The organism is Streptomyces hydrogenans (assembly GCF_014656075.1).
Classification (GTDB): domain Bacteria; phylum Actinomycetota; class Actinomycetes; order Streptomycetales; family Streptomycetaceae; genus Streptomyces; species Streptomyces hydrogenans.
Window position 1 is genome coordinate 112832 of the sequence record NZ_BNBS01000001.1, and the last position, 113041, is coordinate 225872.

At 74.5% G+C, this 113041-nt stretch carries 100 protein-coding genes (2 of these 100 cut by a window edge); 48 read left to right on the forward strand and 52 right to left on the reverse strand.

Annotated elements, in window-relative coordinates; genetic code table 11:
• From IE321_RS00515 to IE321_RS00550, 8 genes are all read left to right on the forward strand, one after another.
• Window positions 1-447 carry the 3' end of an amidohydrolase family protein gene (locus IE321_RS00515; protein ID WP_190221281.1) on the forward strand. It extends 579 nt beyond the left edge of the window, so 447 of the gene's 1026 nt are visible here — the last part of the coding sequence; the start codon falls outside the window, past its left edge; the stop codon is at window positions 445-447.
• Window positions 448-471: 24 nt separating this feature from the next.
• Window positions 472-1161: a 4-carboxy-4-hydroxy-2-oxoadipate aldolase/oxaloacetate decarboxylase gene (gene ligK / locus IE321_RS00520; RefSeq protein ID WP_190221282.1), complete on the forward strand. Its 690-nt coding sequence runs from the start codon at window positions 472-474 to the stop codon at window positions 1159-1161.
• Window positions 1162-1163: 2 nt separating this feature from the next.
• The gene (locus tag IE321_RS00525; RefSeq protein WP_190221283.1) at window positions 1164-2081 is read left to right on the forward strand and encodes an amidohydrolase family protein; all 918 of its coding nucleotides are present in this window, start codon (window positions 1164-1166) and stop codon (window positions 2079-2081) included.
• A gap of 35 nt (window positions 2082-2116) precedes the next feature.
• Window positions 2117-3421, forward strand: coding sequence for a protocatechuate 4,5-dioxygenase subunit alpha (ligA, locus tag IE321_RS00530; protein ID WP_190221284.1), 1305 nt, complete (start codon window positions 2117-2119; stop codon window positions 3419-3421).
• Between the two features lies 1 nt (window position 3422).
• Window positions 3423-4397, forward strand: coding sequence for a Gfo/Idh/MocA family oxidoreductase (locus IE321_RS00535; RefSeq protein WP_043222302.1), 975 nt, complete (start codon window positions 3423-3425; stop codon window positions 4395-4397).
• Window positions 4394-5422: an aldo/keto reductase gene (locus IE321_RS00540; RefSeq protein ID WP_226652466.1), complete on the forward strand. Its 1029-nt coding sequence runs from the start codon at window positions 4394-4396 to the stop codon at window positions 5420-5422. The genes IE321_RS00535 and IE321_RS00540 overlap by 4 nt, the downstream gene beginning before the upstream one ends.
• A gap of 133 nt (window positions 5423-5555) precedes the next feature.
• The gene (locus IE321_RS00545; protein WP_190221285.1) at window positions 5556-6245 is read left to right on the forward strand and encodes a hypothetical protein; all 690 of its coding nucleotides are present in this window, start codon (window positions 5556-5558) and stop codon (window positions 6243-6245) included.
• Between the two features lie 49 nt (window positions 6246-6294).
• Complete coding sequence (locus IE321_RS00550) at window positions 6295-6675, forward strand: VOC family protein (RefSeq protein WP_043222493.1); 381 nt, start codon at window positions 6295-6297, stop codon at window positions 6673-6675.
• On the opposite strand, the gene IE321_RS00555 is transcribed toward IE321_RS00550, so the two are convergent.
• The 3 genes from IE321_RS00555 to IE321_RS00565 form a co-directional block, all read right to left on the reverse strand.
• Window positions 6672-6995, reverse strand: a complete 324-nt coding sequence (locus IE321_RS00555) for an SH3 domain-containing protein (protein ID WP_190221286.1) — start codon at window positions 6993-6995, stop codon at window positions 6672-6674. The genes IE321_RS00550 and IE321_RS00555 overlap by 4 nt on opposite strands.
• Before the next feature lie 65 nt (window positions 6996-7060).
• On the reverse strand, window positions 7061-7729 hold the full coding sequence (locus IE321_RS00560) for an aspartate/glutamate racemase family protein (protein ID WP_190221287.1): 669 nt from the start codon (window positions 7727-7729) through the stop codon (window positions 7061-7063).
• Entirely contained in the window at window positions 7726-9159 is a 1434-nt protein-coding gene (locus tag IE321_RS00565) for an MFS transporter (protein ID WP_043222309.1), read from the reverse strand. Before IE321_RS00565 ends, IE321_RS00560 begins: the two co-directional genes overlap by 4 nt.
• Window positions 9160-9605: 446 nt before the next feature.
• Here IE321_RS00565 and IE321_RS00570 point away from each other — a divergent pair, with 446 nt between their 5' ends.
• Window positions 9606-10208, forward strand: a complete 603-nt coding sequence (locus tag IE321_RS00570; protein ID WP_190221288.1) for an ankyrin repeat domain-containing protein — start codon at window positions 9606-9608, stop codon at window positions 10206-10208.
• A 16-nt stretch (window positions 10209-10224) separates the two neighbouring features.
• Here IE321_RS00570 and IE321_RS00575 read toward each other — a convergent pair whose 3' ends face one another.
• The gene (locus IE321_RS00575; RefSeq protein WP_043222314.1) at window positions 10225-10866 is read right to left on the reverse strand and encodes a TetR/AcrR family transcriptional regulator; all 642 of its coding nucleotides are present in this window, start codon (window positions 10864-10866) and stop codon (window positions 10225-10227) included.
• A gap of 132 nt (window positions 10867-10998) precedes the next feature.
• Here IE321_RS00575 and IE321_RS00580 point away from each other — a divergent pair, with 132 nt between their 5' ends.
• From IE321_RS00580 to IE321_RS00595, 4 genes are read left to right on the forward strand one after another with little or no spacing between them, the layout of a single operon-like run.
• Window positions 10999-12396, forward strand: coding sequence for a flavin-containing monooxygenase (locus tag IE321_RS00580; RefSeq protein ID WP_190221289.1), 1398 nt, complete (start codon window positions 10999-11001; stop codon window positions 12394-12396).
• Entirely contained in the window at window positions 12393-13238 is an 846-nt protein-coding gene (locus IE321_RS00585; protein WP_190221290.1) for an SDR family NAD(P)-dependent oxidoreductase, read from the forward strand. Before IE321_RS00580 ends, IE321_RS00585 begins: the two co-directional genes overlap by 4 nt.
• Window positions 13235-14587: an MFS transporter gene (locus IE321_RS00590; protein ID WP_226652469.1), complete on the forward strand. Its 1353-nt coding sequence runs from the start codon at window positions 13235-13237 to the stop codon at window positions 14585-14587. Before IE321_RS00585 ends, IE321_RS00590 begins: the two co-directional genes overlap by 4 nt.
• The gene (locus IE321_RS00595; protein ID WP_190221291.1) at window positions 14584-15288 is read left to right on the forward strand and encodes a sulfite exporter TauE/SafE family protein; all 705 of its coding nucleotides are present in this window, start codon (window positions 14584-14586) and stop codon (window positions 15286-15288) included. The genes IE321_RS00590 and IE321_RS00595 overlap by 4 nt, the downstream gene beginning before the upstream one ends.
• A gap of 20 nt (window positions 15289-15308) precedes the next feature.
• Here IE321_RS00595 and IE321_RS00600 read toward each other — a convergent pair whose 3' ends face one another.
• A complete protein-coding gene (locus tag IE321_RS00600) occupies window positions 15309-16751 on the reverse strand; it encodes an MFS transporter (RefSeq protein WP_190221292.1) in 1443 nt (480 codons plus the stop codon).
• A complete protein-coding gene (locus tag IE321_RS00605) occupies window positions 16748-17956 on the reverse strand; it encodes a M20 metallopeptidase family protein (RefSeq protein WP_043222328.1) in 1209 nt (402 codons plus the stop codon). Before IE321_RS00605 ends, IE321_RS00600 begins: the two co-directional genes overlap by 4 nt.
• Window positions 17957-18075: 119 nt before the next feature.
• Between IE321_RS00605 and IE321_RS00610 the strand changes: the two genes are divergently transcribed.
• Entirely contained in the window at window positions 18076-19176 is a 1101-nt protein-coding gene (locus tag IE321_RS00610; protein ID WP_190221293.1) for an Lrp/AsnC family transcriptional regulator, read from the forward strand.
• Here IE321_RS00610 and IE321_RS00615 read toward each other — a convergent pair.
• Window positions 19150-19791 carry an ankyrin repeat domain-containing protein gene (locus IE321_RS00615; RefSeq protein ID WP_190221294.1) on the reverse strand — a complete coding sequence of 214 codons (642 nt, stop codon included), beginning with the start codon at window positions 19789-19791 and terminating at the stop codon, window positions 19150-19152. The two genes, IE321_RS00610 and IE321_RS00615, sit on opposite strands and share 27 nt — an antisense overlap.
• A gap of 140 nt (window positions 19792-19931) precedes the next feature.
• Between IE321_RS00615 and IE321_RS00620 the strand changes: the two genes are divergently transcribed.
• A complete protein-coding gene (locus tag IE321_RS00620; RefSeq protein WP_190221295.1) occupies window positions 19932-20792 on the forward strand; it encodes a maleylpyruvate isomerase family mycothiol-dependent enzyme in 861 nt (286 codons plus the stop codon).
• Here the strand turns inward: IE321_RS00620 and thpR are convergent.
• From thpR to IE321_RS00655, 7 genes are all read right to left on the reverse strand, one after another.
• Window positions 20779-21387: an RNA 2',3'-cyclic phosphodiesterase gene (gene thpR, locus IE321_RS00625; RefSeq protein WP_190221296.1), complete on the reverse strand. Its 609-nt coding sequence runs from the start codon at window positions 21385-21387 to the stop codon at window positions 20779-20781. The two genes, IE321_RS00620 and thpR, sit on opposite strands and share 14 nt — an antisense overlap.
• Window positions 21388-21505: 118 nt before the next feature.
• A complete protein-coding gene (locus IE321_RS00630) occupies window positions 21506-22591 on the reverse strand; it encodes a hypothetical protein (protein ID WP_190221297.1) in 1086 nt (361 codons plus the stop codon).
• A 132-nt stretch (window positions 22592-22723) separates the two neighbouring features.
• Entirely contained in the window at window positions 22724-22894 is a 171-nt protein-coding gene (locus tag IE321_RS00635) for a hypothetical protein (RefSeq protein WP_190221298.1), read from the reverse strand.
• A 181-nt stretch (window positions 22895-23075) separates the two neighbouring features.
• Complete coding sequence (locus IE321_RS00640; RefSeq protein ID WP_190221299.1) at window positions 23076-24482, reverse strand: GH1 family beta-glucosidase; 1407 nt, start codon at window positions 24480-24482, stop codon at window positions 23076-23078.
• Between the two features lie 85 nt (window positions 24483-24567).
• Complete coding sequence (locus IE321_RS00645) at window positions 24568-25659, reverse strand: DUF1996 domain-containing protein (RefSeq protein ID WP_190221300.1); 1092 nt, start codon at window positions 25657-25659, stop codon at window positions 24568-24570.
• A gap of 45 nt (window positions 25660-25704) precedes the next feature.
• Window positions 25705-27888 (reverse strand): discoidin domain-containing protein, encoded by a 2184-nt coding sequence (locus IE321_RS00650; RefSeq protein WP_190221301.1) that lies wholly within the window; start codon window positions 27886-27888, stop codon window positions 25705-25707.
• A gap of 127 nt (window positions 27889-28015) precedes the next feature.
• Complete coding sequence (locus IE321_RS00655) at window positions 28016-30208, reverse strand: discoidin domain-containing protein (RefSeq protein WP_190221302.1); 2193 nt, start codon at window positions 30206-30208, stop codon at window positions 28016-28018.
• 190 nt (window positions 30209-30398) lie between these two features.
• Between IE321_RS00655 and IE321_RS00660 the strand changes: the two genes are divergently transcribed.
• Window positions 30399-31418, forward strand: coding sequence for a LacI family DNA-binding transcriptional regulator (locus tag IE321_RS00660; protein ID WP_190221303.1), 1020 nt, complete (start codon window positions 30399-30401; stop codon window positions 31416-31418).
• 36 nt (window positions 31419-31454) lie between these two features.
• Here the strand turns inward: IE321_RS00660 and IE321_RS00665 are convergent, their stop codons facing one another.
• The 5 genes from IE321_RS00665 to IE321_RS00685 form a co-directional block, all read right to left on the reverse strand.
• Window positions 31455-32504, reverse strand: coding sequence for a phosphotransferase (locus IE321_RS00665; RefSeq protein ID WP_190221304.1), 1050 nt, complete (start codon window positions 32502-32504; stop codon window positions 31455-31457).
• A gap of 235 nt (window positions 32505-32739) precedes the next feature.
• Complete coding sequence (locus tag IE321_RS00670) at window positions 32740-34095, reverse strand: GH1 family beta-glucosidase (protein WP_043222506.1); 1356 nt, start codon at window positions 34093-34095, stop codon at window positions 32740-32742.
• A 47-nt stretch (window positions 34096-34142) separates the two neighbouring features.
• A complete protein-coding gene (locus tag IE321_RS00675; RefSeq protein WP_043222507.1) occupies window positions 34143-34982 on the reverse strand; it encodes a carbohydrate ABC transporter permease in 840 nt (279 codons plus the stop codon).
• 37 nt (window positions 34983-35019) lie between these two features.
• Window positions 35020-36012, reverse strand: a complete 993-nt coding sequence (locus IE321_RS00680) for a carbohydrate ABC transporter permease (protein WP_043222342.1) — start codon at window positions 36010-36012, stop codon at window positions 35020-35022.
• A gap of 11 nt (window positions 36013-36023) precedes the next feature.
• A complete protein-coding gene (locus IE321_RS00685; RefSeq protein WP_190221305.1) occupies window positions 36024-37334 on the reverse strand; it encodes an ABC transporter substrate-binding protein in 1311 nt (436 codons plus the stop codon).
• Between the two features lie 171 nt (window positions 37335-37505).
• Here IE321_RS00685 and IE321_RS00690 point away from each other — a divergent pair, with 171 nt between their 5' ends.
• Window positions 37506-38807, forward strand: a complete 1302-nt coding sequence (locus IE321_RS00690; RefSeq protein WP_190221306.1) for an ROK family transcriptional regulator — start codon at window positions 37506-37508, stop codon at window positions 38805-38807.
• Window positions 38808-38825: 18 nt separating this feature from the next.
• On the opposite strand, the gene IE321_RS00695 is transcribed toward IE321_RS00690, so the two are convergent.
• Window positions 38826-39539, reverse strand: a complete 714-nt coding sequence (locus tag IE321_RS00695; RefSeq protein WP_190221420.1) for an NPP1 family protein — start codon at window positions 39537-39539, stop codon at window positions 38826-38828.
• 245 nt (window positions 39540-39784) lie between these two features.
• Here IE321_RS00695 and IE321_RS00700 point away from each other — a divergent pair, with 245 nt between their 5' ends.
• From IE321_RS00700 to IE321_RS00750, 11 genes are all read left to right on the forward strand, one after another.
• Window positions 39785-40792, forward strand: a complete 1008-nt coding sequence (locus tag IE321_RS00700) for an endonuclease/exonuclease/phosphatase family protein (protein ID WP_190221307.1) — start codon at window positions 39785-39787, stop codon at window positions 40790-40792.
• Between the two features lie 567 nt (window positions 40793-41359).
• The gene (locus IE321_RS00705; RefSeq protein WP_190221308.1) at window positions 41360-43243 is read left to right on the forward strand and encodes an AfsR/SARP family transcriptional regulator; all 1884 of its coding nucleotides are present in this window, start codon (window positions 41360-41362) and stop codon (window positions 43241-43243) included.
• 176 nt (window positions 43244-43419) lie between these two features.
• Complete coding sequence (locus tag IE321_RS00710; RefSeq protein ID WP_190221309.1) at window positions 43420-45654, forward strand: TOMM precursor leader peptide-binding protein; 2235 nt, start codon at window positions 43420-43422, stop codon at window positions 45652-45654.
• Window positions 45644-47521: a TOMM precursor leader peptide-binding protein gene (locus IE321_RS00715; RefSeq protein WP_190221310.1), complete on the forward strand. Its 1878-nt coding sequence runs from the start codon at window positions 45644-45646 to the stop codon at window positions 47519-47521. Before IE321_RS00710 ends, IE321_RS00715 begins: the two co-directional genes overlap by 11 nt.
• Before the next feature lie 56 nt (window positions 47522-47577).
• Window positions 47578-49176: a nitroreductase family protein gene (locus IE321_RS00720; protein WP_190221311.1), complete on the forward strand. Its 1599-nt coding sequence runs from the start codon at window positions 47578-47580 to the stop codon at window positions 49174-49176.
• 10 nt (window positions 49177-49186) lie between these two features.
• On the forward strand, window positions 49187-51976 hold the full coding sequence (locus IE321_RS00725) for a lantibiotic dehydratase (protein WP_190221312.1): 2790 nt from the start codon (window positions 49187-49189) through the stop codon (window positions 51974-51976).
• The gene (locus IE321_RS00730) at window positions 51964-53085 is read left to right on the forward strand and encodes a lantibiotic dehydratase C-terminal domain-containing protein (protein WP_190221313.1); all 1122 of its coding nucleotides are present in this window, start codon (window positions 51964-51966) and stop codon (window positions 53083-53085) included. Before IE321_RS00725 ends, IE321_RS00730 begins: the two co-directional genes overlap by 13 nt.
• Window positions 53082-54188 carry a metalloprotease gene (locus tag IE321_RS00735; protein ID WP_190221314.1) on the forward strand — a complete coding sequence of 369 codons (1107 nt, stop codon included), beginning with the start codon at window positions 53082-53084 and terminating at the stop codon, window positions 54186-54188. The genes IE321_RS00730 and IE321_RS00735 overlap by 4 nt, the downstream gene beginning before the upstream one ends.
• A 48-nt stretch (window positions 54189-54236) precedes the next feature.
• A complete protein-coding gene (locus IE321_RS00740) occupies window positions 54237-55226 on the forward strand; it encodes an ABC transporter ATP-binding protein (RefSeq protein WP_190221315.1) in 990 nt (329 codons plus the stop codon).
• A 2-nt stretch (window positions 55227-55228) separates the two neighbouring features.
• Complete coding sequence (locus tag IE321_RS00745; protein ID WP_043222366.1) at window positions 55229-55984, forward strand: ABC transporter permease; 756 nt, start codon at window positions 55229-55231, stop codon at window positions 55982-55984.
• 47 nt (window positions 55985-56031) lie between these two features.
• Window positions 56032-57948 carry a TOMM precursor leader peptide-binding protein gene (locus IE321_RS00750; RefSeq protein ID WP_190221421.1) on the forward strand — a complete coding sequence of 639 codons (1917 nt, stop codon included), beginning with the start codon at window positions 56032-56034 and terminating at the stop codon, window positions 57946-57948.
• Window positions 57949-58017: 69 nt separating this feature from the next.
• On the opposite strand, the gene IE321_RS00755 is transcribed toward IE321_RS00750, so the two are convergent.
• Entirely contained in the window at window positions 58018-58188 is a 171-nt protein-coding gene (locus IE321_RS00755) for a thiazolylpeptide-type bacteriocin (protein ID WP_030757923.1), read from the reverse strand.
• A gap of 184 nt (window positions 58189-58372) precedes the next feature.
• On the opposite strand from IE321_RS00755, the gene IE321_RS00760 reads away from it, so the two are divergent.
• Window positions 58373-59596 (forward strand): amidohydrolase, encoded by a 1224-nt coding sequence (locus tag IE321_RS00760; RefSeq protein WP_043222371.1) that lies wholly within the window; start codon window positions 58373-58375, stop codon window positions 59594-59596.
• Here IE321_RS00760 and IE321_RS00765 read toward each other — a convergent pair.
• Window positions 59579-60553, reverse strand: a complete 975-nt coding sequence (locus IE321_RS00765; protein WP_226652479.1) for a PhzF family phenazine biosynthesis protein — start codon at window positions 60551-60553, stop codon at window positions 59579-59581. The genes IE321_RS00760 and IE321_RS00765 overlap by 18 nt on opposite strands.
• A 227-nt stretch (window positions 60554-60780) precedes the next feature.
• Here IE321_RS00765 and IE321_RS00770 point away from each other — a divergent pair, with 227 nt between their 5' ends.
• From IE321_RS00770 to IE321_RS00790, 5 genes are all read left to right on the forward strand, one after another.
• Window positions 60781-62691, forward strand: a complete 1911-nt coding sequence (locus IE321_RS00770; RefSeq protein ID WP_190221318.1) for a ricin-type beta-trefoil lectin domain protein — start codon at window positions 60781-60783, stop codon at window positions 62689-62691.
• A gap of 158 nt (window positions 62692-62849) precedes the next feature.
• The gene (locus IE321_RS00775; RefSeq protein WP_190221319.1) at window positions 62850-65936 is read left to right on the forward strand and encodes a glycoside hydrolase family 3 protein; all 3087 of its coding nucleotides are present in this window, start codon (window positions 62850-62852) and stop codon (window positions 65934-65936) included.
• A 90-nt stretch (window positions 65937-66026) separates the two neighbouring features.
• Window positions 66027-67475 (forward strand): argininosuccinate synthase, encoded by a 1449-nt coding sequence (argG, locus tag IE321_RS00780; RefSeq protein ID WP_043222377.1) that lies wholly within the window; start codon window positions 66027-66029, stop codon window positions 67473-67475.
• 205 nt (window positions 67476-67680) lie between these two features.
• Window positions 67681-69228 carry a FadD3 family acyl-CoA ligase gene (locus tag IE321_RS00785; RefSeq protein ID WP_190221320.1) on the forward strand — a complete coding sequence of 516 codons (1548 nt, stop codon included), beginning with the start codon at window positions 67681-67683 and terminating at the stop codon, window positions 69226-69228.
• 11 nt (window positions 69229-69239) lie between these two features.
• Window positions 69240-70859, forward strand: coding sequence for a flavin-containing monooxygenase (locus tag IE321_RS00790; RefSeq protein ID WP_226652480.1), 1620 nt, complete (start codon window positions 69240-69242; stop codon window positions 70857-70859).
• Between the two features lie 68 nt (window positions 70860-70927).
• Here IE321_RS00790 and IE321_RS00795 read toward each other — a convergent pair whose 3' ends face one another.
• The 10 genes from IE321_RS00795 to hsaA (IE321_RS00840) all read right to left on the reverse strand — a co-directional run bounded on the left by IE321_RS00795 (window position 70928) and on the right by hsaA (IE321_RS00840) (window position 80706).
• Window positions 70928-71842 carry an alpha/beta hydrolase gene (locus IE321_RS00795; RefSeq protein WP_226652482.1) on the reverse strand — a complete coding sequence of 305 codons (915 nt, stop codon included), beginning with the start codon at window positions 71840-71842 and terminating at the stop codon, window positions 70928-70930.
• The gene (locus IE321_RS00800) at window positions 71839-72603 is read right to left on the reverse strand and encodes an SDR family NAD(P)-dependent oxidoreductase (RefSeq protein WP_190221322.1); all 765 of its coding nucleotides are present in this window, start codon (window positions 72601-72603) and stop codon (window positions 71839-71841) included. Before IE321_RS00800 ends, IE321_RS00795 begins: the two co-directional genes overlap by 4 nt.
• Window positions 72603-73406, reverse strand: coding sequence for a glucose 1-dehydrogenase (locus IE321_RS00805; RefSeq protein ID WP_229916259.1), 804 nt, complete (start codon window positions 73404-73406; stop codon window positions 72603-72605). Before IE321_RS00805 ends, IE321_RS00800 begins: the two co-directional genes overlap by 1 nt.
• Window positions 73403-75073 carry an FAD-dependent oxidoreductase gene (locus IE321_RS00810; RefSeq protein WP_043222383.1) on the reverse strand — a complete coding sequence of 557 codons (1671 nt, stop codon included), beginning with the start codon at window positions 75071-75073 and terminating at the stop codon, window positions 73403-73405. Before IE321_RS00810 ends, IE321_RS00805 begins: the two co-directional genes overlap by 4 nt.
• 45 nt (window positions 75074-75118) lie before the next feature.
• Window positions 75119-75988 (reverse strand): MaoC/PaaZ C-terminal domain-containing protein, encoded by an 870-nt coding sequence (locus IE321_RS00815; protein WP_190221323.1) that lies wholly within the window; start codon window positions 75986-75988, stop codon window positions 75119-75121.
• The gene (locus tag IE321_RS00820) at window positions 75988-76470 is read right to left on the reverse strand and encodes a flavin reductase family protein (protein WP_051841835.1); all 483 of its coding nucleotides are present in this window, start codon (window positions 76468-76470) and stop codon (window positions 75988-75990) included. The genes IE321_RS00815 and IE321_RS00820 overlap by 1 nt, the downstream gene beginning before the upstream one ends.
• Window positions 76458-77351: a VOC family protein gene (locus tag IE321_RS00825; RefSeq protein ID WP_190221324.1), complete on the reverse strand. Its 894-nt coding sequence runs from the start codon at window positions 77349-77351 to the stop codon at window positions 76458-76460. Before IE321_RS00825 ends, IE321_RS00820 begins: the two co-directional genes overlap by 13 nt.
• Before the next feature lie 30 nt (window positions 77352-77381).
• Window positions 77382-78251, reverse strand: coding sequence for a 4,5:9,10-diseco-3-hydroxy-5,9,17-trioxoandrosta-1(10),2-diene-4-oate hydrolase (gene hsaD, locus IE321_RS00830; protein WP_190221325.1), 870 nt, complete (start codon window positions 78249-78251; stop codon window positions 77382-77384).
• Between the two features lie 13 nt (window positions 78252-78264).
• Complete coding sequence (gene hsaA, locus IE321_RS00835; protein ID WP_043222394.1) at window positions 78265-79431, reverse strand: 3-hydroxy-9,10-secoandrosta-1,3,5(10)-triene-9,17-dione monooxygenase oxygenase subunit; 1167 nt, start codon at window positions 79429-79431, stop codon at window positions 78265-78267.
• 105 nt (window positions 79432-79536) lie between these two features.
• The gene (gene hsaA / locus IE321_RS00840; RefSeq protein WP_043222395.1) at window positions 79537-80706 is read right to left on the reverse strand and encodes a 3-hydroxy-9,10-secoandrosta-1,3,5(10)-triene-9,17-dione monooxygenase oxygenase subunit; all 1170 of its coding nucleotides are present in this window, start codon (window positions 80704-80706) and stop codon (window positions 79537-79539) included.
• 193 nt (window positions 80707-80899) lie between these two features.
• Between hsaA (IE321_RS00840) and IE321_RS00845 the strand changes: the two genes are divergently transcribed.
• Entirely contained in the window at window positions 80900-81799 is a 900-nt protein-coding gene (locus IE321_RS00845) for an IclR family transcriptional regulator (protein ID WP_190221326.1), read from the forward strand.
• Here IE321_RS00845 and IE321_RS00850 read toward each other — a convergent pair.
• From IE321_RS00850 to IE321_RS00895, 10 genes are all read right to left on the reverse strand, one after another.
• On the reverse strand, window positions 81783-82229 hold the full coding sequence (locus IE321_RS00850; RefSeq protein WP_190221327.1) for an SRPBCC family protein: 447 nt from the start codon (window positions 82227-82229) through the stop codon (window positions 81783-81785). The genes IE321_RS00845 and IE321_RS00850 overlap by 17 nt on opposite strands.
• 26 nt (window positions 82230-82255) lie before the next feature.
• Window positions 82256-83032: an SDR family oxidoreductase gene (locus tag IE321_RS00855; protein WP_190221328.1), complete on the reverse strand. Its 777-nt coding sequence runs from the start codon at window positions 83030-83032 to the stop codon at window positions 82256-82258.
• Window positions 83033-83198: 166 nt separating this feature from the next.
• Complete coding sequence (locus IE321_RS00860; RefSeq protein ID WP_190221329.1) at window positions 83199-84263, reverse strand: ferredoxin--NADP reductase; 1065 nt, start codon at window positions 84261-84263, stop codon at window positions 83199-83201.
• On the reverse strand, window positions 84244-84483 hold the full coding sequence (locus IE321_RS00865; RefSeq protein ID WP_043222402.1) for a hypothetical protein: 240 nt from the start codon (window positions 84481-84483) through the stop codon (window positions 84244-84246). The genes IE321_RS00860 and IE321_RS00865 overlap by 20 nt, the downstream gene beginning before the upstream one ends.
• Window position 84484: 1 nt before the next feature.
• Complete coding sequence (locus tag IE321_RS00870; RefSeq protein ID WP_190221330.1) at window positions 84485-85645, reverse strand: 3-ketosteroid-9-alpha-monooxygenase, oxygenase component; 1161 nt, start codon at window positions 85643-85645, stop codon at window positions 84485-84487.
• Between the two features lie 26 nt (window positions 85646-85671).
• Entirely contained in the window at window positions 85672-86697 is a 1026-nt protein-coding gene (dmpG, locus tag IE321_RS00875; protein ID WP_190221331.1) for a 4-hydroxy-2-oxovalerate aldolase, read from the reverse strand.
• Window positions 86698-86710: 13 nt separating this feature from the next.
• On the reverse strand, window positions 86711-87622 hold the full coding sequence (locus IE321_RS00880; protein ID WP_043222525.1) for an acetaldehyde dehydrogenase (acetylating): 912 nt from the start codon (window positions 87620-87622) through the stop codon (window positions 86711-86713).
• A 7-nt stretch (window positions 87623-87629) separates the two neighbouring features.
• Entirely contained in the window at window positions 87630-88415 is a 786-nt protein-coding gene (locus IE321_RS00885; protein ID WP_190221332.1) for a 2-keto-4-pentenoate hydratase, read from the reverse strand.
• Window positions 88416-88607: 192 nt separating this feature from the next.
• Window positions 88608-89519 carry an SDR family oxidoreductase gene (locus tag IE321_RS00890; protein WP_190221333.1) on the reverse strand — a complete coding sequence of 304 codons (912 nt, stop codon included), beginning with the start codon at window positions 89517-89519 and terminating at the stop codon, window positions 88608-88610.
• Between the two features lie 16 nt (window positions 89520-89535).
• Complete coding sequence (locus IE321_RS00895) at window positions 89536-90315, reverse strand: SDR family oxidoreductase (RefSeq protein WP_043222416.1); 780 nt, start codon at window positions 90313-90315, stop codon at window positions 89536-89538.
• Window positions 90316-90393: 78 nt separating this feature from the next.
• Between IE321_RS00895 and IE321_RS00900 the strand changes: the two genes are divergently transcribed.
• The 5 genes from IE321_RS00900 (at window position 90394) to IE321_RS00920 (ending at window position 94508) form a co-directional block, all read left to right on the forward strand.
• The gene (locus IE321_RS00900) at window positions 90394-91149 is read left to right on the forward strand and encodes an enoyl-CoA hydratase family protein (RefSeq protein ID WP_190221334.1); all 756 of its coding nucleotides are present in this window, start codon (window positions 90394-90396) and stop codon (window positions 91147-91149) included.
• Between the two features lie 14 nt (window positions 91150-91163).
• Window positions 91164-92012 carry a CoA transferase subunit A gene (locus IE321_RS00905; protein WP_190221423.1) on the forward strand — a complete coding sequence of 283 codons (849 nt, stop codon included), beginning with the start codon at window positions 91164-91166 and terminating at the stop codon, window positions 92010-92012.
• A complete protein-coding gene (locus tag IE321_RS00910; protein ID WP_043222419.1) occupies window positions 92009-92791 on the forward strand; it encodes a CoA-transferase subunit beta in 783 nt (260 codons plus the stop codon). The genes IE321_RS00905 and IE321_RS00910 overlap by 4 nt, the downstream gene beginning before the upstream one ends.
• The gene (locus tag IE321_RS00915) at window positions 92788-93852 is read left to right on the forward strand and encodes an NAD(P)H-dependent flavin oxidoreductase (RefSeq protein ID WP_190221335.1); all 1065 of its coding nucleotides are present in this window, start codon (window positions 92788-92790) and stop codon (window positions 93850-93852) included. Before IE321_RS00910 ends, IE321_RS00915 begins: the two co-directional genes overlap by 4 nt.
• A gap of 101 nt (window positions 93853-93953) precedes the next feature.
• Window positions 93954-94508, forward strand: coding sequence for a VOC family protein (locus tag IE321_RS00920; protein ID WP_043222422.1), 555 nt, complete (start codon window positions 93954-93956; stop codon window positions 94506-94508).
• A 124-nt stretch (window positions 94509-94632) separates the two neighbouring features.
• On the opposite strand, the gene IE321_RS00925 is transcribed toward IE321_RS00920, so the two are convergent.
• The 4 genes from IE321_RS00925 to IE321_RS00940 are packed head-to-tail and all read right to left on the reverse strand — an operon-like array spanning window position 94633 to window position 98362.
• Complete coding sequence (locus IE321_RS00925) at window positions 94633-95790, reverse strand: acetyl-CoA C-acetyltransferase (protein ID WP_043222425.1); 1158 nt, start codon at window positions 95788-95790, stop codon at window positions 94633-94635.
• Between the two features lie 9 nt (window positions 95791-95799).
• Entirely contained in the window at window positions 95800-96414 is a 615-nt protein-coding gene (locus IE321_RS00930; RefSeq protein ID WP_190221336.1) for a TetR/AcrR family transcriptional regulator, read from the reverse strand.
• Window positions 96411-97199 carry an SDR family oxidoreductase gene (locus IE321_RS00935; RefSeq protein ID WP_043222431.1) on the reverse strand — a complete coding sequence of 263 codons (789 nt, stop codon included), beginning with the start codon at window positions 97197-97199 and terminating at the stop codon, window positions 96411-96413. The genes IE321_RS00930 and IE321_RS00935 overlap by 4 nt, the downstream gene beginning before the upstream one ends.
• Entirely contained in the window at window positions 97196-98362 is a 1167-nt protein-coding gene (locus tag IE321_RS00940; RefSeq protein WP_043222435.1) for an acyl-CoA dehydrogenase family protein, read from the reverse strand. Before IE321_RS00940 ends, IE321_RS00935 begins: the two co-directional genes overlap by 4 nt.
• 45 nt (window positions 98363-98407) lie before the next feature.
• Here IE321_RS00940 and IE321_RS00945 point away from each other — a divergent pair, with 45 nt between their 5' ends.
• Genes IE321_RS00945 through IE321_RS00965 form a run of 5 tightly spaced genes read left to right on the forward strand, consistent with a single transcriptional unit; the run spans window position 98408 to window position 102878 of the window.
• Window positions 98408-99262, forward strand: coding sequence for an enoyl-CoA hydratase (locus IE321_RS00945; RefSeq protein ID WP_043222436.1), 855 nt, complete (start codon window positions 98408-98410; stop codon window positions 99260-99262).
• Window positions 99262-100431, forward strand: coding sequence for an acyl-CoA dehydrogenase family protein (locus IE321_RS00950; RefSeq protein WP_190221337.1), 1170 nt, complete (start codon window positions 99262-99264; stop codon window positions 100429-100431). Before IE321_RS00945 ends, IE321_RS00950 begins: the two co-directional genes overlap by 1 nt.
• Window positions 100431-101417, forward strand: a complete 987-nt coding sequence (locus tag IE321_RS00955; RefSeq protein ID WP_190221338.1) for an acyl-CoA dehydrogenase family protein — start codon at window positions 100431-100433, stop codon at window positions 101415-101417. Before IE321_RS00950 ends, IE321_RS00955 begins: the two co-directional genes overlap by 1 nt.
• A gap of 28 nt (window positions 101418-101445) precedes the next feature.
• Window positions 101446-101775 carry a hypothetical protein gene (locus IE321_RS00960; RefSeq protein WP_190221339.1) on the forward strand — a complete coding sequence of 110 codons (330 nt, stop codon included), beginning with the start codon at window positions 101446-101448 and terminating at the stop codon, window positions 101773-101775.
• Window positions 101772-102878 carry an acyl-CoA dehydrogenase family protein gene (locus IE321_RS00965; protein ID WP_043222445.1) on the forward strand — a complete coding sequence of 369 codons (1107 nt, stop codon included), beginning with the start codon at window positions 101772-101774 and terminating at the stop codon, window positions 102876-102878. The genes IE321_RS00960 and IE321_RS00965 overlap by 4 nt, the downstream gene beginning before the upstream one ends.
• On the opposite strand, the gene IE321_RS00970 is transcribed toward IE321_RS00965, so the two are convergent.
• From IE321_RS00970 to IE321_RS00995, 6 genes are all read right to left on the reverse strand, one after another.
• A complete protein-coding gene (locus tag IE321_RS00970; RefSeq protein WP_043222529.1) occupies window positions 102868-103524 on the reverse strand; it encodes a DUF7691 family protein in 657 nt (218 codons plus the stop codon). The two genes, IE321_RS00965 and IE321_RS00970, sit on opposite strands and share 11 nt — an antisense overlap.
• An 83-nt stretch (window positions 103525-103607) precedes the next feature.
• Window positions 103608-104606 (reverse strand): type I glyceraldehyde-3-phosphate dehydrogenase, encoded by a 999-nt coding sequence (gene gap / locus IE321_RS00975; RefSeq protein ID WP_043222447.1) that lies wholly within the window; start codon window positions 104604-104606, stop codon window positions 103608-103610.
• A 125-nt stretch (window positions 104607-104731) separates the two neighbouring features.
• Window positions 104732-105688, reverse strand: coding sequence for a GlxA family transcriptional regulator (locus IE321_RS00980; RefSeq protein ID WP_043222450.1), 957 nt, complete (start codon window positions 105686-105688; stop codon window positions 104732-104734).
• A gap of 41 nt (window positions 105689-105729) precedes the next feature.
• Window positions 105730-106770: an NAD(P)-dependent alcohol dehydrogenase gene (locus IE321_RS00985; protein ID WP_190221340.1), complete on the reverse strand. Its 1041-nt coding sequence runs from the start codon at window positions 106768-106770 to the stop codon at window positions 105730-105732.
• A 144-nt stretch (window positions 106771-106914) separates the two neighbouring features.
• Complete coding sequence (locus IE321_RS00990; RefSeq protein ID WP_190221341.1) at window positions 106915-108015, reverse strand: C45 family autoproteolytic acyltransferase/hydrolase; 1101 nt, start codon at window positions 108013-108015, stop codon at window positions 106915-106917.
• Between the two features lie 347 nt (window positions 108016-108362).
• Window positions 108363-108776, reverse strand: coding sequence for a Fur family transcriptional regulator (locus IE321_RS00995; RefSeq protein WP_190221342.1), 414 nt, complete (start codon window positions 108774-108776; stop codon window positions 108363-108365).
• A gap of 266 nt (window positions 108777-109042) precedes the next feature.
• Here IE321_RS00995 and katG point away from each other — a divergent pair, with 266 nt between their 5' ends.
• From katG to IE321_RS01010, 3 genes are all read left to right on the forward strand, one after another.
• Complete coding sequence (katG, locus tag IE321_RS01000) at window positions 109043-111262, forward strand: catalase/peroxidase HPI (protein WP_190221343.1); 2220 nt, start codon at window positions 109043-109045, stop codon at window positions 111260-111262.
• Window positions 111263-111492: 230 nt separating this feature from the next.
• Window positions 111493-112200, forward strand: coding sequence for a response regulator transcription factor (locus IE321_RS01005; RefSeq protein WP_190221344.1), 708 nt, complete (start codon window positions 111493-111495; stop codon window positions 112198-112200).
• A gap of 157 nt (window positions 112201-112357) precedes the next feature.
• Window positions 112358-113041, forward strand: the 5' portion of a protein-coding gene (locus IE321_RS01010) for a glycosyltransferase family 2 protein (RefSeq protein WP_190221345.1). Its footprint extends 372 nt past the window's final position; only the first 684 of its 1056 coding nucleotides appear in the window; its start codon is at window positions 112358-112360; its stop codon lies off the right edge, out of view.

The following is a 113041-nucleotide window of genomic DNA, read 5'->3' on the forward strand; positions in this document are numbered from 1 at the left end:
TACCTGAACGCCGACACCACGGCCTTCATGCAGCTGCTCCAGGGCGACCTCTTCGCCGACTTCCCGACGCTCCGGTTCGTGGTCCCGCACGGCGGCGGCGCCGTCCCGTACCACTGGGGACGGTTCCGGGGCCTGGCGATGGCGCTCGGCCGGCCGGACCCGGAGGCGCTGCTCGACAACGTCTTCTTCGACACCTGCGTCTACCACCAGCCGGGCATCGACCTGCTGACCCGGGTGGTCCCGAGCCGGTCCGTCCTCTTCGCCAGCGAGATGATCGGCGCGGTCCGCGACATCGACCCGCGCACCGGCCACCACTTCGACGACACGAAGCGGTACGTCGACGCCACCCCGCACCTGTCGGACGAGGAGCGCGCCGCCGTCTACTCCGGCAACGCCCTGCGCGTCTACCCCCGCCTCGCCGCCCGCCTCGCCGCGGCCGGCCGCTGACCCCCGCCCTCCAGGAGAAGCAACATGGAACACACCGAGATCGGCGTCGTCCACACGAAGATCGACCGGGCGGACCCGGCGGCCGTCGCCGAGCTGGCGAAGTACGGCGTCGCGACCGTCCACGAGGCCATGGGCCGGGTCGGCCTGATGCGCCCCTACCTGCGCCCGGTCTACCCGAAGGCCCGGATGTGCGGCACGGCCGTGACCGTGCTCCTCCAGCCCGGCGACAACTGGATGCTGCACGTCGCCGCCGAGCAGATCCAGGACGGCGACGTCGTCGTCGCCGCCTGCACCACGGAGAGCGAGGACGGCTTCTTCGGCGAGCTGCTCGCCACCTCCTTCCGCGCCCGGGGCTGCGCCGGCCTGGTCATCGACGGCGGTGTCCGCGACGTCACCGACCTGGAGGGGATGGACTTCCCCGTCTTCTCCCGCGCCGTGAACGCCAAGGGCACGGTCAAGGCCACCCTCGGCTCGGTCAACGTGCCGGTGGTCTGCGGCAACGCCCTGGTCCGCCCCGGTGACGTGGTCGTCGCGGACGCCGACGGCGTCGTCGTGGTGCCGCGCGAGCGGGCCGCCGAGGTGGCCGCCGCGTCGGCCGCCCGCGAGGCGAACGAGGAGGGCAAGCGCGCGCAGTTCCGCGCGGGGAAGCTCGGCCTGGACCTGTACGGCATGCGCGGCCCGCTGGCCGAGCTCGGACTGCGGTACGAGGACTGACGATGACCGGTTTCGAGAAGACCCCCGGCTGGCTGGACTGGTACGCCGGTCCGAGCCGTCCGGAGTTCCGGCTCCCCGAGGGCGCCGTCGACGCGCACTGCCACGTCTTCGGCCCGGGCGAGGAGTTCCCGTACGCCCCGGAGCGGAAGTACACGCCGTGCGACGCGTCCAAGGACCAGCTGTTCGCGCTCCGCGACCACCTCGGCCTCACCCGCAACGTGGTGGTGCAGGCGACCTGCCACGGCGCCGACAACACCGCCATGGTGGACGCCCTGCGCGCCTCCGGCGGGCGGGCCAGGGGCGTGGCGACGCTGCGGCGCGACGTGACGGACGCCGAGGTGCGCGAGCTCCACGAGGCGGGCGTGCGCGGGGTGCGGTTCAACTTCGTCCGGCGGCTGGTGGACGCGGCACCGCAGCAGGACCTGCTGGACATCGTGGAGCGGATCGCGCCGTACGGCTGGCACGTGGTCGTCTACTTCGAGGCGGCCGACCTGCCCGACCTGCGGGACTTCTTCCTGTCGATCCCGGTGCCCCTGGTCATCGACCACATGGGCCGCCCGGACACCGCGAAGGACCCGGACGGGCCCGACTTCGAGGCCTTCCTCGACTTCCTGCGCGCCCGCCCCGACATCTGGTGCAAGGTGACGTGCCCGGAGCGGCTGACGGTGAGCGGCCCGCCGGCCCTGGACGGGGAGCGCCGGGCGTACCGCGACGTCGTGCCCTTCGCCCGGCGGGTGGTCGAGGAGTTCCCCGACCGGGTGCTGTGGGGCACGGACTGGCCGCACCCCAACCTCACCGACCACATGCCCGACGACGGACTGCTCGTCGACTTCGTCCCGCACATCGCGCCCACGCCGGAGCTCCGGCGCCGGCTGCTCGTGGACAACCCGACGCGCCTGTACTGGCCCGAAGCCGACTGAACGCCCCCCGAACCACCACCGATTGGAGTGCCGGCATGGCGCTGGACAAGACCTACAAACTGGTTCCGGGGACGACCATCTTCGACTCCGAGCAGTCGGCGAAGGGCTACCACCTCAACCAGTTCTGCATGTCGCTGATGACGGCGGAGAACCGGGCGGCCTACCTCGCCGACGAGCGCGCCTACCTGGACGCCTGGCCGCTGCGGGAGGAGCAGAGGCGGGCGCTGCTCGACCGCGACCTGAACGCCGCGATGCGCGAGGGCGGCAACATCTACTTCCTCGCCAAGTGGGGTGCCACGCTGGGCTTCTCGTTCCAGCAGATGGCGGGCTCGATGACCGGCATGACCGAGGAGGAGTACCGCGCCATGATGGTCGGCGGCGGCCGCTCCGTCGAGGGCAACCGCATCGACCACGCCGTCCTCGAAGCCGCCCACGCGCCCGGGGCGGCCGCCGGGCACGCCGCGATCACCGGCGCCGTATTCACCTCGCACGTCCCCGCCATCGGCGCGGCCCTCGACCACGGCAAGACCGAAGAGCCCTACTGGCGGCCGGTGTTCGAGGGGTACGAGTACGCCAAGGCGTGGGAGCGGGAGAACGTCCCCGACGTGGTCTTCCTGGTCTACAACGACCACGCCAGCGCCTTCGACCAGTCGCTGGTCCCGACCTTCGTGCTCGGCACCGGCACCTCCTACCCGGTCGCCGACGAGGGGTACGGGCCCCGCCCCGTGCCGGACGTCGAGGGCGACCCGGACCTGGCCGCGCACATCGCGCACTCCCTCATCCGGGACGACTTCGACCTCACCCTCGCCAACGAGATGGCCGTCGACCACGGGCTGACCGTCCCGCTGTCGCTCATGTTCGGCGACGTCGAGAAGTGGCCGTGCAGGATCATCCCGTTCCACGTCAACGTCGTGCAGTACCCGGTGCCGTCCGGCGCCCGCTGCTTCGCACTGGGCCGGGCGCTGCGCAAGGCGATCGAGTCGTACGACCGGCCGCTCAAGGTGCAGGTGTGGGGCACCGGCGGCATGAGCCACCAGCTCCAGGGCCCGCGCGCCGGCCTGATCAACCGCGAGTGGGACAACGCCTTCCTGGACCGGCTGGTCGAGGACCCGGCCGGACTGGCCCGGGTCCCCCACCTGGAGTACGTCGAGGAGGCCGGCTCCGAGGGCATCGAGCTGGTCATGTGGCTGATCGCGCGCGGCGCGCTGAGCGACGTCGACGGTTCCGGCGAGGTCGAGGTCAAGCACCGCTTCTACCATGTCCCGGCGTCCAACACCGCCGTCGGACACCTGATCCTGGAAAACCGACCCCGGGCCGAAGAGCCCGCCGTGAAGGAGTGACATGACTGACGACCGGACCCTTCGGATCGCCCTGGCCGGCGGCGGCGCCTTCGGCGCCAAGCACGCGGCCGCGCTGAAGCGGATCGAGGGCGTCGAGGTGGCCGCCGTCGTGAGCAGCAGCCTCGAACGCGCCCAGAAGTTCGCCGCCGAACACGGCATCGGCCACGCCGCCGGCTCCCTGGACGAGGTGCTGGCCATGGACGACATCGACGCCGTAGTCCTCGCCACGCCCACCCAGATGCACGCCTCCCAGACGCTGGCCTGCCTGGAGGCGGGCAAGCACGTGCAGGTCGAGATCCCGCTCGCCGACTCGCTGGCCGACGCCGAGGCGTGCGTGGCGGCGCAGGAGCGCGCCGGCCTCGTCGCGATGGTGGGCCACACCCGCCGTTTCAACCCCAGCCACCAGTGGATCAAGCGGCGCGTCGACGCGGGCGAGTTCTCCCTCCAGCAGATGGACGTGCAGACCTACTTCTTCCGCCGGAAGAACCTCAACGCGCTCGGCCAGCCCCGCTCCTGGACCGACCACCTGCTGTGGCACCACGCCGCGCACACCGTCGACCTCTTCGCCCACCAGGCCGGCTCGCCGATCGTGCAGGCCCACGCGATCCAGGGGCCGGTCCACCCGGAGCTGGGCATCGCGATGGACATGTCGATCCAGCTGCGGGCGGCGAACGGCGCGATCTGCACCCTGTCGCTGTCCTTCAACAACGACGGCCCGCTCGGCACCTTCTTCCGCTACATCGGCGACACCGGCACCTACCTCGCCCGGTACGACGACCTGTACACCGGCAAGGACGAGCCGATCGACGTCAGCGGCGTCGACGTGTCGATGGACGGCATCGAGCTCCAGGACCGCGAGTTCGTCGCCGCGATCCGCGAGGGACGCGAGCCGAACTCCTCCGTCGCGCAGGTGCTGGCGTGCTACCGCACGCTCGCGGCCCTGGAGGAGCAGCTGAACGCGGTCGCCGCCCCGTGAGCGCGGTGACGCCCGCCGGCGCGGGGCCCGCCCCGCGCCGTCTCGGGCCCTTCGAGGTGCCGGCGGTCGGCCTGGGCTGCATGAACCTCAGCCACGCGTACGGCGCCCCACCGACGCCGGAGGCGGCCGAACGGCTGCTCCTGACGGCGGTCGAGGAGGGCGTCACGCACTTCGACACGGCCGCGCTGTACGGCTTCGGCGCCAACGAGGAGCTGGTCGGCCGGGTGCTCGCCGGCCACCGCGACCGGATCGTGCTGGCCAGCAAGTGCGGGATGACCGGGGTCGACGGGAAGCGGGTGATCGACGGCCGCCCGGAGACGATCCGGCGCACCGCCGACGAGGCGCTGGCCCGGCTGCGGACCGACGTCATCGACCTGTACTACCTGCACCGGCTGGACCGGAAGGTCCCGGTCGAGGAGAGCGTCGGCGCCATGGCCGAGCTGGTCACGGCCGGCAAGGTGCGCGCGCTCGGGCTCTCCGAGGTGTCGGCCGCGACGCTGCGGCGGGCGCACGCCGTCCACCCGATCGCGGCGCTGCAGAACGAGTACAGCCTGTGGACGCGCAACCCCGAGGAGGGGACGCTGGCGGCCACCCGCGAACTCGGCGTCGCCCTGGTGGCGTTCAGCCCGCTGGCCCGGGGCGTCCTCACCGACGCTCCCCCGGACCCGCCGGCCCTGCCCACCGGCGACATCCGCCGGGGCATGCCCCGCTTCGACGCCCGCCACTACCCCGCCAACCTCGCCCGCAGGGCCGAACTGGCGAAGCTGGCGGAGGAGGCGGGCATCGGCCTGGCGCCGCTGGCGCTGGCCTGGGTGGTGTCCCGGGGCCCGCACGTCGTGGCGCTGCCCGGCACCCGGTCCGTCGGCCATCTGAGGGAGAACCTGTCCGTGCTCGCCCTGGACGTCCCGCGCGACGTCCTGGACGCGGCCGGCCGGGTGCTGGACGCGACGACGGTGCACGGGCCGCGCTACAACGAGGCGACGCTCGCCGAGATCGACACCGAGCGGTGCGGCCGGGCGGGCTGACGACGGACCGGGGCCGGGGCGGGACGCGTCCCCGCCCCGGCCGCTCAAATGTGGCTCAAGTCGCTTGTGGCGGACCTCCGGTGGCGGGCAGGGTCGAAGACGCCATCGACCCATGGCGTTACGGGGGATTCTCATGACCACGCAGAACACGAAGATCGCGAACGTCCGGAAGCACGGCGGGCGCCTGGCGGCCGTCTGCGCGCTGGCCGCGCTGCTCGCGGGCACGGCCGCCTGCACGTCCGACGACGACGCCCGCCCCGCGGCGACGCAGCGTCCCACCGGGGCGGCGAAGAGCACGGTGTCCACGGCGTGCGCGGACGGCACCTTCGTCTGGATCAACGTCGAGCAGCGGGACGTCCTGACGGGCGTGGCGGACCCGCAGACGCTCGGCAAGGGCGGTGGGCGGCTGACGAACCCGATGCGGAGCCTGCACACCCCGCGGACGGACACGACGACGGAGACGGGGCCGAAGGTCGACGCCGCCGCTGCGCTGCGCTCGCTGGGCCGGCACGTCGGAGGAGCGGGCGAGGACGCGGTCTTCTCCGAGGTGGGCCGGTCCGCACCGGGGGTCGAGGGGCGCCCGACGAGCCTCGACGGTCCCGGCACCATCGTCGAGTACGCCTTCGTGCGCGAGGTCGTCGCCGACTTCCGCTACACCTGCCCGGACGCCCGCGCCTCCACGGGGCGCGCCACCAGCTGGATGGTCGACGGCACGGGCCTCCTGGACTGCGACGAGCCGGTGAAGTCCCTGGAGGACAGCCGTCCGGCCCAGGCGGCGGCCCGGCTCTCCTGCCGCCCGGACGCCCCAGCCGTGAAGGGCTGACGGCGGCGCACGGTGGCGCGGCGACCCGCGCTCGGGCATGATCATCCGCATGGTCTCGATGGTGCAGAACGTGGCGGTCGACTGTGCGGACGCCTATGAACTGGCGCGGTTCTGGAGCGCGGTGACGGGCGGCCCGCTGCACCCGGACGACGCACCGGGCTCCCGGGAGACGCAGGTCCTGCTCCCCGAGGGCCCGGTGCTGTACTTCAACGAGGTCCCGGAGCCGAAGACGGTCAAGAACCGGATCCACCTGTGCCTGCGCCCGACGGCCTCGCGCGACGCCGAGATCGAGCGGCTGCTGGGCCTCGGGGCCACCCTGGTCGGCGACCTCCGGGAGCCGGACGGCGCGGGCTGGGCCGTCCTGGCGGACCCCGAGGGCAACGAGTTCTGCGTGCTGCGCGGCGACTCCGACCGCGCGTCGGCCGGTTAGCCGCTCGGACGGGAGCACGTGCGCGGTTCGAGGTGCCGCTTCACCGTCCAGCCCTCCGTGCCGGGGCGCAGTCCCGAGCGGGAGCGGGCGTCGAGGCTGATCCGGTACCAGTCCCCCGCCTCCCGCTCCACCGTGACCCGGTCGCCGGGCCCGAGCACGCCGAGGGATCTTCGGGAGGCGCTCGGCCCGGTGCGCAGGTGCACCGGGCCGTCGGCCTCGTAGCCGCAGGGTTCGAGCCGCTCCGGCGCGGCGGGCGCCGGGGCGAGGGCCGCCAGGAACACGGCGGTCAGCGTCACCCCGAGCATCGTCGTCATCTTCATGCCCGGGGAACCGGCCGTACCACCGGGGGTGTCACGGGCCCGGCGGGTCTGTCACCCCTTCGGGTTCACGCCAGGAGCCGCAGGACCTCCCGGCCGGCTGCCGGGATCGGGCCGACGACGGGGACGGGGAAGCGGTGCCGGAGGGCTTCGGCGGCTTCGCCGAGCGGTCCGCCGCCGATGACGACGGCTTCGGCGCCGTCCTCCCGCACGCACAGGTCGACCGCCGCGGCCAGGCGTTCCGTCATCTCCTCGGGGGACGCGGCCAGCCGGAGGGGGTCGCCCGGGGTGAGGCGGATGCCGGTGTACCGGCCGGGCCGGGCGAGGCGTGCGGCACGGGCGTCGATCGCGGCGGCCAGGCCGGGGGTGGTGGTGGCGATGCCGAAGCGCCGTCCGTCGGCGCCGGCCTCGCGCATCGCGGCCTCCGCGATGCCGACGACGGGGACGGGGGTGCGGGCGCGCAGCTCCTCGACGCCGGGGTCCCCGAAGGCGCTCACGACGATCGCGGCCACGCGGTCGCCGTCCGGGCCCGCGAGGAGGCGGTCGACCGCGTCGAGGACGTGGCCGGCCGAGGCGCGCAGGAGCTCCTCGTCGACGAGCATCGGCGGGCCGGCGGCGACGGTGACGCCCCGGACCTCGTACCCGTCCTCGGGGCGCAGGGTGCGGCGGGCGATGGCGGCCATCATGGCGGTGGTGGCCTCGTTGGTGTTGGGGTTGACGAGGGCGACGAGGGTCACGCGGCCGTCTCCTTTCCCATGGTGTCCGCCGGCTCCTCGCCCTCCATGGACCTGCCGAAGGTCTCGGGCGGGAACTGGACGAAGACGGCCAGGCCGACGAAGAGGGCGCCGAGGAGCGTGAACATCCCGGCGACGCCGTACCGGTCGAAGGCCGCGCCCGCCAGGATCGGGGTGAGGCCGCCGGCCAGCGAGCCGAGGGCCAGGATGATCGAGGTGCCGAACGCCCTGACGCGGGTGGGGAACTGCTCGGGGGCGAAGATCCAGATCGTGGTGTTCAGCATGATGACGCAGAAGTTGAAGGCGGCGCCGAAGAGCAGGATCAGGAGGACGCCGTCGGCGAGGAAGCCGAAGCAGAAGGCGGCGGCGCAGCCCAGGGCGGCGGCGACGGTGAGGACGGCCTTGCGGGGGAAGTAGCGCGCGGCGGCCGAGGCGGCGAGGGCGCCGAGGAGCGAGCCGGACTGCATGACCAGGGTGAAGAGCAGCGACGTGGTGATGCTGTGGCCCTGGGCGACCAGGATGGTGGGCATCAGCGAGAGGACGGAGATCTGGGCTCCGTACGACATGCAGACGGCGGCGCCGAGGAAGAGGGTGCGGCGGCCGAGGGCGCCGGAGAAGACGTCCCGCAGGCGGTTGCGTTCGGGGACGACCGGCTCGCCGCTGTCGGCGGCGGTGATGAACCGCCGGTGCTCGGGGAGCGGTCCGCGCAGCCGGCCGGAGGCGAGGCGGTTGAGGACGTCGTTGGCCTCGTCGACGCGGCCGCGGGAGAGCAGGAAGCGCGGGGTCTCGGGGACGAAGCGGCGGTAGAAGAGGACCAGGAGCGCGGGGACGGCGAGGAGGCCGAAGAGCCAGCGCCAGCGGTCGGGGCCGGTGAAGACGGTGAAGACGAGGACGCCGAAGCCGGGGGCGAGCATGTTGCCGAGGCCGCCGGCGGTGACGTTGATGATGCCGACGGCGGTGCCGCGGTGCCGGGTCGCGAAGAACTCGGACATCATCGTGACGGCGATGGCGATCTCGCCGCCGAGGCCGAAGCCGACGATGAAGCGGCCGATCGCCACCACCGCGTAGACGGGGGCGAAGGCGCAGATCAGGGCGCCCAGCGAGAAGAGCAGCAGATTGACCGTGAGCATCGTGCGGCGGCCGATCTTGTCGCCGATGACGCCGGTGGCGAGGCGGCCGAGGGCCGCCGCGGTGAAGGTGACGGTGTTGAGGAGGCCGAGTTCGGCCGCCGTGGTGCCCCAGGACTCCTGGAGGACGGGGCCGACGAGCCCGACGGCGTTCTGCTCCAGCGCGTCGAAGAAGACGCCGAGGAGGACCATCGCGCCGATCTGCTTGTGCGCTCCGGTCACCCCGATCCGGTCGAGGCTGTCCTCCAACTGGCGGTGACGCGGGCTCGCGTCCGCTGGGGCGGTTCTGGTGGGGAGGGCTTCCATGGGGATCCTTCCTGGCCGGGCACGACGCCCGGGAAGAAGTACCGGACTTCGAGATGCGAAAGTTCGGTTTCGACCTGCGGAAGTTTGGTTTCGCTGTCGCGGCCCCGTCAAGGGCCGGAAAGTGCCTTTCTCTCAAAACTGCATACCATTTCCCGCGCCTCATAAAGAATAAAACGGACTCGATCGGAGGCATTTAGCGACAAAAGGGATGAATGGAGAGACTGCTTTCGTGTAGCGGTATACAAACCTGGCGATCCGCCGGGCGTATCCACCGATCGGTTGACCCCCGCCTCCGCCGTCCGCCCGCATCATGAAGCCGACGGGCCGACCGGACGGGCCCGGGAGCCGGCCCAGGATGGAGGCGGAGCGAAGGGACAGCCCTTCTCCGCGCGGGACGGTCCGCCGTGCACGCGATGCGCCGCCCGCCCTTCCCGAGGAGGAACCCCATGTCCCCCGACGACCTGGCCCTGCGGGCCGCCGTCCGGAACGACGACCCCGCCGCCGTGCGCGCGGCCCTGGCCGGCGGAGCCGGCCTCGAACACCGCGACGAGCACGAGCGCACCGCGCTGCTGGTCGCCGCCGCCGGGGACCGGGTGGCGGCCGCCGAGGCCCTCGTCGCGGCCGGCGCCGACCCGAACGCGCGGGACGACCGGGAGGACACCCCCTGGCTGATCACCGGCGTGACCGGCAGCGTGCCCATGATGCGGGTGCTGCTGGCCGCCGATCCGGCTCCCGACGTGACGCTCACCAACCGCTTCGGCGGCGTCAGCCTCATCCCCGCCGCCGAACGCGGCCACGTCGACTACGTGCGCGCCGTGCTCCGCGCCACCGACATCGACGTCGACCACGTCAACGGGCTCGGCTGGACCGCCCTGCTGGAGGCCGTGATCCTCGGTGACGGCGGCCCGGCCCACCAGGAGATCGTGGAGCTGCTCATCAGCGCGGGCGCCGCGCCGCACCTCCCGGACCACGACGGGGTCACCCCGCTGCGGCACGCCGAGCGGCGGGGCTTCCACGAGATCGCCGGGCTGCTCGCGGCCGTCCGCTGAGCCGGCGACCCCGCGGTCAGGGCCGCTGGTCGAGGACCCCCGTCACGACGGCGTGCAGGTGCCGGCGGAAGCGGTCGAGCGTGGGCAGGTCGTGCGGGCCGAGACGGCGCCCCGAGGGGGCGAGGACACCGGCCTGGCCGAAGGAGTGCGCGGTCCACACGATCGTGAAGACCAGCAGCTCGACGTCGGCTCCGGTGCCGAGCCCCGCCCGGTCCAGGGCCGCCCGGACCGAAGCGGCGACCTCGGCGACCAGCGGACCGGCGAACTCGGTCTCGATCTCCGCGAGTTCGGCGCCCTCCGCGAGCCAGCGGCGCATCCACAGGGCCGGCACCTCGGGGTGGTCGAGACAGAAGCCCAGATAGGAGTCGACGAAGGCGAGGAGCGCGGCGCGCGTCTCCTCCGCCGTCGGACCGCACGCGTCCAGGCGGTGCAGGGCGGCGGTGACCGCCTCCCGCTGCGCCCGGTGGGCGCGGCGCATCACGGCGCGGTACAGCTCGGGCTTGGCACCGACGTGGTAGGCGACGGTGGCGATGTTGAGGCCGACGGCCTCGCCGATCGCGCGGGTGCTGGTGGCGTCGTAACCGCGCTCGGCGAACAGCCGGGTGGCGGCCGCCAGGATGCGCTCGCGGCTGTGACCGTCGTCGGGCTGGCTGCTCATGCGCCCGAGGCTACCGGACGTGTCCGCTCGGATTCAATCAGCTGTTGGAGAAGGAATTCGCAGGTCAGAGAGGATTGCCCCGCTCTCCATCATTCGATTGAATGAGCGCCCTCGAAGGAAGGGAGGGCGCTCATGGGTTCCGGCGTGGGCACGGGTGTGGGCACAGGTGTGCGCAGCGGCACGGGCGCGGGGTCGACGAGGGTGGCGGTGGTGGGCGCCGGCCCGGCGGGTCTCGCCGCGGCCAAGGCGCTGCTCGACGAGGGTCTGGACGTCACGGTCCTGGAGCGCGGCAGCCGCCCCGGCGGCCTGTGGGCGGGCGACGACGCGGGCGGCGGCTCTCCCGCGTACGACAGCCTGCACCTCAACACCAGCAAGGGGCGGACCGAGTTCGCCGACTTCCCGATGCCCGCACGGTGGCCCGACTTCCCGTCGGCGGCACTGGTCGCCGGCTATCTCGCGGAGTACGCCGACGCCTTCGGGGTGACCGAGCGCATCCGCTTCGGCAGCGAGGTCACCTCGGTCCGGCGGACCGGGGCGGGCTGGGAGGTCACGGCCGGCGGCGGCACGGACACGTACGACGCCGTGGTCGTCGCCAACGGCCACAACCGGGACCCGAAGTGGCCCTCCCCCGGCTATCCCGGCACCTTCGACGGCACCCAGCTGCACGCCCACGACTACCGGAGCCCCGAAGCCTTCGCCGGCCGGCGGGTGCTCGTCGTCGGGATGGGCAACTCGGCCATGGACCTCGCCGTCGACGCCTCGTACGTCTCCGCGGGACCCGTGCTCCTGTCCGCCCGGCGCGGCACCCACATCGTCCCCAAGTACCTCTTCGGCCGCCCCGCCGACGCGACCGGCGGCGCGCTCGCCGTGCTGCCCTGGCGGCTCCGGCAGACCGTCGCGCAGACCGTGCTGCGGCTCGCGGTCGGCACCCCCGAGCGGTACGGGCTGCCGCGCCCGGCCGGCGGCCTCTTCCAGGACCATCCGACGATCAGCGACACGATCCTGCACCGCCTCACCCACGGCGAGGTCGTCGCCCGCCCCGGCGTCGAACGGCTCGACGGCGGCCGGGTGGTCTTCGCCGACGGCACCGCCGAGGACGTCGACGTGATCGTGTGGGCGACCGGATACCGCGTCACCGTCCCCTTCCTGGACGCCGACCGGCTCGGCGGGGACCCCGAGGCGCTCCCGCTCTACCAGCGGGTCTTCCACCTCGACGACCCGACGCTCGTCTTCGTCGGCCTCATGCAGTCCACCGGCGCGGCGCTGCCCGTCGTCGAGGCGCAGGCCAAGCTGGCCGTCGCCTCCCTCGGCGGCCGCTACGTCCTGCCGACGCCGCGAGAGCAGCGGGCCGCCGTCGCGCGGGCCCACGCCGCCGCCGTCCGCCGCTGGGGCGACCGGCGGCCGATGATGCGGGTCGACTTCGACCGGTACGTCGCCGCGCTCCCCCGCGAGATCCGGGCGGGCGTCCGCCGGGCCGCCCGCGGCTCCGCCGTCCACACCCCGACCCCGAAGGCGCAGGCATCCGCATGACCCTCCCCTTCCTCGACCGGCGCCACGACCCGCGCGGCCGGCGGATCCTCGTCACCGGCGCCTCCGGCACCATCGGCCGCGCGCTCGGCGAGCGGCTGACCCGGGCCGGCGCGCACGTCGTCGGACTCGACCTGCGGCCGACGGGCGACGAGCCGTTCCCGGTGCTCGCCTGTGACGTCACCGACGACGCCGGGGTGGCATCGGCCGTCGCCGAGGCGCTGGAACTCCTCGGCGGGCTCGACGTGCTGGTGAACAACGCGGGGATCGGCGGGCCCGCGCCGGCCGAGTACGCCCCCGGCGAGGAGGTCCGCCGACAGCTGGAGATCAACCTCCTGGGCACCTGGCGGGTGACGGCCGCGTGCGTCGGCGCGCTGGTCGCCGCGCGCGGGCGGGTGGTGATGGTCGCCTCCCGGATGGCGGTGATGCAGCTGCCGCTCGCCGCCGCGTACGGCGCCTCCAAGCGGGCCATGGTCGCCTACGCGGACGCGCTGCGCCTGGAGCTGGGCACCCACGTGTCGGTCAGCTGCGTGTACCCCTCGGCCGTCCGGAGCCCGATCCACGACGCGACGAAGGCGGCGGGACTCTCCCTGGAGGGGATGAGCGTGTACGAGCCGCTGGACGGCGTCGTCGACGCGCTCGCCCGGACCGCGCTGGCCGTCCGGCCGCGGCGGGACGTGACGACCACCCGCAAGGGCGCGGTCGAGTTCTTCCTGGCCCGGCACCTGCCCGCGCTCACCGACCGGATCGTGGCCAGGACCCTGGCCGCGCGGGCCGCGGCCGGCGCCTTCGAGGGCGCGTCGCTCGCCGCGGGCGTGGTCGGGCGGAACGGCGGACGGTCGTGACCGCCCCGGTCGCGTCGCCGCCGCGGGGCCCGGCGGGCCGGGGGACGCTCGCGCTGTACGCCTCCGGCTCCGTCGGCATGGGCGTGTGGGTCACCGTGCCGGGACTGCTGCTGCTCTACTTCCTCACCGACGTGCTCGGCGTACCCGCCTTCCTCGCCGGGCTGACGCTGCTGCTGCCCAAGGTGGTCGACATCGTCGTCCATCCCCTCCTGGGCTCGCGCTCCGACCGGGAGGCGCGCCGCACCGGGCACCGCCGGCGGATGATGCGCGCCGGGGTGCTGCTCGGGGTTTCGATGGTGGCGGTGTTCAGCGTCCCGCCGGCGCTGACCGGGATGTCGGCGGCGCTGTGGGTGGGCTGCTGGTTCACCGTGGGCAATCTTCTCTTCGCCGGGTTCCAGGTGCCGTATCTGACGACCCCGTCCGATCTGCGGGTCGGCTACCACGAGCGGACCCGGGTCTTCATGTTCCGCATGGTGCTGCTGACGCTCGGGCTGCTGGGCGCCGGGGTGGCCGCGCCGGCGCTGGTCTCGGCCGGCGGCCGGGGCGACTACGCGCGGATGGCGCTGCTGCTGGCGTCGGTGATGGCGGTCTCGGCGGCGGTCGCGCTGGTGGGGGTGCGGCGGCTCACCGACGCCTGCGGCTTCCGGGTGCCCGACGAGCGGGCCGGGCACGCGGCCGTGGCCGACCTGCGGGTGGCGTGGCGCGACCGGGACTACCGCGCGCTGGTGGTGTCGTACCTGTTCACCGGCACGACCACGCACCTGTTCCTGGCGGCCCTGCCGTACGTCACCGCGTACGTCTTCGAGGACACCGGGCTGACCGCGCTGTTCATGGGGCTGTTCCTGGCGCCGGCGCTCTTCGCGAGCCCGCTGTGGACGGCGTGGTCGCGGCGGTTCGGGAAGCAGCGCGGACTGCTGCTGTCGCAGGGCGTGTTCGCGGCGGGGTCGCTGGCGCTGCTGCCGGGGGCCTCGCTCGACGGGACGGCCGGCGTCGCCGTGACGGCCGCCGTGGTGATGGTGATGGGCGTGGCCTTCTCGGGGCTCCAGCTGTTCGCGTTCTCGATGGTGCCGGACGCGGTCGCGGCGGCGGAGGCCGCGGGCTCGTCGAAGGCGGGGGCGTACACCGGGGTGTGGACGGCGACGGAGGCGACCGGTACGGCGATCGGGCCCTATCTGTACTCGGCGGTCCTGGCGCTCGGCGGTTTCGTGGCGAGCACGGAGGCCGAGCCGGCCGCCCAGTCCGGTACGGCACTGGGCGCGCTGCTCGTCGGCTTCACCGTCCTGCCGGCCGTGCTGATGGCGGTGGCCCTGGGGTTCCAGCGGCGCTACACCCTGGACCCGGCCGCGTGACCGGGCTCGAACTGCCGGCCCTGGCCGCCGTCGCCGTCGGCGCGTGCGCGCAGGCGGCCACGGGGATGGGCTTCTCGCTGGTGGCGGCGCCCGCGCTGGTGGCGCTGCTCGGACCGCAGCGGGGCGTCCCGACGGTCCTGCTGCTGGCCGTCCTCGCCTCGGTGCTGCCGCTCTCGCGGGGCTGGCGGCACGCCCGGCCCCGGGACGCCGGGCGCCTGCTGGTCCCCGCCCTGCTGGCCTGGCCGGTGGGGGCCTGGCTGGTGCGGGGCGTGGACACCCGGGCGCTGGCCGTCGCCACCGGGTGCGCGGTGCTCGCGGGGGTGGCGCTCCTCGGCCGGGGGGTGCGCTGGCCGCTCCTGCGCCGTCCGGCCGGGGCGTGGTGCGCCGGGCTCGCGAGTGCCGGCCTGAACGTGGTCGGCGGGGTCGGCGGACCGCCGATCGGCCTGTACGCGGCGAACGCGGGGTGGCCCGGGCAGGAGTCCCGGGCCACCCTGCACGCCTTCTTCCTGGTCCAGAACGTCGCCACCACCGCCGTCCTGGGCTTCGTCCTGCCGTCCTGGCCCGCGGTGGCCGCCCTCGTCTGCGGCGCGGTCGCGGGCATGGCGCTGGCCCCTCGGCTGAGCCCCGGCGCGGCGCGGACCGGGGTCCTCGCCGTGTCCCGGGCGGGCGCGCTGGCGCTGATCGCGACGGCCGTCGGCTGAGCGGGGCCGGCCCCGCCGGGTCAGGGCCGGGAGGTCCCGGCCCCGCCGCGGCGGGCGACGAGGGTCAGGGCGGCGGCCGCGGCGGAGAGGGCCGCGCACAGCAGCCAGACCGTGACGTACGCCGATTCCGACGGGGTGTCGGTGTGTGTGACGGAGGCGGTGAGGATCGCGGCGACGACGCCTCCCGCGACGGCGCCGCCGAGCGTCTTGACGTTGTTGTAGAGGGCGGTGGTCACGCCCGTGCGGGAGGGGTCGCCGGCCTCGGCGATCACGGTGGGCATGGCGCCGAGGGCGGTGCCCAGACCGAGGCCCGCGAGGATCTTCGCGAGGACGAGCTGCCAGAGCGCCGTGTGCAGGGCGGCCGTCGTCAGGAAGCTCGCCGCGACGAGGGCGAAGGAGACGGCGAGGGCGGGGACGTAGCCGACGCGTCCGGCGATGCGCGCGGTCAGGGACGAGGTGATGACGGCGGTCGCCGCCGCCGGGAGCGCCACGAGGGAGATCGACAGGGCGGAGAGGCCGAAGCCGTATCCGGTGGCGGCGGGGTCGGCGGCGAGGAAGGTGGCGTCGGGCGCCTGGCCGCCGAAGTAGACGACGCCGAAGACGAAGGCGCAGAGGAAGAACGGGGCCACCCGGCGGTCGGCCAGCGCCCGGACGTCCACGAGCGGTTCGGCGGTGCGCAGCTCGACGCGGACCCAGACGGCGCCGAGGAGCACGGCGAGGCCGAGCAGGGTCGGCGCGATGAAACCGGGGCCGTCGCCCTGGGCCGTCGAGACGCCGAAGAGGAGCAGCAGGGTGGTGGCGCCGAGCAGCGCGGCGCCGGGCCGGTCGAGGCGGCCCCGGGCGAGGCGCCGCGACTCGGGGACGGCGAGGAAGGAGACGGGCACGCAGGCGACGGCCAGGGCGGCCGGGACGAGGAGGGTGAGGCGGACGTCGTCGGTGAGCGCGTGGACGGCTCCGGTGAGGACGCCGCCGAGGAGGGTGCCGAGGGCGAGGGCTCCGACGAGGCGGGCGATGGCCGAGCGGGCCGGGCCGAGCGGGAGCCGGTCGCGCACGAGGGCGATCTCCAGCGGCAGCAGGGCGGCCAGCGGGCCGGTGAGGACGCGGCCGGCGAGCAGCACCGGCAGGTTCGGGGCGAGGGCGACGAGGAGGGCGCCGACGGCGATCGACGCGAGGGCCCAGCGCAGGACCCTGCGGTGCCCGTGGAGGTCGCCGAGGCGCCCGAGGACGGGGACGCTGACGGCGGCGGCGAGGAGCTGGGCGGAGATCACCCAGGTGAGGTCGGCGTCGGGAACGCCCAGTTCCCGCCCGATCTCCGGCAGCAGCGGGGCGATGCCGCCCTGGAGGAAGCCGCTGGTCAGCTCGAAGAGGACGAGGAGTCCGACGACGGCGCGCACGGAGGCGGAGCCGGTCTCGGGGGCGGTGGTGTCCGGCAGGTCGGGGGCGGGGTGGCCGGTGGTGCTCATGCGGGGTCCTCGGCTGCTTCCTGGAGGCGGCGGGCGGCGAGTTCGGCGAGCAGGACGGCGGCGTCGAGGACGGCGCGGTCGTCGAAGACGGCCTGGGGCGCGTGGTTCATGGGGGCGGTGGCCGGGTCGCGGTCGGGCGGGCAGGCCCCGATGCCGAGGTAGGCGCCGGGGACCTCGCGCAGGACGAGGGAGAAGTCCTCGGAGCCGGTGAGGGGGCGCGGCGCCTCGAAGGCGTGGTCGGCGCCGAGGAGTCCCCGGGCGGTGCGCAGCGCGAAGGCGGCCTCGGCGGGGTCGTTCTCGGTGACCGGGTAGTTCTCGCGGTAGTCGAGGTCGGCCTCGACGCCGTGGGCGGCGGCGATGCCGTGGACGGTGCGCTCGACCCCGGCCCTGACCGCGGCCTGGGTGGCGGTGGAGAAGGACCGGACGGTCGCCTCCAGGACGGCCGTCTCCGGGATGACGTTGCCGGCCGAGCCGGCGTGCAGGGAGCCGACGGTGACGACGGCCGGGTCGAAGACGTCGACGGTGCGGGTGACCATCGTCTGGAGGGCGGTGACGATCTCGCAGAGGGCGGGGACGGGGTCCTTGGCGGAGTGCGGCGAGGAGCCGTGGCCGCCGGCGCCGCGGACAGTGACGGTGACCGAGTCGGAGGCGGCGAGCATGGGGCCGGGGCGGACGGCGGCGTAACCGGTGGGCAGCAGGGTCGAGGTGACGTGGAGCGCGTAGGCGGCGACGACGCGGTCGCCGGCGGCGTCGAGGACGCCCTCCTCGATCATCAGGCCGGCGCCGCCCATGCCCTCCTCGCCGGGCTGGAACATGAACACGACGTCGCCGGGGAGTTCGTCGCGGCGGGCGGCGAGCAGCCGGGCGGCGCCGACGAGTCCCGCGGTGTGCAGGTCGTGGCCGCAGGCGTGCATCCGGCCGGGGAGCTCGGAGGCGTACGGGACGCCGGTGTCCTCCTGGACGGGGAGGGCGTCCATGTCGCCGCGGAGCAGGACTGCGGGGCCGGGCCGGCCGCCGCGCAGGACCGCGGTGACGGAGCTGAGCCGCTCGCCGAGGGTGATCTCCAGGGGCAGTCCGGCGAGCGCGTCGAGGACCCGGCGCTGGGTGAGCGGCAGGTCGAGGCCGAGTTCGGGAGCGCGGTGGAGGTCGTGCCGCAGGGGGATGAGGGTGTCGGCGTGGGCAAGGGCGTCGCTGTGCGTGAACATGGCGGGTATAGTGCCGATCCGCCCGATGAACGGCGTCCGCATGCAGGGATCCGCCGCTCCGGGGTGATCGTTTGCGCGAATGAGCCGTTCGCCACGGCGTCGGGAGCGGGGTGCTGGGCTTGCTGGACGAGCTGGACTATCTGCTGGTGACCGCCCTTCAGGTGGCGCCGCGCGCCGACTGGCAGACGGTCGGCGAGGCCCTGGGGCTCGACGCGTCGACGGTGGCGCGCCGCTGGGCGCGGCTGACCCGGGAGGGGCACGCGTGGATCAGCGTCCATCCGGCGGTGCGGGCACGGGCCCCTGCCGTGGTCGCCTTCGTCGAGGTGGACTGCGTCGCGGGGCGGCTGCACGAGGTCGCGGCGGAGATCGCCGAGGATCCGCACGTGTTCAATCTGGAGCACGTCAGCGGCGGCCGGGACCTGCTGGTCACCGCCGTCTTCGCCGACCAGGCCGAGCTGGCCCGGTACGTGGGCTTCCGGCTGGGCGCGCTCGACGGGGTGGCCGCCTCGCGCACGCAGGTGGCGACGACCCTGCACGCAGAGGGGAGCCGGTGGCGGCTCGACCGGCTGACCGAGGAGCAGCGGCGCCGACTCGCGGGCCCGGACCGGCCGGCGCCCTCCCGGCCGGCCGGCGGCCGGCTGCTCGAAGGGCGGGACCTGGACCTGGTGCGGGTGCTGAGCGAGGATCCCCGGCAGTCGGCGGCGCGGCTCGCGGAGCGGACCGGGCTCAGTCCCACCACGGTCCGGCGGCGGCTCGACCGGCTGGAGGCCGAGCACGCGCTGGTGTACCGCTGCGAGGTGGCGCGGGCGCTCTCGGGCTGGCCGGTGTCGGTGTCGCTGTGGGCGGCGGTGCCGCAGAGCCGGGCGCCGCGGCTGGCGGAGCGGATCAGCGCGCTGCGGGAGATCCGGCTCTGCGCCTCGCTGTCGGGGCCGTACAACCTGCTGCTGGCGGCGTGGCTGCGGTCGGTGGACGACATCGCCCCCTTCGAGTCGCGGCTGACCGAGCGGTTCCCCGAACTGGCGGTCGCGGACCGGGCGCTGACGCTGTGGCCGATGAAGCTGGGCGGCCATCTGCTCGACCCGCGGGGCCGGCACCTGCGGGCGGTGCCGTTGGGGCAGTGGAGCGACGCCGGCTCGGCGGCGGCCGAGGCGGCGCTCCTGGACCGGCTGCGCACCCCGCGTACGGCGGCTCCGTCAGCGGGCCCGGCGGGCGGCGGCTGAGGCGCCGAGGGCGGCGACGATCTCCCGGAAGACGGCCTCCCGGTCGGGGTTCCGCCGGGCGCCCCAGCGCACGGCGCGGTCGCGGGCCAGGAGCGTGGGGGTGGCGCCCCGCGCGAGCAGGTGGTGGACGACGTCGGCGCGAGGCATGCCGGCCGCGTATTCGAGCGCGGTCAGGTCCCGCTGCCTCGCCTCGATGTCGGCGCCGTGCTCCAGGAGCAGGTCGATCAGCGCGAGCGGGTCCCCGTGGGTGCAGGTGGCGGCGTGGACGAGGGGCAGCCAGCCGAACCGGGTCTGGGGGCCGGTGGGCGCGCCGGCGGCGAGCAGCAGCCGGGCGGTGTCGGCGCGCCCCCAGCCCACGGCCATGGTGAGCGGCGTCTGGTCCCCGTCGTACTCCCCGATGAGCTGTCCCGGGTCGGCGCCCGCCCGGAGCAGGGCTCCGACGATCCCGGGGTCGCCCGCCAAGGAGGCGTGGTCGAGGGCCGTGCGCCGGTCGCCGCCGGGGGTGTCCGGGGCGAGGCCCTCGCGCAGCAGCCGTTCCGTCTCCGCCGCGTCCCCGGCCAGCACGGCCGCGGCCAGCCGGTCGGCGTGCTCCGTCGGCCCTCCTCGCTCGTCCATGGGGATGATCATCGCCGGAGGACGGGGCCGGATGCCAGGCGTCGCCCCGAGAGTGTCCGGTTCGTGATGCGCGGGCCCTGTCCCCCGCAGGCTACCGGGCGGTAACGTGCGGGCCCGTCCACAGCCTTGGGGGAGATCGCATGGATGACGTCACGACGTACGACCCGGTGGCCGAGCACGAGCGGACCCGCGCCGCGCTGGAGGCCGCCCTCGGGCGGCTGGTGGAACTGCTGGGCGGGATCGACGACCTGGAGGTGCCCTCCGGCGTGCCCGCGTGGTCCGTCGGGGACGTCGGCGCGCATCTCGCCGCCGTGTACCTCGCCTACGGCTCCGCCGTCTCCGCCGACGGCGGCGTCGACTGGGACGCCCTGCTGCCCCGGGAGGACACGACCTTCGGGAAGCGGATCGCCGCGGTGAACGCGCTGTCCGTCGGACTCGTCGCCGGGGCCGAACGGAAGCGGCTCGGCGCGATCCTGGCCGAGCGCGGCGCGGCCTTCCTGCGGCACTCCGAGGGGCTCGCGCCCGACCTGCCCGTCCCCTCCCCCTGGTACGGGCCGGGACGGACCGTCCCGCTCGCGGCGGCGACGGGGCTGCTGCTCAGCGAGACCCTCGTGCACGGCCTGGACATCGCGCGCGGCGCGGGCCGGCCGTGGTCCGTCGGCGCGGCGGAGGCGTCGCTGGTGATCGGTCAGGCGATGGTGACGATGATGCCGCTCGCCCTGGACGCCGAGAAGGCGAAGGGGGTGCGGATCGCCTTCGACCTGGCCCTGAAGGGCGGGCCCCGGCTCGCCGTCGTGGTGGAGGACGGCGCCGCCACCGTGACGCGGGACGCGCCGCCGCGTGCCTACGACTGCCGGATCACGGCGGCCCCGACGGCCTTCCTGCTCGTCTCCTTCGGCCGGATGCCGATGTGGAAGGCCGTCGCGCTGGGCCGGATGCGGGCCGGCGGCCGCAGGCCCTGGCTCGCGACCCGGCTCAGCGAACTGATCACCGCGCCCTGAGACCGGGCCCGGCGCCGCCACCCGTGAACGGCCAGGAGACCAGGTCCTGGTAGCGGACCGGCGCGGGGCCCCGGGCGTAGTCGCTGCCGACCAGGTGGAGCCGGGCGGTCGGCCACGACCGTCCCTCGAAGCCGTCCAGGACGCCGGAGGCCGCCGGGATGCCGGTGAGGTCGCCCCGGCGGGCCCGGGCGAGCGTCAGGTGCGGGCGCAGCGGGCGGCCCTCGTACGGGATCCCGGCCTCCTTCACCAGGGCGCGCACGTCGTCGGCGAGGCGGTGGAGGCCGGGGACGTCGCCGGCGATGCCGCTCCACAGGACGCGGGAGTCGAAGTGGCCGCCGCCCCGGAGGGACAGGTCGAGGGGGCGGCGGGCGGCGGCGAGTTCCGCGAGCGGGTGGTGGAGCAGGGGCACGGTGGCGACGGGCAGCTCGCCGAGGAAGGCGAGGGTGATGTGCCAGTCCTCGATCCGGTTCCAGCGCATCCCGGGGTGGGCCGCGTAGGCGGGGGCGAGGGCCCGGGCGAGTTCGTCCTTGGCGTCGTCGGGCGGCGCCAGGGCGATGAAGACGCGGATGGTGGCGGGCTGGGTCGTGTCGTTCACAGAGCGATTCGTACCGTGCCGCCGCCGGCGCCGTGCGGGCGGGTCCCCGTACGCCGCGCCGGGCGGGTCCGGTACGGGAGCGCCGCGCCGGCGCCGTACCGGGACCCGCCCGGCGGGATCACCAGCCGCCGACGGCGACCGGGACGCCCGGGGGCGTCGACGGCGGGCCGAGCGGCTTGATCTGGTGCGGGGCCGGCGGGGTCCACGGGTCGAGGTCGTCGCCCAGCCACTCCCCCACGGGCTTGACGTCGGCGAGGACGTCGGAGGGGGCGAGGTCGGTGCCGTCGGCGTCGAAGTAGTCGTACCAGGGCAGGCCCGCGCGCGTGTAGGCGGCGCGGTCGACGGGGGACGGCGGGGGCTCCTCACCGGTGATGCGGCGCCACTCGGGCGGAGTCACCAGGTGGACGAAGACGCGCGCCTCCGGGGTGTCGGACCAGTCCCGGGCCCTGCGGTCGTCCTGGTACACCTCCTGCCGCATGGAACCGCCCGCGCCGATGCCCATGGCCGCTCCCGGCGCGGGCGGCGCGCTCGCCGGGGCGGCCATCGGCATCGGCGGCGGGGCGCCGTAGGCGGCCATGGGCGCCGCGCCGTACGGCGGCGGGTGGGCGGCGCGGTCGTAGGCCCGCTCCTCGGCGAGCCGCCGTCGCTCCTCGGCGAGCCGCCGCTGCTCCTCGCGCCAGGCGGCGCGGGGCTTCGGGGCGAGCGGGAAGGCCTGGAGCTGGAGTCCGCCGACCGTCTCCTCGCCGGTGACCTGGCCCTCGACGGTCGCGCCCATGCCGAGCGGGACGGCGACGAACTGGCGCACCGTGCCCTTGCCGGAGTTGATGCCGTCCAGCCACGGCTGGCGGGGCAGCACCACGTAGTTCTGCGGGCGCCGGGACAGCTTCCCGGTCCACTTCTCGCCGGAGATCGCGCAGACCTTGCCGACGCCGACCTGGAGGGCCGAGGGCTCCGGGCTGCCCGCGAAGCTGAGCCACATCGCCTCGCGGAGGTAGACGGGCAGCATCACCCCGCCCTTGGCGCGCCACTGCTCGGGCACGGTGTCGGGGTGGTCCTCGACCCGGCGGAGCGGGAACTCGCCGAGACCCGGGGGCAGTCGGTGGGTGCCGGTCTCGGGCAGCCGGAGGGTGCGGATGAAGCGCACCCGCACCCCGTCGCCCAGCAGCAGGGTGTTCCCCTCGATCCTCGTGTCGTTGGCCGCCACCGCGTCTCCCTCTCCTCGGCACACTCGTCCTCCGTTACACGAGCGGCCGGAGCGGCCGGTTCCCGCCGGGTCGGCCGGTTCCCACCGGATCGGCGGCGTGCCGGTCACCGGCGCGCGCGGGGACCGGCGGGGCTACTCCTCGCGGACGAAGTCGGCCTCGGCACGCTCCTCGTCGAGGTCGGACTGCGCGTGGGCGTAGAGGTCGCGGACGAACGCGTCGGCGTCCTCGGGTGAGATCCCGGTGCCGAGACCGAGCAGTCGTGCGGTCCAGGCGGCGAGCGGGTCGGCCTGCTCTTCGGCCATGGCGTCTCTCCTTCGGTCCTGCACGCGCGGGCGGGAGAAGGAGGGCGGGCCGGGTGCCGCCGGTGGCGGTGAGGACCGCCCCGTCTCCATCGTCCGCCCCGCCCGGGCCGCCCGCAAGACCGGTCCCCCCGCGCCCGGCCCTGCGTCGTCCCGGCACCCGGCCGTGTGCGTCGTCCCGGTCTCAGGACCCCGCGCGCAGCAGGCGGGCCGTGTCGCGGAGCCAGTGGGCGCTGCGCTTGGGCACGCGCCGCTGGGTCGCGTAGTCGACGCGGACGAGCCCGAAGCGCTGGGCGTAGCCGTAGGCCCACTCGAAGTTGTCGAGGAGCGACCAGGCGAGGTAGCCGCGGACGTCGGCGCCGGCCTCGCGGGCGCGGGCGACGGCGGCCAGGTGGGCGGAGAGGTAGGCGGTGCGGTCCCGGTCGTCGACGTACCCGCCGGCGTCGGGGACGTCGTCGTAGGCGGCGCCGTTCTCGGTGATGACCAGGGGGGTGCCGGGGTAGTCGCGGGCGATGCGCAGGAGCAGGGTGGTGAGGTCGTGGGGCATGACCTCCCAGCCGAGGCCGGTGACGGGCAGGCCGCCGTGCGGAAGGCCGCGGGTGACCGGCAGGCCGTGGGCGTCGACGGTGGCGCCGCTCTCGTCCGTGCCCGAACTCCGCATCGAACGGTAGTAGTTGACCCCGAGGGTGTCGATCGGGGTGGCGATGGCCGCGAGGTCGCCGTCGCGGACGGGGATCTCGACGCCGTGCGCGGCGAGGTCGGCGATCAGGTCCTCGGGGTAGGCGCCGCGCAGGATCGGGTCCAGGTAGAAGCGGAAGCCGAAGGCGTCGGCGCGGCGGGCGGCCTCTCGGTCGGCGGGGTCGTCGCCGGCCGGGGCGCTGGTGCCGAGCAGGTGGGTGACGGCGAGGTCGAGGGGGCGGCGGGCGTCGGCGCGCAGCCGCTGGGCGGCGAGTCCGTGGGCGAGGTGCAGGTGGTGCACGGCGGCGACGCCGTCGGCGAGGGAGCGTCCGCCCGGGGCGTGCACGCCTTCGACGTGCCCGAGGACGGCGGAGCAGAACGGTTCGTTGAGGGTGGTCCAGTGGCTGACGCGGTCGCCGAGGCGGTCGTGCACGAGCGCGGCGTAGTCGGCGAAGCGGTGGGCGGTGTCGCGGGCGGGCCAGCCGCCGGCGTCCTGGAGCTCCTGGGGGAGGTCCCAGTGGTAGAGGGTGAGCCAGGGGGTGATGTCCCGGGCGAGGAGTGCGTCGACGAGCCGGTCGTAGAAGGCGAGTCCGGCCGGGTTGGCCGGTCCCTTGCCGCCGGGCTGGACGCGGGGCCAGGAGACGGAGAAGCGGTACGTGTCGAGGCCGAGGTCCGCCATCAGGGCGACGTCCTCGGGCATGCGGTGGTAGTGGTCGCAGGCCGTGTCCCCGGTGTCGCCGTTGTCGATCGCGCCGGGGACGCGGCTGAAGGTGTCCCAGATGGAGGGGGTGCGGCCGTCCTCGGCGGCGGCGCCCTCGATCTGGTAGGCGGAGGTGGCGGCGCCGATGCGGAAGTCGGGCGGGAGGCGGGCGATCAGGGCGTCGTCGTCGGGGAAGCGGTCGTGGGCAGGCATGGGAACTCCGGGCGGGAGGCCGCGCAGGGGCGGCCCGGGCGCCGCGACGGGCGTCCGGGCCGCCCCGGTGCGGGGTGGACGGGGATCAGGGCAGGCGGTGGTCGGCGTCCAGCACCGTGCCGCGCTCGGGGCGGTAGAGGTCGAAGCCCCGGGTGTCGCACTGGAGGCCGCCGTTGATGCAGTGGTCGACGAGGGCCTTGAGGGTGCGCTCCTCCCACGCGTTGAAGAAGTCGTAGTGGAAGGAGTAGCCGCGGCCGCTGGCCAGCCGGACCCGGCTCATGTCGCCGTTGACCGGCCACGCCATCTTGAACTCGATCATCGGCAGGGCGACCGGGTGGGAGGCCGGGCACATGTTGTCGTTGGTGCCGGGCTTCACGACCGGGTACGCCATGTGGCTCTTGTGGTCGGGGGTGTCGAGGTGGAGGCCGTTCCAGCAGCTGGGGGCCTGCATGCGCAGGTTGAGCTGGACGTCGGGCCGGCTCGGACAGCTCGCCGGGATGTCGGTGTTGAAGAAGCTGTCACCGCATTCCCAGCCCTCGACGAACCCCTTGTGGGCGCGGAACTCCTGCTCGGTCTGCATCGGGTTGCCGACGACGAAGCGGAGCCCCTTGGGGAAGGGGCGCACGCTGCGGTAGTCGGTGACGCCGGCCTTGTAGTAGATGACCTGCGGGCCGACGGGCAGGATCTTCTGGTCGCCGTTGTAGAGCGAGGGCATCCAGTACGCCGAGGCGTCCGCGGGTGCCTTGCAGGTGGTGGCGCCTCCGTAGAGGGAGGCGGTGGTGCTGGCGGCGTTCGTCGAGGTGTTGCCCATGAACGTGTGGTCGTGGGACTTGCCGAACTGGCCGGGGTAGACGATCGGGTCGTCCGGCGCGGTGTGGGTGACGGAGCAGCCGGCCTGGAACTCGTGGTGGTAGGCCGGGGGCGGGGTGTCCGTGGACGGGGTGACGCCGGTGACCGGCGGGACTGCGGGGATGTATCCGTCCCCGTCGGCGTCGTCGCCCGACGCCTGGGTGGAGGCGGCCATCTGGTGCCCGACGTGGTTCGCGGCCGCGGCGACGGCGGGCGGGATGCCGGCGGCCGGGTCGGTGGCCTGGGCCATCGTGCCGATGCCGAGGGCACCGGCGATGAGGGCCGTACTGACGAGGAGTACGGAGAGCCGCTTCGGACTCGATCTCATGGGGATCTCCTCAGTGGGGTGGGAGGAAGGGGTGGTGCGGGCCGGTCAGCTGTAGACGCCGAACTCGTGGAGGGAGTAGCCCCAGCCGGTGCCGCGTGCGGTCAGGTGCAGGCGGACGTGGCGGGCGGTGGCCGCTGCCTCGATGGTGTCGATGTCACCGTTGCCGGCGGTCTGGGTGTGGATCGTGCGCCAGTTCTGGCCGTCGTCGGAGACCTGGACCTCGTAGGCGCGGGCGTAGGCCGGGTCCCAGACGAGCTGGAGGCGGGAGAAGGCGCGGACGGAGCCGAGGTCGACCTGGATCCACTGCGGGTCGGCCCAGTCGCTGGCCCAGCGGGTGTTCGGGTTGCCGTCGGTGGCGTTGCCGGCCGGGCAGGGGCAGTCGCCGTAGGACGCCTGGAAGGAGGAGGCGGTGGTGGTGCGGCCCTGGGCGAGGTTGGTGCCGGCCACCGGCGGGGCGACGACCTTCATCGACTTCGTCTCGATGCCGGCGTTGCCGCGGCCGTCCTCGGCCTGGACGTACACCTTCCACACGCCGAGCTTCTCGGGGGCGGTGACGGTGAGGGAGCCGTCGGCGTTGCGACGGTGCGGGGTCTCCAGGAGCCGCTTGTCGCCGTTGGCGTAGTTGCCGCTGAGGAAGACCTTCGTGGTGACGGCGTCGCCGTCGGGGTCGCGGACGTCGGCGCGGATCGTGAACTCGCCGCCGGCCGGGGCGGATCCGGACGGGGTGACGGTCATGTTCGAGATGACGGGCGGGGTGTTGTCGCCGGCGGTGCTGCCCGTGTACGCCTTCTTGAGGGCGTAGTAGGAGAGCCGCTTGAGGCCGTCGGGCAGGAGGTTGAACCAGACGCCGCCGAAGTCGTGCTCGGTGCCGTAGTGGAAGACGGTGGCGCCGAGGGCGACGCCCCGGTGGCCGGTGACGCAGTTCCAGGCGCGGGTGTAGCCCTCGGCCTTCTGCACGTCGGTGGGCTCGTCGGCGACGCCGTTGGCGTCCTTCGGGGTCTCCCACTCCCCCGCCGGGCCGGTCTCGGTGATGAGGTACGGCTTGGTGTAGCCGCCCTGCTCCCAGTCCTCGCGGACGCCGCACATGTCGCCGTAGGCGTTCATCGAGTACAGGTCGAGGTCGGGGGCGTTGCGCTTGTAGTAGGGCCAGGCGCCGGTCCACGCGTCCGTCGAGGTGACGGGGTGGTCGGGGTCGATGGTGTGGATCTTCTTGGCGACGTCGTTGACGAAGCTCGTGTAGGCGTTGCGCTGGGCTTCGAGCTCGGTGCCGGAGTAGCAGTTCTGGAGGCCGAGCACGGACTCGTTGCCGACGTTCCACATGAGGGTCGCCGGGTGGGACTTGTACTCCTGGACCCACTTCGCGAACTCGTTCAGCATGTTCGTCTTGTACGTGGTGTCGGTGACGTAGTTCGCGCAGCCGCCGGAGCCGGGGCCGCCGCCGGGCTGGAGCCAGAAGCCGTTCATGACGCGGATGCCCTGGGCGGCGGCCGCGTCGAGGAGCGGCTTGGTGGAGCCGTCGGTGCCCCAGGTGCGGATGGTGTTGACGCCCAGCGACTTCACGTCGGGCATGTAGCGGCCGGCGTCGGCGACGGCCGGACCCCAGGTGACGCCCTTGACGGTGTACGGCTGGCCGCCGACGGTCAGCTGCCAGTTGCCCTGGCTCCCGGTGACGCGGACGGCGCCGCCGCCCTGGGGCGGGGTGCCGCCCTCCTCGCCGTAGACCTTGAACTCCCAGAGGGAGAGGCCGTACCCGCCGGCGCGGGTGACGCCCTGGAGGCGGACGTGGCGTCCGGTGCCGGAGACGGCGATCTCGTCGGTGCCGCCGTCGGAGCCGGTCACGGACTTCACGGTGCGCCAGTCCGTGCCGTTGTCGGAGAGCTGGATGTCGTACGCGGTGGCGTGGGCGGCCTCCCAGTTCAGCACGATCCGGCTGACGGTGGCGGTGCGGCCGAGGTCGACCTGGATCCACTGGCCGTCGCTCCACTGGCTGGCCCAGCGGGTGCCGGGGTCGCCGTCGACGGCGGCGGAGGCGGGGAAGCCGGCGCCCTCGGTGGAGGAGGCGGTGGCCGTCCTGCCCTGCGAGAGCAGGGTCTCGGCGGCGGAGGCGGGCGCGGCGGTGAGCGCGGTCAGCGAGGTGGCGAGCAGGGCCCCGAGCGAGACGATCGAGGCGGCGGTGCGGGTACGGGGGCGGATCGGCCGGACGGGTCCGGCGACGGTGTGCGCGGGCATGACGGCTCCCTTACGGGCGCGAGGGGGGAAGTGGGGTGCCTTCCGGGCGGCGCAGCGGGACGGATCGCCGCCCGGAAGGGGTGGGAGGGCCGGGGCGCGGCGTCGGGCGCCGCGCCCCGGCGGGTCGTCACGGGAAGCTGACGACGGTGGAGGGCACGGTGGAGGTGCCGGCGGGGATGGTGGAGGCCCCGGTGTCGTTGATGACGTGGTTGTAGTGGCCCATGCCGCCGAGGGACACCACCAGGAGGCTGTGGAACTTCACCCCGGGCTTGACGGGCGCCTTGAAGCCGTGGTCCTGGACGATGGTCGGGTCCACGTTGTAGTTGCAGTAGCTGCCGAGTCCCCACGCCTCGTGGGTGTTCACCGAGTCGTCGACGCGGTAGGCGGCGTAGCCCTTGGTGGCGCCGTTCTGGATGGCGGCCTGGTTCGGGGCGTCGTACGCCTTCTCGTTCTGGTAGAAGATGGTGCGGCCGCGCTCGCCGTACCACTCGACGTCGTACTTGTTGAAGTGCTCGACGAAGAGGCCGGTGGCGAGGACGTCGTCGCCGTACACGCGGACGCCGTAGTCGGCGCGGTTGGTCTCCCAGCCGACGCCGTCGCCGTGGTCGGCGCGCCAGACCCAGGTGTGGTCGACGATGACGTCGTCGCTGTTGACGACCATGCTGGTGGTGGCCTTGCCGGGACCGGCGCCGCCGATGCGGATGTAGACGTCCTGGACGGTCGTCGGGTTGGCGGCGTGGTCGGTGGCGGAGTTCTGCGGGCCGAGCTCCAGCAGCACCGGGGAGTTGACCGGGCCGGCGTCGACGAGGAAGCCGGCGAGGCGGACGCCGTCGACGTCGGCGACCTTCATCGCGGCGGCGCCGTTGTCCGGGATGATCGTGGCGAGACCGAGGCCGAGCACGATGGTGTTGGCGCGGTTGATCTCGATCGGCCGGTCGACGTGGTAGACGCCGGGCGTGATGAGCAGGTGCAGGCCCTGCTGGACGGCCTGGTTCATGGTCGCGGCGGTGGTGCCGGGCTTGACGACGTAGAACTGGCTGAGCGGGATCTTCTCGCCCTGCGGCGCGCCGTTGGCCCAGGTGGTGCCGCGGGCGTTGGTCCGCTTGGCCGGGGAGAAGACCTTGTACTGGTTGTCCTCCCAGATCAGGTACGGCTTCTCGCGCGAGATCGGGGTGGTGTCCAGGGTGGTGTAGCGCGGCTCGGGGAAGGAGGTCGCGGGCGCGCCCTCGGTGCCGGAGAAGGTCTGGTTCCAGACGCTGTTGGACCAGCCGCCGATCGTGCTGTCGCGGGTGTACCACTGCTGCTGCGAGTAGTTGCCGACCTGGCCGTCGATCTTGGAGTCGGCGATGTAGCCGCCGGAGGCCCAGCCGTAGCCGTTGGGGGCGAGGTTGAGGCCGCCCTTGACGTGCATCCGGCGGAAGGAGGAGGCCTGGGAGACGGCCCAGCGGTCGGTGCCGTTGACCGGGTTGAGGGCGAGGCCCTCGGCGCCGCGCCAGAAGTTCTGGGTGGCGTTGCCGTTGAACCAGCCGGCGTCGACGGTGACGTCGCCGTTGATGGTGGTGTCGTCGGGGCGGACGCCGAGGCCGGCGATCTGGGTGTAGAAGCCGAGCTGGGCGTTGAGGCCGTTGTACGTGCCGGGCTTCAGGAGGAAGGCGTGGCGGCCCGCGCCGAACTGGGCGGACTCCTGCTCCTGGAAGACGGTGTCCAGCTTGGCCTGGAGGCCGGGCGTGGACGGGTCGTAGACGTGCACGTTGGGGCCGAGGTCGCCGCCGCCGGGCAGCGTGGGGCCGGTGCCGTCGGTGGAGCCGTAGACCTGGAACTCCCAGAGGGAGTAGCCGTATCCGGTGCCGCGGGTGAGGCCGTTCATGCGGACGTAGCGGCCGGAGCCGGAGAGGGCGACCTCGTCGGTGCCGCCGTCCCCGGCGGAGACGGCGGTGACGGTGCGCCAGTCGGTGCCGTTGTCGGACGCCTGGATCTCGTAGCTCTTGCCGTAGGCGGCCTCCCAGGTGAGGACGGCCCTGCTGAGCTGCTTGCTGGCGCCGAGGTCGACCTGGAGCCACTGCGCGTCCTGCCACTGGCTGGCCCAGCGGGTGCCGAGGTCGCCGTCGACGGCGGCGGAGGCGGGGAAGACGGCTCCTTCGAGGGTGGAGGCGGTGGCCGTCCTGCCCTGCGAGAGCAGGGTCTCGGCGGCCTGCGCGGCGGTCGTGGGGACGACCGCGAGCAGGGTGCCGGCCAGGGCGGCGACGAGGGCGCCGGCCGTGGAACGGCGGAGGGGGGATGCGGGGCGCCGACGTGGCGGCGGGGACCCAACGGAGGACATGGATCTCCTCGGTGATACGTGACGGACACATGGGAGAGCGCTCTCCGAAACCTTGCACGGGGCCGGAGTTGACGGTCAAGCCATGTGACACGACTTTTCTTTTGACTTGCATTAAGCATCGATCGGAAAACGGGCGCGTCCCTCCCGGACGGCCCAGCCAGCGGACACCCCACACCGATAAAGTGCGTGGATGGGGAATCGAGGTCCGACGCTCGAGGACGTCGCGCGCGAGGCGGGGGTGTCACGCGCGACGGTGTCCCGCGTGGTCAACGGCGTGCGGAACGTGGCTCCGGAGATCCAGGAGGCGGTCCTCGCGGCCGTCGCCAGGACCGGCTACGCGCCCAACCAGGCGGCCCGCTCCCTGGTCACCCGGCGCACCGGCGCGGTCGCCCTGGTTCTGTCGGCGACCGGCGGGTCCTTCACCGCCCGCCTCTTCTCCGACCCCTTCTTCGGCCGCGTCGTCGACGGCGTGCTCCCGGTGCTGCGCGAGCGCGCGGTGCAGCCCGTGCTGCTGGTCGCGGAGTCGGAGCCGGCCCGGGCGCAGCTGGTGGAGTACCTGCGGCGCGGCGGGGCCGACGGCGCGCTGGTGGTGCCGCTCGACGAGGAGGACCCGCTGCCCGGGATGCTGGTCGGGGCCGGACTGCCCACGGTGCTCTTCGGACGCCCGAGGAGCGGCGTCCGCTGCGGCTGGGTGGACCTGGACAACACCGCGGGAGCCCGGATCGCCGCCGAGCACCTGTGGGCGGCCGGCCGGCGGCGCCCCGCGACCATCGCGGCGCCGGTGACGGCACCGACCGCCCGCGAACGGCTGGACGGCTTCACGGCCGCGCTCACGGCCCTGGGCGCGGGCGAAGTGCCGGTCGAGCGGGGCCGGTTCACCGAGGAGAGCGGCCGGGACGCGATGGCCCGGCTGTGGGAGCGGGACCCGGGCATCGACGCGGTGTTCGCGGCGAACGACCTGATGGCCCGCGGCGCCTGCCGCTACCTCGCGGAGCGGGGCGTGGCGGTGCCCGGACGGGTGGCGGTCGTCGGCTTCGACGACTCGGTGGCGGCGCACACGGCCGCGCCCCCGCTGACGACGGTCCGGCAGCCGGTGGAGGAGATGGCCGCGGCGATGACCCGGCTGCTCCTCACCCACCTGGACACGGGCACGCCGGAGACCGGTTCGAAGCTCTTCGAACCGGTCCTGGTCGTCCGGGAGTCGGCCTGACCGCGGCGTCCCCCACCCGGGCGGCGCGGCCGCGGATCACTCCTCCAGGGCGTCCAGCAGGGCGAGCTGCGCGGTCAGGTGCTCGGCGGACCAGGTGTCGAGCCAGTGCGCGAACGCGCCCTCGTAGCCGCGGGGTACGGACTCCGCGCGCATGACGAGGGCGAGGTGGACGCGGTAGAGGGCGAGGCGGATCCGGGCCCCGGTGTCCAGGGGCGGGAGGGGGGCGACGGAGCGGTAGCCGGCGAGCAGGTCGGGGTCGTCCTCGGCGCGGCCGAGCGGGTCGAGCCCGACGAACTCCGCCAGCGGGTCGCCGAAGAAGGCCCGCTCCCCGTCGATGAGGCCGGCCAGCCGCCACGGCCCGTCCCCGTCCCGGTCGAGGACGAGGTTGCCCGCCCACGCGTCGAAGTGGACGAGCGCGGGCCGTTCCACCTCGGCCAGCCGGTGCGCGAACCGGGCGGGCAGCGCGGCGAGCCGCCCGGCCGGGACGGGCAGGCCGACGCCGAACCGCTCCGCGTCGGCGAGCACGGCGCGGAGCATGGCGGTGAACGCGCCGGGCCAGTCCGGCGCGCGGAGCCCGAGCTCGGGGCGCGGATACCCGTAGGCGGGTCCGGTGACGGACGCGACCCGCGCCAGCTGCTCCCCCAGTCGGTGGCGCAGCGCGGCGCCGTCGGCGGGGGTGAGACCGGCGCGGGCGGCGTCCCAGGTGGTGCCGTCGAGGTGGTCGAGGAGCAGCCACTCGGCGGGGTCGTCCGGTCCGGCCGGCTGGTGGTGGAGGACCGTGGGGACCCGGACCCCCGCCCGGCCCGCGAGGCGGTGGAAGAGGGCCTCGGTGGCGAGCAGGTCCCGCTCGTGGGTGAGGGCGGGCGTACCGGCCCTGGGGGCGGTCTTGAGCACCAGCCGCCGCCCGTCGGCGAGTTCGGCCAGCACGGTGGAGTTGTAGAGCCCTCCGGCGAGCGCCGTGGTCCGCACGATCCGCACCGGGCCGAGGACCCGGGCGAGCCGGGCACCGACGTCGTCGGTGCCTGCCTCGGCGGGCGGGGTGGGGGTGGGGTCGGCTCCGGAGTGCGGTGCGGCGGAGGCGGCCATGGGTTTCTCCTCGTCCGTGGGGGTCTGGGAAGGAGCGGCGGAACGCCCCGGCCGCGGCGGGCCCGGGGCGGCTGCCCCGGGCCCGCTTCGGCACGTTGCGGGGTTCGCCCGCTCCGCCACGGCGGGCGGCCGGTGCCCGTCCCCTTCCGGAAGGAAGTGGGGGCGGCACGGACGCGGCGCGCCAGGCCGCCCCCCTGACGGTAGGGGCGGCCTGGCGCGCGGTCGGGGGGGCCGGTCAGTCGCGGAGTTCGCGGTGGGCGCGGATGAGTTCGGCGTAGCGGCGGCCGCTGGTCTTCACGGTGCGCTTCTGGGTGGCGTAGTCGACGTGGACGAGGCCGAAGCGCTTGTCGTAGCCGTAGGCCCACTCGAAGTTGTCCAGGAGCGACCAGGCGTAGTAGCCGGCGAGCGGGGCGCCCTTGCGGACGGCGCTCGCGCAGGCGGCGAGGTGCTGCTCCAGGTAGCGGGTCCGGTCGGGGTCGTGGACGGCGCCTTCGGGGCCGACGGCGTCGGGGAAGGCGGAGCCGTTCTCGGTGACGTACAGCTCGCGGACGCCGTACTCCTCGGTCAGCCGCAGCAGCAGGCTCTCCAGGCCCGCCGCCTCGATCTGCCAGTCCATGCCGGTGCGGGGCACGTCGGGGAGGCGGACCTCGCGGGCGTGCGGGACGGGGCCCTCGGGGTCGTCGGCGACGGTCACCGGGAAGTAGTAGTTGAGCCCGTGCCAGTCGAGGGGGGCGGCGATGGTCTCCAGGTCGCCGGGGCGCTCGGGGAGTTCGACGCCGTACAGCTCGCGCATGTCGGCGGGGAAGCCGCGGCCGTACACCGGGTCGAGCCACCAGCGGTTGCTGTGTCCGTCCATGCGGGCGGCGGCGGCCAGGTCCTCGGGGCGGCCGGAGGCGGGCGTGACGGTGGAGTGGTTGGTGACCAGGCCGACGCGGGCGCCGGGCGCGGCGGCCCGGATCGCCGCCGTGGTGAGGCCGTGGCCGAGGAGCAGGTGGTACGAGGCGCGGACGGCGGCCGTCAGGTCGGTGAGGCCCGGCGCCATCCGGCCCTCCAGGTGGCCGATCCAGGCGGAGCAGAGGGGTTCGTTGAGGGTGGCCCAGCGGGTGACGCGGTCGCCGAGCCGGTCGGCGACGACGGAGGCGTACGCGGCGAGGTGTTCGGCGGTCTCGCGGGAGGTCCAGCCGCCCCGGTCCTGGAGGGCCTGCGGCAGGTCCCAGTGGTAGAGGGTGACGGAGGGGGTGATGCCGGCGTCGAGGAGGCCGTCGACGAGCCGGTCGTAGAAGTCGAGTCCGGCGGCGTTGACGGGCCCGTCGCCGCCGGGGACGACGCGGGGCCAGGCGATCGACATCCGGTAGGAGTCGGTGCCGAGCTCCTTCATCAGGGCGATGTCCTCGGGCCAGCGGTGGTAGTGGTCGCAGGCCGTGTCGCCGTGGTCGCCGTTGTCGATCGCGCCGGGGACGCGGGAGAAGGTGTCCCAGATGGAGGGGGCGCGGCCGTCCTCGGCGACGGCTCCCTCGATCTGGTAGGCGGAGGTGGCCGTGCCCCAGGCGAAGGAGGGCGGGAAGGCCGCCAGGTCGAGGGGCGCGTCGATGGGGTCGGACACGGGGTGCCTTTCTGCGGTACGGGGCTGGGAGGACGTCACTTGACCGCACCCGCGGTGAGGCCGGCGACGAGGTAGCGCTGGAGGAGGAGGAACCCGACGACGACGGGGACGCTCACCACGAGGGAGGCGGCCATCACCTGGTTCCAGTAGACGTCGTTCTGGGTGGCGTAGCCCTGGAGCCCGACGGCGAGCGTGCGGGTGGTGTCGTTGGTCATGACGGAGGCGAAGAGGACCTCGCCCCAGGCGGTCATGAAGGCGTAGACGGCGACGGCGACGATGCCGGGGCGCGCGGCGGGCACGATGACCCGGAAGAGCGCGCGGATCGGGCCGCAGCCGTCGACCTTCGCCGCCTCGTCGAGCTCGCGCGGGATCGAGTCGAAGTACCCGGTGAGCATCCAGATGGAGAAGGGCAGCGAGAAGGTCAGATAGGTGAGGATCAGGCCTTCGCGGGAGCCGAAGAGGGCGATGCCGGTGGCGTTGCCGATGTTGACGTAGATGAGGAAGAGCGGCAGCAGGAAGAGGATGCCGGGGAACATCTGCGTCGACAGGACGGTGACGGTGAAGACCCGCTTGCCGCGGAAGGTGTAGCGGCTGACGGCGTACGCGGCGAAGATCGCGACGGCCACGGAGAGGACGGTGGCGGCGCCGGAGACGACGAGCGAGTTCACGAAGTAGTCGGCGAGCGGGACCGTGTCCCAGATGTCCGCGTACGGGCGCAGGGTGAGCCCGGAGGGGATCCACTCGAACTTCCCGGAGACGTCCTCCAGCGGCTTCAGCGAGCTGGAGACCATCACGTACACCGGCAGCAGGACGAAGCCGGCGAGGAGGGCGAGGACGATCCGCCGGGTCCACAGGAAGGACCGGGGCGGGGCCATCGGGGAGCGCGGCCGGGCCGCGCGGGCGTGGGCGGCGTCAGACATCGGAGGTCTTCCTTCCGCGGCTGGTGAGCAGCAGGTAGACGCCCGTGACGAGGAGCAGGAAGAGCAGCAGGAGCACGGACATGGCCGAGCCGGTGCCGAAGTTCCAGGTCTGGAAGGACGACTGGTAGATGTGGAGCGAGATGAGGTCCGCCGCTTCGGGGGCCGCCTCGCCGAAGAGCACGAACGGCGTGTTGAAGTCGTTGAAGGTCCACAGGAAGAGGACCAGGACGAGGACCTGGTTGACGGAGCGCAGGGACGGCAGGGTGATGTGCCGGATCTGCTTCCAGATGCCGGCGCCGTCGAGGGCGGCGGCCTCGTACATGTCGCGGGGGATGTTCTGGAGCCCGGCCATGACGGTGAGGAAGGCGAAGGGCCAGCCCTTCCACACGGAGACGGCGAGCAGCGCCCAGAAGCTGTTGTCCCCGATGAGCCAGAAGGCGGGGCTGTCGCCCATGCCGAGCTGGTCGTGGAGGACGTGGTTGATGAGGCCGTTGTCGCGCTGGAACATGAAGGCCCAGGTGATGACGGCGGCGTAGACGGGCAGTGCGTACGGGACGAGGAAGAGGGTGCGCAGGAAGCCCCGGCCGCGGAAGTTCTCCTGGAGGAGGATCGCGGCGGCCGTGCCCAGCAGCCAGCACAGGCCGACGGAGAGCAGGGTGAACTGGCAGGTGGTGAGGAAGGACTTGAGCAGCGACTGCCCGACGGCCCCGTCGAAGTCGAGGGAGACCGAGAAGTTGTCCAGTCCGGACCAGGGGGCGGAGGCCCAGTCGCGGATGTAGAACTGGGTGAGTTCCTTGAAGCTCATGGCGATGCCCATGAGCATCGGCACGAGGTGGACGAGGAGTTCGAGGAGCAGGGCGGGCAGGAGCAGCAGATAGGGCAGTGCGAGACGGCGACGCCCGGAGCGGCGTGTGGTGCGCGCCCCTCCGGGTGTGGCCTTGCGCACCGCCGGCTCCCGCGTGGGGGTGACGGCGGTCTGGGTCATGGGGCCGGTGCCTACTTCTTCGGCATCTGCTGCTGGGCCTTGTCGAGCTTGGCCTTGACGGACTCGGTGGTGACGGGCCGGCCGGCGGCGGCGTCGGCGAACAGTTCCTTGACCGCGGTGCCGACGACGGTCTCGAACTGGGACTCCTCCGCGACCTGCGGGAGGGCGGCGGCGCTGGAGGCGAGGGTGTCGCGGATGACGGCGAGGGACGCGCCGGAGAAGGCCTGGTCCTTCTGCGCGGTCTTGACCGGCGGCACGGAGCCGTAGGTCTTGTTGAGGGCGATCTGCTCCTCGTCGCTGGTCATGAACTTCACGAACTTCAGGGCGCCGTCGAGGTTCTTGGTGTTCTTGAAGACGGCCATGTTGATGCCGGCGACCATCGAGTTCGTCGAGGTGCCGGTGCCCGGCTTGCCCGAGGGGACGGGGGCGGGGACGACGCCCCACTCCTCCTCGGACATGCCCTGGGAGGCGAAGGTCTGCGACGGGGTCTGCCACAGGACCATGCCCGTCTTGTCCTTGGCGAAGTCGCTGAGGGACTGGTTCTGGGCGTATTCGGCGTTGCCGGGGGCCACGATCTTGTGGGTGGCCATGAGGTCGACGTACTGCTTGACGGCGGCCACGGCGCCGTCGGAGGTGAAGTCGGGCTTGCCGTCGGCGGTGAAGAAGTCCGCGCCGTGCTGCTTGGCGAGGACGAACACCTGGTGGATGTTGTTGGAGAGGTTGGAGCCCTCGACGCCGATGCCGGACTTGCCGTTCTTGCCGAGCTTCTTGCCGGCGTCGACCACCTCGTCCCAGGTCGTCGGCGGCTTGGCTATGCCGGCGTCCTTGAACATCTGCTTGTTGTAGTAGAGGGCGTAGGCCATCGAGTAGAGCGGGACGGCGGCCGGGTCCTTGCCGGGGGCGCCCGTGGAGCCGAGCGCCGAGTCGACGAAGCGGTCCTTGCCGCCGATCGCCTCGAAGTTCTTCGCGTCCCAGGGCAGCAGGGCGCCGGTGGCCTGGAGGGAGGCGCTCCAGGTGTTGCCGATGTTGAGGACGTCCGGGCCCTGGCCGGAGGTGGTGGCGGTGAGGATCCGGTTGAGCAGGTCGGACCACGGGATCACCTCCAGCTTGACCTTGACGCCGGTGCGGCGCTCGAACTCGTCCAGCTCGGGCTGGAGGACCTTCTTGTCGACCTCCAGGCTGGAGCCCTGGTTGGTGGCCCAGTACGTGAGGGTCTTCGTGGCCTGGCCGCCGCCGTCCTCTCCGCCGCCGCCACAGGCGGTCGCGGTGAGGACGAGGGAGAGGGTGACGGCACCCGTGACGGCGGCTCTGATTCTGCGCATGGCTCCTGGTCCCTTTCAGGGAAGGCGGGAGTACCGACAGGGGGAGCGCCCGGACCGCTCTCCGCCGCGTCGGCTTAATTTAGGATGTGAGTTAAACCCCATGAGAAGGTCGCGTCAAGGCTTGTCGTGCGGGTATGTTGCAGCGGACGACTACGAGGGGCGGGGACGAGAGTGCACGGGAAGAGTGGCCGCACGGTGCGCGACCTGCGGCGCGAGAACCGGACGGCGGTGCTGCGCAGGCTCTATTTCGACGGCCCGATGAGCCGGCTGATGCTGGGCCCCGCGACCGGACTCAGCTCCGGTTCGATCAGCAACGTGGTCGCGGAACTGGTCACCGAGGGGCTCGTCGAGGAGGCCGGCAGCGTCGACTCGGCCGGCGGGCGGCCCCGCACCCTGCTGCGGATCGCGCCGGACAGCGGCTGCATGATCGGCGTCGACATCGGCGAGACGCGGGTGCGGATCGAGCTGTTCGACCTGGCCCTCACCGAACTGGCCCGCACCGAGCGCCCCTTGGCGACCTCGGGACCGCGGATCGGGCGGTACGAGGTCGGGCTCGTGGTGCGGCTGCTGCGGGACGGCATCGCGGAGGTGCTGCGCACGGCCGGCGTCTCCTCGGAGCGGCTGCTGGGCGTGGGGATCGGCGTCCCCGGCATCGTCGAGCGGACCCCGGAGGACGGGGCGGTGGTGCACGGACAGACCATCGGCTGGGACGCGGTCCCGCTGGAGCGGCTGCTCCGGGAGGCGGTGGACCTGCCGCCGGAGGTGCCGTACCGGATCGAGAACGGCGCCAAGACCCTCGGCCAGGCCGAGATGTGGTTCGGGGCGGGGCGCGGTGCCCGCAGCGCCGTGGCCGTGCTCTTCGGCTCCGGCGTCGGCGCCTGTGTGGTCACCGACCCGCTGGGCCCCGGGCGGGCGCTGGAGTGGGGCCATCTGACCGTACGCGTCCGGGGCCGGCGCTGCCGCTGCGGCGCCCAGGGCTGCCTGGAGGCGTACGCCGGCGCGGAGGCGCTGCTCGAACGCTGGCGGGAGGCGGGCGGCGAGCCGCCGGCCGGCGCCGACGAGGAGACCGCCCTGACGGCGATGCTCGCGGCGGCGTACCCGGACGGCGGCCCGGCCGACGCGGTGGCGCTCACGGTCCTGGACGAGACCGCCGAGTACCTCGGGGCGGGGCTGGCCGACCTCATCAACCTCTTCCAGCCGGAGCGGATCCTCGTCGGCGGCTGGGCGGGGCTCCAGCTCGGGAGCCGGTTCCTCGGCTCCGTGACGGCGTACGCCCGCGCCTACGCGCTCCGCCACCCCGGCGGGCGCACGGAGATCGCGCTCGGGACGCTCGGTCCCGAGGCGGTGACGGTCGGAGCCGGACTCCTGCCGCTGGTCGACTTCTTCGCCCAGGGCGGGCGCCGCCCCGAGCGTGCGCCCAGCATCCCGGCGCCCGCGTGGCAGACGGCGCTGCGGGACCGGGTCACCACCTGAGACCCGGCCCCGCGCCGGCTACGCGTAGGGGTCGAAGGAGATGCCGGCCGGCTTCGCCTTGGCGAGGTGGTCGGCGAAGCTGCCGTCCTTGAGCCCGAAGTGGGCGCTGCCGAAGTCGGCCCGGCTGAGCTTCTCGCGGATGCCGGGCGGGTAGCCGTTCCAGCCGACGAGGGCAGGGAACTGCCAGGTGCCCTGGTGGTTCTCGGGCGGCTCGTCGTTGCCGTTGGCGGCCCGGAAGCAGTGGGTGCCGATGCCGTCCTTGTGGTACACGACCTTCGGGTGGGTGCCGTCCCAGCGGATCCTGTCCCGGGCGTGCACGGTGAAGGAGCCGTGGTTCGAGGTGGAGACGTACTCGGCCTGCCCGTTCCGGATCCAGACGACGACGTGCTCCCAGTCGTGCCGGTGGCCGCCGAGCCCGCTGCCCCAGACGGCCTGGTCCTTCTCGAAGTACAGGCCGTAGAGGACCGCGCACCACTCGTGGTCGCAGAGCGCGCGCGAGTAGCCGTTGGTGCCGGCCAGGTCCCAGGAGTCCCGGCACTGGCCGCTGACCGTGCCGGACGGGTTGAGCCCGGGGTTGAGGGTGCCGTCGGGGCCGATCGCGGCGGTCGGGTAGCAGCCGTCCGTGTCGTAGTCGTACGCGGGCTGGTAGGTCCGCTCCAGGGCGTCCGCGTTCGCGGGGAGCGCGGGCGGCGGAGCGGCGAGGGCGCCGCCCGGGAACGCGAGGAGGAGCATGAGGGCGCCGCCGAGGACGGCGGCTCCCTTCGTGACGCGGCGCGAGGTCTTCAACTCCGGCTCCCTGGTGGGGTCGAGGCGACGGGGTGGGGGGTCGCACCGCGGGACGGACGGTGGACCTGCCGATCGGGCGCTGACATGCCCACTCCAAGAGCCCGTCAAACGGCCGGCAACCGCGGAGCGGCCGGGAACGTCCTGATCAGGGACGTCGGGGGAAGATCGAGGGACGACCGGGGAAAGGGCGGATGACCGTGGCGGGGCGAGAAGGGACATCGGGCGCGACGGGGTGGCGACGGCTGCTCCGGCGCGGGACGGGCGGCGGACGCCGGCGCGGGACGGTGCTCGCCGGGCTCGGCGTCGTCACCGCGGGGCTGCTCGCGCTGCACCGGTTCGTGCCGAACACCCCCGGGCGGCTGGGCAGCCTCGTGGAGTCCTTCCTCTTCTGGCTCGGCCCGTTCACCGCGCTGCTGCTGGTCTGCGCGGCGCTCCGGCGCGCCCGCACGGCGCTGCTCGTCCTGCTCGTCCCCACCGTCGCCTGGGCCGTCGCCTTCGGCCCGTCGCTGTTGCCCGCGCCCTCACCCGGCCCGCGCGAACTCACCGTGGTCCAGCACAACGTGGCCGACGACAACGCCGATCCGGCCGGAACGGCCCGGGCGCTCGCGGACAGCGGAGCCGACCTCATCGCCCTCCAGGAGCTGGTCGACCCGGCCCTCGACACCTACCGGCGGACGCTGGCGCCCCGCTACCCGTACCACTCCGTCCAGGGCACGGTCGGCCTCTGGTCCCGCCACCCGCTCACCGGGGCCCGGGCGCTGGACATCCGGCCCCAAGGCATCACGGAGCCCTGGCGGCGGGCGCTGCGGGCCGAGGTGCGCAGCCCGTACGGGACCGTGGCGGCGTACGTCGTCCACCTGCCGTCCGTCCGTCTCGGCCCCGGCGGGCTCGCCTCGGCGCGCCGCGACGAGAGCGCCGCCCTCCTCGGCGGGATCCTGGCGGCGGACCCCTCCGACCGGATCGTCCTCGCGGGCGACCTCAACGGCACCGTCGACGACCGCGGTCTGGCCCCGCTGACCTCACGCCTCGTCGCCCCCGAGCGCGGTCTCGCCCTGAGCTACCCCGCCGCCCTCCCCCTGGCCCGCATCGACCAGGTGCTCGCCCGCGGCGCCCACGTCCCCGCCGTCCGCGCCCTTCCGGCCACCGGGAGCGACCATCTGCCGGTGCTGGTCCGGGTCGTCCTCCACGGCGCTTCCTGAGCCCGACCACCGCTCCGCCTGGGGGCCGAGGTCGCAAAGCGGCCAATGTTGCCGGCCGGGCCACGCCGCCCGACGAGCTTCCGGGGAGCGGAGGGTTCCTCCCGCGCGCGTCCGGATGGCGGACAGCGTTGGCCATGGCCTCACGCCTTGTCGTTCCGGGCGGGTTCCGCTCCCGGACCTCCGCACACCCGCACGTCCGGCGTCAACCACGCCGCGACGCTTGGCCGGAAGTCCACTCCCCCTGGTCCGCGCCCGGCGCGCCGCCTGTACCTTCCGTGCTGGCCCCGCCGCCGACCGGGACCACGCCCCCACCTTCCGGCCGCTCCCTCCGGCCGCGACCGCCCAGCGCATCGACCCGCCCCTCCGCTCCCCCGGTGGTTCCCCCATGCCCGCAATCCCCGTTCGGCCTCCCACCCCACGCCCCCGGCGGCACGGCTCCGACCGGCCGTAGCCGCGCGCCCACCGGACGGACCGGCGCGTCGACCACCGGCGGACCGTCGCACGACCACGCACCACCGGCCGACCGACCAGCGGCCGGGTACGTCACTCGGGGAAGACGGAGAACACGTGCGATTCCAGCTGCTCGGGCCCCTGAGCATCACCGACGGGCGGGACGTCGCGGTCCTCCCGCCCTCCAAGCCGACGGCGCTGCTCGCGGCCCTGCTCGTGCGCCCCGGTGCGATCGTCTCCACCGACCGGCTGCGCGGCGCCGTCTGGGGCGAGGAGCAGCCGACCACCGCCAAGGCCGCCCTCCAGAGCTGCGTCCTGCGGCTGCGCCGGCTCTTCGCCAAGTACGGCATCGAGGACCAGGCCGTCGTCGCGGTGGCGGGCGGCTACCGCATCGACGCCGACGCCGACACCCTGGACCTGCTCCATTTCCGCCGCCTCGTCGAACGGGCCGCCGGTGCCGGCGCCGACTCCGAGCTGTACGCCCTGCGGAGCGCGCTGGCCCTGTGGCAGGGGCCGCTCCTCGCCAACGTGCCCTCCGAACTGCTCCACCGGGACGAGGTGCCGCGCCTCGCCGAGGAGCGGCTGCGGGTCCTGGAGCGGGTCGTGGACATCGAGCTGGAGCACGGCCGATGTCGTGAAGCCCTCGTCGATCTATGGGAGGTTACGCGCGTATACCCGGAGCACGAACGGTTCGCCGAACAGCTGATGACCGCCCTCTACCGGCTCGGCCGGCAGACCGAGGCGCTCGCCGAGTACCGGCGCGTCAAGGAGCACCTGCGCGACCGGCTCGGCGTCGACCCGCGCGCCGAGCTCCAGGGCCTCGAACTCGCCATCCTCCGGGGGGAGCGGCTGGGTCCGGTCGACACCGGCCGAAGACCGGCGGCGCCGGCCGCACTCGCCGGACCCGTCGAGGACGCCCACCGGGCACCGCACGCCGAGCCCTTCACGACGACGGCCGCCCGGCCGCGCCCCGAAGGTTCCGGCCCCGCCCCCCACGCGCCGACCGCCGCGGCCCTCCCCACGGTGCCGGGCTTCACCGGTCGCGCGGGCGAGGTCGACGCCCTGGTCCGCCTGGGCGCCGGCGGCCCGGGCGACGGCGGGCACGCGCCCGTCGCCGTCCTCTCCGGCGCCCCCGGCCTCGGCAAGACGGCCCTCGCCCTGCACGTGGCCCGGCTGGTGGCCGGTCACCACCCCGGCGGCAGCGCGCTGGTCCAGCTCACCCATGCCGACGGCACCCCGCGCACCGCCGAGGACGCCGCCGCCGATGAGCGCCGCGTGCTGCCCGGCGGGGCCGGCGCCGTCCCGGTGCTGCTCGTCCTCGACGACGTCGTCCACCCCGACCAGGTCCGCCCGCTGCTCACCGGGCACGCCGGTGCCGCGGCGCTGGTCACCAGCAGGACCGGGCTCGCCGCGCTGGTCGCCACCCACGGCGGCACCGTGCACCGGCTCGGCGCGCTCGCCCCGGAGGAGGCCGAGGCGTTCCTCGTCTCCGCCCTGGGCGGCGAGCGGACCGGGGCCGAGCCGGCCGCCGCCCGGCACCTCGCCGACGCCTGCGGCCACCATCCGCTCGCCCTGCGGATCGCCGCCGCCCGGCTCCTCACCCGGCCCCGGCTCCGGCTCACCGACTACGCCGACTGGCTGCGCCAGGACCCGGCCGGCCGCCTGAGCCTCGCGGACGACCCCCGCACCTCGGTGCCGCAGCGCCTCGACGAGGCCCTGGGCCGGCTCTCCCCCGCGCTCGCCGAGGCGCATCTGCGACTCGCGGCCTCCCCGTACGAACCGCTCACCGCCGCACGCGCCGCCGGTGTCCTCGGCGTCCCGGCGGAGACCGCCGAGCTGATCCTCGAAGGGCTCCTGGACGCCGGGTTCCTGGAGGAGGGCCTGCCCGGCGACTTCCGTCCGCACGCCCTGCTGCGCGCCCACGCCCGGCGCGCGGCGCGCTCGCCGAGCGGCCGTTCGCAGGCGCTGCCGCGGCCACCCCTGCCCGCCGCGCTGCGCTGACCGCCGGTCCGTCCGGCGCCGCCCGACCGCACGGCACCTCCCCGGAACCGTGCGCCACGCTCCTTTCCCCCGAGTCCCACCAGCCCCACCCGTACCTCCCGCAACCGCCCCGCCCCCGAGCCGGCGCCCCACCACCCCGGGCCCGCCCGCCGCACAACGAGAGGTGTGACGCACGCATGACCTCCCCGTCGTACACGGAAGTCGCCGGAACCCGGCCGCGAGTCCGTCGCGATGTCCTGTACACCCGCACGCCCGACGGCGTGATCTTCCACAACGCCGACGGCGGCTTCCGGCTCACCGGCGCCTCCGGCTACCGCTTCGCCAGCCTCCTCATGCCGCACCTCGACGGCAGCCGGTCGGTCGAGGAGATCTGTTCGGGCTTCGGCGACCGGCAGAAGGCGATGGTGGGCGGGCTCGTCCAGGCGCTCTACGCGCGTGGCTTCGCCCGGCCCGTCTCCGAGCCCGCCGCGGACCCGGCCGCGGCGGCGACCGACCCGGCCGCCGCCCGCTTCGCGCCCCAGATCGCCTACGTCGACCACTACACCGACGGGGCCGACGCCCGCTTCGCCCGCTTCCGCGCCACCCGGGTCGCCGTGCTCGGCGACGGACCGGTGGCCCGCTGGTGCGTGCTCTCGCTGCTCCGCAACGGCTGCGCGACCATCGGCGTCGAGCCCGCCCTCGCCCGTGGGACGGGCAGCACCTCCCCCGAGGAGTTCGCCGCCGTGCGCGCGGAGGCGGCCGAGCTGGCCGCCGAGGGCTGCCCGGTGGACCTGTCGGAGCTGCCCGCCGGGGCCGCGGGCCGGGCCGCCCACGAGGGGTACGACCTGGTGGTGGCCGCCGGGCCGGACACACCCGGCACCGTCCTGGAACTGCTGCGCGCCGGGGTGCCGGAGGGGCGGGCGCTGCTGCCGGCCTGGGCGTTCGGCGACCGGCTGGTGGTCGGTCCGGTGATGGACGACGAGTCGGCGAGCTGCTGGGCCTGCGCCGCGCTGCGCATGGGCGCGGCCGGGGACGCGGCGGACGCCGCCGAGCTGTGGAGCGGGCTCGCCCTCGGCGTCCCCGGGGCGCGGCCGTCCGGCCCCCTGGCCGCGATGATCGGGAACCTGCTGGGCTACGAGGTCTTCCGCCTGACGACGGGCGCGCTGCCGGCCGAGACCCGGGACAAGCTTCTGGTCCAGCACACGGCGACGCTCGACGTGGCCGCCGAGCCGCTGCTCCCGCACCCGCGCTGTCCGTTCTGCTCCGCGCCCGCCACCGTGCCGGAGCCGGTCGACCTCGCGTCGGCGCCGGCCCGGCCGGCCTTCCTCCCGACGGTGGCCACCGCGCCCGACGACGACGCGGCCCAGGGGCCGCTGGCCGAACTGGAGCGGCGCTCGGCGCTGGTCCGCCCGCACGCCGGGGTGTTCCGCGCGTTCGCGGACGAGCCGCTGACGCAGACGCCGCTGAAGGTGGGCGCGGTCGTCGTGGGTCTGGGTGCGCGGGGCAGCCGCACGATCACCGCCTTCGACGTGCACCACACGGCCGGCGCGCGGCTGCGGGCGCTGAACGCGGCGGCCCTCGTCTACGCCGAGCACGTGGTGCCGACTGCCGTCCCCGCCGAACCCCTGGACGGACTGCCGGAGGTGGCCCCCGAGCTGCTCACCGTCGCCTCGGGCACGGGCGGCGACGGTGGCACCGTGGCCTTGACGGTCGCGACCTCGCTGCTGACTAAGGAGACGGTCCGCGTCCCGGCCGGCGCCGTCCGGCCGTTCGGCCCGGCCAACGCCGACCGCCGCTTCGAGCCGACCCGGGCCGGAGCCGGGGCGGGCGCCGACCTGCCGGAGGCCGCGGCGGCCGGACTCCTCTCGGCGCTCGCGCACGACGCCCTGTGTCGGGCGGTCGGCGGCGCCGGGGAGGTGGCCGTCCTCGCGCCGGACGCCCTCGGCGAGGACCCGGAGCTCACCTTCCTGCTCCGATCGGCCACGCTCCTGGGCCTCGACGTCGAACTCCTCGACCTCGGCGAGCGGAGCCGCTCGGGCGCCTCCGTGGTCCTGGCCCGCACCCCCGGGACCGGTCGGGAACCGGGCCGGTGGGCGGTCGGCGCGGCCCCCGACCTGCCGGGCGCGGCCGCGGACGCCGTGCGGGACCTGCTGGGCTCCGCCCAACTGGCCTGCGAGGAGGACGATTCGGCGCGCGCCGCCGATCCGGGCGATCCCCTGCTGCGGGACCTCGACCCGGCGCTGGTGCCGGTGACCGCCGCCGGACCGGCCGGGGCGGACGGCACCGGCGTGGAGTGGGCGCGGATCCTGGAGCGGCTCGCGGCGGCCGGGCGGGACGCCTTCGTCGTGCCCACGCACGCGGCCGACCTGCCGACGGCGGGCATCGTCACCGTCCGCGTGCTGCTGACCCGGGCGGCCCCCGATGCCGGCTGACACCGCGCCGCCCGCCGTCGCCACCACCGCCTTCGCGCGCGAACTGGCCGCCGTCCGAGCCGAGTTCACGCCCACGCCCGAACCCGAGGTGGCCGCGCTGGGCGTGACCGACGCCTACGCCTCCGCCGCCGCGTCCGAAGGACGGCTGCCGGTCCGGCTGTACGGGCGCCAGGTCCTCGTCGGCCCCTGGCCCTCGGCGGACGGGGCGCCCGGCTGCGCGACCTGTCTGGAGCGTCGCTGGCAGGGCGTCCGCTCGGTGCAGCTGCGGGAGGGTCTGGAGCTCGGCGGCGGGACGCGGGCGGCGGGCGCCTGGCCGTACGGGATCCCCTTCGCGGCGACGGCGGTGGCCGCGCTGCTGGAGCGGCCGGCCGCGCGGGAGCCCGGGCCCGGCCCGTACCCCTCCGTCCGACTGCTCGACCTGGACACCCTGACCGTCCGCACCCACCCGCTGGTCCCGGACCCCGAGTGCCCGTCCTGCGCCCGGCCCGTGGCGGACTCGGCGGAGGGCGCGGCGCTGGTGCTGCGGCCCGCGCCGAAGCACCGGCCCGGAGCCTTCCGGGTGCGGCCGGTCGAGGAGTACCAGCTGCCCGAGGACGCCTTCGCCAACCCGCACTGGGGGGCGGTGGGTCCCTCGGTCGTCTTCGACGTGGCCTCCACCACCACCTCGGCCACGGTCGGCTGCTTCTCGACCCGGTCGGGCGACTACCTGCGCGAGACCTTCTGGGGCGGGCACGCCGACACCTACGCGCGCAGCCGGCGCATCGGGATCCTGGAGGGCCTCGAACGGTACGCGGGGATGCGGGCGCGCGGACGGGCCGCCGGACTCGTCGCCTCCCTGGACAGCCTGGGCCCGGGGGCCGTCGACCCGCGCGAGACCGGGCTGTACGACGCCGCCTTCTACCTGGCCAACCCGCGCGTCACACCGTTCTCGCCGGAGCGGCCGATCCCCTGGGTGTGGGGCTGGTCGCTGCGGGACTCCCGGCCCCGGCCGGTGCCGGAGGTCCTGGCGTACTACCACGCGCCGGGCCTGGAGCACCGGTTCGTCCAGGAGAGCTCCAACGGTTGCGCCTCCGGGGGCAGTCTGGAGGAGGCCGTGTACTTCGGCCTGATGGAGGTCGTCGAACGCGACGCCTTCCTGCTCGCCTGGTACGGACAGGTGCCGCTGCGCGAGATCGACCCGGCGACGAGCGCCCGTCGCTCGACCCGGCACATGGTGGACCGGCTGGCGATGTACGGCTACCGGGCCCGCTTCTTCGACACGCGGATCGGCTTCCCGATCCCGGTCGTCACGGCCTGCGCCGAGCGCGTCGACGGCTCCACCGGGCGCATGTGCTTCGGGGCGGGCGCCGGGCTCGACCCCGAGTCGGCGCTCGACTCGGCGCTGTGCGAGATCGCCACCGACGCCGTGAACCTGGTCGGCAGGACCCGGCGCGACGAGCCCCGGCTGCGGGCCATGGCGGCCGACTTCGACCTGGTCACCGGCCTCCACGACCATCCGATCCTGTACGGGATCCCCGAGATGGGGCGGTACGCCGACTTCCTGCTGCGGCCGAAGTCGCCGCGCCCGCCGCTGGCCGTCGCCGACCTGGCCTGGCCCGACGCCACGGGGGCGGTCGCCTCCGCCGACCTCGGGGAGGACCTGCTGCGGGCCGTGGACGCGGTGGCGGCGGCCGGGTTCGACGTGGTGGTCGTCGACCAGACCCTGCCCGAACAGCGGGCCCTCGGCCTGCACACGGTGAAGGTCCTGGTGCCCGGCCTGCTGCCGATCGACTTCGGCTGGGCGCGCCAGCGCGCCCGCCACATGCCCCGGATGCGGACGACGCTCGGCGCCGCCGGTCTCAACCCCGCCCCCCATCCCTTCCCGTGACCGGCCGGCCGGCCCGTCCCGCACGCCTTCCGAACCTCCGAAAGGGGTCCGACCCCATGGGGTACGCCCACGAGTACGCCGACGCCGTGCTGCACCGCGGCCGCGTCCCGATGGAACCCGCCGACTTCGTCCCGGACTGGCCGGACGCCCCGCGCAAGGGGAAGTTCTACCCGGGCCCGGAGCCGTACGCCCTGCCGGACGGCGACGGCCCCGGCGACGGCCCCGCCGCCGCCGGACTCCTGCCCGCCCCGGGCCCGGCGGCGCACGCCGGCTTCACGCTGCCGCTGCTGTCCGCGATGCTCAAGGACTCCTACGGCCTGACCGGTCGCCGGCTGGGCATCCAGGCCAACAGCGACCTGCCCGGACTGCCGCTGTACCCCCACGCCAACTGGTCGCGCGGCACCGCGGGCGGCGGCGGCCTCTACCCGGTGGCCGTGCACTGGGCCTCGGGCCCCTCCGGCCCGCTCACCCCCGGCCTCCACCACTACGACGTGCGACGGCACTCCGTGCAGCGGCTGCTCACCGGAGACGTCACGGCGCGGGTCCGCCACGCGCTGGGGGCCGACGCCCCGGCCGAGGCGCGGGAGAGCGACCACTACCTGCTGCTCTCCGTCAAGTACTGGCAGACCGCCTTCAAGTACAACAGCTTCGGCTTCCACGTGGTGTGCACGGACGTCGGCACCCTCCTCGGGACGTGGCAGGTCTGGGCCGCCGCGCACGGGCTGCGCGTGGCCCCGGTCTTCTGGTTCGACGAGCCCCGGCTGAACCGGCTGCTCGGCGCCGGGAGCGAGGAGGAGTCGGTCTTCGCGGTGGTGCCGCTGCGCTGGGAGGGGGCCGCCGCGGCGGCGGCGACCGCGGCGGAGCCCGATCCCGCCGTCCGGCACCGGGACCTTGAGCGGTCCCGTACCGTCATCGGCTTCCCGACCGTGCGGGCCATGCACGCGGCCACCGTGGCCGGTGCCTCGGCGCGGCCCGCGCCCGGGGCGCTCGCGGCGGCCGCCGTCCGGCCGCTGCCCGCGCACGGCGACCCGGTGCCGCTGCCCGCCCCCGCCCTGCCCGGCGTGCCGGTGCGGCCGGTGCTGCGCCGACGCCGCTCCAGCTTCGGACGGTTCGACGCGGCCCGGCCGGTGACGTCCGCCGAACTGTCGGCGGTCCTCGCGGCCTGCGCCGCCACCTCGCTGGGCGGCGAGGCCGGAACCCCGGAGGACGCTCCGCTGGTGCGGCTGTACGTCTTCGTCAACCACGTCGAGGGGATCGAGCCCGGGGCCTACGCCTACGACCCGGGCCGGCGCGAGCTGGCGCTCGTCGTGCCGGGCGCGCAGGGCGACTTCCTCCAGGCGAACTACTTCCTCTCCAACTACGACCTGGAGCGGGCCGGCGCCGTCCTGGTGCCGACGGTGCGCACCACGGCCGTCCTGGACGCCGTCGGCGGCCGCGGCTACCGGATCGCCGTCGGCACCGCCGGCGCCGTCGCCCAGACCTTCTACCTGGCCGCCTCGGCCCTGTCGGTGGGGGCGGGCGTGGCGCTCGGCTTCGACAACGTGTCGTTCGTGGAGCGGCTCGGCCTCGCCGGCACCGAGGAGGCGCCGCTGCTGATCATGCCGCTCGGCCACGAACGGCCCTCGCCGGCCGACTTCCGCCACGAGATCGCCTGAGGGGGCCGCGATGACACCGACGACGACGTCCGCCGCCGCGCCGCCGCGGACCGGCTGGGAGGTGGGCCGGCGGTTCCTGCTGCGGGCCGCGGGCCTGCCGGTCGAGACCGTCCGGGGGCTGCGCTGTCCGCGCGCCCTGGCCTGGGCCGACGAGGTCCTGGCGCACGAGGCCCGGCTCACGGCCGAGGGCACCGCGCTGAGCGACCGGCTCCACGGCCTGGTCGAGGCCGCCGACGCGGTCGGCGCCGAGACCCGCCGCGCCCTCCTCGCCCTGCGCCGACAGGTCTTCAACAACCGGCTGCCCGCCGACCCGGACGCGGCGCGGCGGCTCGTCACCGCGCTGGACGCGGGGACCGGAGCCCGCACCGGGGCATGGCTGGAGGAGCGCCTCCGTCACGGCGAACTGCTGGCGGAGGGAGCGGAGTTGCTGGCGGCCGAGATGCGCGGGGCGCGGGCCGCGCTCAAGTCGGCGCTCACCGAGGACCGGCTGCGGCACGGGCTGCTGCTCGCCTCGCCGACACTGGACTCGCGGCTCGACGCGTACCTCGCGGACCCGGCGGCCGAGCCGGGCAGGCGGATGCGGAAGATCGAGCGGTCCGCGCTCACCTACCTGTACCGGACCGCGTGCAAGACCAGCCCGTTCAGCACGCTGACGCCGGTCGCCTCCGGCGTCTTCGCGTCGGGTGCCGTCGCTCCCGGGGTGCCGGACACCGGTGCCTCCGGTGCCGTCGGCACGGGGGAGCTGCGCATCGGGGAGGACTGGTCGGGGCACGTGCGGCTGACGGTGGTGGCGCTCGCGCGGATCGCCGAGCTGATCCTGGCCGATCCGGTGCGGCGGCAGGATCTGCCCGTCGTCCTCTCCCCCGGCTGGGACCGGGACGAGGACCGGATCCGGTACGTCCGCCAGTCGGTGACCGCGGGCGACGACAGCGCCGCCGTCACCTTCGACGCCGTCCGCGACCGGCTGTTCTACCTGCGCGGCAGCGGGACCCTGGAGCGACTGCTGGCCTTCCTCGGGGAACGGGACGCGCCGCGCCACCGGGACCTGGTCGGGTGGCTGCGCGAGGAGCACGGGGCGGACCCGGCGGACTGCGAGCGGTACGCGGCGGCGCTGCTCCAGCTCGGCATGGTGCAGGTCCCGTCCCTGCGGACCGACGTGCACAGCCCCGACCCGCTGCGCTCCTTCCAGGAGTCGCTGCGGGGGCTCGGCCTGGCGTGGGCGGACGCGGTGGCGGACGGCCTGGAGGCGCCCGCCGCCTGCCTGGCCGCCTACCCCGCGGCGGGGCTCGCCGAGCGGCGGACGCTGCTGCGCTCGCTGCGGGAGCGGCTGCTCGACGTGCTGCGGGGGCTGGGCGCGGCGGACCCGGCGCTGCCGCAGACGCTCGTGTACGAGGACGTGAGCGCGGGCGAGGCGGTGACGGCCGACGCGGGGCTGCTGGGCGGGGAGACGGGGCGGGCGCTGCGCCGGGTCGAGGGCGTCCTGCCGCTGTTCGACCTGACGCTCCCCCACCGGGTGACGCTGCACGGCTTCTTCCTCGCCCGGTACGGGCGGGGCGGGCGCTGCGACGATCTGCTCGGGCTCGTCCACGACTTCCACGAGGACCTGTTCGACCAGTACCTGTCCTTCACCGCGCAGCGCGTCCCCTTCGACGCGGACGGCGCGTACGCGCCGGAGGAGAACTGGCTCGGGCAGCCCGCGATGCGGAGCCTGGACGAGGCCCGCAGACGGTTCGCGGCCGGGATGCGGGCGGCGTGGGAGCGGGACGGCGAGGCGGAGGAACTTCGCCTGACGGAGGAGCTGCTGACCGGTGTGGCGGACGAACTCGCGCCGTTGGCGCCCGACTTCGTCCCGCAGAGCCATCACCTCCAGTTCGACCTGGCCGAAGGCGGCGGGCACCGGGTGGTGCTCAACCGTTCGTACGGCGGCCTCGCCTTCCCGTTCAGCCGCTTCACCCACGTGTACGACGGGGACGGGGCGGCCGGGCTGTCCGGGAGGCTTCGGGAGGAGTCGCGGACGCGGCAGCCTGAGGGCGCGGTCTTCGCGGAGCTGACCGGCGGACCGGTGACCAGCAACCTCAATCTGCACGGACGCCTGACGGACCACCAGATCGTGTGTCCCGGGGAGACGTCGACGGTGCCGGAGGAGGCGCGGATCGATCTGGACGACCTCTTCCTCGTGCACGAGGAGGAGACGGACCGGCTGGTGCTGCGCTCGCGGCGGCTCGGCCGGCGGGTGATCCCCGTGTACCTCGGCTATCTGGTGCCGGTGGCCCTGCCCGAGATCCCGCGGACGCTGCTCCTGCTGTCGCCGAGCACCATGGCCCCGGCCGACGTGTGGGGCGGGGTGCCGGCGGGCCCGGCGGTCGAGGGGGTGACCCGCAGGCCGCGGGTGGTCCACGGGGACGTCGTCCTGGCCCGGCGGGCGTGGACCGCGGACACCGCCGTGCTGCCGGTGCGCCGGCCCGGTGGCGAGGAGGCGGCCTGGTGGCTGGAGTGGCGGCGCTGGCAGCGGGCCCACCGGCTGCCGGACCGGGTCTTCGCGACGCCGCTGCGGGACGGGCGGCGGGTGCCGGGCGCGAAGCCGCTGTACGTGGACTTCGCGAGCCCGCTGTCGCTGGCCGCCTTCGACGCCCGGCTCGACCGGGAGCCGGGTGCCGCCGTGGTGCTGCGCGAGGCGCTGCCGGCCGAGGACGGGCTCCAGCTCGTCTCCGGGCGCGGCCGGCACGTGGCCGAACTGGCCGTGGAGACCTTCACCTTCCCCCGCACCCCTATCGAGGACGGCCCGACATGCCGGAACTGACCGCCCCGCCCGCCACCGCGCCGGGACCGTGGCTGGCGCTGCACGTGTTCTACGCGGCCAGCCCGCGCCCGCTCCTGGTGGACTGCGTCCGTCCGCTGGTCGCCCGGCTGTCCGAGGACGGACTGCTCGCCGGGCACTTCTTCCTCAACTACTGGTTGGAGGGGCCGCACGTGCGGCTGCGGCTGCGGCCGTCGAGCGCGGCGGCGGTGCCGGAGGTGCGGCGACGGGCCGAAGAGGCGCTGACCGCCTTCCTGAAGGGCCGGCCGGCGCTGTACGAGGTGGACTCGGGCTTCCTGAAGGACTTCTACGACGCGCTGTTCGACATCGAGTTCCCCGGCGAGGACCGCGGCCGGTACATGGGCGAGGACGGCCGGATGCGGCTGCGCCCCAACAACACCTTCCGCGAGGAGCCGTACGCCCCCGAGTACGCGAAGTACGGCGGCCCGGCCGGCGTGGAGCTGGCCGAGTGGCACTTCCGGCACTCCAGCGAGCTGGTGGTGGACGCCTTCCGCACGATGAACCTGCACCTGAGGACGGTGCTGCTGGGCACCTCGGCGCAGCTGATGATGGTGATGGCGAGCTGCTTCCTGCCGGAGGACGACCGGCTCGCCGCCTACCTCGACGGCTACTACCGCTTCTGGCACCGGGCGTTCCCCGACACCGGCTTCATCGGCTCGGAGGAGTACGAGCGCGGCTACGCGGAGCTCGCCCCCTCGCTCGGGCGCCGGTTCGCCGCGGTCCGCGCCGCGGTCGGGTCGCGGGAGCTGGGGCGGCTGCCGTCGTTCCTGCGGGGCTGGGCGGAGCACTGCCTGGAGCTGCGGTCCCGGGTGGAGGAGCTGACGGGCCGCGGCGAGCTGGCCTTCCCGGTGTGGGAGGGGCCGGCGCGCGAGGACACCGGGCAAGAGCGGCCGGAGCCGGCGGACGCGGCTCCGCTGGTACCGCTGACGGACGTGTCGGCGGTCCTGCCCCGGCTCCTCTCCCCCTACATGCACATGACCAACAACCGGTTGCACGTGACGATCCGGGACGAGGCGTACCTGTCGTTCGTGCTCGGGCGGGTGCTGCGCGAGGGCGTGCCGCACGCGGCGGGGGCGGGGGTGGGCCCGTGACGGCGGCCTCCGCCGCGGCCCGCGCCCACCGGCCCGCGCTGCGGCCCGGGGTGCGGTTCAGTCCGGCGCTGCTGCGCGGGCCCCGGACGGTGCACCTGATCCGGCACCCGGTCACCGGGGCGGCGTTCGAGGTCGGGGAGAAGGAGTACTTCCTGATCGCGCGGCTCGACGGGACGCGGAACCTGGACGATCTGGCGCCCGCGTACGCGCAGCGGTTCGGGCGGCGGCTCGGCGAGGAGCACTGGACGCGGCTGCTGGGGCTGCTCGGGACCCGGGGCCTGCTCGTCGGCGCGCCCGACCCGGTCGCGCCCGCGCCGCAGGCGCCGCCGCCGAACTCGGTGTGGCGGGGCACCCGCCCGCTGGTGCGGGATGCGGACGCGACCACCGCCCGGCTCCACCGGCTGCTGCGGCCGCTGCTGGGTCCGGCTGTCCAACTGCCGCTGTGCGCGGCCGTCCTGGCGCTGCTCGTGCTGCTGGCCTGGCAGGCCGGGCCGCTGATCGCGGCGGCGGGCGGGCTGACCCGGCAGCCGGCCGCGCTCGCCGGGATCGCGGTCTTCCTGTGGCTGAGCATCACCGTGCACGAACTGGCCCACGGGGTCGCCGCCCAGCACTACGGCGGCCGGGTCGCCGAGATCGGGCTGAAGTGGCGGCTGCCGGCCGCGCTCCTCTACTGCACGGTGGACGACTACCTGTTCCTGCCGGGCCTGCGGGCGAAGCTGGTGATCGCCGGGGCGGGCGCCCACCTCAACATGGTGCTGCTGCTGCCCTTCGGCGTGTGGTGGCCGCTGCTGCCGGCCGGCACTCCCGAACGCCCCTTCGTCGCGGGCCTGTTGCTGCTCGGCACCGTGCAGGGGCTCGGCAATCTGGTGCCGCTGCCACCGCTCGACGGCTACCGGATGCTGGGACACGCCCTCGGCACCGCCCGGCTCGCCCCGGAGACCCGCGCCTATCTGGCCCTGCGCCGGAGCGGCGGGGCACGGGCGGTGGCCTCCTACCCGCCCCGGGCCCGGCGGCTCTACACCGCGTACGCGACCGGGGCGGTGCTCCTCGTGGCGCTCGCCGCCACCGCCACCGCCACCCTGCTGTTCCTGCTGTCGCGGTGAACCGCGACCCCGCACCTCCGCCCTCCCGACCGAAGGACCGCGCACCACATGAGTGAGGTACAGGCCATGCCAGCAACCACCGCCCCGGGCGGCCCGCCGGCCCCCGCCGTCCGCGTCGAGGCAGTCTCCAAGCGGTACGGCGACCGGCTCGCCGTCGACGACGTGACCCTGGAGATCCGCCAGGGCGAGTTCTTCGGACTGCTCGGGCCCAACGGGGCCGGAAAGTCGACCCTGGTGGAGATCATGGAGGGGCTGCGCCGGGCGGACGCGGGCACGGTCGCCCTGTTCGGCCGCTCCCCCTGGCCCCGGGACACGACGCTGCTCCCCCGGATCGGCGTGCAGACGCAGTCCTCCGCCTTCTTCGTCCGGCAGACCGCGCACGAGCACCTGCGCACGGTCGCCGCGCTCTACGGGGCGCCGCGGACGGCGGTCGACGCCACGCTGGAGACGGTGGGGCTCACCGGGCAGCGCGACGTGCGGGTGGAGAGCCTGTCGGGCGGGCAGCGGCAGCGGCTCGCCATCGCCTCCGCCCTCGTCCACGCACCGGAGCTGATCTTCCTGGACGAGCCGACGGCCGCGCTCGACCCGCAGGCCCGCCGGGCCCTGTGGGAGGTGCTGCGCGGGCTGAAGGCGGCGGGCCGCACGATCGTCTACACCACCCACCACCTGGACGAGGCCGAGGAGCTGTGCGACCGGATCGCGATCCTGGTGGACGGCCGGATCGCGGTGACGGACTCCCCGCACCGCCTGGTCGGCGCCTCGCGCGCGCCGAGCCGGGTGCTGCTGCCCGAAGGCCGCCTCGACGAGGCGACCGCCAGGGCGATCGAGGGCGTGGAGCGGGTCAGCGCCCAGGGCGGCTCGCTCGTCCTGGAGACCCACGCCGTCGGGCCGGTGCTCACCGCCGTCGACCGGATCGCGGGCCTGGACGGGGTGCAGACCCGTACCGCGAGCCTGGAGGACGTCTACCTCGACCTGACCGCCCGGCCCGCCGAAGCCGCAGGCACCGCCGCGACGACCGCCGAGACCACGGAGCCGTGACCATGAGCGCCTACACCGCACTGACCGGGGCGGGATACCGGGCCCAGGTCCGCGACCGGACCACCCTGTTCTTCACCTTCGCCTTCCCGCTGCTCTTCCTCGTCGTCTTCGGCCTCATCTTCAAGGGCCAGGCGGTGGAGGAGAGCGGACTGTCCTACCTCTCGTACACGGCGGCGGGCGTCCTGTCGTGGGGCGTGGCGAACGCCGCCGTCTTCGGGATCGCCTTCACCCTGATGCAGTGGCGGTCGGACGACATCCTGCGGCTGATCCGGATGTCGCCCGCGCCGCTGACGGCGGTCATCGGCTCCCGCTACGCGATCGCGCTGGTGGTCGGCGCCGTGCAGTCGCTGCTGTTCGTCGGGGTCGCGATGCTGCCGGTCTTCGGGCTCGAACCCGCGTCCGGCTGGCCGCTGCTGGTGCCCGTGCTGGCGCTGGGGGTGACCACCTTCCTGCTCCTCGGGGTGATCATCGGCTCGTTCGCGGACACCCCGGAGTCGGTGGCGGCGGTCGCCAACTTCCTGATGCTGCCGATGGCGTTCCTCTCGGGCTCCTTCTTCCCGCTCGACTCGATGCCGGAGTGGCTCCGGACGGTGTCCCTGGTGATGCCGCTGCGCTACCTCAACGACGCCGTCTCGCACGCGCTCGCCGGACGCGGCGACTCCTCCGACGTCCTGGTGGGCTGCGCCGGGCTGCTCGCCTTCGCGGTCGTCTTCGGCGCGGTCGCCATGAAGACCTTCCGCTGGACGAGGTCCTCGTGAGCGCCCCCACGACGGAGCGGCCCGATCAGCCCCCGGCCGAAGCGCCGATGGACCGGGCCCGGGGCGAGCTGCGGGCCGCGCTGGCCGGCCGGCTCGGGACCGACGTGCCGGTGGTGCCGGTCGGCGTCACCGACGTCGCCGTGCCGCTCGGCGGGCCGGGCGCGCCCGACCCGTGGGCCGCCGAGCGGGCCGGAGCCCGGGTCCACCTCACCGCCTCCGCCGTCCTCGTCGGCCCCTGGGGCGGCGACGGCACCGCTCCCGCCTGCGGGCGCTGTCTGGCCCTGCGCTGGCAGCGGCTGCGCAGCCGGAGCGAGCGCGACGCCCTGGAGACCGGAGGCCCGCAGAGCCCCCGTCCGGCCGGCGCCTGGCCGCTGCTCACCCCGCACGTCTTCGACGCGGTGGCGGCGGTCTGGTCGGCGGTCCTGGCCGGGCCGGGCGCCGAACCGCCGGCCCCTCGGGCGGCGGACCGCGCGCTTCCCCAGGTGACCCGGGTCGACCTGGAGACGCTCGCGGTGCGGACGTACCCGCTGCTCGCCGACCCGCTCTGCCCGGACTGCGCCCCCGCCCCGGAGCCCGCCGCGCCGCGCCGCCTCGACCTGGTGGAGCGGCGGAAGGCGAGCCCCGGCTCCTACCGGCTGCGGCCGGCCGGCGCGTACCCGATCCCCGAGGACGCGCTGGCCAATCCGGTCTGCGGGGCACTCGGCGGCGGGACCTGGCTGAGCGTCACCTCGCCGACGACCGCGCCGGTCGCCGGCAGCGTCTTCGTGCGCGGCTACGCGGGGCTCAACGACGTGACCTGGAGCGGGCAGGAGAACGCCTTCGCGACCAGCCGCACCCTGGCCTTCCTGGAGGGGCTGGAACGGTACGCGGGCACCCACCGGCGCGCCCCGCGCCTCCCTGTCGTCGGTTCGTGGAACGAGCTGCGGGACCGAGCGGTCGATCCGGCGGAGTGCGGCTTCTACGACGCGCGCACCTACCGCGAGGACCCGCTGGTCGACCCGTTCGACCCGGACCGGGCCATCCCGTGGGAGTGGGGGTGGTCGCTGCGCGACGCGCGGCCGGTCCTGGTGCCGTCCCGGTTGGTCTACTACAGCGCGGGCCTCCAGGCGGACAACTTCGTCTTCGAGTGCTCCAACGGCTGCGCCATCGGCGGGAGCCTGGAGGAGGCGGTGCTCGGCGGCCTGCTCGAACTGGTGGAGCGGGACGCCTTCCTGAACGCCTGGTACGGCGCGGCCCGACTGCCGGCGATCGACCTGGCGACGGTCGGCGGGCGGGCGGCGGCGATGACGGAGCGGGCCGCGCTCCAGGGCTACGACGTGCACGCCCTCGATCACCGGATCGACCTGCCGGTGCCGGTGGTGACGGCGGTCGCGGTGCGCCGCGACGGCGGCCCGGGACTGCTGTCTTTCGCCGCCGCGGCCTCGCTCGATCCGCGCGCGGCCGTGGAGGGGGCCCTCTCGGAGGTCCTCACCTACATCCCGCACCTCTCCCGGCAGACCCACGAGCGACGGGCCGAACTGGAGGCGATGGCGGACGACTTCTTCCTGGTGCGGCACCTGAAGGACCACGCCCAGCTGTACGGGCTGCCGCGGATGGCGGAGCACGCGCGGGCCTTCCTGACGCCGCCGGCGGTGCGCTCCTTCGGGGAGACCTACCGGGAGTGGGAGGCGTCGGGGCGGCCGGCGACGCTGGACCTGCGGGACGACCTGCGGGCGGTGACGGACGCGCTGGCCGGCGCGGGCCACGACGTGATCGTGGTGGACCAGACGACGCCGGAGCAGGAGCGGATGGGGCTGCGCACGGTCAGCACGCTGGTGCCGGGGCTGCTGCCCATCGACTTCGGCTGGAACCGTCAGCGGGCGCCGTCGCTGCCGCGGCTGCGGACCGCGCTGCGGCGCGGCGGGCACCGGGCGGCGGACCTGACGGACTCCGAGGTCCACCGGGTGCCGCACCCCTTCCCGTAGCGGGAACGCGGGCGCGCCCGGTGTCCGTGGGACGACGGACACCGGGCGCGTGCCGCACCCGACGAGGGGTCAGGCGGAGCAGGAGGTGGTGCTGGTGGTGGAGCTGCACGTCGAGGTGGAGCTGGTGCTGGTGGAGCCGGCCAGCACGACCTCGCTGGCGTCCGAGTAGTCGGAGATCTCGAAGGTCTCGGCCTCCAGCTCCAGGATCTCGTCGGCGAGGGTGCTCAGGTCCTTGTTCATGGTGCCTCCTCAAGGTCCGCGGCTCCTGGGCGGGGCCGCCGGGCGTGACCCCATTCCAGCGCCCTCCGCTCACCGTTCGGCCCGCCGTCCGCTGGCACTTCGCTGGCACGCGGCGCCAGCGGCACGCCCGCGCGTACCCGGCCCGACCCGACCGACCCCGACCCCGACCGAAGGAGAGACCCGCGTGTCTCCGTACCCCGACCGTGCGGTGCTCCGCTCCGCGCTCACCCTCTATCTGGACGTCCACGCGTCACCGGAGGTGTCCGGCGCGGAGGCGCGGACGGCCCGGGTCTTCGGCGACCGGCTGGCGGCGCTCGGCCTGGAGGTGACGCCGGGCGTCGGCGGCCACGGCGTCGTCGGGGTCCTGCGCAACGGCCCGGGGCCGCGCGTCTACCTGCGGGCGGAGCTGGACGCCCTGCCGCTGGAGGAGGAGACGGGGCTGCCGTACGCGAGCGGGAACGGCGCCATGCACGCCTGCGGCCACGACCTGCACCTGGCCGCGGCGGTGGGCGCGGCGGAGCTGCTGTCCCGGACGGCAGCGGACTGGCGGGGGACGCTGGTGGTGGTCGGACAGCCGGCGGAGGAGACGCTGACGGGGGCGCGGGCGATGCTGGCGGACGGCCTGTACGAACGGTTCGGCACCCCCGACGTGGTCCTGGCCCAGCACGCGGCGCCGCTGCCGGCCGGGATGGTGGCCCACGGGACGCCCCGGGCCCCCGTGACGGCGGCGAGCGCGGCCCTGGAGGTGACCGTGCACGGGCGCGGAGGACACGCGGGGACGCCGCACCTCGCCGTGGACCCGGTGGTGACGGCGGCGGCCATCGTGCTGCGGCTCCAGACGGTGGTGTCCCGGGAGGCCGTGCCCGGCGAACAGGTGACGCTGACGGTGGGAACCCTGCGGGCGGGCACGGCGGTGAACGTCGTGCCCGCCACGGCATCCCTCGGCATCGGCGTGCGGGCGCCGACCGAGCAGTCGTTGGAGCGGGCGCTGACGGCGGCCGAGCGGATCGTCCGCGCCGAGTGCGCCGCTTCGGCCTGCCCGCGCGACCCCGACGTGGTGGCGGTGTCCCGCGCTCCGGCCCTGTGGGGCGCGCCCGGGGAGACGGCGGCGGTCCGCGCCGCCCACACGGCCCTGTTCGGGCCCGAGCGGGTGGTGGACTGGCCCCCGTCGGCCGCGTCGGAGGACTTCGCGCTGTACGGCGGCGCGGGCGAGGTCCCGTTGGTGTACTGGATGACGGGGGTCGCCGGGCCCCGCCAGTGGTCCGCCCACGGCGGCCGGGTCCCCCCGAACCACTCCCCGCGTTTCGCTCCCGAGGTCCGCTCTGCGCTGCCCCCGGCGATCGCGGCCCTGGCGGCGGCGGCACGGAACCGGCTGGCGGATCCGGGCGGTTCAGAGCCGCGGGGGTAGCGGTGGACCGACGACGGCGGTGCCGCCCAGGCGCACGCGGGGGCCGCCGGGGCCCGTGCGGGCGGTGGCGGTGAGGGTGGCCGGGTGGCCGAGGGAGTCGCCCATGTCGACGGTGAGGGAGAGCGGGACGGGGCCCGCGAGGTGGGCGGCGAGGCAGGCGGTGCTGTTGGCGTTGGCGATGTCCTCGTCGACGCCGATGGAGGGGGCGAACATCCGGGCGGCCGCCCGCCCGTCCCGGTCCGGCCCCGCGTAGGCGTAGACGCCGAGCAGTCCGAGCGCGTCACAGGCGGCCCGCAGCCGGACGAAGTCCGGTTCCAGCGATATGAGTTCAGCGCGGTTCGACATCGGGAGCAGCAGCCGGGGCCGTCCGACGGAGGCGACGCGGGCCGGGCCCGCGGGGCGGCCGCCGAGCCCCAGGGCGGGCAGGAGGAGCCCGTACGCGGCGGGGTCCGGCGGCCGCAGCTCCACGGGGCCGGGGGCGTACTCGGCGTGGATCAGCCCTCCGGGCGCGGGACGGGCGCGGGCGGCGAAGACGCGGTCGGTGGTGCGCAGGACGCCGTCGAACGTGCCCGTGCGGTGGGCGAGACGGGCGATCGCGGCGATGGTTCCGTGGCCGCAGGCGGGGAGCTCGCCCTCGGTGGTGAAGAAGCGCAGGGCGTGGGCCGGGGCGCCGGTGGCGTCCGGCGGGAGCGGGGAGACGAAGACGGCGTGGGAGGCTCCGGTGCGCAGGGGGATCCGACGCCGCTCGGCGTCGGTGAGCGGCGGGACCCGGGGGTGCCGGGCGTCGTCGCCGGGCGCTCCCTCCCGGGGCGTGGTGCCCCCGGGCGACCGGGTCCGCCCCCGGTCACCGTCCGCCGATGCCCCCTCGACGGCGTCCGGTTCGATGACGACGGCGGTCGGGCTGCCTCCCTCGTCCGCTCGCGTGCAGGCCCGGACGAGGGCGAGGGATCGCGTCACCCGTTCACCGTAACCTCCCGAACGCTTCGCCGGCCCGGGATGGCCGGAAGGGGCGCAACACCCGCTCCCCGCTTCGGGAGTTGGAGGCGGGAGGGGTTGACGGGGGCCGGACGCCTCCATAAGTTCACAGCTTGATAAAAGGCTTGCCGCTTTGCGGGACACGTACGGGCCCGGGCGGGCCGGGTCCGTACGGCACCGCGGCACCGCCTCGACGAAAGGGTTGTCAGGTGCAGCTCAATCTTCTGCGGGGTGCGCGCGACCGGGCGCGACCCCGCTCGCTCGCCGCCCTCCTCACCGGCGCCCTCGTGGCGACCGGCCTGGTCCTCACCTCGCCCGGCACCGCGCAGGCGGCCGGTGAGCGGGTGGACGTCTGGCTGACCACCACCTCCGACGCCGGAGGACGCACCGTCACGCGGGGACTCGCCCCCCAGGCCCCGCTCGCCTTCGGCCCCGCCGGCGGCGGGGCGACCCACACGATCACCGTCGACGAGTCCACCACCTACCAGCAGTTCGAGGGCGGCGGCGCCTCGATCACCGACACCACCGCCCACCTCCTGCGCGGCGGGGCGATCAGCGCCGCCACCCGCGACGAGGTGATGCGCCGGCTCTTCTCGCCGACCGACGGCATCGGACTCTCCTTCGTCCGCAACCCCATCGGCGCCTCGGACCTCTCCCGGCCGGGCAACGTCTCCCTCGACGACACCTGCTGCGACCTGAACGACTTCGGCGCCAACGGCTACGACACGAACGTGCGGCTGCTCACCGCGCAGGCCAGGCAGCTCAACCCGGGGCTGCGGGTCAAGGGCGTGCCGTGGAGCGCCCCCGGCTGGATGAAGGACAACGGCCGGATGGACCAGATGGGCTGGCTCAAGTGGGAGCACTACCCCACCTACGCCCAGTACCTGGTGAAGTACCTCCAGAGCTACCAGGCGGCGGGGGTCAGGGTCGACTACCTCTCCGTGCAGAACGAGCCCAACTGCTGCCAGGCGGGGAACCCCACCGCCATGAACTACCCCGGCATGAGCTGGAACCCCTCCGGGCTCGTCGAGTTCACCAAGAACCACCTCTACCCGGCCCTGCGCGCCGCCGGCCTCACCACCAAGGTCCTCGTCCACGACTGGAACTACGGCGACTACGCGAACTTCGGCGCGGGGATCCTCGGTGACGCGGGCGTCCGGAACGACCCGCTCTTCGGCGGCATCGCCTGGCACGGCTACTTCGGCGACCCCGCCGTCGGCAGCCAGGTCCACGATCAGTACCCGGGGGTGCGGCAGTTCAGCACCGAGCACTCTGGCGGCACCTGGATCGGCAACCAGCACGACGAGGACCTGAAGGACATCGTCTCCTACGCCCGCAACTGGAGCAGCAGCCTGGTCAAGTGGAGCCTGGCGCTCAACCAGGACATGGGCCCGCACAACGGCGGCTGCGGCACCTGCACCGGGCTCGTCACCGTGCAGGAGGGCGGCCCGCGGGCCGGGCAGGTCGACTACACCGTCGAGTACTACACGACCGGTCACCTCACCAAGTTCGTGCGGCCGGGCGCGTACCGGATCGCCTCCACCGACAACGCCACCGTGCAGAACGTGGCCTGGCGCAACCCCGACGGCTCCAAGGCGCTCATCGCGCACAACCGCGGCGGCTCCGCGCAGTCCGTCCGCGTCGACTGGGGCGGCCAGTCCTTCACGTACAGCCTCCCGGCGCACACCACCGCCACCTTCACCTGGTCCGGGACGCCGGGCGGCGGCGCGCCGGCCGGAACGCTGACCGGGCTCGCGGGCAAGTGCCTGGACGTGGCCGGGGCAGCGACCGCCGACGGCACCGCCGTCCAGCTCCACGGCTGCAACGGCACCGCGGCGCAGCGGTGGACGCTCGCCGCCGACGGCAGCGTGCGGGCGCTCGGCAAGTGCCTCGACGTCGCCGGCGGCGCGGTCGCCGACGGCACCAAGGTGCAGCTGTACACCTGCAACGGCACGGGCGCCCAGCGGTGGCGGTACGACCCCGTCACCCACGACGTGGTGAACGCCGCGGCCGACAAGTGCCTGGACGTGACCGGCAATTCCTCCGCCGACGGCACCCGGGCACAGATCTGGACCTGCACCGGCGGCGCCAACCAGAAGTGGACCCACCAGGCGTCCTGACCCGGCCCGGCCCACCACGGCCGGTCCGCCCCGGACCGGTCCGGCCCGATCCGGTCCCGTCCGGGGCGGTCCCGACCGATCCGGTCCCCACCCGCGGGGGCCGGGGCGCCACGCCCCCGCTCCCGCCTCCCCCGCACCTCCGTCTTCAGGAGCACCGCATGCCGCACCCGCACCACCGCAGGAGAGCGCGCGCCCGAGGGGTCGCCGCCACCGCCGTCACCGCGCTGATCGCCGGGTTCGTCGGGGCCGGCCCCAGCAGCGCCGCCGGCGCGGACGACGAGCCGCCGCCCCGGGCCGTCGACCGTTTCGAGGGCGAGGTGCCCTTCGCGGGGCCGCCCGCCGAGGGGATCTTCACCTGGGGCGGCGACGCCGACGACCATCCGGCGCTCGCGCTCGCCGAGCGGGCCGACGCCCCCGAGGGCGACAAGGTCCTCGAAGGCCGCTACGACATCAGCGCCTGGGGCGGCTTCACCCACGACTTCGCCTTCGACGAGCCGGCCGAGGACTGGACCGCCCACCGGGGCATCCGCTTCTGGTGGTACGGCCAGAACACCGCGCCGCTGCCGCCCGGTTCGGGCAAGCGGATCAACTTCGAGCTCAAGGACGGCGGCGCGAACGGCGAGGCGTCCGAGCTGTGGACGACCTCCTTCACCGACGACTGGGAGGGCTGGCACCTGGTCGAGCTGCCCTTCTCGTCCTTCGCCTACCGCGCCGACTACCAGCCGGTCGGCGGCATCGACCAGGTCCTCGGCCTCGACCGGATGTGGGGGTACGCGCTGACGCTGCCGACGGGCGCGCCGGGCTCCTTCGCGCTCGACGGGGTCGAGCTGTACGGGAAGGCCGATCCGGCGCTGACCGCCCAGGTGGTCACGGGGGCCGCCGTGCACCCGGTGGCGGAGGGCTCCGCCGCCCGGATCGACGTCACCCTGAACACCACGGGGGCCGCGCCCACGGACCAGCCGGTCACCGTCACGTACGCGACCGACGACGACGGGCCCGCCGAGGCGGGGAAGGACTACCGGCCGGTGGCCGGCAGCCTCGTCTTCCCGGCCGGGACGCCCTCGGGCACCACCCGCTCGATCACCGTGGAGACGGTGCGGGACCGGTCCGGAGAGGAGGCCGAGGCGATCCCGGTGCGGCTGACCGTCGAGGGGGCGAAGGCCCCCGCCGAGGACCCGGTCGTCGTGGTGGACGCGCACGGGCTGCCGTACCTCGACGCCCGGCTGCCGGTGAAGCGGCGGGTGGCCGACCTGCTGTCCCGGATGACCCTGGCGGAGAAGGCCGGGCAGATGACCCAGGCCGAACGGAACGCCCTGCGGGCGCCCGGCGACATCGCGGGGTACGCGCTCGGCTCGCTGCTCTCCGGCGGCGGCTCGGTGCCCTCCCCCAACACGCCCGAGGCGTGGGCGCGGATGGTCGACGGCTACCAGCTGCGGACCCGCGCCACCCGCCTCCAGATCCCTCTGGTCTACGGCGTGGACGCGGTGCACGGGCACAACAACGTGGCCGGGGCGACGATCATGCCGCACAACGTCGGCATCGGCGCCTCCCGCGACCCCGGCCTCGCCGCGCGGACCGGCGCCGTGACGGCGAAGGAGGTGCGGGCGACCGGCGTCCCGTGGGACTTCGCGCCGTGTCTGTGCGTGTCGCGGGACGAGCGCTGGGGCCGGTCCTACGAGGCGTTCGGCGAGGACCCGGCGCTGGTGACCGCGATGGAGACGGTCATCCAGGGCATGCAGGGCGCGGCCGACGGGCGCGACCTGGACCGGAACGACAAGGTGCTGACCAGCGCCAAGCACTTCGTGGGCGACGGCGGCACGGAGTTCGGCTCGTCGACGACGGGTTCGTACACGATCGACCAGGGCGTCACCCGGGTCACCCGCGAGGAGCTGGAGGCGGTGCACCTGGCCCCGTTCGCGGAGGCCGTGAAGCGGGGCGCGGGCACGGTGATGCCCTCGTACTCCTCGGTCGACGTCATCGGGGACGACCTCGGCCCGGTGAAGATGCACGCCAACGCCGAGCTGATCAACGGCGTGCTCAAGGACCGGATGGGCTTCGAGGGCTTCGTCATCAGCGACTGGCAGGCCATCGACCAGATCCCCGGCGACTACCCGAGCGACGTGCGGACCTCGGTCAACGCCGGCCTGGACATGATCATGGTGCCGACGAACTACCAGGACTTCACCCGGACCCTGGTCGCCGAGGTCGAGGCGGGTCGGATCCCGGCCCCGCGGATCGACGACGCCGTGTCCCGGATCCTCACGCAGAAGTTCCGGCTCGGACTCTTCGAGAAGCCGTACGCGGACACCACCCACCTCCCCTCGGTCGGCTCGGCCGAGCACCGGGCGGTGGCCCGCGAGGCCGCGGCCGCCTCGCAGGTGCTGCTGAAGAACGACGGCGGGGTGCTGCCGCTGAAGGCGTCGCAGAAGGTCTACGTGGCCGGCTCGAACGCCGACGACCTGGGCAACCAGACCGGCGGCTGGACGATCAGCTGGCAGGGCGGCTCCGGGCGGCGGACCACCGGCACCACGATCCTGGAGGGGATGCGGAAGACCGCGCCCGGGCTCACCTGGTCGAAGGACGCCTCCGCGCCGGTCGAGGGGTACGACGCGGGGGTGGTCGTGGTCGGCGAGACGCCGTACGCGGAGGGCGTCGGGGACGTCGGGAACGGGCACGACCTGGAGCTGAGCGCCGCCGACCGGGCGGCGGTGGACCGGGTCTGCGCGGCGATGCCGTGCGCGGTGCTCGTCGTCTCGGGGCGGCCGCAGCTGGTCGGCGACCTGCTGCCGGGGATCGACGCGCTGGTGGCGTCCTGGCTGCCGGGCACGGAGGGCGACGGCGTCGCGGACGTGCTCTACGGGCGCAAGCCCTTCACCGGGCAGCTGCCGGTGACCTGGCCCCGGTCGGAGGCCCAGCTGCCGATCAACGTCGGGGACGCCTCGTACGCCCCGCAGTACCCGTACGGCTGGGGGCTCACCACCCTGACGGAGGCGCCGAGGGGCGGGGAGGCCACGCTGAAGGCGCTCGGGCTGGCGGCCCGGGTGCTCCAGGCCGCCGGGCGGGGCGATTCACCCGAGGCGCGGCGCCTGGTGGCCCGGGCCCGGCTGCTGGTGCAGGATCGCATCGGGCAGGAGGTCACGGAGGCGGTGGCGAAGCCGTTCGCCGAGGCCGACCACCGGCTGCTGTCCGGTGACCCGGCGGGCGCGGTGGCGCGTCTGACCGCGGCCTACCGGGCGGCCGGCTGAGCACGGGGTCCGGTGGCCGACTCCCTCCGGGGACCGGCTGCTGGACCCTCTGACGTTGCATAGCCATGCAGATTCATGCATACTATTGCCATGTCCAAGGTTCTCACCTCCCTTCCCGTCGGCGAGCGCGTCGGCATCGCCTTCTCCGGTGGTCTCGACACCTCCGTCGCGGTCGCGTGGATGCGTGACAAGGGCGCGGTCCCCTGCACGTACACCGCCGACATCGGCCAGTACGACGAGCCCGACATCGCCTCGGTGCCCGGGCGCGCCCAGACCTACGGCGCCGAGGTGGCCCGCCTGGTCGACTGCCGCGCCGCGCTGGTCGAGGAGGGACTGGCCGCGCTCACCTGCGGCGCCTTCCACATCCGCTCCGGCGGCCGGGCCTACTTCAACACCACCCCGCTGGGCCGCGCCGTCACCGGCACCCTCCTGGTGCGGGCGATGATGGAGGACGACGTCCAGATCTGGGGCGACGGCTCGACCTTCAAGGGCAACGACATCGAGCGGTTCTACCGCTACGGCCTGCTGGCCAACCCGCACCTGCGGATCTACAAGCCGTGGCTGGACGCCGACTTCGTCACCGAGCTCGGCGGCCGCAAGGAGATGTCGGAGTGGCTCGTCGCCCACGACCTCCCCTACCGCGACTCCACCGAGAAGGCGTACTCCACCGACGCCAACATCTGGGGCGCCACCCACGAGGCGAAGACCCTGGAGCACCTGGACACCGGCGTCGAGACCGTCGACCCGATCATGGGCGTGCGGTTCTGGGACCCGTCCGTCGAGATCGCCCCCGAGGACGTGACGATCGGCTTCGAGCAGGGCCGGCCCGTCACCATCAACGGCAAGGAGTTCGCCTCCGCCGTCGACCTGGTCATGGAGGCCAACGCCATCGGCGGCCGGCACGGCCTGGGCATGTCCGACCAGATCGAGAACCGGATCATCGAGGCCAAGAGCCGCGGCATCTACGAGGCCCCCGGCATGGCGCTGCTGCACGCCGCCTACGAGCGGCTCGTCAACGCCATCCACAACGAGGACACCCTCGCCCAGTACCACAACGAGGGCCGCCGGCTCGGCCGCCTCATGTACGAGGGCCGCTGGCTGGACCCGCAGGCGCTGATGATCCGCGAGTCGCTCCAGCGCTGGGTCGGCGCCGCCGTCACCGGCGAGGTCACCCTGCGGCTGCGGCGCGGCGAGGACTACTCGATCCTCGACACCACCGGCCCGGCCTTCAGCTACCACCCGGACAAGCTGTCCATGGAGCGCACCGAGGACTCCGCCTTCGGCCCGCTGGACCGGATCGGCCAGCTGACCATGCGGAACCTCGACATCGCCGACTCCCGCTCCAAGCTGGAGCAGTACGCGGGCATCGGCCTCATCGGCTCCGGCAGCCCCGCCCTCGGCGCCGCGCAGGCCGCCGCCACCGGGCTCATCGGCTCGCTCACCGAGGGCGGCGCCGAGGTCATCGCCTCGCGCGGCGAGACCCCCGACAGCGAGGAGACGGCGCTCGACCGCGCCGCCATGGAGACCGGCACCGACTAGTCTCCGGCACACCCGAGCGACACCCGAGGAGGGGCGGCCCGAGCCGCCCCTCCTCCGGCGTTCCCGGCGGTTCCCGCCGCGCCTTCCCGGTGAGCGGGAAACCGCTCCTGCGCCCGGCGGCCCCTCCCTGCGAGGCTCCCTCCCGTTGTGGATCCACGCCCGCGCCCCGGACGGGGGCGGGCCCGCGAGGAGGGCGTGACGGAACATGAGGGGCGCTGAGACCCTGGCCGGGCTCGCGGACTGGGCGGCCGAGACCTACGGTGACGCGGAGGCCCTCGTCCTCGGCGAGGACCGCTGGACCTTCCGGGAGCTGCGGGACCGCGTCGACGAGACGGCCCGGGCGGTGATCGCGCGGGGACTGCGCCCGGGCGACGCCGTCGCCGTGTGGGCACCGAACAGCGCCCGGTGGGTGGTGGCCGCGCTCGGCGCGGTGGCCGCCGGGGGCGTCCTCGTCCCCGTCAACACCCGCTACCGGGCGGCCGAGACCGCCGACATCCTGCGCCGCTCCCGCGCCAGGCTGCTCTTCACCGAGCACGACTTCCTGGGCACCGACTACCGCGCGCTGCTCGCCGAGTCGGGCGAGGAACTGCCGGACCTGGAGCGGACGGTGGCCCTGCACGCGGAGGACTGGCCGGAGTTCCTGGCCGCCGCGGACCGGGTGACGACGGCGGAGCGACTGGCCCGCTCGGCGGCCGTCCGCCCCGACGACCCGGCCGACGTCCTCTTCACCTCCGGCACCACCGGCCGGCCCAAGGGCGTCCCCACCGGACACGGCCAGAACCTGCGCGTGTACGACGCCTGGGCCCGCACGGTCACCCTGCGGCGCGGCGACCGCTACCTGCTGGTGAACCCCTTCTTCCACACCTTCGGCTACAAGGCGGGCGTCCTCGCCTGTCTGCTGCACGGGGCGACGATCGTCCCCGAGCCGGTCTTCGACCCGGAGACTGTCCTCGCCCGGATGCGGGACGAGCGGATCTCCGTCCTCACCGGGGCGCCCACCGTCTTCACCTCGCTCATCCACCACCCGGACCGCGCCTCGTACGACCTGAGCGCGATGCGCATGGCGGTCACCGGCGCGGCGAACATCCCGACCGCGCTCATCGAGCAGATCAGGACCTGCCTCGGCGCCCGGTCCGTCTCCACCGCCTACGGCCTGACCGAGTCGACCGGGGTGGTGGCGATCTGCCCGCCGCACGAGTCGCCCGAGACGCTCGCCCACACCTCCGGCACCGCCCTGGAGGGCACGGAGCTGCGCGTCGACGCCCCGCCCGGGGAGCCCGGCGAGATCCTCACCCGAGGCTTCCACGTGATGCGCGGCTACCTCGACGACCCCGGGGCCACGGCCGAGGCGGTGGACGCGGACGGCTGGCTGCGCACCGGCGACGTCGGCGTCCTCGACGACCGCGGCTTCCTGCGGATCACCGACCGGCTCAAGGACATGTTCGTCGTCGGCGGGTTCAACGTGTACCCGGCGGAGGTCGAGCAGGTCCTGCGGACCCACCCGGCCGTCCTGGACGCGGCGGTCGTCGGCGCCCCGGACGGGCGGCTCGGCGAGGTCGGCGTGGCGTACTGCGTCCCCGCGGCCGGCGCCCGGATCGACGCCGCCGAACTGACCTCGTACACCCGTGAGCGCCTGGCCAACTTCAAGGCCCCGCGCGCCTTCCACACGCTCCCGGCCCTCCCGCACAACGCGGCGGGCAAGGTCGACAAGGGCGCCCTGCGACGGCTGGCGGGGAACCCCGCCGGCGGATGAGGAGCACGCACGTGAACGACAGCACCACCACCCCCACCGATGTCGACGTGATCGTCGTCGGGGCGGGTGTCACCGGCCTGTACGCCGTGCACCGGCTGCGCGGACTCGGCCTGCGCGTGCGCGGGTTCGAGCGCGGGGACGACGTGGGCGGGGTCTGGTACTGGAACCGCTACCCCGGCGCCCGCTGCGACGTGGAGTCCGTGGACTACTCGTACTCCTTCGACGAGGAGCTCCAGCAGGAGTGGGACTGGAGCGAGAAGTACGCAACGCAGCCCGAGATCATCCGCTACCTCGGCCACGTCGCCGACCGCTTCGACCTGCGCGGCGCCTACTCCTTCGCCACCTCGGTCCGCTCGGCCGAGCTGGACGAGGAGACGCTCACCTGGACGGTCCGCACGGACCGGGGGGAGACCGTCACGGCCCGCTTCTGCGTCTTCGCCGTCGGCTGCCTGTCCGCCACCCACCGCCCCGACATCCCCGGCGCCGGGGAGTTCGCCGGTGTCACCCACCACACCGGTGCGTGGCCGCACGGCGGCGTCGACCTCACGGGCCTGCGGGTCGGGGTCATCGGCACCGGCTCGTCCGGCATCCAGGCGGTGCCGCTCCTCGCCGAGCAGGCCGCGCACCTGACGGTCTTCCAGCGCAGCGCCAACTACAGCGTCCCGGCCGGCAACCGCCCCCTGGACGAGGAGACGCGCGCCGCGCAGAAGTCCGGGTACGCCGAGCGGCGGCGGCTGGCCCGGCTCAGCGGCGGCGGCTCGCCGCACCAGGCCCACCCCTCGGGGACCTTCGAGGTGTCCGAGGAGGAGCGGCGGGCGGCCTTCGAGGAGCGCTGGCGGCTCGGCGGGGTGCTGTACTCCAAGACCTTCCCCGACCAGCTCACCGACCTGGCGGCCAACGGCGCGGCGCGCGCCTTCTGGGAGGAGAAGGTCCGGGGGCTGGTCGCGGACCCGGCCGTCGCCGACCTGCTGATCCCCACCGACCATCCGATCGGCACCAAGCGGATCGTCACGGACTCCGACTACTACGAGACGTTCAACCGGCCCGACGTCCGCCTGGTCGGTCTCCGCGAGAACCCGATCGAGCGGATCGAGCGGCGGGGGGTCGTGCTGGCCGACGGCACCCTGGTCGAGCTGGACGCGCTGGTCTTCGCCACCGGCTTCGACGCGATGACCGGCGCCCTGGACCGGATCGAGGTGCGGGGGCGCGGCGGGCGGCTGCTGCGGGACGACTGGGCCGCGGGGCCCCGGACCTATCTGGGCCTGGGCGTGGACGGCTTCCCGAACCTGTTCAGCCTGACCGGGGCCGGCAGCCCGTCCGTGATGGCGAACGTGGTGCTCTGCGCCGAGCAGCACGTCGACTGGCTGGCGGCGTGCCTGCGCCACCTCGACGCGCACGGCCACCGGGCGATCGAGGCCCGTCAGGACGCGGTCGAGAAGTGGGTCGCGGAGTGCCGCGACCGGGCGGCGGCCACCCTCTTCCCGGCGGCGGACTCCTGGTACCTGGGCGCCAACATCCCGGGGAAGCCCCGGGTGTTCATGCCGTTCATCGGGGGCTTCGGGGTGTACGGCGAGATCCTCGCGGGCGTCGCGGAGAACGGCTACGAGGGGTTCGACCTGATCGGGCCGTGACGGACCGGGGACGCGCCCGTGCCCCCGTGCCCACCGGTCGGGTGGGCACGGGGGCACGGGTGCGGGGCTCAGTGGTCCGCGAGGGCGGCGCGCAGGACGGCGAACGCGGTCGCGCGGGCCCCGGCGCCCTCGGGCAGGCCGCCGGCCATGGAGAGGAAGCCGTGGAACATGCCCGCGTAGTGGTGGTGCTCCACGGGGACCCCGGCGGCGGCGAGCGCCTCCGCGTAGGCGACGCCCTCGTCCCGCAGCGGGTCCAGGCCCGCGGTGACGACGTGCGCGGGCGGGAGGCCGGCGAGGTCGGCGTGGGCGAGCGGCGCCGCGTGCGGCAGGGTGCGGTCGCCCGGGTCGGGCAGGTAGGCGTCCCAGTACCAGCGCAGGTGGTCGGCGGTGAGGAAGTACCCCTGGCCGTTCTCCCGGTGCGAGGGGCGGGAGCGGGTGGGGTCCAGCATCGGGTAGTACAGCGCCTGGAAGGCGAGCCGGGGGCCGCCGCGGTCGCGGGCGAGGAGGGCGACGACGGTGGCGAGGTGGGCGCCCGCGCTGTCCCCGGCGACGGCGAGCCGGCGGCCGGGGTACGTCCCGGCGGCCCACAGCAGGGCGGTGTAGGCGTCCTCGGGGGCGGCGGGGAAGGGGTGCTCGGGGGCGCGCCGGTAGTCGGCCGAGACCACGGTCGCGCCGGTGGCGTCGGCGACGGCCCGGCAGAAGGCGTCGTGGCTGTCGAGGTCGCACAGGACGAAGCCGCCGCCGTGGCAGAAGAGGATCACGGGGGCGTCCGCGCGGGTGTCCGGCTCGTAGACGCGGACGGGCACGCCGTCGGCGTCCCGGTCGGTGACGCGGGCGACGGGGAGCGGGGGGCCGGCGGGCCGGGGGCGGGCGGCGAAGAAGGCGCGCACCTCGGCGATGTCGGTCATGGTGGTGCCGAGCGGGGGGAACTGGCCGGTGGCGAGGTCGATGAGGGCCCGGACCTCGGGGGTGGGCGGGTTCACGCGTCGGCCTCCTTCGCGGCCAGGAGGGGCATGCGGCCGGCCGACGCGCCGCCGTCCACGGCGAGTTCGGCCCCGGAGAGGTACGAGGAGTCGTCGGAGGCGAGGAAGGCGACCAGCCGGGCGACCTCCTCCGGCTCCCCGACCCGGCCGAGCGGCGCGGCGGGGTGGGAGGTGGTGCCGAGGTGGGCGGTCATGGCGGTGGCGATGGCCCCGGGGTGGACGGAGTTCACCCGGATGCCGTCCGGGCCGAGTTCGAGCGCGGCGGTCTTCGTCAGCCCGCGCAGCCCCCACTTCGCGGCGCCGTAGGCCCCGTGGCCCCAGATGCCCTGGAGCCCGGCCTGCGAGGAGATGTTGACGATGGAGCCGCCGCCGCTCGCGCGCAGCGCCGGGGCGGCGGCGCGGATGCCGAGGAAGGGACCGACGAGGTTGACCCTGAGGAGGGTGTCGAGGCGGGCCGGGTCCTCGTCCTCGATGGGGGACGTGGAGTAGACGGCGGCGTTGTTGACGAGGACGTCGAGCCGGCCGAAGCCGTCGACGGCGGCGGCCACGGCGGCGTTCCAGGACGCCTCGTCGGTGACGTCGTGGCGGACGAAGCGGGCGGCGGCGCCGAGGGACGCGGCGGTCGCCCCGCCCTCGGCCTCGCGCACGTCGGTGAGGACGACGCGGGCGCCGAGGGCGGCGAAGAGGCGGGCCTCGGCCTCGCCCATGCCGCGCGCGGCGCCGGTGATCAGCGCGACCTTGCCGGTCAGGTCGACGGGCATCAGCGGTCCTCCTGGGGGTCGGTGGTGGGGGCGGTCGCGCGCACGGGTCCCGTGGTCCAGCCGCCGTCGACAGCGAGTTCGGCACCGGTGACGTACGAGGCCGCGTCGGAGAGCAGGAAGACGACCGCGCGGGCGATCTCGCCGGGTGCGCCGACCCTGCCCATCGGGACGGCCGGATAGTCGCCCTCGCCGGTGCCGAGGCCGAGGTGCGCGGTCATCGGGGTGTGGATCATGCCGGGGTGGACGGAGTTGACCCGGACGCGGGCGGCCGCCTGCTCCACCGCGGCGATCCGGGTGAGGCCGCGGACGCCCCACTTGGCCGCTCCGTATCCGGCCGTCCCGACGAGGCCCATGAGGCCGGCGGCGGAGGAGACGTTGACGATCGAGCCGCCGCCGGACTCCCGCATCGCCGGGATCACGGTCCGCAGCCCGAGGAAGACCCCGGTCAGGTCGATGTCGACGACCCGGCGGAACTCCTCGGCCGTCTGCTCCTCCACGGCGTGGAGGCCGCCGGAGACGCCCGCGTTGTTGACGAGGCCGTCGATCCGGCCCCAGGTGGCGGTCGCGTACGCCACGGCCGCCCGCCAGTCGTCCTCGGAGGTGACGTCGTGGTGGAGGAACCGGGCGCGGTCGCCGAGCTCCCGGGCGAGCGCCGCGCCCTCGTCCGCCAGGACGTCGGTGACCAGGACCCGGGCCCCGGCGGCGACGGCCGCGCGGACGGCCGCCGCTCCCAGTCCCCGGGCACCGCCGGTGACGAGCACCGTGCCGTCGCGCAGCGCCGGGTCCGCGGGCCGGCCGGTCACGCGTGCTGCTCCGCGATGTCGTTGACGGCGAGCCAGCTGAAGGTCATGGCCGGGCCGATGGTGGCGCCGGGCCCCGGGTAGGTCTCGCCCATGACGGCGGAGGAGACGTTCCCGGAGGCGTACAGACCGGGGATGGCGGTGCCGTCCTCGCGCAGCACGCGGGCGGTGGCGTCGGTGACGAGGCCGCCCTTGGTGCCGATGTCGCCGGGGTGGACCGGGATCGCGTGGAAGGGGCCCTTCTCCAGCGGGGCCAGGTTGGGATTGGGCAGGGTCGGGTCGCCGTAGTAGCGGTCGTAGACGCTGTCGCCGCGGTGGAAGTCCTCGTCCCGGCCGGCCCGGGCGAAGCCGTTGAAGCGGTCGACGGTGGCGCGCAGCCGCTCCGGGGCGGCGCCGATGAGCACGGCGAGCTCCTCCACGGTCGCGGCCTGCTTGACGAAGCCGCTCTCCCGCCACGGGGCGGGGAAGGGCTGCCCGGGGAAGAGGCCCATGAAGAGGTAGCGGGACTTGGCCGTGGCGTCGAGGATCAGCCAGGACGGTACGGCGGTGGCTCCGCCGCGGGCCTGGTGGGCGTACATGGCGTCGACGAACTCGTGGTACGGGGCGGCCTCGTTGGCGTACCGCTCGCCCGTCGAGTCGACGATCACCATGCCGGGGATCCCCCGGTCGGCGACGAGGAAGAAGGGCTTGTCCCCCGGGGGCACGACGGTCGGCGCGCCCCACACCCGGTCCATCAGGTCGAGGGCGGCGCCGAGGGCGAGAGCGGGTTCGAGGGCGTCGCCGGTCTGGCCGTCGGCGGCGGCGCTCCAGGCGCCGGAGGTGGGGGCCGGCAGGTACTTCTCGCGCAGGGCCTGGTCGTGGGAGAAGCCGCCGGAGGCGAGGACCACGCCGCCGGTGGCCCGGACGGTGAGGTCGCGGCCGTCCTTGCGGATCCGGACGCCGGTGACCCGGCCGTCCTCCTCGACCAGGCCGGTCAGCGGGGCGGAGAGCCAGAGCTCGCCGCCGAGCCGGTCGAGGGAGTGGCGCATCCGGGCGATGAGCGCCTCGCCGAGGGAGAGCGGCCTGCGGCCGGTGACGAGGGCCTTGGCGGCCCGGGCGCCGACCTTGACCGCGGTCCGCCGGCCGGCCCAGGTGCGGCCCACCATGTTCAGCTCGTGGAAGTCCCGGGAGGTGATGGTGAGGCCGTAGGTGGGCAGTCCGGCGCGGCGCATGGTGGCGCGGCGTTCGGGGGCGAGCTTCTTGAAGTCGAAGACCTCGGGTTCGACGGACCGGCCCTGCGGGTAGCCGCCGAGCCGCTCCGGGTAGTAGTCGGAGTAGCCGGGGGTGTAGACGAAGCGGACGTCGGTGCGGTCGTGGAACTCCCTTACCATGCGCGGTCCGTAGCGCACGTAGGCGTCCTTGCGGGCGTCGGGGACGCGGTCGCCGACGGTGGCGTCCAGGTAGGCGCGGGCCTTCTCCGGGGTGTCGCCGAGTCCGGCGGCGTCCAGGTGGAAGTTGCCGGGGACCCAGATGGCGCCGCCGGACAGGGCGGTGGAGCCGCCGTAGGCGTCGGTCTTCTCCACCACCAGGGCGGTCAGTCCGCGCAGCCGGGCGGTGAGGGCCGCGGCCAGGCCGGCGGCGCCGGAGCCGGCCACGACCACGTCGTAGGTGTGGTCCCAGGTGCTGTTCATCGGGTTCTCCCTCGTGTCGTCTTCGCTCCGGCGGCCGGCGCCGGTTCAGCGGGCGGTGACGCGGGCGTCGGTGAGGACGGGGGCGTCGTCGCGGTCCGCGGCGGTGGCTGTCAGCCGGTGCCCGTCGGCGGTGTGCCAGATCCGCAGCCGCAGCGTCTCGCCGGGGAAGAACACCCCGGCGAAGCGTGTGCGGCAGCCGGTGACCGCGCCGGCGTCGCCGTCGAGCAGGCGGTCGGTGACGGCCTTGACGGCCATGCCGAAGGTGCAGAGCCCGTGCAGGACGGGCCGGTCGTAGCCGGCCCGGCGGGCGGTGGCGGGGTCGGCGTGGAGCGGGTTCCAGTCGCCGGTGAGCCGGTAGAGCAGCGCCTGTCCCCGGGACGTGGGCAGCTCCAGGACCAGGTCGGGTTCCCGGTCGGGGGCGGGGAGGCGGTCGGAGGGACCGCGGTCGCCGCCGAAGCCGCCCTCGCCCCGGGCGAAGACGTGGTTGCGCTGGGTGAGGAGGGGCGCGCCGTCCTCGCCGAGGAGGGTGGACTCCTGGACGAGGACGGCGCCGCTGCCCTTGTCGTACACCTCGGCGAGCCGGGTGACGGCGGTGGCCCTGGCGGCGGGCGGCAGCGGCCGGTGCACGGTGATCTCCTGGCCGCCGTGCAGGACCCGGGCCAGGTCGAGGTCGACGCCGGGCAGGTCGAACACCTGGAAGCCGACCCCTCCGGTGCCGCCGGCGACGACACCGAAGGTGGGCAGGGTCCGGAGGCCGTCCGGGTGCCCCTCGTACACGTAGCGCAGTTCGCGCGGGTCGGTCTCCGGGACGCCCGCGCCGAGCGCCAGGTGGTAGAGGCGCACGGCGCGGTCGTCCCAGGTGACCTCGGTCCGCACCGGGGGCGCGGCCTTCGCCTTCTCGGGGTCGAGGGGCATCAGAAGGCTCCGACGGCGTAGCGGCTGCGGTAGTAGAGCAGCGGCCGGCCGTCCTCGGCGGCGTCGAGGGCGACGACGTGGGCGGTGACCAGGTGGTGGTCGCCGGCCTCGTACACCTCGTGCAGCGCGCACTCCACGTGGGCGAGCGCTCCGTCGACGCGGACGGTGCCGTGCTCGCTCACCCGCCAGGGCACGTCGGCGAACTTGTCAGGGCCGCTGCGGCCGAGGGCGGCGCAGGTGGTCCGCTGGTCCTCGGCGAGGATGTTGACGCAGAAGCGGCCCGCCCGCTGGATCCTCGGCCAGCTGGTGGAGGACCTGCCGACGGCGAGCATCACCAGCGGCGGGTCGAGGGAGAGGGAGGCGAAGGACTGGCAGGCGAAGCCGACGGGCGCGCCGTCGTCGAGGGCCGCCACCACGGTGATGCCGCTGGCGAAGCGTCCGAGGACGTCCCGGAAGCGGGCGGGGTCGATCAGCCGTTCCACCGGTGGCCCCAGACGCTGTCGGCGGTGATCTCCTTGGCGACCCAGGTGGCGGGGTCGACGATCAGCCCGTCCCAGCCGTACTCGACCTGGAAGCCGCCGGGGGCCTGGGCGTAGAAGGACACCATGCGGTCGTTGGTGTGGCGGCCGAGGCTGGAGGCGATGGGGATGCCGGCGGCCTGCGTCCGGTCGAGGCCCAGGCCGACGTCGTCGAGGGTCTCCAGCTCCACCATGAAGTGGACGATGCCGGGGGGCAGGGCGCCGGGGTAGAGGCCGAGGCTGTGGTGACGGCGGTTGGGGCTGAGGAAGTGCATCCAGTGGAAGTCGCGCTGCTCGGCGGCGGTGGGGACGGCCTGCGGCGGCAGCTTCATCGAGTCGCGGAGCTGGAAGCCGAGGAGCTTCTCGTAGAAGTCCAGGGCGGCCTCGATGTCCGGGACCGGCAGGACGACGTGGCCGAGGCCGAGGTCGCCGGTGACGAAGCGGTTGCCGTAGGGGGTGGCCAGCGGGGTGTGGTCCTGGGCCTGGCCCCAGTAGAGCTCCAGCGGGTTGCCGCACGGGTCCGTGAGGTGGAGGAGGCCCTGCACGCGGCGCTCGGCGAGTTCGTCGGCGTCGGCGGTCTTGACGGCGACGCCGGCGGCCTCCAGCTCGGCGGCGGCCTCGGCGAGGGCGGTGGCGTTCGCGACCTCCCAGCCGGCGGCGAGCAGCCGGTCGCTGTCGCCGGCCTGGATCGCGAGGCGGTAGGCGCGGTCGTCGACCCGCAGCAGGAGGGTGGTGTCGGTGGAGCCGGGGGCCTCGGCCATGCCGAGGATGTCGAGGGTGTAGCGGCGCCATTCTTCGAGGCGGGTGGTCTCCAGGCGCAGGTAGCCGAGTGCGCGAATGTCCATGGGGCACCTCTGGGTTCGGTGGGAGGGAGGTCAGTGGGTGAAGAAGTCGACGGCGAGGCGGTTGAACTCGTCGGCCTGTTCGGTCTGGGCCCAGTGGCCGCAGTGCGGGAAGACGTGCAGGCGCGCGTCGGGGATGGTCTTCAGGGCGACGAGGGCGCCGTCGAGCGGGTTGACGCGGTCCTCGCGGCCCCAGGTGAGCAGCACCGGCCGGGTGATCCGGTGCGCCTCGCGCCAGAGCATGGTGGCCTCGGCCCAGAGGGGGTTGGCGAAGGAGGCCGCCATGCGGGCGGCGCCCAGGCGGGTCTCGGGGTCGGTGGCGGAGGCCCACCGCTCCTCGACCAGCGCGTCGGTGACGACGGACTGGTCGTACGCCATGACGGAGAGGAAGGCGCGGAGCTGTTCCTTCGTCGGCTCGGGGGCGGCGTTGAACTCGAAGAGCCGCTTGATCCCTTCGGTCGGGTCCGGGGCGAAGAGGTTGACGGAGACGCCGCCGGGGCCCATGAGGAGGAGCTTGTCGGTCTTCCCGGGGTGGTCCAGGGCGATCCGGACGGCGGTCCCTCCGCCGAGCGAGTTGCCCACGAAGTGGGCGCGCTCGATGCCGAGTTCGTCCATCAGGGCGGCGACGGCACGGGCGCTGTAGCTGAAGTAGTCCCGGTCGAGCACCGGCTTGTCGGAGCGGCCGTAGCAGGGCTGGTCGACGAGGAGGGTGCGGAACTCCCGGGCGAGGACGGGGAGGTTGCCGCCGAAGTTGCTCCAGCCGGAGGCGCCGGGGCCGCCGCCGTGCAGCATGATCACGACGGGGGCGTCGGGCCGGTCGGCGGGGCCCGCCTCGTGGTAGTGGAGGGTGAGGCCGGCGGCCTTGGCGGTGCGGGAGGTCGACGCGTGGGTGAGCGGGGTCATCTGCGGCTGCCTCTCAGGCCATGGTGTCTTGGATGTCGATGCCGAGGGCGCACTGTCCGTACATGACGAGGGCGCGCTCGGGGTCGTTGGCGGCGTGGCCGCGGCCGGTGTGGGCGTCGCGCCAGGCGCGCTGGACGGCGTGCGGGCCGGTGCGCATGGCGTTGCCGCCGGCGTTCTCCATGAGGAGGTCGACCGCGCCGACCGCGCGTTCGGTGGCGAGGACCTGGTCGCGGCGGGTGCGGGTGCGCAGCTCCATGGGGATCTCCTCGCCGCGCCCGGCGAGTTCGTACATGGCGCCGATGTTGCGGGTGAGCTGGAGCCAGGCGGCGTCGATGTCGCTGGCGGCGCGGGCGATCCGGACCTGGGCGAAGGGGTCCTCGGCGACCTGCTGGCCGTAGGAGACGCGGAAGCGCTTGCGGGTGGCCTCGGCGTAGGACGCGTAGGCGCCCTCGGCGATGCCGACGATCGGGGTGGCGATGGTGGTGGTGAAGACGCCGGCGTACGGCAGCCGGTAGACGGGTTCGGGGTTGATCTCGTGGCCCGGCACGTCCAGGGCGGTGACCGGGCCGAAGCTGAGGGCGCGGTGCTCGGGGACGAAGACGTCGTCGACGACGATGTCGTTGCTGCCGGTGCCGCGCAGGCCGACGGTGTCCCAGACGTCGTCGATCCGGTACTCGGCCCGCGGGATCAGGAAGGTGCGCATGTCGACCGGCTTGCCCTCGGCGTCGGTGACGAGGCAGCCGAGGAGGACCCAGCGGGCGTGGTCGCAGCCGGAGGAGAAGTGCCAGCGGCCGGAGAGGCGGAAGCCTCCGTCGACGGCGGCGGCCTTGCCGGTGGGGGCGTACGAGGAGGCGATCCGGGTCCTGGGGTCGGTGCCCCAGACCTCCTGCTGGGCGCGGGGGTCGAAGAGGGCGACGTGCCAGGGGTGGACGCCTACCACGGAGGCGACCCAGCCGGTCGATCCGCAGGCCCTGGCGATCTCCTTGACGGCCGTGTAGAAGGCCACCGGGTCGGCGGCGGCGCCGCCGAAGGCCTTCGGCTGGAGCAGCTGGAAGAAGCCGGTGTCCTCCAGTTCCTTGACGGAGGCGTCGGGCACGCGGCGCGACTCCTCGGCCTCGGCGGCGCGTTCGCGCAGGACGGGGGCGAGGTCGCGTACGGCTGCCAGGACGTCATCGGCCATGGGGGCATCCCCTTTCGGGTCGTGGTGGGGGAATGCCAGGACCGTACGGGGAGCCGTCGCCGGGGTGAACGCGCCGCTCCCACTGAGCGGGAAGGGCGCGCGGGTTCAGAGCATGGGGTCCTGGACGTCGAGGCCGACGGCGTCCCGGCCGAAGAGGGCGAGGGCGCGCTCGACGTCGTTGGCGGCCTGGCCGCGGCCGGTGTGCAGGTCGCGCCAGGCGCGGGCGAGGACGTCGCCGTCGCTGCGCAGGGGGCTGCCGCCGGCGTTCTCGCGCAGCAGGTCGACGGCGGTGAGGGCGCGTTCGGTGGCGAGGACCTGGTCGCGGCGGGTGCGGGCGCGCAGGGCGCGGGAGGGTTCGCGGCCGGCCCGGGCCGTCTCGTACAGCTCGGCGGTGTCGCGGGCGAGCTGGAGGCGGGCGGCGTCGATCTCCCCCGCGGCGCGGGCGATGCGGACCTGGGCGAAGGGGTCCTCGGCGACGCGCCGGCCGTGCGGGAGGGCGGGGTGGCTGCGGGCGGTGTCGACGTGGTGCTCGTAGGCGCCGTCGGCGATGCCGACCATCACGGTGGAGACGGTGGTGGTGAAGAGGGCGGCGTAGGGCAGCCGGTAGACGGGCTCGGGGTTGACCTCGTGCCCGGGGCAGCGGAGCGAGGTGACGGGGGCGTAGCCGAGGGTGCGGTGGGCGGGGACGAAGGCGTCGGCGACGACGAGGTCGTTGCTGCCGCTGCCGCGCAGTCCTACGGTGTCCCAGACGTCGTCGATCCGGTAGTCGGCGCGGGGGACGAGGAAGGTCCGCATGTCCGTGGGGCGGCCGTCGGCGTCGCTGACGAGTCCGCCGAGCAGGGCCCAGCCGGCGTGGTCGGCGCCGGCGGCGAAGTGCCAGCGGCCGGCGAGCCGGTAGCCGCCGCCGACGGGGGTGACGGTGCCGGTGGGTGCGTGCGAGGAGCAGATCAGGGCGGCGTCGTCGTCGCCCCACACGTCGTGCTGGGCGCGGGGGTCGAGCTGGGCGACGTACCAGGAGTGGACGCCGAGGAGGGCGGCGGCCCAGCCGGTGGAGCCGCAGGCCCGGGCGAGCTCGTGGACGGCGGTGTGGAAGACGTCGGGGGCGGCGGCGAGTCCGCCGTACGCGCGCGGCCGGAGCAGCCGGAAGAAGCCGGTGGCGGCGAGTTCTCCGGCGGTGGCGTCGGGCAGGCGGCGGAGCTCCTCGGCCTCGGCGGCGCGGGCGCGCAGGGCGGGGGCGAGGGCGCGGACCGCCGTGAGGACGTCGTGGTCGCGCATCGGGTGCCTCTCGGATCCGGGGCCCGGATCATGGGCTCCTCCTGGGGTGACGAGAGGGAACCTACGCGTTACCGTTCCGAGACGGAACACCCCCTTCCCGTACCCGCGCCCCTCTGGCAATCTCCACGCAATACCGGAGATTACGGACGCGGCTCGGCTTCGGCCCGCCGCGCCGTCCGTGGGGGAGGTGTCGATGACGACCCATGCCGCCAAGTCCGTCCTGGCCGTCCAGGACGACGGCGCCGCCGTGCCGCCGCTGTCACTGCTGGAGAAGGCGGCGAAGGTGCTCAGCGCCTTCCAGAGCGCCGGCCCGCGCCTGACGCTCACCGAGGTCGTGCAGCGGTCCGGGATCCGGCGGTCCTCCGCGCACCGCATCCTGGACCAGCTGGTGCAGCTGCGCTGGCTGGAGCGGGAGGGCCGCGACTACCGGCTGGGCATGGGGATGCTGGAGCTCGGCGCGATGGCCTCGCACCACAACCGGCTGCGCCGCGCCGCGCTCCCCCATCTGCACGCCCTGCACGAGGCGACCGGGCACCTGGTGCACCTCACGGTGCTGGACGGGCCCGAGGTGGTCTATCTGGAGCGCATCGGCGGCTCGGACGACTCCGCCGTGCCCTCGCGGACCGGCGGCCGGCAGCCGGCGTACTGCACCGCGTCGGGCAAGGCGATCCTGGCGTTCAGCGACGCCGCGGTGGTGGAGCAGGTGATCCGTGACGGGCTGCGGCCCCGCACCCCCCGGACGATCACCCGCCCCGACCCCTTCCGGGCCGAGCTGGCGCTGGTCCGCGAGCGCGGGGTGGCCTTCGACCAGGAGGAGGGCTTCCGGGGCGTCTTCTGCGTGGCCGCGCCGCTGCGCGGGGCGGGCCGGGCGGTCGCCGCGATCTCGGTCTGCGGGCACGGTGTGCACCGTGAGCTGGAGCGGATCGCGCCGGTGGTGCGGGGCTGCGCCCGCTCGGTGTGGCAGTCGATGTTCGGTCCGGGCCGGCAGCCCGAGCAGCGGCCGCAGCCCGTGGGGGCGACGGCCGCGGCGGGTGTGCCGCAGCCGTCGATGGACAACATGATGACCTGGCTGCGGTTCAGCGAGTGGATGTGAGGCGTTCCCGGAGCGCGGCGAGGCCGGTGGCGTAGACGCCGTCGCCGAACGCGGCCTCGGCCCGCGCCGCCACCTCGTCCGGCGCGCGGTAGACGGCGGACCACCGGACCTCGGCGCCGTCGGGGTGCGGGGCGACGGCGAAGGTCGCCACGTACTCCTCCACGGGCAGCGCCAGGGGGTCGAGGAGCCGGTAGAGGTACCGGCGGGCCGCGGGGTCGTGGGCGAGCAGCAGCTCGCGGGCGACCACCGTGCCGTCCAGGGCGAAGACCCTGACGGCGCCGGGGACCTCGGGGTCGGCGCCGTCCTCCACGGTGACCGGCGGGAGGTGCGGGTGCCAGTGGGCGAGGGCCGCGAAGCCGCCGGCGAGCGCCCAGACGGCGTCCGGGTCGGCGGCGATCACGACGGAGCGTTCGAGGGTGCGGGGGTGCATGGGTGCCTCCGGGGCGGGGTCGGCCGTCACCAGACCCGGTCGCCGCGCAGGACGGCGTCGGCGCCGCCGTCCGCGAAGACGACCTGGCCGGTGACGAGGGCGTTCTCGGGCGAGGTCAGCCAGGCGACGAGCGGGGCCAGCTGCTCGGGCCGGGAGTGGCCGTGCAGGGGCATGGGGACGGCCCGCTCGACGAGGGCCAGGGTGGCGGGGTCGTCCAGCAGGGGCTTGGTCAGCGGGGTCAGGACGACGCCCGGGGCGACGGCGTTGAGCGCGATGCCCGCGCCGGCCCAGGCGTCGCCGGGGGCGGCGCGGCGGACCCAGCGGGAGACGGCCGCCTTGGAGGAGGAGTAGACGAGGTGGCCCTCGCCGCGGTCGACGGCCGCCCGGGCGGCGGCCACCGCCTCCGTCTCGTCGTCCGCGTCGGCCGCCGCCACGATCGCCGGGTCCGTCGGGTGCACGGCGTCGACGGAGCCTACGACGAGGGCCCGCGGGTCGCTGCCGGCGGCGAGGAGCGGGCGCAGTCCTTCGAGGGTGGCGACGGCGCCGAAGTGGTTGATCCGGACGGTGACCGGGTCGAAGTGGGCGACGCCCGCGCAGGCGACGACGGCGTCGAGCCGGCCGCCGGAGAGCTCCCGGGCCCGGGCCACGAGCGCGGCCCGGCCCTCGGGGGCGGACAGGTCGGCGGCGATGTCGCCGCCCTCCAGGTCGGCGGCGAGGACCGTGTGGCCCTGGCGCCGCAGCAGGGCGGTGGTCGCCGCTCCGATGCCGGAGAGGGCTCCGGTGACCAGATAGGTACGGGGCATGGGGACGCTCCTCGTCGGGAGTGCGGTCGGGGGCGGGGCAGGGGCAAGGGCGGGGACCCGGGCGCGCGGGGTTCGGGATCCCGGGCCTCCGCGCGTTCGGGAGCCCGGGCGTCCGTGGGTTCGGAATCCCGGGCGCCCGCGCGTTCGGGCGTTCTCGGTCGGGGGATCAGGAATAGGTGATCTCGACGTGGTCGGTGAGGGGGAGGGACTGGCAGGCGAGGACGTAGCCGTCGGCGAGGTCCCGGTCGTCCAGGACCTCGTTGCGGGCCATGCTCACCTCGCCGGTGACGACCCGGCAGGTGCAGGCGCTGCACGCGCCCTCGCGGCAGGAGTACGGGGCGTCCACCCCGGCCGCGAGGAGCGCGTCGAGCAGTGGGGCGCCCGGCGGCCAGGGGACCGTACGGGTCTCCCCGTCCAGCTCCACGGTCACCTCGCCGCCGCCCCCGTCCGGTGCGGCGACCGGTTCGGGGGCGTCGAAGACGTCCCCGGACAGGGAGAAGAAGCGCTCCCGGTGGATGCGTTCGCCCGGCGCGCCGAGCGTGCGCAGCGCCTGCTCGACGGCGTCCATGAGCGGGCCAGGCCCGCAGACGAACGCCTCCCGGCCGGCGTACGGCACGAGGGCGGCGGCGAGCCGGTCCGGCACCGGCAGGCCCTGGAGCGATTCCAGCCAGTGGAGCACCAGGAACCGCTCGGGGTGGGCCTCGGCGAGGGCGCGCAGCTCGTCGCGGAAGATGACCGAGGTCTCGTCGCGGTTGGCGTACAGCAGGGTGACCCGGCCGCGGCCCGCCGCGAGGACCGACTTGGCGATCGACAGGACGGGGGTGATGCCGCTGCCTCCCGCGACGAGCAGCAGGTCCCGGTCGAGGGAGTCCGGGGTGAAGGTGCCGGCCGGGGGCAGCGCCTCCACCTCGTCGCCCGCGGCCAGGTGGTCGCAGACCCAGTTGGAGCCGTACCCGCCGGCCACCCGCTTGACGGTGACCTTGAGCGGCTCGCCGGTGTGCGGCGAGCTGGCCAGCGAGTAGCAGCGGGCGACGGGACCGCCGTCCGGGCCGGGCAGCCTCAGGGTGAGGAACTGCCCGGGGCGGTGGGCGAAGCGGTCCGCGCTCTCCGGGGCGGGCCGGAGGACCAGGCTGCGGGCGTCGGGCGTCTCGGCGACGACCTCGACGATCCGCAGCCGGTGGGTGCGGGTCCCGGTGGCCGGGGCCGCCGGCTCAGACGTCGACACGGACATCGCCGACCTCCAGGGTGCCGTCGGCGACCGCCCGGTCGATGGCGGTCCGCAGCGACCGGCAGGTCCGTATCCGGGCGCTGGTCGCGCCCTGTCCGACGCGGTCGCGGAACTCGGCGCAGACGACGGCCGCGTCGGCGGTCCACTGCACGGACGTGTGGGCTGGGGTGTACTTCTCGCACAGGACCTGGTTGCCGCAGGCCGCGCACTGGACCGGTCGCATGTCAGGGGGCTCCGGTTTCCGTCTCCGCCGCCGCGCGGCGGGCCAGGTTCTCGTCGACCTCGGCGCGCCAGGCGGTGGTGGCCCGCTGGGTGTCGATCTCGAACTCGAAGCGCTGGACCATCTCGTCCTTGACGTCGGCGACGTCGACGTAGAACTGCTCGTACCAGCGGCGCAGCTGGTAGACGGGCCCGTCCTCCTCGGTGAGGAGCGGGTTGTCGATCCGGGTCTTGTTCCGCCAGATCTCGACGTCCTGCTCGAAGCCGACGGTGGCGCCCTCGGCGGTGGCCGCGGCGGCCTCGGCGGCCTGTTCGTCGGTCATGCCGGGGAGCCGCTTGACGATGGCGCCGTACTGGAGGACGAAGCTGTCGGCGTCGATCGGGTAGTGGCAGTTGATGAGGACGATCTCCATCTCCAGGCCGCCGCCGACGTCGCTGTAGAGGTGGTCGATCATGTAGGAGGGGCCGTAGTAGGAGGCGTCGGAGCGCAGCATGCCGGAGCTGAGGGTGCCGAGTTCCATGTCGCCGCGGGGGCTGCTCTCCATGTACTGGGTGGCGACGTGGCCCTCGAAGACGTTCTTGAAGTACTCGGGGAACGCGTAGTGGACGTAGTAGAAGTGGGCCATGTCGACGACGTTGTCGACGATCTCGCGGCAGTGGGAGCCCTCCACGCGGAGGGTCTTCCAGTTCCAGTCGCTCCACTGGCCGGCCTCGGGGCCGTGGACGCCGGCGATCTCGGGGACGATGACCTCGGGCGGCGGCGGGTTGCCCTCGGGGTCGTGCCAGACGAAGAGCTGGCGGTTGCGCTCCAGGGTGGTCCAGGAGCGGGTGCGGGCGCGCGGCGGGACACGGCGGGCGTACGGGATGCCGGCGCAGCGGCCGTCGCCGGACCAGCGCCAGTCGTGGAAGGGGCAGGCGACGGCGTCGCCCTTGACGGTGCCGTGGGCGAGGTTGCCGCCCATGTGCGGGCAGTAGGCGTTGAGGACGTGCAGGGCGCCGTCCTCCTGGCCCTGGAAGACCACGAGCTTGGTGCCGAACGCCTCGATCTCGTGCGGCTCGCCGTCCTTGAAGGCGTCGGCGAGGCCGAGGCAGTGCCAGCCCCGGGCGAAGCGGGTGGGCGGGCGGCCGGCCTCGATGACCCTGGCCTCGTCGTTGAGAGCAGTCATCACGTTCTCCCTGGTGTGTCGTGGGTTCAGTCGCGGGTGGCGGCGAGTTCGAGGGCGATGTCGATCAGCTGGTCCTCCTGGCCGCCGACCAGGCGCCGTTCTCCGGCCTTGAGCAGGATCTCGGCGCCGGTGACGCCGTACCGCTCGGCCAGCCGGTAGGCGTGCTTGAGGAAGCTGGAGTAGACGCCGGCGTGGCCCATGAGGAGGGCGAGGCGGTCGAGCCGGCACTCCTCGTCCATGACGGGGCGGACCACGTCCTCGGCCGCGTCGATGATCTTCAGGACGTCGATGCCGGTGCGGATGCCCATCTTGGCGCAGACGGCGACGAACGCCTCGACGGCGGTGTTGCCGGCGCCCGCGCCGAGGCGTCGGGTGGAGCCGTCGATCTGGAGGGCGCCGGCCTTGACGGCGGCGACGGAGTTGCCGGTGCCGAGGGCGAGGTTCTCGTGCCCGTGGAAGCCGACCTGCGCGTCGGCGCCCAGCTCGGCGACCAGGGCCTGGACGCGGTCGGTGACGTCGTCCATGACCATGGCGCCGGCGGAGTCGACCACGTACACGCACTGGCAGCCGGCGTCGGCCATGATCCGGGCCTGCCGGGCGAGGTTCTCGGGGCTGGTGGAGTGGGCCATCATCAGGAAGCCGACGGTCTCCAGGCCCCGCTCGCGGGCGAGTCCGAAGTGCTGGACCGCGATGTCGGCCTCGGTGCAGTGGGTGGCGATCCGGCAGATGGCCGCGCCGCTGTCCCGCGCGGCCAGGATGTCGTCCTTGACGCCGAGTCCCGGGAGCATGAGGAAGGCGATCCGGGCCTGGCGGGCGGTCTCCGCCGCGACCTGGATCAGTTCCTGTTCGGGGGTCCTGGAGAAGCCGTAGGTGAACGAGGATCCGCCGAGCCCGTCGCCGTGGGTCACCTCGATGACCGGGACTCCGGCGTCGTCGAGGGCGGCGACGACGGACCGGACGTCCCCGGCGGTGAACTGGTGCCGCTTGGCGTGCGAGCCGTCGCGCAGCGAGGAGTCGGTGATCCGGATGTCGAGGGTGTCCGAGTAGGGCATGGCTGGGGGCTCCTTACGCGCCGGGGGCGAGGAGCTCGCGGGCGAACTCCTCGCCGACCCTGGTGGCGGCGGCGGTCATGATGTCGAGGTTTCCGGCGTACGGCGGCAGGTAGTCGCCCGCGCCCTCGACCTCCAGGAAGATCGCGACGCGCGCCATGCCGCCGCTCGTGGGGCTCGGGGCGTCGAACTGCGGCTCGGCGCGCAGGCGGTAGCCGGGGACGTACGCGGCGACCTGTTCCGCGACCTCCTTCACGGAGGCGGCGATCGCGGCGTGGTCGGCGTCCTCCGGGATGGCGCAGAAGACGGTGTCGCGCATGATGACCGGCGGATCGGCCGGGTTGAGGATGATGATCGCCTTGCCGCGCGTCGCGCCGCCGATGGTCTCGATGCCGCGGGCGGTGGTGCGGGTGAACTCGTCGATGTTGGCTCGGGTGCCGGGGCCGGCGGAGACGGAGGCGACCGAGGCGACGATCTCGGCGTAGGCCACGGGCACGACGCGGGAGACGGCGTACACCATCGGGATGGTGGCCTGGCCGCCGCAGGTGATCATGTTGACGTTGGGGCGGTCCAGGTGGGCGCGGAGGTTGGCCGGCGGGACGACGGCCGGGCCGACGGCGGCCGGCGTCAGGTCGACGGCCCGGATGCCGTGTTCGGCGTAGCGGGGCGCGTTGGCCCGGTGGACGGCGGCGCTGGTGGCCTCGAAGACGAGGTCGGGCAGTTCGTCGCGGGCGAGGAGCGCGTCGACGCCCTCGTGCGTGGTCTCCAGGCCGAGCCGGCGGGCCCGGGCGAGGCCGTCGCTGCCGGGGTCGACGCCGACCATCCAGCGGGGCTCGACGAGCTCCGAGCGGAGCAGCTTGTACAGCAGGTCGGTGCCGATGTTGCCGGAGCCGACGATGGCGGCGGTCGCCTTGGTCTTGCGGGTCATCATCACCTCAGGTGAAGGAGAGGGAGACCGGGCCCAGCCCGGTGAAGTCGGCGGTGTAGGTCGCGCCGGCCACGACGTCGACGGCGCGGGTGCACGAGCCGGGCAGCACCACGTGCCCCTTCTTCAGCGGGACGCCGAAGCGGGCCACGGTGCGGGCGAGCCAGGCGACGGAGCGGGCCGGGTCCCCGAGGACGGCGTCGGAGCGTCCCTCGGCGAGGAGTTCGCCCCCGTCGGTGGTCAGCCGGGCCTCGATCGCCCTGAGGTCGAGGCCGCGCGGGGAGCGGCCCTCGCCGAGCACGAAGCCGGCGGAGGAGGCGTTGTCGGCGATGGTGTCGGCGATGGTGATCCGCCAGTCGCGGACGCGGCTGTCGATGAGTTCCAGGGCGGGCACGACCCGTTCGGTGGCGGCGAGCACGTCTTCCGGGGTGCAGCCCTCCCCCGGCAGGTCCTCGCCGAGGACGAAACCGACCTCGACCTCGACGCGGGGGTGGCAGTAGCGGGCGGCGGGGACGGGGACGCCGGACGTCAGCTCCATGTCGTCCAGCAGGTGTCCGTAGTCGGGCTCGTCGACGCCCATCATGCGCTGCATGACGGGCGAGGAGAGCCCGACCTTGTGACCGCGCACCTCGGCCCCGGCGGCGAGCCGGTGCCGGATGTTGACGAGCTGGATCTCGTACGCGTCCTCGGCGTCGATCCCGGGGTACGCATCGCTCGGCGGGGCGATCGGCGTGACGTCGCGTTCGGCGGAGCGGAGCAGCTCGGCCGCCTCGTGCCGCTGGCGGTCCGTGAGCATGACGGGTCCCTCCTGGGGGCGGTTGGGGCTGTGTCCGGCCGAAACTAGGCCGCCACCCCCGCCCCCGAGGAGCCCCCCTTCCCACTCACCGGGAAACCCGCCCGACGCCTGCCGCCCCTGCGCGCCGCACCCGCGTCCCCCGGCGCGGGCCGCACGGGAAGGGGGCCGTCACGGCGGCGGGGCGGGGGCCCGTCAGTGGGCGCCGTAGACCGGGTGGGGGGGTTCCGCGGCGGCGAGGAGGTCCAGGGCCGCGTCACCCGCCTCCGCGGGGGTCCAGCGGGCGGACTTGTCGGCCGTGGGCCCGGGCCGCCAGCCCTCCATGACGGTGATCCGGCCCCCCTCCGTCTCGAAGACCCGACCGGTCACCCCCGCCGCCGCGTCGGACCCGAGCCAGACGACGAGCGGCGAGACGTTCTCCGGCGCCATCGCGTCGAAGCCGGGGCCGTCGGGCGCGGCCATGGTGTCGGCGAAGGTCCGCTCGGTCATCCGGGTCCGCGCGGCGGGCGCGATCGCGTTGACCTGGACCCCGTAGCGTCCCATCTCGGCCGCCGCGACGAGCGTGAGGCCGACGATCCCGGCCTTCGCCGCCGCGTAGTTGCCCTGGCCGACGCTGCCGAGCAGCCCCGCGCCCGAGCTGGTGTTGATCACCCGGGCGCGGCGGCCGCGCCCGGCCTTGGACTCGGCGCGCCAGTACGCGGCCGCGTGCCGCAGCGGCAGGAAGTGGCCCTTGAGGTGGACGCGCATGACGGCGTCCCAGTCGTCCTCGTCGAGGTTGACGAGCATCCGGTCGCGGAGGAAGCCCGCGTTGTTGACGAGGGTGTCGAGGCGGCCGAAGCCGTCGACGGCGGCGGCGACCAGGGAGGCGGCCCCCTCGGTGGTGGCGATGTCGCCGCCGTGGGCGATCGCCTCTCCGCCCGCCGCGGTGATCTCGTCGACGACGTCCTGGGCGGGGCTCGCGCCCCCGCCGGTGCCGTCGAGGCCGACGCCGAGGTCGTTGACGACGACCCTGGCCCCTTCCGCGGCGAAGGCGAGCGCGTGGGCGCGGCCGAGTCCGCGGCCCGCTCCGGTGACGACGACGACGCGTTCCGCGCAGAGTCCGGTCATGTGGGGGTCCTGCCTTTCAGGGCTGGTTGACGGTGGCGGCGTCGAGGAACGCGGGGCGCTCCCCTCCGCCGTGGACGTGGAGGGACGCGCCGCTGACGTAGGCGGCGCGGTCGGAGGCGAGGAAGACGCAGGCGTCGCCGATGTCGGCGGGGGCGGCGAGCCGGCCGAGCGGCACGGTGCGGCCGACGGCGGCGATGCCGTCCTCGTCCCCGTAGTGCAGGTGGGACAGTTCGGTGCGGACCATGCCGAGGACGAGGGTGTTGACCCGGACCAGCGGGGCCCATTCCACGGCCATGGAGCGGGCCAGGTTCTCCAGGCCGGCCTTGGCGGCGCCGTACGCGGCGGAGCCCGGTGAGGGGCGGGTGCCGCTGACGCTGCCGACCATGACGATCGAGCCGCCGCCGTCCTGCCGGCTCATCACCCGGTGGGCGGCGAGGGAGGCGGTCAGGGGGGCGACGAGGTTCAGGGCGACGACCCGGGCGTGCTGGTCGGCGTCGCCGTCGGCGAGGGTGCGGTAGGGGGTGCCGCCCGCGTTGTTGACGAGGGTGTCGAGGCGCCCGTGGTCGTCGCGCACCCGCTCGAAGAAGGCCTCCACGGCGGCCGGGTCGCGCAGGTCGACGGGGAGGAAGCGGGCGGTGCGGCCCGCCGCCGTGACGGGTGCTTCGGGGGCCCGCCGGGCGCAGGTCACGACCTCCGCCCCGGCTTCGAGCAGCGCCCGGGTGATGCCGGCGCCGACGCCCCGGGTGCCGCCGGTGACGACGGCGACGGAGCCGGACAGATCGATGGTCACTGCCAAGGGACACCTCCCGCAGCGGGCGAACCGCTGCTATCTTCCACCTAACAAACGTTTGGTGGAAAGGTAGCTGATCTGCTCATGGGTGTCTCCACCTCCGCACCGGACGACGGCGTCGCCGTCGTCACCGTCGACTTCCCTCCGGTCAACGCCCTCCCCGTCCGGGGCTGGTACGACCTCGCCGCCGCCGTCCGGACCGCGGGCGCCGACCCGAAGACGCGCTGCGTGGTGCTCACCGCCGAAGGCCGCGGCTTCAACGCCGGCGTCGACATCAAGGAGCTCCAGCGCGCGACCGGCCCCGAGGCAATCCTCGGCGCCAACCACGGCTGCGCCGAGGCGTTCGCCGCCGTCTACGAGTGCGAGGTGCCGGTGGTCGCGGCCGTACACGGCTTCTGCCTCGGCGGCGGCATCGGCCTGGTCGGCAACGCCGACGCGATCGTCGCCTCCGATGACGCGACCTTCGGCCTGCCCGAGCTGGACCGGGGCGCCCTCGGCGCCGCCACCCACCTCGCCCGGCTGGTCCCCCAGCACCTCATGCGGACCCTCTACTACACCTCCCGCACGGTCACCGCCGAGGAGCTGCACCGGCACGGCTCGGTGTGGCGGGTCGTCCCGCGCGCCGGGCTGCGCGCGGCGGCCCTGGAGCTGGCCCGGGAGATCGCCGCCAAGGACGGGCGGCTCGTCCGCCTCGCCAAGGCGGCCATCAACGGCATCGACCCGGTGGACGTCCGGCGCAGCTACCGCTTCGAGCAGGGCTTCACCTTCGAGGCCAACCTCAGCGGTGTCGCCGACGAGGTCCGCGACACCTTCGGCACGGACAGGGAGGAGCAGTCGTGAGCAAGGACAAGACGATGACCGCCGAGGAGGTCGTGGGCCGGCTCCGCAGCGGGATGACCCTCGGCATCGGCGGCTGGGGCTCCCGGCGCAAGCCGATGGCGCTGGTCCGCGCGCTGCTGCGGTCGGACCTCACGGACCTGACCGTGGTCTCGTACGGAGGGCCGGACGTCGGGCTGCTCGCCGCCGCGGGGAAGATCCGCAAGCTGGTCACGGCCTTCGCCACGCTCGACTCCGTCCCGCTGGAGCCGCACTTCGTCGCGGCCCGCCAGCGCGGCGCGTTCGAACTGGTGGAGCTGGACGAGGCGATGATGATGTGGGGCCTGACGGCCGCCGTGCACCGGCTGCCCTTCATGCCGATCCGGGCCGGGATCGCCTCCGACGTCATGACCGTCAACCCCTCGCTGCGGACCATCACCTCGCCGTACGCGGACCGTGAGGAGCTCGTCGCCGTCCCCGCGCTGCGCCTGGACGCGGCCCTGGTCCACCTCAACCGCGCCGACGCGCACGGCAACGGCCAGTACCTGGGCCCCGACCCGTACTTCGACGACCTGTTCTGCGAGGCCGCCGACACGGCGTACGTCTCCTGCGAGCGGATCGTGGAGACCTCCGACCTGCTCAAGGACGCGGGTCCGCAGACGCTGCTGCTCAAGCGGGCCTTCGTCGACGGGGTCGTCGAGACCCCGAACGGCGCGCACTTCACCTCCTGCGCCCCCGACCACGACCGGGACGAGGCCTTCCAGCGCCACTACGTCGCGGCCGCCCGGGACCCCGGGGCGTGGCGGGAGTTCACCGCGCGGTTCCTGTCCGGCGACGAGGACGCGTACCAGGCCGCGGTGGCGGCGTTCCACGAGGAGGAAGCATGAGCGGCACCGACACGCCCACCACCGCCCCGGCGGTCACCCGGGCCGAGTACTGCGTGCTGGCCTGCGCCGAGGCGTGGCGCGACGCGGGCGAGGTGCTGGCCAGCCCGATGGGCACGGTGCCGATGATCGGCGCCCGGCTGGCCCGGCTCACCTTCGCCCCCGACCTGCTGCTCACCGACGGCGAGGCGCTGCTCATGGGCGACGTGCCGGCCGTCGGCGCGCCGCCCGGCGTGGTGGAGGGCTGGCTGCCGTACCGGCAGCACCTGGCCCTGGTCGCCACCGGCCGGCGGCACGTGATGATGGGCGCCAGCCAGCTCGACCGGCACGGCAACCAGAACATCAGCTGCATCGGCGACTGGCGGCGACCCACCCGCCAGCTCCTCGGCGTCCGCGGCGCACCCGTCAACACCCTCAACAACCCGACGAGTTACTGGGTCCCCCGGCACTCGCCGCGGGTCTTCGTCGAGCGCGTCGACATGGTCTGCGGGGTCGGCCACGACCGCGCGGCGGCCGCCGGGCCCTCCGCCACCCGCTACCACCGCCTGCCGGGCGTCATCACGGACCTGGGCGTCTTCGACTTCGAGACCCCGGACCGCGTGATGCGGCTGCGCTCACTGCACCCCGGGGTGACCGTCGAACAGGTGCGGGAGGCGACCGGCTTCCCGCTCGCCGTGCCCGAGGAGGTGCCGTACACCCGGGACCCCACGGCGGAGGAACTCCGGCTGATCCGCGAGGAGATCGACCCCCGGGGGCTGCGGGACCGCGAGGTCCGGGCATGAGCGACGCCACCCTCGCCACCCCCCTCACCGCCCTGACCGGGGTGCGGCACCCGATCGTGCAGACGGGCATGGGGTGGGTCGCCGGCCCGAGGCTGGTGTCGGCCGCCGCGAACGCGGGCGCGCTCGGCGTCCTGGCCTCGGCCACCATGGGCGTCGAGCAGCTCCGGTCCGCCGTGCGCGAGGTCAAGTCCCGTACGGACGCGCCGTTCGGCGTGAACCTGCGGGCGGACGCCGGTGACGCGGGCGAGCGGGTCCGGATCATCATCGACGAGGGGGTGAGGGTCGCCTCCTTCGCGCTCGCGCCGTCGCGGGAGCTGATCGCCCGGCTCAAGGACGCCGGGGTCGTCGTCATCCCCTCGATCGGCGCCCGCCGGCACGCGGAGAAGGTCGCCGCGTGGGGCGCCGACGCGGTCGTGGTGCAGGGCGGGGAGGGCGGCGGTCACACCGGGAGCGTCGCGACCACCGTCCTGCTCCCCCAGGTGGTGGACGCCGTCGACATCCCGGTGATCGCCGCCGGCGGCTTCCACGACGGCCGGGGGCTGGTCGCCGCGCTGGCGTACGGCGCGGCCGGGATCGCCATGGGCACCCGCTTCCTGCTCACCTCCGACTCGACCGTGCCCGACGCGGTCAAGGCCCGCTATCTGGCCGCGGCGGTCGCCGACGTCACCGTCACCACGAAGGTGGACGGGCTGCCCCACCGGATGCTCCGCACCGAGCTGGTCGACGCGCTGGAGCGCTCCGGGCGGACCGCGTCGCTGCTGCGGGCCGTCCGGCACGCGGCCGCCTTCCGGCGGGAGTCCGGCATGAGCTGGCCCCAGATGGTCCGGGACGGCCTCGCGATGAAGCACGGCAAGGAGCTGACCTGGAGCCAGATCCTGCTCGCCGCCAACACGCCGATGATGCTCAAGGCGTCGATGGTGGACGGCAGGACCGACCTCGGGGTCATGGCCTCCGGCCAGGTCGCGGGACTGATCGACGACCTGCCGTCCTGCGCGGAGCTCGTCGACCGCGTGATGGCCGAGGCGGCGGCCGCGCTCCGCGCGCTGCCCCGCGCCGACTGAACGGAAACCGCACGCACGACGTCCGCCGGGGTGGGGCCACCCCGGCGGACGTATCGTGCTCCTGCCCCCCCCTGACACGAACCAGCGAACGGACCACCCGCATGCCCATCCAGCGGCTGAACCACGCCGTCCTCTTCGTCTCCGACCTGGAGCGCAGCCTCGCCTTCTACCGCGACGTCCTCGGCTTCAGGCCGTTGCCGCAGGCGTTCCCGGGCGCGGCCTTCCTCCAGGCGGCGGGCTCCGCCAACGACCACGACCTCGGCCTCTTCCAGTCCCCCCAGCCCGGGCCCGGGGCCGGCCGCGGCCGGGTCGGCCTCTATCACCTGGCCTGGGAGGTGGACACCCTCGCCGAGCTGCGGTCCCTGCGGACGCGCCTGACGGAGGCGGGGGCGCTCACCGGGGCGAGCAACCACGCCTCCACCAAGGCGCTCTACGCCCGCGACCCCGACGGCATCGAGTTCGAGGTCTGCTGGCTGGTCCCCGACCACGCCGTGGTCGCGGAACTCTCCGCCATGACCTCCCCCACCCTCCCCCTCGACATCGAGGCCGAGATCGCGGCCTACGGCGCGGAGACCCCCGGCGGCCCCCGCACCGATCACACCGTCTGGCAGCGGCTCTTCGGAACGGACCCGGCGGGCCCTACAGCCGCTCGATGATCGTCACGTCCGCCTGCCCGCCGCCCTCGCACATCGCCCCCTCCCCCACGGCCCCCTCGCACCGCTCGGCCCCAGGGGGCCGCACGGGCTTCGGAGGCCTGCGCCGGCCTCCGGCCGGACGGCGTCACAGCCGCTCGATGATCGTCACGTTCGCCTGCCCGCCGCCCTCGCACATCGTCTGGAGGCCGTAGCGGCCTCCGGTGCGCTCCAGTTCGTGGAGGAGGGTGACGGCGAGCTTGGTGCCGGTGGCGCCGAGGGGGTGGCCGAGGGCGATGGCGCCGCCGTTGACGTTGACCTTCTCCGGGTCGGCGCCGGTCTCCTTCAGCCAGGCGAGGACGACCGGGGCGAAGGCCTCGTTGATTTCGACGAGGTCGATGTCGTCGAGGGTCATGCCGGCCTTCTTCAGCGCGTACGCGGTCGCCGGGATGGGCGCGGAGAGCATCCGGATCGGGTCCTCGCCGCGCACCGAGAGGTGGTGGATCCGGGCGCGCGGGGTGAGCCCGTGCTCGCGCACGGCGCGCTCGCTCGCCAGGAGCATCGCGGAGGCGCCGTCGGAGACCTGGGAGGAGACGGCGGCGGTGATCCGGCCGCCCTCCACCACCGGGTTGAGGCCGGCCATCTTCTCCAGGGAGGTGTCCCGGCGCGGGCCCTCGTCGGTGGTCACGTCGCCGTAGGGGACGATCTCGCGCGCGAAGCGGCCCTCGTCGATGGCGCGGATCGCCCGCTGGTGCGAGCGGAGCGCGAACTCCTCCATGTCCCGGCGGGTGATGCCCCACTTCTCCGCGATGAGCTCGGCGCCGTGGAACTGGTTGACCGGCTGGTCGCCGTAGCGCGCCCGCCAGCCCGCGGAGCCGGCGTACGGGCCCTCGGTGAGGCCGAGCGGGGCGGCGGCCTGGCGGCTGGCGAAGGCGATGGGCACCATCGACATGTTCTGCACGCCGCCGGCGACGACGAAGTCCTGGGTGCCGGACATGACGCCCTGGGCGGCGAAGTGCAGGGCCTGCTGGGAGGAACCGCACTGCCGGTCCACGGTCACGCCCGGCACCTCCTCGGGGAGTCCGGCGGCGAGCCAGCAGGTGCGGGCGATGTCGCCGGCCTGGGGGCCGACGGTGTCGAGGCAGCCGAGGACGACGTCCTCCACGGCGGCCGGGTCGACGCCCGAACGTTCCATCAGGGCCTTGAGGGCGTGCGCGCCGAGGTCAGCGGGGTGCACGGCGGAGAGTCCGCCGTTGCGCCGCCCGACCGGGGTGCGGACCGCCTCGACGATGTAGGCCTCGGCCATGGTCACTCCTTAGTCGTGTGGGTCGTGTGTCCGGTGGCTGTCGCGGAGGGCGACCCCCTCCAGCACCATGGACAGGTACTGGCGGGCGATCTCCTCCGGGCTGTGCTGTCCGCCCGGCCGGTACCAGGACGCGGCGACCCAGACGGTGTCGCGCACGAAGCGGTAGGTGAGCCGGACGTCGAGGTCGGTGCGGAAGTCCCCGGAGGCCACGCCGGACTCCAGGGTCCTGAGCCAGGCCCGTTCGAACCCGCGCTGGGCGTCGGCGAGGTAGCCGAAGCGCGGCTGGTCCGTCAGGTGCCGGGACTCCTTCTGGTAGATGGCGACGGCGGCGCGGTGCCGGTCGATCTCCCGGAACGACGCGGTGACGAGGGCCGCCAGGCTCTCCCGGGGGCGGAGCCCCGCGGCGAGCACGGTGTCGTACCGCTCCCAGAGCTCGGTGAGGAAGGTCGAGAGGATCTCGTCGAGCATCGACTCCTTGGAGTCGAAGTGGTAGTAGAGGCTGCCGGCCAGCAGACCGGCGGCGTCCGCGATCTGGCGGACGGTGGTGGCGTCGTACCCCTGGGCGGCGAAGACCCGGGCCGCCGTGTCCAGGATCTGGCGGCGCCTCCCGGGCGCCGGTCTCACGGGTGCTGGCTGCTGACCGAGAGGACCTCGCCGGTGAGGTAGGACGCGTACCCGCTGGCGAGGAAGACGATCACGTTCGCCACCTCCCACGGCTCCGCGTACCGGCCGAAGGCCTCGCGGGAGGTGAGTTCCTCCAGGAGTTCGGGGGTGGTGACCTTCACCAGGTGGGGGTGCATGGCGAGGGACGGCGAGACGGCGTTGACGCGCACGCCGTACGCGGCGGCCTCCAGCGCGGCGCAGCGGGTGAGGGCCATGACGCCGGCCTTGGCGGCGGCGTAGTGGGCCTGGCCCTTCTGGGCGCGCCAGCCGACCACGGAGGCGTTGTTGACGAGGACGCCTCCGGCGCCGGCGGCCTTCATGCGGCGCAGGGCGGCGCGGGTGCAGCGGAAGGTGCCGTTGAGGGTGACGTCGAGGACCTTGTCCCATTGTTCGTCGGTCATGTCGACGAGGTCGGCGGTGCCGCCGAGTCCGGCGTTGTTGACGACGATGTCGAGCCGTCCGTGCCGCTCCTCGGCGAGGTCGAGGAGGGCCGCGACCTGGGTCTCGTCGGTGACGTCGCAGGGCAGGGAGGCGACCCGGTCGGCGCCGAACTCGGCGGCCAGCGCGGCCTCGGACTCCTTGAGGCGGCGGGCGTGGGCGTCGGAGAGGACGACCCGGGCGCCCTCCTCCAGGAGCCGGCGGGCGGTGGCGCCGCCGATGCCGGCGCCCGCGGCGGCGGTGACGACGGCGGTCCGTCCGGCGAGCAGGCCGTGGCCGGGGACGTAGGGGGGTGGGGTGCCGGTCACGGGCGGGCCTCCTTGGGCAGGCCGAGGACGCGCTCGGCGATGATGTTGCGCTGGATCTCGTTGGACCCGGCGTAGAGGGTGTCGGCGCGGGAGAAGAGGAAGAGGCGCTGCCAGTCGGTGAGGTCGTAGGGCTCCCCGGCGGCGAGCATGCCGTCGGCGCCGCAGACGTCCATGGCGAGTTCGCCGAGTTCGCGGTGCCAGGTGGCCCAGAAGATCTTGTTGATGGAGGCTTCGGGTCCCGGGGCTCCCGCGGCGACGCCGCTGAGCATCCGCAGGGCGTTGAAGCGGATGGTCTCCAGGCCGGTCCAGGCTCGGGCGATGCGGTCGCGGACGAGGGGGTCGGCGGCGGCGCCGTTGCGACGGGCCAGCTCGATCACGGCCTCGAGTTCGCGCCGGAAGCCGACCTGCTGGCCGAGGGTGGAGACACCGCGTTCGAAGCCGAGGGTGGCCATGGCGACCTTCCAGCCGTCGCCGGGGGCCCCGACGAGGTGGCCGGCGTCGGTCCTGACCCCGTCGAAGAACACCTCGTTGAACTCGGAGGTGCCGGTGAGCTGGACGATGGGCCGGATCTCCACGCCGGGGGCGTCCAGCGGGACGAGGAGGTAGGAGAGGCCGTGGTGGCGGACGGAGCCGGGCTCGGTGCGCGCGACGACGAAGCACCAGTCGGCCTCGTGGGCGCCTGAGGTCCACACCTTCTGTCCGGTGACCACCCAGGCGTCGCCGTCGCGCTCGGCGCGGGTGCGGACGTTCGCGAGGTCGGAGCCGGCGTCGGGCTCGGAGTAGCCCTGGGACCACAGTTCGTCGACGGCGACGATCCGGGGCAGGAAGCGGGCCCGCTGCGCGGGGGTGCCGAAGGCGATGAGGGTGGGTCCGAGGAGCTGTTCGCCGATGTGGCCCACGCGTGCGGGGGCGTCGGCGAGGGCGTACTCCTCGTGGAAGGCGACCTGTTCCTCCAGGCTCGCGCCGCGGCCGCCGTACTCCTTCGGCCAGCCGACGCAGGTCCATCCGTGGGCGGCCATGTGCCGTTCCCAGGCGAGGCGTTCGGTGTGTGCCTCGTGTTCGCGTCCGGGGCCGCCGCGGCCTCGCAGGGAAGCGAACTCGCCGGTGAGGTGGGCCCGCAGCCAGCCGCGGACCTCCCTGCGGAACTCCTCGACGTTGCTCATGGCGGTACGTTAACCTACCAAACACTTGTTAGGGAAGGAGGGCGGATGTCCGCTGCCCGCACCACGTCCGAGCCCGTCCGCTACGAACGGCGCGGCCCCGTCGCCGTCGTCACCATGGACCGGCCCGCGTACCGCAACGCCCAGAACTCCGCGATGACCTACGCCCTCGACCGCGCCTTCTACCGCGCGGCCGAGGACGGCGAGGTCAAGGTCGTCGTCCTCGCCGGGGCCGGCGACCACTTCTCCGCCGGCCACGACATCGGCACCCCCGAGCGCGACGCGCACCTGCCCTTCGAACGGCGGGCCGGCCTCTGGTGGGACCACTCGGACAAGGAGGGCGCGGAGAGCCGCTTCGCCCGCGAGTCCGAGGTCTACCTGGGCATGTGCCGCCGCTGGCGCGAACTGCCCAAGCCGGTCGTCGCGTCGGTGCAGGGCGCCTGCGTCGCCGGCGGCCTGATGCTCGCCTGGATCTGCGACCTCATCGTCGCCTCCGAGGACGCCTTCTTCGCCGACCCGGTGGTCCGCATGGGTATCCCCGGCGTCGAGTACTTCGCCCACCCCTGGGTGATGCCGCCCCGGATCGCCAAGGAGTTCCTCTACACCGGCGACCGGATGAGCGCCCGCCGCGCCCACGAGGTCGGCATGGTCAACCGCGTCGTCCCCCGCGCCGAGCTCGAGGCCCGGACGCTCGAACTGGCCCACCGGATCGCCGAGATGCCCCGGATGGGCCTCGCCCTCACCAAGCGCGCCGTCAACCAGGCCGAGGACCTCCAGGGCCTGCACACCGGGATGGACTCGGTCTTCGGACTGCACCACCTCGCGCACGCGCACAACGCCGAGACCGCGCGGGACGCGCTCGGCGGCATGGACATCCACGCGATGAAGGCGGCGGGAGCCTGATGGACCTCGACTTCTCACCGGCGGACGACGCCTTCCGGGCCGAGGCCCGCGCCTGGCTCGCCGACCGGGTGCCCCCCACCCCCCTACCCTCCCTGGAGACCGCCAAGGGGTTCGCCGCCCACCGCGCCTGGGAGGCCGAACTCGCCGCCGACCGCTGGTCGGTGGTCTCCTGGCCCGAGGAGTACGGCGGCCGGGGCTCCTCCGTGCTGCGCTGGCTGATCTTCGAGGAGGAGTACTACGCCGCCGGCGCGCCCGGCCGGGTCAGCCAGAACGGCATCAACCTCCTCGCCCCCACCCTCTTCGAGCACGGCACCGAGGAACAGCGCGCCCGGATCCTGCCCCCGATGGCCTCCGGCGAGGTCATCTGGGCCCAGGCGTGGTCCGAGCCCGAGTCCGGCTCCGACCTCGCGAGCCTGCGCTCCACCGCCGCGCGCACCGACGGCGGCTGGCTGCTCAGCGGCCAGAAGACCTGGTCCTCCCGGGCCGCCTTCGCCGACCGCGCCTTCGGCCTCTTCCGCAGCGACCCGGGCGCGGACCGGCCGCACCGGGGCCTGACCTACCTCATGTTCCCGCTCGACGCGGAGGGCGTGACCGTGCGGCCCGTCGGACGGCTCGACGGCAAGCCCGCCTTCGCGGAGCTCTTCCTCGACGAGGTGTTCGTCCCCGACGAGGACGTGATCGGCGCGCCCGGCGACGGCTGGCGGGTCGCCATGAGCACGGCCGGCAACGAACGCGGACTGACCCTGCGCAGCCCCGGCCGCTTCTCGGCCGCCGCCGAACGGCTCGCCGCGCTGTGGCGGGAGCGGGCCGACCCGTCCGACACCGCCGTCCGCGACCGCGTCGCCGACGCCGTCATCGGCGCCCGCGCCTACCGGCTCTTCACCTACGCCAACGCCTCCCGGCTCGCCGCCGGCGACTCCCTCGGCGCCGAGTCCAGCCTCAACAAGGTCTTCTGGTCCGAGCTGGACATCGCCCTGCACGAGACCGCCCTCGACCTCCTCGGACCGTACGGCGAACTCTCCGACGAGGCCGCCGAGGCGCCCGCGCACGGCGGCTGGGCCGAGGGCCACACGTTCTCCCTGGCCGGACCGATCTACGCCGGGACCAACGAGATCCAGCGCGACATCATCGCCGAGCGGCTGCTCGGCCTGCCGAAGGGACGCCGGTGATGCGGTTCCTGCTCGACGACGAACAGCGGGAGTTCGCCCGCACCCTGGACGCCCTGCTCTCGGCGTCCGACACCCCCCGCGCCGCACGGGCCTGGGCGGCCGGCGACCACGCCCCCGGGCTCGCGCTCTGGTCCCGGCTCGCGGAGGCCGGTGTCTTCGCGCTGGCCGTGCCGGAGGCGTACGAGGGACTGGGCCCGCTCCCGGTCGAACTGGCCGTCGCCTTCACCGAACTGGGGCGGCACGCCGTCCCCGGGCCGCTGGTCGAGACGGTCGCCGCGGCGGCCCTGCTGCACCGGCTCGGCGACGACGGCGCCGCCTCCGCCTGGCTCCCGCGCGTCGCCGCCGGCAAGGCGACCGTCTCTCTCGGCGTCCCCGCGCTCACCGGCCCCTACGCGCTGGACGCGGACGTGGCCGACGCCGTCCTGGTCGTCGAGGACGACACCCTGCGCCTCGCCGACTCCGCCGGCCCCGTCCAGCCCTCGGCCGACCCGGCGCGCCGGCTGGCCCGCCCGCTCGGCGGCATCGTCTTCGCCCGCGGCCCCGCGGTGGCCGCCGCGACCGCCTACGCCGCCGAGGTCGCGGCCCTCGCGACCGCCGCCCAGTCCCTCGGGCTCGGCCGGGCCCTGCTCGACCGGACGGTCGCCTACGTCGGGCAGCGCACCCAGTTCGGCGTCCCCGTCGGCTCCTTCCAGGCCGTGAAGCACCGTCTGGCCGACACCCTGATCGCCCTGGAGTTCGCCCGGCCCCTGCTGTACGCCGCCGCCCTGGCCCTGGCCGAGCACGGCACGGCGCCGCGCGAGATCGCCGCCGCCAAGGTCACCGCGGGCGAGGCCGCCCACGCCGCCGCCCGCACCGCCCTCCAGCTGCACGGCGCCGTCGGCTACACCGAGGAGCTGGACCTCTCCCTGTGGATCCGCAAGGCCCGCCCCCTGCGCGACGCCTGGGGCACCCCCGCCGTCTGCCGCGCCCGCGTCCTCGCCCCCTGACCCCCTCCCCACCGCACCCGGGAGCCCCATGTCCGCCGCACCGTCCCCGCTCGCCCCGGCGCCGCCCCCCGACCCGGCGCCGCTGCGCCGGGCGGCGCTTTCGAGCCTGCTCAGCACCGCCGTCGAGTCCGCCGACTTCCCGCTCTACGGCACGACGGCGGCCCTCGCCCTCGGCCCGCTGTCCTTCCCCGGCCACGCCCCCGTCACCGGCACCATCGCCGCCCCCGCCGTCGTCTGCGGCCCGGTGACCGCCCTGGCCGTCCGGCGGACGGCCGGGACCGGGGGCCGCGACCTCGCCGGGGAGGAACCCGCCCGGACCCACACCGCGCCCGTCGCGCAGAAGGGAGCAGAGGCATGAGGTTCACCGACGAACAGGAGGAACTGCGCGCCGCCGTGCGGCAGTCGCTCGGACGGCACGCCGGCGAGGCGGCCTGGCGGCCGCTCACCGAGCAGATCGGGGTGGCGGGGCTCGCCGTCCCCGAGGAGTACGGCGGCGCCGGCTGCGGCGCCGTGGAGGTGCACGTCGTGATGGAGGAGCTGGGACGCGAGCTGAGCCCCGTCCCGTACCTCGGCTCCGCCGTCCTGGCCGTGCAGACGCTGCTGGCCGCCGGCGCCGCCGAGGAGTGCGCCGCGCTGCTGCCCGGCCTGGTGTCGGGCGAGGCGACGGCGGCCCTCGCCTGGGCCGAGACCGGCACCTGGGACCCGGAGGCGATACGGGCGGGGGCCGTCGCCGGGCCGGACGGCGGCTGGCTGCTCACCGGGGTGAAGGAGCACGTCCTGGACGGGACGCGCGCCGCCACGCTGCTGGTCGCCGCGCGCACGGACGCCGGAGTGTCGCTGTTCGCGGTGGCCGGCGACGCGCCCGGGGTCGGCCGCGAGGAGACCGTGCCCATGGACGCCACCCGGGCGCAGGCGCGGGTGGTGCTCGCCGGGGCGCCGGGCCGCCTGCTCGGGGCGGACGGTGACGGCGGCCGGGTGCTGCGGCACGTCCTCGACCTGGCCTGTACGGCGCTGGCCGCGGAGCAGGTCGGCGCCGCCGCGCGCTGCCTCGAACTGACGGTGGCGTACGCCGGGGAGCGGGTGCAGTTCGGGCGCCCGATCGGCTCCTTCCAGGCGGTGAAGCACCGGCTCGCGGACGCCTACGTGCGGGTCGAGTCGGCCCGCTCCGCCGCGCTGGGTGCCGCCTTCGCCGCCGCGGACGGCGCCCGGGGACCGGAGCTGACCCGGCTGGCGGCCTCCGCCAAGTCCGTCTGCTCGGAGGCGTTCTCCGAGGTGGCGGGCGAGATGATCCAGCTGCACGGCGGGATCGGCATCACCTGGGAGCACGACGCCCACCGCTACTTCAAGCGGGCGCACGGCTCCGCGCGACTCTTCGGTCCGCCCCACTGGCACCGGTCCCGCCTGGCCACCGCCCTCGGCCTGCCGGACCCGGTCCCCGTCGGCGGCCGGCTCAGCCGTTGATGGAGAAGAAGATCGTGTCGTGCGTGTACCAGTCGTAGCCGCGCGCCTTGGTCGACTCCCACTCCTCGTGCTCGAACTCCAGCTTCTCGATGAGGAGGTCGAGGTCGTAGACGAAGTCGGGGTCGATCCTGTCGCGGACCGCCCGGTAGGCGTCGACGGCCTCCTTCGCCTTGGCGAGCGGCAGCATCCCGATGTCCGGGCCGTCGAGCGCGTACGGGATCGGGAAGGGGATCTCGTGCGGCGGGCCGGAGAAGAGGTAGTCGTGCGGCAGCAGGTCGGCGGGCACGCCGTGCTGCTTCAACTGCTCGCCGAGGAGGCCGAAGAAGGTGCTGGGCTTGGAGTAGACGCCCAGGTCCGAGGGGTCGGACCCGCAGTAGTCGATGACGTGCTGGAGCGCCCGGGCGTACGCCTTGCCCACGTACGTGCCCTCGGCGTCGGCGCGGCCCTCGATCAGGTGCTGGAGCGCCTCGGGGATCGACAGCCCCCAGTCGAGGTCCTGCCGGTCCAGGTCCCGCTGGCTGGCCTCGGCCCGCTCGCGCATCATGGCGAGCACCCGCCGCTGCTCGTCGGTGAGGCGGTCCGCCGCTCCGAGGTAGGCGACGGCCTCGGCGCGGTCGCCGGTGGTGTAGGAAATGATTCGGCTCATGATCGACATGCTGCCACGCGGCACTGACAACGCCCCCTCGGCCGGAGCCGAGGGGGCGTTGCGTGGGGGGCGGTGACGGAAGGTCAGCTCGCGGCGAGCATCTCCAGCGTGTCGATGACGCGGTTGGAGAAGCCCCACTCGTTGTCGTACCAGGCGACGACCTTGACGTGGCGGCCGTCGACGCGGGTCAGGGCGGCGTCGAAGATCGAGGAGTGCGGGTTGCCGGTGATGTCGGAGGAGACCAGCTCGTCCTCCGAGTACTCCAGGACGCCGGCCAGCTTGCCCTCGGCGGCCGTGCGGTAGGCGTCGAGGATCTGCTCGCGGGTGACCTCGCGGGCGACGGTCGTGTTGAGCTCGACGATCGAGCCGACCGGCACGGGCACGCGGATCGAGTCGCCGGCGAGCTTGCCGTCCAGCTGCGGCAGGACCAGGCCGATGGCCTTGGCGGCGCCGGTGCTGGTCGGGACGATGTTGACGGCGGCGTTGCGGGCGCGGCGGGCGTCGCGGTGCGGGCCGTCCTGGAGGTTCTGCTCCTGGGTGTAGGCGTGCACGGTCGTCATGAAGCCGTGCTCGATGCCGGCCAGCTCGTCGAGGACGGCGGCGAGCGGCGCGAGCGCGTTGGTGGTGCAGGAGGCGTTCGAGACGATCGTGTGCAGCTCGGCGTCGTACGTGTCGCTGTTCACGCCGTAGGCGAGGGTGACGTCGGCACCGTCGGAGGGGGCGCTGACCAGGACGCGCTTGGCACCGGCGTCGAGGTGGAGGCGGGCGTCCTTGGCGCTGGTGAAGCGGCCGGTGGCCTCCAGGACGATCTCGACGCCCAGCTCGGCCCAGGGGAGCTTGGCCGGCTCGCGCTCGGCGAGGACCTTGATGCGGTGGCCGTCCACGACGAGCGTGTCGCCGTCGACGGAGACCGGGCGGCCGAGGCGGCCGGAGGTGGAGTCGAAGGCGAGAAGACGGGCCAGCGCCTTCGGCTCGGTGAGGTCGTTGACGGCGACGACCTCCAGCGTGGTGTCGCGCTCCAGGAGGGCGCGGAGCACGTTGCGGCCGATGCGACCGAAACCGTTGATGGCGATGCGAGTCATGAGTGGTGTCCCTTCCGTTTTCTCGTCACCCAGCCTCGCTCGCCCGCGCCGCCGACGGCAGGGGCGAGATCGCCATGGTCCGCAAGGATCGTGCCAAGATCCTGGCCCGTCGCCGTCGGCGGCTCTCAGTCACCTCGGGTGAAGGTGCGCCGGTAGTCGCTCGGGGTGGTGCCGAGGATCCGCTGGAAGTGCATCCGCAGGTTGGCGCCGGTGCCCAGACCGGTCTCCGCGGCGATCTGCTCGACGCCGAGCTCGGAGCGTTCGAGCAGCTCGCGGGCCCGGTCGACGCGGGCGCGCAGGAGCCACTGCATGGGGGTGTAGCCGGTCTCCTCGACGAAGCGGCGGGAGAAGGTGCGGGGCGAGACCGCGGCGTGGCGGGCGAGGACGTCGAGGGTGAGGGGCTCGTCAAGGTGGTGCAGGACCCATTCGCGGGTGGCGGCGAAGCGTTCGCCGTGGGGTTCGGGGACGCTGCGGGGCACGTACTGCGCCTGGCCGCCGCTGCGGTAGGGCGCGGCGACCAGGCGCCGGGCGGCGTGGTTGGCGGCACCGACGCCGAGGTCGCCGCGGAGGATGTGGAGGCAGAGGTCGATGCCGGAGGCGGCGCCGGCGGAGGTGAGGACGCTGCCCTCGTCGACGAAGAGGACGTTCTCGTCGACCTGCACCAGGGGCCGTTTCTCGGCGAGGGCGCGCGCGTAGTGCCAGTGCGTGGTGGCCCGCCGGCCGTCGAGGAGGCCGGTGGCGGCGAGCGCGAAGGCGCCGGTGGAGATGGCGGCGAGCCGCGCCCCGCGCGCGTGGGCGGCGATCAGGGCCTCGACGACGGCCGGCGGCGGGTCCTCCCGGTCGGGGAAGCGGTAGCCGGGGACGAAGACGATGTCGGCCCAGGCGAGGGCGTCGAGGCCGTGGGCGACGTCGTACGACAGGCCGTCACCCCCGGCGACGAGGCCGGGGGTGGCACCGCAGACGCGCACCTCGTAGGGCATGCTCGCGCGGGTCGTGAAGACCTGGGCGGGGATGCCGACGTCGAGGGGTTTGGCCCCTTCGAGGACGAGGACGGCGACGCGGTACAGACGGGTGGGTGGCACGTGTCGAGCCTACGTGGCGCGGCGGCGCCGCCCCCCGGGGCTCAGCCGTTCGGGAGGATCACCGCGCGGCCGGCGATCCGGCCCGCGTGCAGCCGCTCGTACGCCTCGGGGGCCTCGTCCAGGCCGTAGGTCTCGACGTGCACGTCGACGGCGCCGGCGCGGGCCAGGTCGAGCACCTCGATGAGTTCGGCGCGGGTGCCCCAGTAGGGGGAGGCGACGCTCACCTCGTACGGGAGGGCGCCGAAGCCGACGGGGAGGGTGCCGCCGCCGAGGCCGACGATGGTGACGTCGCCCTCGACCGCGGCCATGGCTCCGGCGGAGGCGGTGGTGGGCGGGGCTCCGACGAAGTCGAGGACGACCTCGGCGCCGCGTCCGCCGGTGAGGTCGCGGACGGTGGCGGCGGCGGAGGCGTCGGACAGGGCGGTCTCGTGGGCGCCGACGGTCCGGGCGAGGGCGAGCTTCTCCTCGGTGACGTCGAGGGCGACGACCCGGGCGGCGGTCATGGCGCGCAGCAGCTGGATGGCGACGTGGCCGAGGCCGCCGGTGCCGATGACGACGGCGGTGGAGCCGGGCACGAGCTTCGGCAGCGAGCGCTTGATCGCGTGGTACGGGGTGAGGCCGGCGTCGGTCAGCGGCACCGTCCTGACCGGGTCGAGGCCGCCCAGCGGGACCAGGTGGCGGGCGCTGTCGACGAGCATGTACTCGGCGATGGCTCCCGGGGCGCCGAGCCCGGGCGGGCGGATGCCGAGGTCGGCGGCGCGCAGGCAGTAGTTCTCCTTGCCCTGGGCGCACGTGAAGCAGTTCCCGCAGCCCCAGGGGCCGTAGACGGCGACGGCGTCGCCCTCGGCGAGGCCGGTGACCCCGTCCCCGAGGGCCGCGACGGTGCCGACGCCCTCGTGGCCGAGGGTGAGGGGCAGCGGGAAGGGCAGTTGTTCGGCGGGCCAGCTCATGACGGCGATGTCGGAGTGACAGACGCCGGCGGCGGTGACCTTGAGGAGGACCTGCCCGGGGCCGGGCTCCGGGTCGGGAACGGTGACGACTTCGGGGGCGGCACCCACGGTGCGGTACTGCAGTGCCTTCATGGCGCATTCCTTTCCGGCGTCGCTGGGGCGCCTCGGCCGCGGGGCGGGCGGACACGCCTTCTCCAGGGTGCGGCCGGACCACCGCACGCGCGCGGTGGTCCCCGTCCGGCGGATATAGATGCAACCTACACCCACTAGGTCCGGTCAGGCGCGGAGCTCGTACCAGGGCCGGTCGGCGTGCTCGGCCGGGGTGCCGTCCAGGATCCGCGCGGTACGGGCGGCCGGGTCCAGGAGGACGGTGGCCAGGCTCGCCCAGCGGCGGCCGAGCGGGGCCTCGGGGTCGGGCACGCAGCTGACCGGCGGTTCGCCGGGGCCGGTCACGAGGAGCCGGAGCAGCTCGTCGTGGGTGGCGCCGGGCTCGCGGGCCAGCCGGTCGCGGAGGAAGGCGTACCGCTCGCCGGAGTCGGGCTGGTAGAGCCAGGACTTCTCGTGGCGGGCGGGCTCCGGGCTCAGGAAGTGGTTGGTGCGCAGATGGGTGGCGTCGGCGAGGGCCGGCACCTCGAAGACGCCCTCGGGGCTGAGGTCGAGCAGGACGGCCCGCCGCTCGTCGAAGAGCAGGAAGGAGCCGGAGGAGGCGAGCGGCGCGGAGCGGACCAGTTCGACGGCGTGGCCGACGTCGCCCGCCTCCTCCAGGACGAGGGCGGCGAGGACGTGCACCGGGAGGCCGCCGGCGCGGTCGTCCCGGTGGCCGAGGATGTTGAAGTGGAGGGCGATGCCGGCGCTGTTGACGCCGATCTTCGCGAGGATGCCGTGCTCGGTGAGGCCGACGTACCGGTGGGCACCGCCGGCCGCGTCGACGGCGTGCCAGGAGGAGCCGAGCTCGACGTGCCAGTCCCAGGTCTGGATGCCGAGGTGGGTGGTGCCGCCGCCGGGGGCGGGCACGCGCCGGACGACCGTGGAGCATTCGCCGGGCGGGACGGCACGGCTCCGGGCGAGGATCTCGGTACGGGCGTTGAGCGCGGCGACCCGCCAGGGCGCGACCCCGGCCCCCTCCGCGATCCCCTCGATCTGCTCGCGCAGGGCGGGCCGGAAGGCGTCGATCGCGTCCAGGGCCCGGTGGGCGTCGTCCCGGACGGTCCCCTCGGACACCTCCGCGAGGGCGAAGAGCCGGTCGTAGACGTCGAGGGCGGCGTGCAGTCCTTCGGCGAGCCGGACTCCCCTCAGTCGCCCCCGCTCGCGCGGGTCGGCGGCGTCGACGGTCACGTGGAGGCGGCGTGCGGGGCGGGGGAAGGCGGTGAGGGGCATGGGCGACGACTTCCTGGGGGGCGACGGGACCACTTTATTGGGCGTACGACCAATAAAACCTGCGACTCATCCAACAGCGGGGGCGCGCGACCGTCAAGCCCGCCCGGCCGCACCCTCGGACGGCGCGCCGGAAGTCCGGCGTGACAACGTTGTCCAACACTCGCGGCAGAGATGGGCGCGCCCCGGGCGGCAAGCGCCTTCGGGACGGGCCCCGCACGGTGGGCGTGCGCGTCGCGGCCGCGGCGACGGCGGGCGGGACGCGCACGCCCACCGCCACCGGGGCACCCTCGACCGGGGTACCGGCCGGGCGTGCGGCGCGGGGAAGGCCGCCACCGGCCCTGCCGGCCTCAGGTCGCGCAGGACGGGCAGCGGCCCCGGTAGGTAACGTCGACCTTGGAGACGGTGAAGCCGTAGCGCTCGGAGTCGGGCAGGACGGACAGCGGGTCGCCGGTGGGGCGCACGTCGCGGATGATGCCGCACTCCGTGCAGACCAGGTGCTGGTGCGGGTGGCGGGCGTTGGGGTCGTACCGCTTCGCGCGCCCGTCGGTGGAGAGCTCCACGACCTCGCCGAGGGTGACCAGTTCGCCCAGGGTGTTGTAGACGGTCGCCCGGGCGATCTCGGGAAGTCGCTCCACGGCACGGGCGTGCACCTCGTCGGCGGTGAGGTGCACGTGCTCGCCGTCGAGGACCTCCGCGACCACGCGCCGCTGCGACGTCATCCGCCAGCCTCGGGCGCGCAGCCGCTCCAGCAGGTCACTCATAGGGGCCCACCTGTTCCTTCTCGGCGAAGACCCGGGGGTTCGGAGGGTGGCGTCCCCCGGGCCCGGCGTCTCCACTTTGACGTTGTTCTTGACTTGGACTTAGTCCATTGTAGGATCAGTTTTGTTGATGGCCAAGGGACAGGAAGAGTCCGGCACGGCGGAGGACGAGGACGTGACGTACCGCTTCCGGGGAACACCCCGAGCGGTATCTCCTCGTCGGGTCTCCGTGTCCGCGACCTTCCCGCGCGTGTCCGGAAGGAATACCCATGTCTGAGAACCTCGATGCACCCGGTGGCGACGTGAAGGCCGAGGGCGCGGGCGGCTGCCCGGTCGCCCACGGGCGTGCCGCGCACCCCACCCAGAGCGGTGGCAACACGCAGTGGTGGCCGAACCGGCTCAACCTGCGGATCCTGGCCAAGAACCCGGCCGTGGGCAACCCGCTCGGCGCGGACTTCGACTACGCCGCGGCATTCAAGGCGCTCGACCTGGCCGCCGTGAAGCAGGACATCGCCGAGGTCCTCACGACCTCGCAGGACTGGTGGCCGGCCGACTTCGGGCACTACGGCCCCTTCATGATCCGCATGGCCTGGCACAGCGCGGGCACCTACCGCATCAGCGACGGCCGCGGCGGCGCCGGCGCCGGCCAGCAGCGCTTCGCCCCGCTCAACAGCTGGCCGGACAACGGCAACCTGGACAAGGCCCGCCGCCTGCTGTGGCCCGTGAAGAAGAAGTACGGCCAGTCCCTCTCCTGGGCCGACCTCATGATCCTCACCGGCAACGTGGCCCTGGAGTCCATGGGCTTCGAGACCTTCGGCTTCGCCGGCGGCCGCGCGGACGTGTGGGAGGCGGACGAGGACGTCTACTGGGGCCCCGAGACCACCTGGCTCGGCGACGAGCGCTACTCGGGCGATCGCGAGCTGGAGGAGCCCCTCGGCGCCGTCCAGATGGGCCTCATCTACGTCAACCCCGAGGGCCCCAACGGCAACCCGGACCCGGTCGCCGCCGCCCGCGACATCCGCGAGACCTTCCGCCGGATGGCGATGAACGACGAGGAGACCGTCGCCCTCATCGCCGGCGGCCACACCTTCGGCAAGGCGCACGGCGCCGGCCCCGCCGACAACGTCGGCGCGGACCCGGAGGCGGCCCCGATCGAGGCCCAGGGCTTCGGCTGGGCGAGCAGCTACCGCTCCGGCAAGGGCCCCGACGCCATCACCAGTGGTCTGGAGGTCACCTGGACCACCACGCCCGCCCAGTGGGGCCACGACTTCTTCAAGCACCTCTTCGAGTACGACTACGAGCTGTCGCAGAGCCCGGCGGGCGCGAACCAGTGGGTCGCCAAGGACGCCGAGGCGATCATCCCGGACGCGTACGACCCGGAGAAGAAGCACCTCCCGACCATGCTCACCACGGACCTGTCGCTCCGCTTCGACCCGGTCTACGAGCAGATCTCGCGCCGCTTCTACGAGCACCCCGAGCAGTTCGCCGACGCCTTCGCCCGCGCCTGGTACAAGCTGACCCACCGCGACCTGGGCCCGGTCGTCCGCTACCTCGGCTCCGAGGTGCCGTCGGAGGAGCTGCTCTGGCAGGACCCGCTGCCGGCCCGCACCCACGAGCCCGTGGACGCGGCGGACGTCGCCGCCCTCAAGGAGCAGATCCTCGCCTCGGACCTGACGGTCGCGCAGCTCGTCGGCGCCGCCTGGGCCTCGGCCTCCTCCTTCCGCGGCAGCGACAAGCGCGGCGGCGCCAACGGCGGCCGCATCCGCCTGGAGCCGCAGCGCGGCTGGGCCGTCAACAACCCCGACGACCTCGCCCAGGTCCTGCGCGTCCTGGAGGGCGTCCAGGAGTCGTTCAACGCCCGGGGCGGCAAGCAGGTCTCGATCGCCGACCTCGTGGTCCTCGCGGGCTCCGCGGCCGTCGAGAAGGCCGCCGCCGACGCCGGCCAGGCCGTCGAGGTGCCCTTCACCCCGGGCCGCGTGGACGCCTCCCAGGAGCAGACGGACGTCGAGTCCTTCGCCGCCCTGGAGCCGGTCGCGGACGGCTTCCGCAACTTCCTCGGCAAGGGCGTCCGCCTCCCCGCCGAGTACCTGCTGATCGACCGCGCCAACCTGCTCACGGTCAGCGCGCCCGAGCTGACGGTCCTCATCGGCGGCCTGCGCGTCCTGGGCGTCACCCAGCCGCAGACCTCCCTGGGTGTCCTCACCGCGACCCCCGGCACGCTGACGAACGACTTCTTCGTCAACCTGCTGGACCTGGGCACCACCTGGTCGGCCACCTCCGGCGACGCGAACACCTTCGAGGGCCGCGACGACGCGACCGGCGAGGTCAAGTGGACCGGCACCCGCGCCGACCTGGTCTTCGGCTCGAACTCGGAGCTCCGCGCCCTCGCCGAGGTCTACGCGAGCGACGACGCCAAGGAGAAGTTCGTGACGGACTTCGTCGCGGCCTGGACCAAGGTCATGGACCTGGACCGCTTCGACCTGCGCTGAGCCACCGCGACCCCGCGGGGCCGGCCCCCGAACACCCCGCCGGCCCCGCCACCCCGCGCCCCCGAGACCATCCCCCGGTCCCGGGGGCGCACCCCTGTCCGCACACCCGCCGCCCCTTCCGGCGCCGTCCACCCGGGCCCTTCCCTTCTCCCCCGGCACCACGGCACCTCCGGGCACCCGCCGTACGGCGCCGAGCTGCCGTGATCACGGAGCGGGGCTATCGTCCAGGCATGCAGCCGACCGCCGCCCGCCCCCTGCTCCTCTTCGCGCTCCGGGACGCGCGCGTGGTGGACCTCGTCGGCGGGATGCTGCGGGACCTGGGGCACGACATCCTGCACGCCACCGACGGCCCCGCCACCCGGCGGGCGCTGCGCGAGCGCCGGCCGCAGGGCGTGCTGCTCAGCCTCGAACTCCCCCGCTGCGACCCCTGGCAGCTGCTGACCGAGCTCCGCGCGCACGACGACCGGCTGCCCGTCGTCGTCACGGCCCCCGTCTACGTGGAGATCGAGGCGGCCCGCGCCTACCGCCTCGGCGCGGACGACTACGTCACCTACTCGCTCTCCCGCGAGCAGGGCTTCCCCCGTCTCGCCGCCCGCTTCCGCCGCCTCCTGCCGCGCCGCGAGGCGTCCTCCGGGCACGCGGCGCCGGAGCGCGTGGTGGTCGACCGGGCCGGGCACACCGCGACCGTCGGCGGCGCCCCGCTGGACCTCAGCCCGCTCGAGTTCGACCTCCTCGCCACCCTGGCGGCCCGCCCGGAGCAGGTGCTGAGCCACGGACAGCTGCTCCGCGAGGTGTGGGGCGAGCGCGAGGACGGCGACCCGGTCCGGGTGAAGTACACGGTCCTGCGCCTGCGCCGCAAGATCGCCGCCGCCACCGGAGGCCGTACCGGCATCTCCACCGTGCGCGGCATCGGCTACCGCTACCACCCCGTCGACTGACCCCGGCGGCGCCCGGGACCTTCACCGCCCCACCGCCGGGCCTTCCGTCCCCTCCCGCCCCTTCGCAACCGAACCGCACCGCCCGGGCACCCCTCCCGCAACCCGGCCGCGCCACCGTGATGGACGAAAGGGACGAAACATACGGGAGGAGGCTCCGATGCGCGTGGTGGCCGTGGTGCCCGCGCACAACGAGGAGGACCGCGTCGTCGCCACGCTCACCGGCCTGTACCGGCAGCGGCGGGTGCCGGACCGGATCCTGGTGGTGGCCGACAACTGCACCGACCGCACCGCCGCGCTGGCGGAACGGTGCGGCGCCGAGGTGTTCGTCCCGGCGGACAACCGGGACAAGAAGGCCGGCGCCCTCAACCAGGCGCTGCCCGCGCTGCTGGACGAACTGGCCCCGGACGACCTGGTGCTCGTCCAGGACGCCGACACCGTCCTCAACCCGTCCTTCGTGGCCTCCGCCACCGAGACCCTCGCCGCCGACGAGGGCGTCGGCGCGGTCGGCGGGATCTTCTTCGGCGAGGAGGGCGGCGGTCTCCTCGGCCTGCTCCAGCGCATGGAGTACGAGCGCTACGCGCTGGAGGTGCACCGCAAGGGCAACAAGGCCGACGTGCTGACCGGCACGGGCACCGTCTTCCGCGCCCGGGTGCTGCGCGAGGTCCGCGCCGCCCGCCGCGAGGGTGTGATCGGCGGCGGCGAGGGGCACTACAGCCTGGCCTCGCTGACCGAGGACGACGAGATCACCAAGGCGGTCAAGACCCTGGGGTACCGCACGGTCTCCCCCGACGCCTGCTGGCTCGTCACCGAGGTGATGCCGACGCTGCCCAAGCTGTGGCAC

Bases quoted from the DNA above. Each gene is read 5' to 3' on its own strand.
- IE321_RS00845 (WP_190221326.1), top strand. From the start codon at position 80,900: ATGACGACCCATGCCGCCAAGTCCGTCCTGGCCGTCCAGGACGACGGC.
- IE321_RS00730 (WP_190221313.1), top strand. From the start codon at position 51,964: ATGCCGGAACTGACCGCCCCGCCCGCCACCGCGCCGGGACCGTGGCTG.
- IE321_RS00860 (WP_190221329.1), bottom strand. From the start codon at position 84,263: ATGTCCGTGTCGACGTCTGAGCCGGCGGCCCCGGCCACCGGGACCCGC.
- IE321_RS00825 (WP_190221324.1), bottom strand. From the start codon at position 77,351: ATGGACATTCGCGCACTCGGCTACCTGCGCCTGGAGACCACCCGCCTC.
- IE321_RS00640 (WP_190221299.1), bottom strand. From the start codon at position 24,482: ATGCCTGCCCACGACCGCTTCCCCGACGACGACGCCCTGATCGCCCGC.
- dmpG (WP_190221331.1), bottom strand. From the start codon at position 86,697: ATGCCCTACTCGGACACCCTCGACATCCGGATCACCGACTCCTCGCTG.
- IE321_RS00675 (WP_043222507.1), bottom strand. From the start codon at position 34,982: ATGGCCCCGCCCCGGTCCTTCCTGTGGACCCGGCGGATCGTCCTCGCC.
- IE321_RS00905 (WP_190221423.1), top strand. From the start codon at position 91,164: ATGACCGCCGAGGAGGTCGTGGGCCGGCTCCGCAGCGGGATGACCCTC.
- IE321_RS00955 (WP_190221338.1), top strand. From the start codon at position 100,431: ATGCGGTTCCTGCTCGACGACGAACAGCGGGAGTTCGCCCGCACCCTG.
- IE321_RS01005 (WP_190221344.1), top strand. From the start codon at position 111,493: ATGCAGCCGACCGCCGCCCGCCCCCTGCTCCTCTTCGCGCTCCGGGAC.
- IE321_RS00755 (WP_030757923.1), bottom strand. From the start codon at position 58,188: ATGAACAAGGACCTGAGCACCCTCGCCGACGAGATCCTGGAGCTGGAG.
- IE321_RS00655 (WP_190221302.1), bottom strand. From the start codon at position 30,208: ATGTCCTCCGTTGGGTCCCCGCCGCCACGTCGGCGCCCCGCATCCCCC.
- katG (WP_190221343.1), top strand. From the start codon at position 109,043: ATGTCTGAGAACCTCGATGCACCCGGTGGCGACGTGAAGGCCGAGGGC.
- IE321_RS00715 (WP_190221310.1), top strand. From the start codon at position 45,644: ATGCCGGCTGACACCGCGCCGCCCGCCGTCGCCACCACCGCCTTCGCG.
- IE321_RS00865 (WP_043222402.1), bottom strand. From the start codon at position 84,483: ATGCGACCGGTCCAGTGCGCGGCCTGCGGCAACCAGGTCCTGTGCGAG.
- IE321_RS00600 (WP_190221292.1), bottom strand. From the start codon at position 16,751: ATGAGCACCACCGGCCACCCCGCCCCCGACCTGCCGGACACCACCGCC.
- IE321_RS00575 (WP_043222314.1), bottom strand. From the start codon at position 10,866: ATGAGCAGCCAGCCCGACGACGGTCACAGCCGCGAGCGCATCCTGGCG.
- IE321_RS00720 (WP_190221311.1), top strand. From the start codon at position 47,578: ATGGGGTACGCCCACGAGTACGCCGACGCCGTGCTGCACCGCGGCCGC.
- IE321_RS00685 (WP_190221305.1), bottom strand. From the start codon at position 37,334: ATGCGCAGAATCAGAGCCGCCGTCACGGGTGCCGTCACCCTCTCCCTC.
- IE321_RS00945 (WP_043222436.1), top strand. From the start codon at position 98,408: ATGTCCGCTGCCCGCACCACGTCCGAGCCCGTCCGCTACGAACGGCGC.
- IE321_RS00900 (WP_190221334.1), top strand. From the start codon at position 90,394: ATGGGTGTCTCCACCTCCGCACCGGACGACGGCGTCGCCGTCGTCACC.
- IE321_RS00885 (WP_190221332.1), bottom strand. From the start codon at position 88,415: ATGCTCACGGACCGCCAGCGGCACGAGGCGGCCGAGCTGCTCCGCTCC.
- IE321_RS00785 (WP_190221320.1), top strand. From the start codon at position 67,681: ATGAGGGGCGCTGAGACCCTGGCCGGGCTCGCGGACTGGGCGGCCGAG.
- IE321_RS00605 (WP_043222328.1), bottom strand. From the start codon at position 17,956: ATGTTCACGCACAGCGACGCCCTTGCCCACGCCGACACCCTCATCCCC.
- IE321_RS00700 (WP_190221307.1), top strand. From the start codon at position 39,785: ATGACCGTGGCGGGGCGAGAAGGGACATCGGGCGCGACGGGGTGGCGA.
- IE321_RS00710 (WP_190221309.1), top strand. From the start codon at position 43,420: ATGACCTCCCCGTCGTACACGGAAGTCGCCGGAACCCGGCCGCGAGTC.
- IE321_RS00740 (WP_190221315.1), top strand. From the start codon at position 54,237: ATGAGTGAGGTACAGGCCATGCCAGCAACCACCGCCCCGGGCGGCCCG.
- IE321_RS00990 (WP_190221341.1), bottom strand. From the start codon at position 108,015: ATGCCCCTCACCGCCTTCCCCCGCCCCGCACGCCGCCTCCACGTGACC.
- hsaA (WP_043222394.1), bottom strand. From the start codon at position 79,431: ATGGCCGATGACGTCCTGGCAGCCGTACGCGACCTCGCCCCCGTCCTG.
- gap (WP_043222447.1), bottom strand. From the start codon at position 104,606: ATGACTCGCATCGCCATCAACGGTTTCGGTCGCATCGGCCGCAACGTG.
- IE321_RS00665 (WP_190221304.1), bottom strand. From the start codon at position 32,504: ATGGCCGCCTCCGCCGCACCGCACTCCGGAGCCGACCCCACCCCCACC.
- IE321_RS00910 (WP_043222419.1), top strand. From the start codon at position 92,009: ATGAGCGGCACCGACACGCCCACCACCGCCCCGGCGGTCACCCGGGCC.
- IE321_RS00925 (WP_043222425.1), bottom strand. From the start codon at position 95,790: ATGGCCGAGGCCTACATCGTCGAGGCGGTCCGCACCCCGGTCGGGCGG.
- hsaA (WP_043222395.1), bottom strand. From the start codon at position 80,706: ATGCGCGACCACGACGTCCTCACGGCGGTCCGCGCCCTCGCCCCCGCC.
- IE321_RS00660 (WP_190221303.1), top strand. From the start codon at position 30,399: ATGGGGAATCGAGGTCCGACGCTCGAGGACGTCGCGCGCGAGGCGGGG.
- IE321_RS00870 (WP_190221330.1), bottom strand. From the start codon at position 85,645: ATGACTGCTCTCAACGACGAGGCCAGGGTCATCGAGGCCGGCCGCCCG.
- IE321_RS00615 (WP_190221294.1), bottom strand. From the start codon at position 19,791: ATGGACGAGCGAGGAGGGCCGACGGAGCACGCCGACCGGCTGGCCGCG.
- ligK (WP_190221282.1), top strand. From the start codon at position 472: ATGGAACACACCGAGATCGGCGTCGTCCACACGAAGATCGACCGGGCG.
- IE321_RS00940 (WP_043222435.1), bottom strand. From the start codon at position 98,362: ATGAGCAACGTCGAGGAGTTCCGCAGGGAGGTCCGCGGCTGGCTGCGG.
- IE321_RS00750 (WP_190221421.1), top strand. From the start codon at position 56,032: ATGGACCGGGCCCGGGGCGAGCTGCGGGCCGCGCTGGCCGGCCGGCTC.
- ligA (WP_190221284.1), top strand. From the start codon at position 2,117: ATGGCGCTGGACAAGACCTACAAACTGGTTCCGGGGACGACCATCTTC.
- IE321_RS00635 (WP_190221298.1), bottom strand. From the start codon at position 22,894: ATGGCCGAAGAGCAGGCCGACCCGCTCGCCGCCTGGACCGCACGACTG.
- IE321_RS00725 (WP_190221312.1), top strand. From the start codon at position 49,187: ATGACACCGACGACGACGTCCGCCGCCGCGCCGCCGCGGACCGGCTGG.
- IE321_RS00550 (WP_043222493.1), top strand. From the start codon at position 6,295: ATGGTCTCGATGGTGCAGAACGTGGCGGTCGACTGTGCGGACGCCTAT.
- IE321_RS00650 (WP_190221301.1), bottom strand. From the start codon at position 27,888: ATGCCCGCGCACACCGTCGCCGGACCCGTCCGGCCGATCCGCCCCCGT.
- IE321_RS00810 (WP_043222383.1), bottom strand. From the start codon at position 75,073: ATGAACAGCACCTGGGACCACACCTACGACGTGGTCGTGGCCGGCTCC.
- IE321_RS00585 (WP_190221290.1), top strand. From the start codon at position 12,393: ATGACCCTCCCCTTCCTCGACCGGCGCCACGACCCGCGCGGCCGGCGG.
- IE321_RS00915 (WP_190221335.1), top strand. From the start codon at position 92,788: ATGAGCGACGCCACCCTCGCCACCCCCCTCACCGCCCTGACCGGGGTG.
- hsaD (WP_190221325.1), bottom strand. From the start codon at position 78,251: ATGACCCCGCTCACCCACGCGTCGACCTCCCGCACCGCCAAGGCCGCC.
- IE321_RS00815 (WP_190221323.1), bottom strand. From the start codon at position 75,988: ATGCCCCTCGACCCCGAGAAGGCGAAGGCCGCGCCCCCGGTGCGGACC.
- IE321_RS00920 (WP_043222422.1), top strand. From the start codon at position 93,954: ATGCCCATCCAGCGGCTGAACCACGCCGTCCTCTTCGTCTCCGACCTG.
- IE321_RS00985 (WP_190221340.1), bottom strand. From the start codon at position 106,770: ATGAAGGCACTGCAGTACCGCACCGTGGGTGCCGCCCCCGAAGTCGTC.
- IE321_RS00535 (WP_043222302.1), top strand. From the start codon at position 3,423: ATGACTGACGACCGGACCCTTCGGATCGCCCTGGCCGGCGGCGGCGCC.
- IE321_RS00850 (WP_190221327.1), bottom strand. From the start codon at position 82,229: ATGCACCCCCGCACCCTCGAACGCTCCGTCGTGATCGCCGCCGACCCG.
- IE321_RS00570 (WP_190221288.1), top strand. From the start codon at position 9,606: ATGTCCCCCGACGACCTGGCCCTGCGGGCCGCCGTCCGGAACGACGAC.
- IE321_RS00950 (WP_190221337.1), top strand. From the start codon at position 99,262: ATGGACCTCGACTTCTCACCGGCGGACGACGCCTTCCGGGCCGAGGCC.
- IE321_RS00775 (WP_190221319.1), top strand. From the start codon at position 62,850: ATGCCGCACCCGCACCACCGCAGGAGAGCGCGCGCCCGAGGGGTCGCC.
- IE321_RS00890 (WP_190221333.1), bottom strand. From the start codon at position 89,519: ATGACCGGACTCTGCGCGGAACGCGTCGTCGTCGTCACCGGAGCGGGC.
- IE321_RS00880 (WP_043222525.1), bottom strand. From the start codon at position 87,622: ATGACCCGCAAGACCAAGGCGACCGCCGCCATCGTCGGCTCCGGCAAC.
- IE321_RS00995 (WP_190221342.1), bottom strand. From the start codon at position 108,776: ATGAGTGACCTGCTGGAGCGGCTGCGCGCCCGAGGCTGGCGGATGACG.
- IE321_RS00620 (WP_190221295.1), top strand. From the start codon at position 19,932: ATGGATGACGTCACGACGTACGACCCGGTGGCCGAGCACGAGCGGACC.
- IE321_RS00555 (WP_190221286.1), bottom strand. From the start codon at position 6,995: ATGAAGATGACGACGATGCTCGGGGTGACGCTGACCGCCGTGTTCCTG.
- IE321_RS00545 (WP_190221285.1), top strand. From the start codon at position 5,556: ATGACCACGCAGAACACGAAGATCGCGAACGTCCGGAAGCACGGCGGG.
- IE321_RS00970 (WP_043222529.1), bottom strand. From the start codon at position 103,524: ATGAGCCGAATCATTTCCTACACCACCGGCGACCGCGCCGAGGCCGTC.
- IE321_RS00680 (WP_043222342.1), bottom strand. From the start codon at position 36,012: ATGACCCAGACCGCCGTCACCCCCACGCGGGAGCCGGCGGTGCGCAAG.
- IE321_RS00565 (WP_043222309.1), bottom strand. From the start codon at position 9,159: ATGGAAGCCCTCCCCACCAGAACCGCCCCAGCGGACGCGAGCCCGCGT.
- IE321_RS00960 (WP_190221339.1), top strand. From the start codon at position 101,446: ATGTCCGCCGCACCGTCCCCGCTCGCCCCGGCGCCGCCCCCCGACCCG.
- IE321_RS00745 (WP_043222366.1), top strand. From the start codon at position 55,229: ATGAGCGCCTACACCGCACTGACCGGGGCGGGATACCGGGCCCAGGTC.
- IE321_RS00525 (WP_190221283.1), top strand. From the start codon at position 1,164: ATGACCGGTTTCGAGAAGACCCCCGGCTGGCTGGACTGGTACGCCGGT.
- IE321_RS00855 (WP_190221328.1), bottom strand. From the start codon at position 83,032: ATGCCCCGTACCTATCTGGTCACCGGAGCCCTCTCCGGCATCGGAGCG.
- IE321_RS00645 (WP_190221300.1), bottom strand. From the start codon at position 25,659: ATGAGATCGAGTCCGAAGCGGCTCTCCGTACTCCTCGTCAGTACGGCC.
- IE321_RS00800 (WP_190221322.1), bottom strand. From the start codon at position 72,603: ATGCCCGTCGACCTGACCGGCAAGGTCGCGCTGATCACCGGCGCCGCG.
- IE321_RS00965 (WP_043222445.1), top strand. From the start codon at position 101,772: ATGAGGTTCACCGACGAACAGGAGGAACTGCGCGCCGCCGTGCGGCAG.
- IE321_RS00580 (WP_190221289.1), top strand. From the start codon at position 10,999: ATGGGTTCCGGCGTGGGCACGGGTGTGGGCACAGGTGTGCGCAGCGGC.
- argG (WP_043222377.1), top strand. From the start codon at position 66,027: ATGTCCAAGGTTCTCACCTCCCTTCCCGTCGGCGAGCGCGTCGGCATC.
- IE321_RS00695 (WP_190221420.1), bottom strand. From the start codon at position 39,539: ATGCTCCTCCTCGCGTTCCCGGGCGGCGCCCTCGCCGCTCCGCCGCCC.